Here is a 115,343-nt window from a genome sequence, read left to right as displayed (position 1 = left end):
CTTTTAATACAACAGAAAGATTTGCTACATTAGGTTTTTGTAGGAATCCACCGCCTTGGTCAAATACATCATCACCTTGAGGCGTGTTAGTCGATCCAAAATTAGATGTATAAGATTTTACTTTTGGATTTTCTTTTAATTGGTTTTCTACCCTTTGAACTTCTGTATCTACTTGTGTTAGTGTACTTCCTTGAGGTAATTCTAGTTTAATTGCAACTTGACCAGTTTTAGCACTTGGCAAGAATGAAACTGGTAAAAATGAACCAAAGGCTACTGCAATAATAAATAGTAAAGCTGAAATGAAAATTGTAAGTTTTTTCTTCTTAAATGATGATTTTAGGATCGGTTTCATCATTGGTTCTAAAGAAACTGCTTTTGTTTTCTTTGTATTGTTTTTCCAACCCATTAACGCAAGCGCTGGAATAACAAGGATTGCTACAAAGAACGATATAATTAATGAGATAACAACAGACCATGCAAAACCGCTATAAGAAGCACTTATTGCTCCACCTACAAAGGCAATTGGAATATAAACAGCAATTGTCGTAAGTGTAGATGCTAAAATTGCAGGTGTCATTTCATAAACTGCCGAACTTAATGAAGATAGTAATGGTTGATCAGGATTTTGTTCTCTTTTACGGTACATATTATCAAGGATAACGATTGAATCATCAACAATACGCCCCATCGCAACAATTAAACCTGAAACCGTTAAAATATTAAGTGTAATGCCCATTGATTTTAGTATAGCTGTTGTTGCTAATAAAGAAATTGGTAATGAAATCGCAATGACTAATGTTGATTTTACATTGCGGAAGAAGAAAAATACGCAAATCATTGAGAAAAGACATCCAAGTAAACCTTCACGTATTAAACCATTTAATGAATCGTTTAATTCTTTTTCACGGTCTAATTGCGGAGTCAATTTGACAGTACCATTTTTAACTTCTTGTAAACCATTAATTCTTTCCTTTACAGCTTTAGCTACGTCGGTAATGTTTGCACTTTGAGTTTTAATAACATTTAATTGAACACTTGTCTTTCCATTTGTTCTTGCAACAGTTTTTACATCATTTAAAGCGTGAGTAACAGTTGCAAATGCTGAAAGTGGAACTTGGTCACCATTTGAATTTTTGATTTTTACGTCGCTTATTTGTTTCTCATTTATGTTTAAACCATCAAATTTAACTGGAATGGACAATTGATTTTGAAAGATTGTTCCTTCAGGTAAGGATGGAACTGATACAGCTAATGCTTTATTTAAGTCGTCTAAAGTTAAATTATTTTTTGCAAGGTCTTTCATTCTAACAGTTAGTACATAACCATCTTTAGCGCCACCGAATACCGAAACATCGGATACACCAGGAACAGTTTTAAGATGCTGTACAATATCCATTTGAGTAATTGATTTTAAAGTATTATCATCTATTGAATCACTAGTTAAACTATAAGTTAAGATTGGAAATGAACTAGTAGTAAGTCTAGTAACAAGCGGTTTTGATGTAATTGTCGGTGGAATATCCGCATTTTCTAAAGCTTTATTTACATCAATTTCTGCCTGCTTCATATCTGTATTCATTGGGAAATACAGACTCATAAAAACTCCGCCATCATAAGAGCTTGTTTCAATGTCTTGTAGTCCTTCAGTTGTTCTAACAGCACTTTCAAGATTATTGGTAATATTTTGTTTTACTTGATCAGCTTGGTACATTGGTAGACGCATGCTAACTGTAAGAGTCGTATTATTAATGCCTGGTAAATAATCACGCTGCATTTGGAAAGCTGATATAGCACCCCAAGCTACGATCATCACTACACAGACAATCATTAATATTGCTCTTTGCATGGTCCCTTCTACAAATTTTTTCATCCTATACCTCCTAAGATTTTTTATTATTAATTGAAGATAATTTCGCAAATCAATTCCATGTTATTGTAAAATGGCTAACTGAAACTTTAATGAATAATCAATTAAAAATAGATTAAAATGAAAAAAATGCGATATAAAAGTTCTATAATGGCATGTATACAAGAAGCGAAAAAGATTGATTTCATCGCTACTTGTACGGCTTTAAGCTTTGAAAGACTAATATTTTCAATCACTCTTAAAATCAGAATAGAGTTTGTGGATACACTAAACTATTAATAGAAATAGGTGAGTTAAATGACGAAAATCTTAATTATCGAGGATGAAGTGAATATTGCTCGAGTTTTAAAATTAGAAATAGAATATGAGGGTTTTGAAGTACTGGTCGAACATAATGGAAAATCCGGTCTAGAATCTGCTCTGAACAACAATGTAGATCTAATTTTATTAGATGTTATGTTACCTGAATTGAGTGGAATTGAAGTATTAAGAAGAATAAGAAAAACAAATCAATTTGTTCCTGTCATTTTATTAACTGCTAGAGATGCTACACATGATAAGATTATTGGTCTTGATTATGGTGCAAATGATTATATTACAAAGCCCTTTGAAATCGAAGAAGTATTAGCAAGGATTCGTTCATGTCTTAGATCAAGTAATCTTGTTCATGAGTTTAAGAAAAATGAAGACTCTGATCCTACTTTAGCAATAGAGGATTTAGTTGTTAATTTAGAAGCTAGAGAAGTAAAGCGAAATGATACAGTTATTGCTTTAACACCGAAAGAATATGATTTATTAGTTTATCTATTAACAAATCAAAATAAAATTGTGACAAGAGAAGGTATTATCACAACAGTTTGGGGTTATGAGTACGAAGGTGAGACAAATGTTGTTGATGTGTATATTAGACACTTAAGAAAGAAAATTGAAGAGGACTTTGATGTTCCTTTAATTCGAACGATACGAGGTGTGGGGTACACAATGAGGAAGGGTTAAGATGAAAATAACGACTAAAATAAACTTATTAATCACATCATGGATCTTAATCATTCTCATTTTAATTAACGGTTTAGTTTTTTATTTGTTTATGAAAACGACTGTAAATATGGAAGAACATGTTATCAGTCAAAAAGCACATGAAATCTTAAAAAAACTTGAAATACCTAAAACATTGAATATGAAAAATGAAGGATTATATCCATTTATGTCCAATCATTCTTATATTCGAATTATTGATCCAAACTCAAAAATTGTGACAGAAATTAGTAATGATAAACTACTGAATCGTATAAAACCTAAGTTCATTAGAAAAGAAGAGACGAAACTAATCCCTTTTAGTGAGCATCAAAATATAGTCGTGCGTGTACCAATTATACTGAACCAAAAAGTAATTGGAACGCTAGAAATTGGAGAATTGTTAGTAGGACTTGAAGGTCGAAAAGATATGCTATTAACAATTATGACAATCGTTACTTGCATTTCTGCCATTCTATCAATGATGGCCGGAAGATGGTTAACACGCATCATAATGAACCCAATTACTTCTATGATTACAACGATGGAAGATATTGAAAAAAGTGGAGTTCCCAAAAAGATTTTAATAAAAAATGAAACGAAAGACGAATTACACAAAATGGCTAGCACGTTTAATCGAATGATTAGCAGGCTGCAAGAAAACATTGAGAAACAAAAGCAGTTTGTTTCAGATGCATCTCATGAGCTAAAAACTCCAATTACTGTCATTAGTAGCTTTGCTAACTTATTAAGAAGACGTGGGTTTAAAAATGAGGAAATGGCAACAGAAGCTATTGAAACGATTTATTCTGAAGCTAATCGAATGCAAGATTTAACGAAAACATTATTAACATTGGCCGAATCGGAACATTTAAAGAATATCGAAATGAATCCAGTAGATCTAGTAGCATTGTGCCATTCATCGCTAGTGCAACTGCAAAGTGTATATAAACGAGAAATTACATTACATGCACAAAAACAGAAAATAATAATTAATGGAAATGAACTTAAAATTAAACAAGTTATTATTATTTTTTTAGATAACGCAATAAAGTACAGTTCCGACAAAATTGATGTAAGCATTAGTTGTAATAGTGAAGCCGTTATTCTTAAAATAAAAGATTATGGAATTGGTATTCGAGAGGAAGAATTAGAAAATATTTTCGAACGATTTTATCGAGTCGATAAAGCACGTAGCCGTGAAATCAGTGGCGGAACTGGACTTGGTCTGTCGATAGCTAAGAATATAATTAACTTGCATAATGGGAAAATTAGTATAAAAAGTGTTGAAAATGTAGGGACTGAAGTAGAGGTAATATTTCCTCTAGATGGGATTATGTGAAAATAAGTACTTTAGAGTATTGAAAGATTGAGGTCTGAATATGAACGAAATCATCCATTTATTAAATCAATATGGCTATATCATTTTATTTTTATCATTGATGTTGGAATTGATAATAGTTCCTATTCCGAATGAAGCATTGATGAGTTATGTTGGTGTTTTATGTTATCACGGGGAAATGAATATAGTATTATCTATTATTTCTGCCGGCCTTGGAGGAATTGTGGGGGTTACTATTTCTTATTGGTTAGGATATAAACTTGGTACACCGTTTTTTCGGAAATTTGGTCATTATATCCATATGGGCCCTGAAAAGATAGAGAAGATGTCAAAATGGTATGAAAAATATGGGAAGGTATTATTACTAGTATCGTTCTTTATTCCGGGTATTAGACATTTCGCAAGCATTATTTCAGGGATCATCAAATTACCTTATCGCTCATTTGCCATTTTTTCATATATTGGTGTATTTCTTTGGATTGGAACGTTTATTTGGTTAGGAAAGGTAATGGGACCAAACTGGGATATATACCAAGTAGAAATAAAAAAATGGTTAGTATTAGGTAGCATATTATTAGGTATCATAGTTCTCACTTTTTTTGTTGTAAAAGCAAAAAAAGAATTAATAAAAGAATCGTTAATATTAATATTTGAATCAAGTTTTAAGAGATTTAAAAGCTTCATGAAAATAAAATTGCTCATCTTAACGTGTTTAATTTTTTTCGTTACGTTTGTAATCTTAATGATAGGGCTAATTCAAAACACAATTAGCAATGAATTTGATAAATTCAATTCTGTATTTAAGACAATTGTTTTTAATTTATTTAATCAACACTGGAATGGGCCGATGAACTTTATTTATTCATTATCGACCTGGAAGGTTTTATTGACAGTCTCGCTTGCTACTATAATAGTCATTTTAATAAACAACAAAAATAAATGGCTAGAATTGCTCTTTTTGATTGCTAGTTTAGCTGGAATCCTTATACTATCAGAAGGGATACCTTGGATCTTCAACTTTATGTTAGGTAGCAATGTAGGTAAAAACTTTCCAAATGAAAAGTCTATGTTGATTCTGACAGTATTAGGTTACTTCATCATTATGTTAATTCGACACAACAAAACTTATATGCTTAATACGATCATGTTCTTCTGTTTTATTTTTGTTGTAGTACTATTTTCGATTAGCAGCGTCTATTTGCACCACTTATTGCCTAGCGACATTGCTGCTGGATTTGTATTCAGCTCAGTTTGGCTAAGTGGAATCATATTCTCACTGGAGTTATTTCGTTTTGTATCGCTTTTAAAAGAGAATATACGTGCGGAAAAATTGGTGAAAACATAAACTAGAATCTACCTTGTTCATTTTTTCAGGAGGTTGAAGAGAATGAAGGGTAAGAATATTTGGGTTTTAAGTCTAGTTAGCTTTTTTACAGATATGGGTACTTACATGGTAACTCCGCTAATCCCGATTATTCTTTCAACTTCAGGTCCTTTAATAATTGGGATTATTGACGGCTTATCTGAAAGCTTAGCGAGTGTATTAAAATTTTATTCTGGCAATCGATCAGATCGGCAAAAAAACAGAAAAAATATAGCAATTGTAGGATATGGATTATCAGGTTTAGGAAGGCTTGTTCTAATTCTTTCAAGTTCTTGGATTGGAGTTTTCATTTGGAAGCTAGTCGATCGAACAGGAAAAGGAATTCGTACAGCTCCAAGAGACGCTTTAATATCAGAATCCGGCGGGAAAAATAAGCAGGGTAGAGTATTTGGGATTCACCAAATGATGGATATGTTAGGGGCTGCTTTAGGAATAGGAGCAGCCATCGTTATTTTGCAAATTGTAGGAAACCAAAACATTAAGGCTGTATTTTTATATTCAGTAGTTCCGATAACAATTGGGTGGTTACTATTATTTGGCGTAAAGGAAAGCATAAATCATCTAAATAAACCTTCAAAGAATTTACAATTTAAATGGGAGTTACTAGATTCAAATATAAAGAAACTGTTGGTAGTTGTACTATTATTTACAATCGTTAATTCATCCAATTCTTTTTTGTTATTAAGAGTAGCCGATCTTGGCTTTTCGAATCAAAGCGTATTGTTGATGTACTTACTTTTTCATTTAACAGCTTCTTCCCTTTCGTATCTTTCAGGTGCGTTTTCTGATAAATATGGGCGCAGAGGAATACTAACTGCAGGATATGCATTATATGGAATCGTTTATATCGGTTTTGCAGCAGCTCACTCAGCCACTAATCTGGTCATTTTATTTATTCTATACGGACTTTACTCAGCTTTAACAAAAGGTGTTGAAAAAGCTCTTGTAGTAGAATTATCGAGCTCCGACGCGAAAGGAACAGCACTCGGTTTCTATGCTATGGTTTCAGGAATTGGATTTTTTCCAGCTTCTTTACTAACAGGCTGGTTATGGCAACAATTTGGGGCGACAACTTCATTTACTATTAATGGAGTAATCGCAATAGCTGCAGCATTATTGTTAACGAGAACTTTGAAGAGAGTAGAAAATAAAAGTATGTAAAAAGGAAAACAGAAAAACTACTTTGAGAGTTTTTCTGTTTTTTTCAATTTAATGATTTTCCAGCCATTTTAGCTCAATGTTTAAAAGCTCTATAAATTGATCATACAGTGCCGCCGAAACTGAGTTATTTGAACGAACCCATCCGATTGGTATTGTAGAAGGCTCCACATTGATTAAAGGAATTGAAACAGTCTGTCCATTCAATATGGATGCCTCATTTTTTAAGGAAATACTTGTATCGAATGTGATTGCCAAGTCTTCAATAACAGCCCCTCTTATAACCTCTAAATTATCAGTTACAAATAATACATTCAATGGGAAATCCTTTAATTGCTCGGATAAAGAATTTATATAATCTTCATTATAAATTACAAATTTTTCATATTTTAAATCGCTAATTGTTACAGAATTTCTTAAAGCTAAATGTGATGACTTACTTACACAAATATGAATAGGGCTCCTTAGTATAACTTTTGACTGAACACTTTTTATGTCATTCATTAAATACTCTCGAAATTGTATTAAGCCAAAATCATATTTTTGTTTTACTACACCATCCACGATATCTTTAGACCCTTTTTCGACTACGCTTAAGGTGAAATTCGGATGATCTTTTTTTAAGTTAGAAAAAGTTTTTAATATTGTAGCCATATGCCCAGGAACTGTAGCAATCTTTAATATTCCTTGTGGTTCAGTTTGAAAACTCGCTGACTGAACAATCAATTTTTGATAATCATCTAATAGCTCCCTTATTGTTTCAATCATTTGCTTTCCTTCAAAAGTAAGAGTAGTACCTTGTCGATCGCGATTGAAAATTTTAACTCCTAACTCAACTTCAACACTAGAAATCGCCTGACTAATTGCCGACTGTGTGACATGTAAATTTTGTGAAGCTATTGAGATTGAATTTGTTTTAGAAACTTCATAAATGTATTTAAGTCTTTCAATATGCATTGTGCCACGTCTTTCTATGTTAAGAGTTTTTAATAACGATTCATAAAAAACACTAAATATATTTTATAATAGTCTACCTTTATAATTAACTCAATAATCTGTAAAAGGAAATAAGGGAGGATAACCGTGTGATGATTGAAATAATGGATCGTCAATTAATAGATTACGATATCGACCTAAATAAATAGCTAGAAAAAAACTTAAACAATCCTAGCTCCGTAAGTTAAATTAGGGGGAAAATCATGTTAGTCGGGAAAATAATAAAATTTTACCGTGTGAAAAATGGCCTAAGTCAAGCAATGTTATGCGAGGGAATATGTTCTAAATCTTACTTTAGTAGGTTCGAAAGTGGTAAGGCTACATGTTCCCCTGAAATTATAGATATATTTTCTAAACGATTAGGTATTGATTTGAGTGAAATACTTGAATCATATAGCCATATTGAAAAGTATTTAAATGATTTAAACTCAGCAATCATAATGCAAAAAACCGATCATATTGATCAAATTTATGATCAACTAAAAAATATATCCTTTATTTCGTCAACAAAATATGCGGTTCGATATTTACTATTATTGGCTAGATTTTATCTCTTTAAGAAAATGTTAAAACAAGCTAAAAAAACAATTGAAAAAATCGAAAACGAACACATTCAGCTTACGGATTATGAAAAAAATTTCTTACTGCATGTGAAAGGAATCTACTTCATTACTATTTACAGAACTACAGTAATCGATGATATGAAAGCGGCTGTGAGAGTTTTGAATCAGATAAATAATGATTCATATAGGAATAAAGAATATTATTACCACCTAGCACTTGCGTATTATTTTGCAGGATCGAATGTATTAGCATACATATATGCACGGAAAGCTCTAGAGTATTTTAATAAGACCTATAACTATGTTCAGGCAATAAATGCTCAGTCCTTATTATTATTTCAAGCCGATCATGACCAAGATATTAGTTTTGAAGAGTTGATTGAAAAATATCATAATTTAATTCGCAATTGCGAGAGTGTTGGCGCACATCTTCAAAAGGGTATTCTATTAAATAATTTAGGTGTTAAATATTTTAAAAGAGGAAGTTATGAAGTAGCCTCAAAATACTTTGAACAATCCTTACTCTTAACGGAAAATTACACGATTTATTATTTGAGACGGTATTACAATTATATCGAGGCATGTTTAGAAGGAAACTTGCTCCGAAAAGCTGAACTTTTGGAGTTAATCCAATTAGGAAGTAAACTAGCTGAAAAACGTCAAAGTTCAATCCATTGTACTTTATTTAAACTTTTAAGGTTGAACTGTGAAGGGAATAAAAAGGGATATTATAAGTTTTTGAGTGAAGTAGCGATTCCTCAATTTAAACAAACAAATAATATTCCTTATTACGAGCAGTATGGGAAAAAATTATATTCATATTATATTGTGCATAATCTGTATGAAAAAGCGATTGAATTAGATATGGAATTCAAACCAGCATCCTATATAAAATAGCAATACAAACTAAAACCTTGTCATTAAGACAAGGTTTTAGTTTTCGGTAGTCCTATAAAATTCTCCATTTAGTAGACAATATAGAATCTTTCCTTTAACTGATTACTTCAAAAATACTATTCCAAGTTTTCTATTATTTTAAAGCTGCACTATGTATAAGTGGTTATTCTTCAATTGTGGGTACACTACTAAATTGATAAAAATAATATTTTTGACTATTTATAAAAACTGTAAATCCTTTTTTACTAAGAGTAAGCTCTTTGTTGTTAAATTGATTATTCGTTATTACATATTTTAAGTTTGATTTTTTTACATAAGTTCCAGTATCTACTTTTTTGTATACAGATAAATCCGGATTATAATAATAGAATTTATTATGATCTTCTTGATCAAATACCATAGTCACCCGAGGTAATTTTTTACATAAATAGGTTCCCCTTAAACTATGATTCTCATCTTTTAAACCACATCCGCTAACTAAGATTAAAAAAACAATTGCAAATGTTTTACTAATTAATCTTTTCATTATAAATACTCCCGTCTTTTTATTTTCAACGGTTTTACACTTATCTAAGTTGAATATATCAAATAAACCAAGAATGTAGTAAAAAGACATATGTAAAAATTGGTAACTTTTTTAAGATAATTCCCGGTATGGTTAATGATTTGTAAATGTTATTCTACAAAAATGTATATGTTAACTTAAAATTAAATCAAGGTTGACATATAATTTAATTGCATGTAAATTTAATTTTGTCGGATTGTAAAATTTTACTAATTTGTCAAACTCATAAATTAATTTTGCTAAAGCTAGAGACAATGAAAAAAAGGTGGCTGCTTAAGATGGGAAAAGGATATTTTGTTACTGGAATTGATACAAATATTGGAAAAACCTATGTAACTACTCAGATGGTAGCATGTTTGCAAAATAAAGGTATTGATGCCATTCCTTATAAACCAATTCAGAGTGGAGTAGTTAAAGTAAATGATAGATTTATAGGCGAAGATGTAGCGTTTTATAAAGAAAAATTACCGCTTTTAGAAGACGATCATTACTACAATTCATACACACTTGAAACACCTGTTTCACCACATTTAGCTAGTAAACTAGAAAATGTTTTTATTGATGAGCAAGTTATTTTTGAAAAATATAAGCAATTAGAAAACAAACATGATGTTGTTTTTGTTGAAGGTGCCGGCGGAGTTGCAGTTCCAATAAAAGAAAACTTTGGCACGATTGATTTAATTAAGTTATTAAATCTACCTGTAATTCTTGTTACTACATTAAGTCTAGGAACGATTAATCATACAGTTTTAACAACTGAGTATTTAAAGTCACACCAAATTAATATTTTAGGCTTACTAATAAATAAGGTACCGTCTACGATGAGTGAAATGGAAAAAGATAGTTTAATGATGCTAGAGAAATTAACTAGTCAAGTCATATTAGGCGTTATACCGGAACAGTCGGACTTTTTTACGGAAGAGCATATTTTTGAAATTCAACAATTATTGACGAAATGATAAATGAATAGGAGCGACATAAAGTGAATTGGACTAATTTGGCACATGAAGTTATTTTAGGTAAGGAAATTTCAGACGAAGAAGCATTAAGTATATTATCATGTGAAGATGATGAGTTACTTTCACTTTTACAAGGGGCATTTATTATTCGCAAACACTATTATGGAAAAAAAGTTAAACTTAATATGATCATTAATGCTAAAAGTGGTTATTGCCCTGAGGATTGTGGCTATTGTTCACAGTCTTCAATTTCAAGTGCACCAATCGAAAAATATCCTTTTCTATCGAAAGAAGAAATTCTTGAGGGTGCAAAGCGTGCCTTTGATTTAAAGGCAGGTACATATTGTATAGTCGCAAGTGGACGCGGACCGACTAACAGGGATGTAAATGTTGTTTCTGATGCAGTTAAGGAAATTAAAGAATTATATGGTTTGAAAGTTTGTGCTTGTTTAGGACTTATTAAGGATCATCAAGCGAATGAACTTAAAGAAGCTGGGGTTGATCGATACAATCATAATTTAAACACATCAGCTGAACATCATAATTACATAACAACAACCCATACATATCAGGATCGAATTGATACGGTTGAAAAAGTTAAACAGTCGGGTATATCTCCATGTTCAGGGGCTATTATAGGGATGAAAGAAACAAAACAAGATGTTATTTCAATCGCGAGGTCATTACGACTATTGGATGCCGACTCTATTCCAGTAAACTTTTTACATGCGATTAATGGAACGAAGCTAGAAGGCGTGAACGAGTTAAATCCCCGTTATTGTTTAAAAGTGTTGGCACTTTTCCGATTCATTAATCCAACAAAAGAAATACGTATTTCAGGAGGACGTGAAGTAAATCTTCGAAGTTTACAACCACTTGGACTTTACGCCGCAAATAGTATTTTTATAGGTGATTATTTGACTACGGAAGGACAGGAAACAAATCGTGATCATGCGATGCTTGAAGATTTAGGTTTTGAAATTGAGTTGGTTGAAAAGCAAGAATTGATGTTATCGTAATTAAAAAAACGAAAATCTCTAAAAATGAGATTTTCGTTTTTTTGTAGCTTAATTATTATTCTTACATAATTAATTTGTGGAAATTATGATATTAAATACTTATCAATAATTCTATTAAGCTCTAATTCTTCTGTTGATGATAAGACTAAATTAGCATGGTTTAAAACAGTAGTGTCACCAATAGCAACTGAGTACATATTTGCAGCATTAATTGCATCAACACCAGCAGCAGCGTCCTCGACACCGATGCAATTTTCAGGATTAGCAGAAACTGCTTGGGCAGCTTTTAAAAATACCTCTGGATCCGGTTTTGAATTAGTGACAGTTGCAGCGTCAACGATGTGATCAAAATAGTCAGTAATTCCTAAAGCATTTGCTACCATTAATGCATTTTTTGATGCAGAGGCCATTGCAATTTTAATGCCTTCTTTTTTTATTTGAATTAAGAAAGATTCAATTCCAGGTAATAGATCCTTTTCAGAAATATTACGGATTAACTCAACATAATGAGTATTCTTTTTTGTTGCTAATTCAATTTTTTCAGCTTCGGAGAAATCACTTTGGCGGTTTCCTAGTTTCAGGATTCTTTCTAATGAGTCTGTTCGACTTACACCTTTTAGCGTTTCATTAAACTCACGATCAAAGAGAATTCCTAAATCTTCACCTAGCTTTTTCCATGCTAAATAATGAAATTCAGCAGTATCGGTAATTACACCATCTAAGTCAAATATAATTGCTTCAATTTGTTTTTTCAAAATGGTACCCCCATCATTTCAATCAATTTATTTTGGCAACTGATTTTCGTTCGATCAGCTTTGTTGGAACAATAATATGTTCTGTTTTTTCAGGTTCATTTTTTATGCGTTTAAAAAGTAAATCTGTCGCTGTTTCACCTAGCTTCATAACTGGAATTTCGATCCCAGTTAGAGGTGGAGAGAATAACGGTGAAAAAATGCCATTATTATATCCTATAATTGATAAATCTTTCGGAATTGATATGCCTAACTTTGCAGTTGTATTATAAAGACCAATAACTTTTAGATCATCTATTGCAAATATTGCAGTTGGTAAATCTTTAGATTTTAAAAGGGCTTCTGAAGTTTCATATGCTCTTTCCATTGTGTATCCGCTATCAATAATTCGATCGGAACGAAGTGGAATTCCGTTATCAATTAAACATTTTTTATAACCTTCCAATCTGTCAATTGAAACGTGGTAATCAAGAGAAGAATGAAGGCAAGCAATGTCAGTATGTCCCTGATTAATCAAGTGTTGGACTAGTTGATAACTGTCATTAAAATTATCAGTATCCACGGAATAGATGTGTTGATAGTTTCCTTCAACTCTTCCAATAACGACTACTGGAATTTCATATTTATCTAATTCTTTGAAAAAATCCTCATTTGCAGGCGAACTCAACATAAGAATTCCCTTAATCATTTTGCCGCGAATTTTCTCAATACATTTATCTAACTCATCTTTGCTATTTTTTGATGTTTGTATGATGACATCGAAATTTTCTACTTCTGATCTCGTTGATATAGAGTGAATAATTTCAGAGAAAAACGTGTTTCCAGCAGTTGTTTTCGTCGAACGAGACATTACCAAAATTGCATCAAATCCAGATGATGTAAGTGCCCTAGCTAACTTATTAGGTTGGTAATTTAATTCTTCTATTGCCTTCAATACTCGCAAGCGACTTTCTTCTGAAATATTGTCTTTATTATTAAGTACTCGAGATACAGTGGACTTTGAAACGTTAGCCACGCGAGCAATATCGTAAATTGTAGGGCCCATTTGTATGCTCCATTCATTTTTTATAATTTAGTAAAAACGTTTACATTTTATCTTTAATTAATTAGTTAAATTATTTTAGAAAAGAACTATTTAAAATAGAAAAGTTATATCGGAATATTATTTCTGGTTAGTAACTAGGAGCGGTTACCAGAAAAAATAGTGCTGATAATATATCATGATAGTAACGACTTTTTTTAAAATTTGTCAAGACTGTGAACATAGCATAGTGAAAAATTAACTATTTATTACTAGGGCAATTATATGGAGAATATAAAAAAGTAGCAATACTAAATGTTTAGTCATAAAGAATTAAGAAATCCGAATGAACGGATCAGAGTAAATTCAGATCAAAAAAAAAAATTTTTTTAAATTGACAGTAAGCGCTTTCTATAATATATTGAGTTTGGGAGCGGTACCAATCGAGTACCAATTTTTTTTACATCTCTGTGGGAGCGATACCACAAGGAGGAATCATATGAGTAAAATAAAAGAAAGATTAGCTTTTATTTATGAAAATGAAGATATAAATCGAATTAATAGTTTGATAGAGAAACGAATTGAAGAAGCAAAATTAAAAATTTCAAAAAAGAGAAAACAAAATTGGGACGAGTCAGATGTTGTTTTAATAACTTACGGTGATCAGTTTCGAGAAGAGGGAATACCAACTTTAGAAACCTTCAAAAAAATGTTTGATGAACATTTATCAAATAAATTTGAACTTGTTCACATTCTACCTTTTTACCCTTATACATCTGATGATGGTTTTTCAGTAGTTGACTATAAGAAAGTAGATCCAGCATTAGGGGATTGGTCACATATTGAAAGCTTATCAAATTCAGCAAGAATTATGTTTGATTATGTATGTAATCATATTTCTAGTAAGAGTGATTGGTTTCAAGGCTATTTGAACAATGATCCAAAATATAATAATTATTTCACTGAAATGGATCCATCAATTGATTTAAGCTCAGTGACTAGACCTAGGGCACTTCCATTACTATCAAAATTTAAATTAGCAAATGGTGAGGAAAAATACATTTGGACAACGTTTAGTGATGATCAAATTGACTTGAACTTTAGTAATCCACAAGTTTTATTAGATATGATTGATGTTTTACTATTTTACCTTGAACAAGGAGCAGAATATGTAAGACTTGATGCTGTAGGCTATATGTGGAAAGAAGTAGGTACATCTTGTATCCATCTTGAAAAAACACATGAAATCGTTAAATTATTCCGAGATTTATTAGATGAAGCAGCTAAGGGTACAGTAATGATTACTGAAACAAATGTACCTCACTTAGATAATATTTCGTACTTTGGTAACGGACATGATGAGGCTCACATGGTCTATCAATTTCCACTGCCTCCATTAGTCTTATATTCACTTCATAAAGGAAATGGAAGTGCATTAACTAATTGGGCGAAGAATCTTGAAGGTTCTGGAGAAGATACTACGTTCTTTAACTTCTTAGCTTCTCATGATGGAATTGGTTTAAATCCAATTCGTGGAATTATTCCTGAAGAAGAAATTTTATCATTAGTAGAAGAGTTAAAAGAAGAAGGAGCATTAGTAAATTATAAGAAGAATTCGGACGGTACTGAGAGTCCATATGAAATTAATGTAACTTACCTAGATGCTTTAAATAAACAATCTTCAAGTGATGACCAACGAGTAAAGAAATTCTTACTAGCACATTCAATCTTGTTAACATTCCAAGGTGTACCGGCAATTTATATTCAAAGTATGCTTGGCTCAAGAAATGATTATGCAGGCGTTGAAAAAACTGGTATGAATCGTTCAATTAATCGCCAAAAATATCCGCTTGTTGAAATTGAAAAAGAATTAAATGAAGAGGGAACTTTAAGAAATAAAGTTTTTACAGAACTGACAAACATTATTCAAGTACGTAAAGTAGAAAAACTATTTAATCCAAATGCAAAGATGGAAGTACTTGAACTGAATGATAAATTATTTGCTATTAAACGTACGAGTGAAGATGATCACATCATCATTCTTCATAATCTATCAAATGAACAAGTTTTATGTGGTTTAAATGGAAAGTATTTGAATATTTTAACTGGAGTTGTTGAAGAATTTAATGAATTTAATTCTTTAGAACCATATCAATTCCTTTGGTTAAAACCAGTAAATTAGGAGGAAGAACAATGAAGAAATTTCTAAGTATGTTCTTGGTTTTAATGTTAGCAGTCGGATTAACAGCTTGTGGTGGCGGTAAAAAAGAGAATGGTAAAGTAACAATTGAATTTATGCATTCTTCAGTTGAACAAGAAAGATTAGCGGTTATTACAGACTTAATTTCTAAATTTGAAAAAGCAAATCCAAATATTACAGTAAAGCAAGTTCCTGTTGAGGAAGATTCTTATAATACAAAGGTTGTAACTTTAGCAAGCTCTGGTAAACTTCCAGCAGTTATTGAAGTAGGACAAGATTATGCAAAAGTTATGGACAAGGATCAATTAATTGATAAAGATGCAGTAAAATCAGTCATCTCTAAAGTAGGAGAAGATAAGTATTACGAAGGTGCATTAAAGTTATTAAAAACTGAGGACGGAAAAGATTATACAGGTGTACCAATGAGTGGTTGGGTACAAGGAATTTGGTACAACAAGCAAATGCTTGCGGACAAAGGATTTTCTGAACCTAAAAACTGGGATGATATTTTAAAAGTTGCGAAGGCGTTTACAAATGCTGGAAGCAAAAAATACGGTATTGCACTTCCAACTGTTGAAGGTGGATTCTCTGAGCAAGCTTTCTCACAATTTGCTTTATCAAACAATGCAAATATGTTCGATAGTAAAGGTGATTTAACATTAAATACGCCTGAAATGAAAGAAGCTTTAAACTACTATAAAGAATTAGCAAAATACACAATGCCAGGTTCAAATGATGTTACTGAAGTAAAAGACGCATTTATGAATGGCTCTGCTCCAATGGCTGTTTATTCAACTTATATCCTTCCTTCAGTATATGAAGAAGGTAAAACAGACAATATTGGATTTGTGATTCCAACTGAAAAAACAAAAGCAGTATATGGAACAGTATCTGCATACACAATTTCTTCTGGTTTAGATGATGCACAAAAAGCTGCAGCTAAAAAATTAGTAGAGTTTATGGCAGAACCAGAAAATAATACGAAGTTAGTATTAATGTCTCCAGGTGGATCACAACCTGTAAATAAAGATGTAACAGAAAGCAAAGAATATAAAGAAAATAAAGTTGTGAATTCTTTTGGTGAACTTTCATCTGAAATCGCAAGCTCGTTTGATAACATTCAAGTATTTGGTCTTGTTGATAACAAGAACTACTTAAAAATGGGCGATGTTACAAGTTCAGGCGCAATTGCTAAGTTAATTAATGAAGTAACTGTTGGTGGAAAAAGTGTAGATTCTGCTGTTAAAGATGCGGGAGAAAAATTAAAAGGTGTATTAAAATAATTACTTTTTAATTCAATTTGTAATAGTTATTTAATTTTTAATTATTGAAAGTTGTTTAAGAAGAACGAACGCTTGAAAAGCAAGCTAAGTTGCTTTTTAAACAACTTTTCTTTATCACCAATCTATCGAGCGAGGAAATAGATTGTTTTTTAGGAGGTAGTTATGAAACCGATTGTCCGAAAAAAATCTGATATAAAACTAGCGCTAGCATTACTATTACCAAGTATTTTCTTACTATTGTTACTAGTTGCGTATCCAATGTTATCTAATATTAAAATAAGCTTTTTTGATCAACCAATTAACCCTAGATTAGCAGCTACATTTGTTGGTCTTTCTCATTACATTGATGTTATTAAAGATATTGAGTTTTATAAATCTTTAGGTCTTACAATTTTATATACAGTTTTAACTGTAGTTGGTAGTACAGCAGTTGGTCTTGCGGTAGCATTGTTCTTCAATCGCCCATTTAAGTTTCGAAAAACAGCTCGTTCTTTAATTATTCTATCTTATGTAACACCATCTATTTCACTAGTTTTTGCTTGGAAATATATGTTCAATAACACATATGGGATTATCAATTACTTAGGTACAGATGTTTTCCATCTATTTAAAACTGCTCCGTTATGGTTTGATAATCCAGTTAGTAGTTTTATAGTCGTAGTTGTTTTCGCTATTTGGAAGTACTTCCCATATGCGTTTATATCGTTCTTAGCAATTTTGCAAACGGTTGATAAAACATTATATGAAGCAGCTGAAATCGACGGGGCTACACTTTGGCAAAAATTTAAAGTTGTAACTTTACCTGCGATCATGCCAGTACTTCTAACTGTTGTAACTTTACGATTTATTTGGATGTTCTATATGTTTACAGATGTTTATTTATTAACAAACAAAGTAAATATTTTAGGTATTTATTTATATGAAACAGCGTTTGCTTTCAATAATTTAGGAAAAGCTTCGGCAATTTCCGTTATCTTATTCATTATCTTATTCATTGTTATTATCGTATCAAGAAAGAAGGTGAACTTAAATGGCAGCAGTAAGTAGTAAAAGAAACAAAATTATTAAGAAGACTGGATTTTACGTTGTACTAATCCTTCTTTTAGGAATCATGTTATTTCCATTCTTTATCATGCTAATGACGTCATTAAAAAGTTCAAAAGAAGCAATTGCAACACATCCAACAATCTTACCGCATCAATGGACTTTCCAGCATTATATCGATATTTTTAACCCGACAATATTCCCATATTTAAACTACTTTAAAAATAGTTTAATTGTTTCGCTAATCGCAGCTGCTTTATCAGTTGTACTAGGAATATTAGGAGCTTACGCTTTATCAAAACTTAAATTTAAAGGAAGAGTAACGATCAACGCTAGTTTTTACACAGTTTATATGTTTTCAGGGATTTTACTAGTAGTTCCTTTATTCAAAATCATTTCTGGCTTTGGGTTATATGACACAAAACTGGCTTTAATTATTACGATGATCGTCCAAACTCTTCCAACAGCAATATTTATGTTAAAGAGTTATTTCGATACAATTCCAGAAGATTTAGAAGAAGCGGCTATGATTGATGGTTTAAGTCGAATAAAAATAATCATCTATATCATTATTCCATTGTCAATTTCGGGCATAGTATCAGTTTTCGTATATGCTTTCATGATTGCATGGAATGACTATTTATTTGCATCAATTTTCTTATCGAGTTCAGAAAACTTTACGTTACCGATTGGATTAAATACTTTATTTAGCACGCCAGATTATGTATGGGGTCGTATGATGGCAGCCTCATTGGTTACAGCTATACCAGTAGTTATTATGTATGCAATATCAGAGCACTTTATTAAGGGCAATTTAACTGAAGGTGGAGTAAAAGGCTAAACAATTTTTTACTGAAGGGATGAAATAATAAATGAAAAAGTTAGTAGCAGTTGAACCAAGAGTTGCAGCATTAGTTGAGTATGAAGATCGCCAAGTAAAACCAAATGAAGTGAAAATTAAAGTAGAATTTGCATCTCCAAAGCACGGCACAGAAGTTGTTGATTTTAGAGGACTTAGCCCGTTTATTGATGAGGAGTTCAATGAAGAGTGGAAAATGTTTATGCCACGCGAAGAAGGAACTGCTAGAGGAATTGTCTTTGGAGAATTTCAATTAGGAAACATGGTTGTCGGTAGCATTTGTGAAATTGGTAATGAAGTAACTGAGTATAAACTAGGAGATCAAGTTTGTACTTACGGCCCAATTATGGAAACTGTCATCGTGAATGCAGTAGATAACTATAAATTACGTAAAATGCCTGAAGGATCTTCTTGGAAAAATGCAGTTTATTATGATCCAGCACAATTTGCAATGAGCGGAGTTAGAGACGCAAATGTTAGAGCAGGTGACTATGTTGTAGTAATTGGTTTAGGGGCGATTGGACAAATTGCAATTCAATTAGCAAAGAAAGCTGGAGCGAGTATTGTAATCGGTGTAGATCCAATTAGTCACAGATGTGATATCGCTTTAAAAAATGGAGCGGACTATTGTTTTGATCCGACAGCATGCGATTTAGGATATGAAATTAAAAAAATTACAAATAAACTAGGTGCAGATTCAATTATTGAAACAAGTGGTGTTTCAAGTGCACTGCAAGCAGCATTAAGAGGAATTGCATACGGTGGAACAATTTCTTATATCGCATTTGCTAAGCCTTTCCCAGATGGATTTAATCTTGGTCGTGAAGCACATTTTAACAATGCTAAAATCGTCTTTTCAAGAGGCAGTAGTGAGCCAAACACTGACTACCCTCGTTGGGATCGTAAACGAATCGAAAATACTTGTTGGGAATTATTAATGAACGGTTATTTAAACTGTGAAGATTTAATTGAACCAGTTGTTTCATTTAATGAAGTAGCGGAATCATATATGGAATTTGTAGACCAAAAGCCAGAGCTAAGTATTAAGATGGGTGTTCAATTTAATAAGTAAGTGATGATAATTTTGGGAGTGTATTACACTCCCATCTGTTTAGGAGTGAATATTATTGAAAATCGGAACACAAAATCAAGCTTTCTTCCCAGAGAACATTAAAGAAAAATTTAACTATTTAAAAGAAATCGGTTTTGAAGGTTTTGAAATCGATGGCAAATATTTAGTTGAACATTTAGATGAAGTGAAAGAAGCAATCGCTGAGACTGGATTGCCTGTAACAACAGCTTGCGGTGGTTATGATGGCTGGATCGGAGACTTTATTGAAGAACGTCGTTTAAGAGGGTTAGCTGAAATTGAAGAGATATTAAAAGCATTAAAAGAAGTTGGAGGTAAAGGAATTGTAGTTCCTGCAGCATGGGGGATGTTTACATTCCGATTACCACCTATGTCTTCACCAAGAAGCTTAGACGGTGATAGAAAAGCTGTTACTGATTCTCTAGCATTTCTAGATAAAGTAGCAGGTGAAACCGGAACTACTATTTATTTAGAACCTTTAAATCGTTACCAAGACCATATGATTAATACTTTAGCTGATGCACGCAAATATATTGAGGATAATCAATTTAAAAACGTCAAAATTATTGCTGATTTTTATCACATGAATATTGAAGAAGATAGTATTTCAGAAGCACTTAACATTAATAGTGATTTAGTTGAACATGTACACATTGCAGATAATCATCGTTTCCAGCCTGGCAGTGGTTCATTAGATTTTAAAAAGCATTTTAATCAATTAAAAAGTGATGGTTATGAAGGGTTTTTAACATTTGAGTGCCGTGTACGTGGAAATAACTTAGAGGATGAATATATTAAAGCATTTCACCATATAAAAGAAGCTCTGGCTTGAGAGGGGGAGCATTGTGATTAAAAAAAAGGTAGCTATTATCGGTGGGGGACAAGTAGCTGAAAAAGTTCACGTTGCTTACTATCAAACTAGAGCCGAAATAGAAATAGTTGCTGTTGTTGGTATAAATGAAGAAGCACTTAAAAGCTTTGCAGAACGTAATCATATTCCAAACTATTATACTAATGCAGTTGAAATGTACGAGAGAGAAAGACCGGATATCGTTAGCGTTTGCACACCTAATAAATTTCATTTCGAAAATGTCATGTTAGCATTAGAAAATAATTGCGATGTTTTTTGTGAAAAACCACCAGCAATTTTAGCTGAAGATGCTAGAAAGATGCATGAAACTGCTTTAACAAAAGGACTTGTACTTGCATATGATTTTCACCACCGTTTTGCCGATGATGTAACGATTTTAAAAGAAAAAATTGATCAAGGTATACTAGGTGATGTTTATTTTGTAAAAGTAAAAGCTTTAAGAAGAAATGGCATTCCAGGTTGGGGTACTTTCACAAATAAAGAAATCCAAGGTGGAGGTCCCCTAATCGACTTAGGTATTCATATGCTTGATGCGGCACTATATGTTTTGGATTACCCAAAAGTTAAAAAAGTTACTACAAAAATGTTTAAGAAGATTGGTCATAAGAAAAATGAAGGTGCATTTGGCAAATGGGATCCTTCAAAATTTGAAGTAGAAGATTCTTTATTTTCACATATTGAATTAGAGAATGGCTGTTTAATTCAATTAGAAACATCTTTTGCATTAAATATAAAAGAAAAATCAGAAATGAATGTAGAACTTTGTGGAGATGAGGCTGGTGCTTTGATGTTTCCAGCGGAAATTTATACAGATGAAAAAGGAGAGCTTGTATCCCTTTTAAAGAGAGAAGAAGCTGATCCCGACCGTCATACAAAAAGTATGGCAGCCTTTGTTAATCGCTGCTTAGGACAGAATGTTATGTTAGCAGATGGTAAACAAGGATATGCGATTCAACGACTTGTAGAAGCGATCTATCAATCAGCCAAAAAAGGTGAGAGTGTATCTTTATGAATGAAGTAAATGTAATGAATGAAAACCAATTTGACTTACAATATATAAATAAGTATGCAACGATCATGGCATTAGGAAATGGATATTTAGGTTTACGTGCAAGCCATGAAGAGTATTATGCTGAACAAACTCGTGGCATGTATGTAGCAGGAATATATAATAAATCTACGCCAAATGATGTGACAGAGCTAGTAAATTTACCAGATTTAGTCGGTATGAAAATTGAAATTAATGACGAAATTTTTTCTGTCCTTTCAGGGGAAATCGTTTCTTTTAATCGTAATTTAAATATGCAAAAAGGTGAACTAATTAGAGAAATCGTATGGAAAAACAAAGATGGTAACCGTTTTTGTTTAAAATTTCATCGATTTGTATCAAAAGATAACTTACATTTACTTGCATCTAAAATGAATGTAATCAGTTTAGACTGCGATGCAACGATTAAAGTAACAACTGGTATTGATGCGCAAACGTCTAATTTCGGAAAGCAACATTTAGTAGAAGAAAACATACGCGTGATTGATAAAAAAATATTGCATGCTGTCTATAAAACGACTGAAAGTAATCACATGATTGCTTTAGCAACATCATGTAATACACCTGATACAAGTGATGTTTCATTTGTGGCTAAAAATCGTCAGCTTATGGCTATTATAAAACAAGATTTAATCGTCGATCAGCCATTCGAATTGGAAAAAATTAGTTCGGTTTATACTTCAATTGATAAGTCAGAACAAGATCCCGCACAGGCTAGTATTCAAACAGTTCAAGAAATTATATCAGCGGGATACGGTAGTCTAATAGAAGCTTCATCTATTAAGTGGAACGAATTTTGGAAAATGAAGCGTGTAATCATTTCTTCAAAAGACGAGACTGATCAAATTGCATTAGATTTTTCTCTATATCATATGGAAATGATGACACCTTCACATGACGAACGTTTTAGTGTTGGCGCAAAAGGTTTAACAGGTGAAGGATATAAAGGACATGTTTTCTGGGATACGGAAATTTTTATTGCACCTTTTCATTTATTCACTGAACCAGAAGTAGCTAGAAAACTATTGACGTATCGATATCTTCATATAAAAGAAGCAAAAGAAAAAGCTGCTAAAAATGGTTATGCTGGTGCTCTGTTCCCTTGGGAAAGTGCGTTTACTGGCATGGAAGAAACTCCAGAATATGCTGCTATTAATATATTAACTGGTAAACGACAAAAGGTTGCCTCGGCTTTAGCTGAGCATCATATTGTAGCTGACATTGCTTATGCGGTATGTCAATACTATGAAAATACATTTGATGAAGTATTTATGGAGTGTGTTGGGCTAGAGCTACTAAAGGAAACAGCACGTTTTTGGATTAGTCGCACGACGGATGAAAATGGAGTACTCTCTATTAAAGATGTAATTGGACCAGATGAATATACAGAACATATTAACAACAATGCTTATACAAATTACATGGCTAATTATAATGTACAGCAAGCATTAAAATATATGGAGAAGTATAATAAAATTGATGAGGTATTATTTGAAAGTGGAAAGGATTTTCTAAAAAGAATTTATTTACCACAAGCAAACGAAGATAAAATTATTCCTCAAGATGATACATTCTTAACGAAACCAGAGATTGATTTATCGAAGTATAAACAAAAACAAGGTAGTCAGGCTATACTTCTTGATTATTCCCGTCAAGAAGTGAATGAGATGCAGATTTTAAAACAGGCTGATGTAGTGATGTTACTATATTTATTCCCTACTTTATTTGAAGCAGATGTAGTGAAAAAGAATTTGCAATATTACGAGGAACATACAATCCACGATTCATCGCTTAGTAAAGCAATACATGCAATCGTTGCTGCAAGATGTGGAGATGTAGAGAATGCTTACCGATTTTTCCAAGAAGCTTGCCTAATCGATTTAGGGTCAAATCCGAAGTCATCAGATGAAGGAATACATGCAGCATCTCTAGGTGCCAATTGGTTAGCAATGATCTTTGGTTTTGCAAACATTACGATGGAAACGAATAAGTTAAAGATCAATCCAAACTTACCTGAAAACTGGGACAAACTGTCATTCCCGTTCCACTTTCAAGGTACAAATCTTGAAATTACGATTACACATGAATCCGTAACTGTGACAAAGCAATCTGGTACGGAAATTGAAATCCAAATTAATGGTGAAGTATTTCACTTGAAGAATCAAATTTCCACATTACTTTAATGGAGGAGAGCAAATGAAAGTTGTAATCTTACCTGATTCTTTTAAAGAAAGCTTGGATGCAATGAATGTAGCCAAAGCCATTCATAACGGCTTTCAAACAGTTTTTCCGAATGCAGAGTATCACTTATTACCTCTAGCGGACGGAGGAGAGGGTACTGTTCAAGCTTTAATCGCTTCAAATGGCGGCACAATTGAAACGATTACTGTAACTGGCCCTCTTAATGAAAAGGTTCGAGCTAAAATTGCATTTTCAAAAGATCATAAAACAGCGTTTATTGAAATGGCTGAAGCATGCGGTTTACATCTTGTACCAGTTGAAAAACGCAATCCATTACAAACAACGTCATTTGGTGTTGGTGAATTAATCTTATATGCAATTGAGCGTGGAGCTTCTGAGCTTATTATTGGTGTTGGAGGAAGTTCAACAAATGATGGTGGGATTGGTATGGCAACCGCATTAGGTTATCAATTCTTTGATCAAAACGGTGAAGAAGTTGAAAATAATGGTGAAGCGTTACTAAAAGTAGCATCAATAAGTGATCAAAACAAATCACCGCTTTTAGACAAAGTGAACATCACAATTGCCGCAGATGTTATTAATCCATTGACTGGTAAAAACGGAGCAACCTATATTTTTGGTTCACAAAAAGGACTTTTAGCTAATCAATTAGCTGAATTAGATGAAGCAATGGGACGTTTCTATCAGATTGCCGAACAATTTCTTTTTAAAAACGTATCAGAAATACCTGGTAGTGGAGCAGGTGGAGGCATGGGTGCAGGTCTAATGCTATTCGCAAATGCTACCATAAAAAAAGGCATTGAACTTGTTCTTGAACAATTAAATGTAGTAGAAGTATGTAAGGATGCAGACATCGTAATTGTAGGTGAAGGCAGAATGGACGGCCAAACTGTATTTGGTAAAGCCCCGGTCGGAGCGGCTGCTTGTGCGCCCCCAAATGCGAAAGTAATTGCAATTTGTGGTAGCATTGGTAATGGAATAGAGGAACTGTATAACCATGGAATCGATGCTATTTTTCCTACGATCCCTGCTATCATGCCGATTGAAGACGTTATGAAAAATGCCTTTGAAAATATCGAAAGAACGGCAAAGAATATTGCTGTGCTATTAAAGTAATTGAAGTAAAAAAGCAGAAAAAACTTTAAAGAGTTTTTCTGCTTTTATTTTTATTTTAGGCTCTGTTAAACTAAAATGTTGATTTGTGTTTACTAATAGAGGCTGTTTGGTGAGAACAGTCTTTTTAATGCTTAAGCAACTAACTCATGCTTTAGTTTAATAAAAAACATGCTATTTTTTTAATTGAGTTTTTAATTCTACTAATTTATTTTTGATAAAAGGATCAATATTCTCAGGTAATTCATTTAAAGCAAAAAATTCTGCTTCAATTCCTTGATTCTGGTCAGGTGATATTTCTCCCTCATAATCTGAACATAAATAACCGATCGCTATAGTTTGGTATTCAACTCCACTTTCTTCTACTCGATTTATTAATTCCTTGCCTGAATAGACACCAAATAAAGTTAACTTGTTAATTGTTAGTCCAATATCACGAAGGATATTACGTTTTAGACATTCTTCAACCGACTCATTTAACTGTAAAATATCACCTGGAATACTCCAAGTTCCACCTATGTATCGATAAAGTAAAATCTCTCCGATCTGGTTTAGAATCGCTACACTTGGTCGCACAATAATTAAAGGATCATTACCAATCTTTTCTCTCATAGCATCACAATAATTCATATTAACCTCCAATTTGAGTAATAAACTTCGTAACGTTTGCTAAACAACAACTACCTTGAGGATTATTGATATCACAACCACATCGATTTGCTTTAATGTTTTCTCGAATGTGTTCAATTGGATTCTGCTTATCTTCTTTTGTAACGAACTGTTGAATCTTTTCTTTTGTCCAATCAAAGCAGTAGCAAACAGGCGCTTCAAGTGAAATTTCTTTTTGGAAAACAGGAACTTTTATTTCGGATTTAGTATATGAATTCTTCTCCGAATCATAATATACCACTTCACAGTCAGCAGTTGAACAAAAAAAATGGTCTAATTCTGCATTAAGTAACTCCAAGGATGATGGCTTTAACATTGATTTTAGAGTAATCGTTTTTATCTTTTTACCAACTACTCCACAATTCGAACAGGAATGAACCTCTTTTGGTAAAGAATCATTTACTTTACAACAATCGCTCATGATTTTTCTCTCCTTGAGAATCGATTTTATATCAAAATTATACCATTCCTTATTGCACTAATCTGCCATTTAGTCGTATAAGGAAATCAACAATTTACTTTAAAAGCGCATTTATTTTAAGTTTTTAGCAATCATATATGAATCATCAACTACTTTAGAATCTAGATAAAATTTCTCCACAAATAGCTCCGACAACTACTATAATCCAGGGTGGCAATTTCATAAACACCAACATACTAAACAGTACAGCCACAATCACAAAATCATAAATGGATAACACTGAGCTAATCCATATTGGGTTACAAAAAGCTGAGATTAAAATCCCGACTACTGCAGCGTTTACGCCTAATAAAGCTCGCCTTAAATTTGAATTGCGACGCATACTTGACCAAAAAGGTAGCGTACCGAAAATAAGTAGGAATGCAGGTAAAAAGATGGCAATCGTTGCGATTAATCCTCCTTGCCAACCCTTCATAATAGTTCCTAAATAGGCTGCAAACGTAAATAATGGTCCAGGTACAGCCTGTGTCACGCCATATCCCGCCAAAAAGGTTTCTTTGCTTAGCCACCCTGTTGGGACGAACTCACGTTCAAGTAAAGGAAGAACGACATGGCCTCCTCCAAATACCATGGATCCAGCCCTATAAAAACTGTCAAATAATGATATCCATTTAGATGTTGTAAAAGAATTAATTAAAGGTAATACGGCCAATAAAATAAAAAATAGAGCTAGACAAATTACGGAAAACCTTTTTGAGATATTAGTAACAAGCGTAGTTTTATCACTGTTTTCATTATCTTGAAATAGGAAATATCCGAGTATTGAAGAAATTAAAATGACTGATATTTGAGTTGAAGTTGATTGCCAAATTAATGTAGCTATCATTGCAAATAACGCAATTGCTTTCCTTTTTAAATCAGGAGTTAAGTTCTTGATCATGCCCAAAATAGCTTGTGCGACAATCGGGACAGCAACCAACTTTAAACCGTGGATTAATCCAGAATTGTTTAGATTGAAGCCGTGTAGAAATAATGCGAATAAAATAAGTACGATTACAGAAGGCAATGTAAATCCAATAAATGAAACGATTCCGCCCAATATTCCTGCACGTAATACATCGATACCAATTCCAACTTGGCTACTAGCCGGCCCTGGTAAAAACTGTGATAGTGCTACTAAGTCTGCATAGCTTTTATCGTCAATCCAATTTCTTTTTCTTACATATTCTTTATGGAAATAACCTAAATGAGCAATAGGTCCTCCAAACGAAGTTAAGCCTAGTTTAGTAGAAACAATCAATAATTCTAGTAAAACATTTAACTTCTTATTTTTAAGGTTAAGATTCATATTTTCCTCCAGTTGCAATTACTTATAAATAGTATAGTTTCATTCATCTTCTAAACCAATGAAGTTTCATAGACTTTTACATAAGATTTACATTAAGGGCAGGAAGGGCATGATATCTGTTAAACTACAAATAAAATGATTAAAGTTAGGTGGAAAATAGATGGAGAAAATAAATATACAGACATATAAAAAAATGTATCCTATGCTAGAGCAACTGATTAATTTAGACGAATATTTTTGGCTAAATCCTAAACTTGTGGAGTTTCAATCAGCGATAAAAAACTCACCTCTTACTCAAGATGACGTTAAGGACGCAGATGAGCGATTAAAACGCTTTGCCCCATATATTTCAAAGGTTTTTCCAGAAACTCAAGTCACAAATGGGATGATTGAATCTCCTTTAGTACAAATCCCGTCCATGAAACAATCATTAGAGAAAAATTACCACCAATCTATATCTGGAGAACTATTATTAAAATGTGATAGTCATTTACCGATATCTGGTTCTATAAAAGCAAGAGGTGGCATTTATGAAATCTTAAAGCATGCCGAAGACTTAGCTTTTGAGCATGAGTTATTAACGCGAGAAGATGATTATTCGATTTTAGCAAGCGACAAATTTAAAGAATTCTACTCACAATATTCAATCGCGGTCGGTTCTACAGGGAATCTAGGACTAAGTATCGGGATTATTAGCGCAAAGTTAGGTTTTAGAGTAACAGTACATATGTCAGCAGATGCAAAGCAATGGAAAAAGGATTTGCTTAGAAGTAAAAACGTTCATGTTGTTGAGTACGAAGCGGATTATAGTAAGGCAGTAGAGGAAGGGCGAAAACAGGCGGAAGCAGACCCTACATGTTATTTTGTGGACGATGAAAATTCACATGATTTATTTCTAGGGTATGCAGTAGCAGCCTCACGTTTGAAAAAGCAATTAGAGGAAATGGATATTACAGTTGATGAAAATAATCCTTTATTTGTTTATTTACCTTGTGGTGTAGGAGGAGGACCTGGTGGTGTTGCATTTGGATTGAAATTATTATTCGAAGATAATGTTCATTGCTTCTTTGCCGAGCCAACTCATTCTCCTTGTATGTTACTTGGATTAATGACTGGACTAAATGAAAAAGTTTCTGTACAAGATTTTGGAATTGATAATATAACAGCAGCTGACGGACTAGCAGTTGGTAGACCATCTGGATTTGTTGGAAAAGTGATGGGACCACTTTTAAGCGGTAGCTATACATTCAGTGATGAAAAACTATATTCGATGTTAGCCGATCTAGCTGATACTGAAAATATTTATTTAGAACCATCAGCACTAGCTGGTATGATCGGCCCAATAAAGTTATTTAAAGAAGGTAGTAAATATTTACTAAAAAATAATTTGTTAGCAAAAATGGAGAATAGTACTCATATTATTTGGGGTACGGGTGGCAGTATGGTACCGGAAAAAATGATGAAAGAGTACTATCAAAAAGGCTCACTTTTTAAATAAAATGTATAGTGTTAAATTTTTTTAATGTTATAAAAGTAAAAAAATTCTTTTAATGCAGAATAATTTGACATATATTTGTATATGTAAATAAGTTTTCTATTTAGATTTTGACGCAAGATATTTTCTTTTTAATTGCTATGTTAAAAATGGATGATAAAAGCCATTCCGTAATGCACGGATGGCTTCAATTTCAAAAAAAATAATACCCCATTGGGTATTGGAATACTTGGTATTATCGTAATCCTTTTAACAAAGCTTTTAAATTAAAAAGCACAAACTATATTCTCATTAGGAGCGATAAAATTGAATTTAGAAAAGTATTTTTCACAATTTAGAAAAGAAATTATTGGAAATGAAAGACTATTTTTATCACCATTTGGTGAGCAAAAAATCATCTACTTAGATTGGGCCGCTAGCGGTAGATTATATCAACCAATTGAAGAAAAACTAGTTTCAACATTTGGGCCGTATGTTGCAAATACACATACTGAATCGAATATAACAGGAAGTACGATGACGAATTGCTACCACGAAGCATTAAAGATCATCAAGGAGCATGTAAATGCAAGCGCTTCCGATACAATCATTACTGATGGTTCAGGAATGACGGGCGTAATGAATAAATTTCAACGTATTTTAGGGCTAAAAATTCATGAGAATTTTCATTTCCGTTTAAGTTTACCTGAAGAAGAAAGACCGGTTGTATTTATCACAAGCATGGAGCATCATAGCAATCATACCTCATGGTTAGAAACAATTTGTGATGTAGAAATTATACCTAATTGTGCCAATCATGTAGTCGATTTAGAATTTTTAAGAGAACGACTTGAGTTTTATAAAAATAAGCGAAAATTAATTGGATCATTTAGTGCTTGCTCGAATGTATCTGGTTTAATTACACCTTATCATCAACTAGCTAGATTAATGCATGAGTACAATGGTGTTTGTTTTGTTGACTTCTCAGCTTCAGCGCCATATGTTGACATTGATATGCATCCTAGTGATTCAATGGAAAAACTTGATGCAATTTTGTTTTCACCACACAAGTTTTTAGGAGGACCTGGCAGTAGCGGAGTTTTAATTTTTGACTCTTCTTTATATCAAAATAAAATTCCAGATCACCCAGGTGGAGGAACAGTTGAATGGACGAACCCATGGGGTGAGAAAAAATATATTAATAATATTCGCGAAAGAGAAGATGGAGGGACTCCAGGATTTCTTCAAACAATCAGAACAGCTCTTGCTATAAAAGTAAAAGATGCAATGGGCACAACGAATATATTAAATCGAGAAGAAGAACTAGCACAAATCGTATTAGCTGAGCTAAGAACAATTGAAAATGTTGTGTTACTTGAAGATTCAATGAATCACAGTTTAGGCTTTTATTCTTTTTACTTAAAGGATATTCATCATAATTTAGTTGTTAGATTATTAAATGATCGTTTCGGAATCCAAGTACGCGGTGGTTGTTCATGTGCGGGAACTTATGGACATATGCTACTAAACATCACAAGAGAAATGTCTAAGTCAATTACAGATGAAATCGACAATGGAAATATTAGTGTGAAGCCAGGTTGGATTCGTATGAGCGTGCATCCAACGACAACGAATGAAGAAGTATTAATTTTTACTAGTGCTTTAAAAGACCTAATTGAAAATATTGTTGAATGGTCAAAAGACTATATTTATTTAAAAGAAAAAAATGACTTTATTCATAAAGACGAAGCAGTTATGGAAGTGGGCACTTATTTTGAGATGGAAATGGCAGTGAAATCTTAAAAACCTAAAGTATTGATAACTTTATAAAAGATCACTCCGGTGTGATCTTTTTTACTGATAGAGTTTCATGTAGTTTTCAATATAGTAAAGATTTACGAAAAAATTGCCGTTAGATAACCAAACTTGTTTAAATTTAATTGATTGACAATATACCCTATGGGGTATATATTACGTATAAGAATATTCCACATATATTCTTTGTTAAATTTATTTAGTACGATTAGTTAGGGGTGATTTAATGAAATATAATGATCCAGTAAAAAATAGAATAAGGCGAGTAGAGGGACAGCTTCGTGGCATTTTAAAAATGATGGAAGAAGATAAAGATTGTAAAGAAGTCATAACTCAATTATCAGCAGTTAAATCAGCTTTGGATCGTACGATTGGTGTAATAGTAAGCTCGAACTTAGTTGATTGCGTCCGAAATGCGAGTGAAAATGGGCAAGATGCTGAAGATTTAGTGAAAGAAGCTGTAAATCTTCTTGTAAAAAGTAGATAAAATACGAATTGGCACCGTTTTTTATTTTTATATCATATACCCATAGGGGTAATAGTATATATAAGATATATTTTTTTGTTTTGTTATATACCCCAGTGGGTATAAAGAACGATAAGGAGAAAGAATATGACAACGAAGAAAACAAATATCATTCTATTTAGTGGAGATTACGATAAAGCGATGGCAGCTTACATTATTGCGAATGGAGCAGCAGCTTTTGATCACGAAGTAACTATTTTTCATACATTTTGGGGACTAAATGCTCTACGTAAAGATGAGCATGTAGCAACGAAAAAAGGTTTTATTGAAAAAATGTTTGGAAAGATGATGCCTAGAGGCGCAAATAAAATGGGACTTTCTAAAATGAATTTTGCCGGGTTTGGGCCCAAAATGATTAAGGATATTATTAAAAAGCATAATGCACTACCATTGCCGCAACTAATTGAGATGGCACAAGAGCAAGAAATCAATTTAGTTGCTTGTACAATGACAATGGATTTACTAGGACTTCATTCAGAAGAATTATTAGATAATATTGAGTATGCAGGTGTAGCAGCTTACATTGGTGAAGCCGAGGAAGGTAAAGTTAACTTATTTATTTAATTCAAAAGGAGACTCGATAAACATGAAAGAAATAACTTCGATTGAACTTGAGAATCATTTAAAAACGGGGAAAGAAGTAAAGATCATTGACGTTCGCGAAGTAGATGAAGTTGCTGCGGGTAAGATTCCAGAGGCAATGCATATACCGCTTGGATTAATTGAATTTCGATTACACGAATTAGATAAATCAAAAGAATATATCATGGTCTGTCGCTCTGGAGCTAGAAGTGGTCGTGCAACGGATTTCTTACAATCTCATGGTTATAATGCAAAAAATATGATAGGCGGCATGCTTTCTTGGGAAGGAAGCGTAGAATAATTTTTTTGAACAAATAGATACCCCTGATGGTATTTAATGTACGGAGGACTGAAAATGGAATTCATAAAATCAAACGTAAAATTAGATGCTAAAGGCTTAGCATGTCCAATGCCGATTGTGAAGACAAGAAAGGCAATGAAGGAATTAGAAAATGGGCAAGTAATCGAGGTTCAAGCAACTGATCGAGGATCAAAAGCAGACATTAAAGCTTGGGCGGAAAGTACTGGAAATCAGTATTTAGGAACAATCGAAAACGGAGAAGTATTGTTACATTATTTAAGAAAATCTTCGGATGAAAATACGGTTGAGAAAAAGTTTGAAAACATCATATCAAATGATGAACTAAACAAAAAAATACAAAGCGAAGATACTCTCATTTTAGATGTAAGAGAAGAAGCGGAATTCGTATTTAACCACATCCCAAATGCTGTATCGATTCCTTTAGGTGAATTAGAAAATCGTTTGACTGAGTTAAATAAAGATAGCGAAATATATATTGTTTGCAGGACTGGAAACCGTAGTGATCTTGCAGCTCAAATGCTTGCTTCAAATGGTTTTACTAACGTATATAATGTTTTACCTGGAATGAACGAGTGGTCTGGAGAAACAGTTAGCATTAGAGGATAAATATTTTTTTAGTAAAAATTATACGGTAGGGGGTATAAATGATGACAGTCACTTCAATGTCTGCAGAAGAGATTACAAAAAAAATAGTGAATAAAGATGAGCTATTTATATTAGATGTTCGAAATACTGACGACTACAATGACTGGAAAATTGAAGGTTTAAATTTTGAACATTTAAATATACCTTATTTTGATTTGCTTGATGGGGTTGAGGATATTTTGCATAATATCCCGTCAAATAAAGAAGTTTTAGTAGTGTGTGCGAAAGAAGGATCTTCAATTATGATCGCGGAGATGCTTTCAGACGAGGGGCTAGATGTAGCATATCTTGCAGGTGGAATGAAAGAGTGGAGCGAGTATTTAGAGCCAGTAAAAATTGCAGAGTTAAATAACGGCGGAGAACTATACCAATTTGTGAGAATCGGTAAAGGATGTTTATCTTACATGATTATTTCAAATGGAGAAGCTGCTATTATCGATTCAACTCGAATGACAGATATATACATCAATTTTGCAAACAAAAAGAACGCTAAAATTACACATGTATTAGATACTCATCTTCATGCAGACCATATTTCTGGTGGAAGAAAAATTGCTGAGTTAACTGACGCAACATACTGGTTATCTTCAAAAGATGCATCAGGCGTAACTTTTGAATATAGTCCATTAGAAGATGGAAATAAAATAATGATTGGTGAGTCATCAATTAGTATTGAGGCTTTATATTCACCAGGCCATACAATCGGTTCAACATCATTTGTAGTTGACGACAGCTTTCTTCTTTCCGGTGATATTTTATTTATCGATTCAATTGGAAGACCTGATCTAGCTGGGATGGCGGAAGATTGGGTAGGGGATCTGCGTGAGACACTTTATAAAAAATATCGAAACTTATCAACAGAATTAATCGTACTCCCTTCACACTTCATGGTAATCGGCGAATTAAATGAAGACGGTAGCGTTTATAAAAAACTTGGCTATTTATTTGCTGAGAATCATGGCTTGAACATTGAAGATGAGAACGAATTTAGAAAAACAGTTACCGAGAATTTACCACCACAACCAAACTCGTATCAAGAAATTCGTGAAATGAATATGGGAAAAATAGATTTAGATGAAGAAACACAAAGAGGAATGGAAATTGGTCCAAATCGATGTGCGGTAAGATAAGTAAAAAAACAAGGAGGAAACTAAAATGGAATCTACAAAATTACTAGATGCAAAAGGCTTAGCATGCCCAATCCCAATTGTAAAAACAAGAAAGGCAATTGCAGAAATTGGTGTAGGTGACGTACTAGAAATTCACGTCACAGATAAAGGGGCTAAAAATGATCTAGCAGCTTGGGCTAAATCAGGTGGTCATGAATTACTAGAATATGTAGAAGAAAATAATGTATTAAAATTTTGGATCAAAAAAGGATAAATTAATCGATTCATAGTTTCAATTATAGGGGGTCTTCAATTGGACTGGACCTTAATTTTAGTACTGTTTTTAGTTGGCTTTATTGGTTCTTTCATCTCAGGCATGGTAGGGATAGGCGGAGCGATTATAAACTATCCAATGTTATTATTTGTACCTCCATTATTAGGATTTGCATCTTTCACTTCACATCAAGTTTCGGGGATCAGTGCCGTGCAAGTAGTATTTGCAACTTTAGGTGGAGTATTAAGCTATCGTAAAAGTGGTTATTTAAATAAAAAAGTTATATTAAGTATGGGAATAAGTGTACTAATCGGAAGTTTTCTTGGAGGATTCGGTTCAAATCTACTTTCAGAGCATGGGATTAATCTTGTTTACGGTATTTTAGCAATGGTTGCGGTCATTTTAATGTTCATTCCTAGAAAAGAGATTGAAATAGCAGAAAGTGGTCAAATCTCAATCAATATATGGCTTGCGGCAGGTTTAGCATTTGTCGTTGGTACTAGTGCTGGAATAGTCGGAGCAGGCGGAGCATTTCTTTTAGTACCAATCATGCTAACAATCTTAAAAATACCAACACGAATTACAATTGCTTCTTCGTTAGCAATTACATTCATTTCTTCAATAGGTGTTACAATCGGTAAAGTCTCTACCGGCCAAGTTACAATTTTGCCTACTATTATCGTAGTAATTGCAAGTCTAATTGCTTCACCATTAGGAGCAAAAATAGGCAAAAAAACAAAAACGCAGGTTTTACGAGGAATTTTAGCAGTGTTAATCGGATTTACTGCTTTGAAAATATGGTTTACGATTATTAAAACATGGATTACTTGAATAGGGATTTAGTTTAAAAAGCAGCAAAACTTTTATGAGAGTTTTGCTGTTTTTTTCTCCCTTTTTTATGTAATTAACAAGATAACTATCGAATACGAACAACCAAGAGTTAAAATTAGGATGTGAGGTATTAAATACTAATGTTCGTAAAATATAAAGAAAAAAGGATCTTCATTTTTTTAATGAAGATCCCATTTGCATTAAAGTCTTTATAACAAAATTTATCTATTTTTTTAGTGTATTAAATTATTTTAAAGTTGAAGTACTTTCTTCTGTTTTGCAATGTTCGCATGTTGAATAGATTTTTACTATTTTTTTATACTCCGCGTACTCAATAGTTTCTTCACATTCTTTACAGATTAAAATTTGCATGAGAAACACCTCCTACACCCACTATAGCACGTTCAATTCGTTATTTCTCCAGGGACTTTACCTACCCTGTGGACGGAAAATGTCCATGGGGAGAAAGCGTTGAATTAGCAAGGTTTCTTAACAAAAATCGAATCAAAATATTTTTTTCACGGTATTAAAAAATAGATAAAAAAACTATATGGAAATATGTTTTTGGCAAGCATATGCTAATTAATGCAAACAGAAAAAATTACTATTTTTAACCAAAATTTCTCAAAAAAATTTAAGAATACTACTTGACGTATTAAAAAAAGAGGGATAATATTAACTCAATAATTTTAAAACTTAATAATTTCTATTACTTATCCAGAGAGGTGGAGGGACTGGCCCTACGATACCTCGGCAACGGGTTTGTTGTTTCGTAACAAATACCGTGCTAATTCCTGCAAATCGTTTAAGCGATTTGAAAGATAAGAAGTAAAGTGGCTTATATATTTAACCCCTCTTCTTATCTGTGTTATTGGATAAGGAGAGGGGTTTTTTGATAGTTTACAAGCGAAAAAAGGGGGAAATACACATACAAAACCTAGTTTGCACATAAGAATACTTTGGTTTTTATAAGATTACTAGCACTGGAGGAATAAGTTTGATTGAGATAAAAAACGTCTCCAAGGTTTATCCTGGAAGGCCACCAATTAAAGCTCTAAATAATATTAATATGAAAATTGAGAAGGGGGAGATTTATGGAATCATTGGCTTTTCGGGAGCGGGAAAAAGTACATTGATTCGTTGTTTAAATAGGCTTGAAGAACCAACAGAAGGATCAGTTCTGATTGATGGTTTGGACTTGATGGCTTTGAACGATGAACAGTTACGGAAGACGCGTAGAAAAATTGGCGTTATATTCCAGCACTTTAATCTACTTTCAGCGAAAACGGTTTTTGATAATATAGCCATGCCACTTTACCTTGAAGGAAAGAAGAAAAGTGATGTTCAAAAAAAGGTAATGGAATTAATTGAATTTGTTGGTCTTTCGGGGAAACAAGATGTTTATCCAGGGCATTTATCGGGAGGACAAAAGCAAAGAGTGGGAATAGCAAGGGCATTAGTAACAGACCCGGACGTTCTGCTTTGCGATGAGGCAACATCAGCATTGGACCCTGAAACAACGAAGAATGTACTGGAGCTTTTAAGGAAGGTAAATAAATCTTATAATCTTACTATTTTCCTAATCACGCATGAAATGAGTGTCATTCGTGATTTATGTGACAAAGTAGCCGTCATTGAGAATGGAGAAATTGTTGAAGAAGGCCATGTGTACGATGTTTTTACGAGTCCACAAAAAAGCATTACAAAGAATTTCGTTAACACTGTATTACACCATGAGGTACCTCCTAAGTTATCGAACTCATTGGCAAAGGGAAAATATTATCAATTAGTCTTTTTAGGAGAAAAGGCTGCCAATCCTCTATTATCAGAGGTCCTTAAAAAGTTCGATATTCACCTAAACATTCTTTATGGATCTATTACAGAGCTGCAGGAAAGACCGTATGGGAATTTGCTTGTTGCACTAGATGGAGCAGAAGAAGAGAGTAAAAAAGCTATTAAATATATTTTGGAAAAAGGAATAGATGTAAAGGAGGTTGAGTTAAATGGAGCTTAATTGGGAATTCTTTTGGCCACAGTTTCTGCAAGCATGCAATGAAACATTTCTGACAGTACTCGGTTCATTTATTTTTGGAACAATTATAGGCTTGCCATTAGGTATTATCCTAGTTGTAACAAGGCCGGGACATATAATGGCAAACAGACCCGTATTTACGGTGTTAAATACTATTATCAATATTTTGCGGTCTGTGCCATTTATCATTTTACTAGTTGCCATTATTCCGTTTACTAGATTAATAACTGGAACATCAATTGGTGTAGTTGCGGCAATTGTTCCTCTATCAATTTTCGTTGGACCTTATTTGGCAAGATTGATTGAGAACTCAATGCTAGAAGTAGATAAGGGAGTGCTGGAAACAGCCTATGCAATGGGAGCTACAAAGTTTCAAATTATTACTAAGTTTATTTTACCTGAGGCGATCCCATCGTTAATTCTGTCATTTACAACAGCAACGATTGGACTAATTGGTTCAACCGCAGCAGCGGGTGCTGTTGGGGCTGGTGGTTTAGGTGACTTAGCGATTACATATGGTTATCAACGATTTGAAACAATCGTTATTATCATTACTGTTGTATTGCTGGTATTTATTGTTCAAATCATTCAAAGCTTAGGAAATACGTGGTCAAGATATGTGAGGAGGAAAAGAGGATGAAAAAGTTTTTTAGTATTTTAGCAGTATTATTATTAACCGTTTCGGTATTAGCAGCGTGTGGTTCTAAAGAATCATCAGGTAATGGAAACAAAACAATTAAGATTGGAATAAACGGTGATGACGGTGAACTTTGGAGAATTGTCCAAAAACAAGTAAAAAATGATGGCATTAAGTTGAAAATCATTTCTTTTTCAGATTATGTACAGCCAAACACAGCACTTAACGATGGTAGTCTTGATTTAAATGCTTTTCAAACAATCACATACATGAACCAATTTAAAAAGGATCACAATTTAGATATTTCTGCGATTGGTTCGACTGTTATTGCCCCAATGGGAATTTATTCTCATAAATATAAAAATCTAAATGATATCCCAGATGGTGCAACGATTACCATTCCAAATGACGTAACGAATGCAGGGCGTGCACTTAAACTATTACAATCTTCAAAGTTAATTAGTTTAGTAGATAATTTTGACCCTAAAGGAAGTATTGAACAAATTAAAGAGAATCCTAAGCATCTAAAAATCAAACCGATTGCTGCAGGTCAAACAGCAAGATCATTAGATGATGTAGGAGCGGCTATCATTAACAATGGTTTTGCTGTTCAAGCCGGATTAGATCCTGCAAAAGACCCGCTTTATAAAGAAGATCCAAATGATAAAGCTGCTATGCCATATATTAATGTCATTGCATCGCGTACAAAGAATAAAAACGATAAGGAGTATTTAAAAATTGTGAAGGCATACCAATCAAAAGAAGTTCATGATTACATTATTAAGCGTGACAAAGGTGCGACGGTTCCGGTTGTCGTTACGATTGGGAAAATTAAAAATTTATAAGATCGTATTTTGAACTTCATTTCTTATATAAGAGAGCAAAGGGGAGAATAATGACATGACAGTTAAAACTGAAACGCATAGAGACCAAATTGTGAAAAGTATTGAGGAATTGAAGGAAATATACATTCAAATTAGTCATCAAATACATGAGAAACCTGAAATAGGCAATCAAGAGTTTTTTGCTTCCGAAACACACACTAAAACATTAGTAGAAGCTGGTTTTGACGTAACGCGTAATATTGCCGGACATGAAACAGGCTTTGTAGCACGAAAAAAATCGTCTAAGCAAGGCCCAACGATTGCCTTTTTAGCAGAATACGATGCACTGCCTGGTCTTGGTCATGCATGTGGACATAATATTATTGGGACTACGAGTGTGGCTGCAGGTATCGCCCTTGCCGAAGTAATCTCTGAAACTGGAGGAGAGGTCGTCATATTTGGAACTCCTGCAGAAGAGGGAGGACCCAATGGAAGTGCAAAAGGTAGTTTCGTAAAAAACGGATTATTAGAAGGTGTTGATGCAGCTCTTATGATTCACCCAAGTGGTAAAACAGGATTAACAAGCCCATCTCTTGCAGTAGATCCATTGGACTTCCACTTTTATGGTAGAGCGGCCCATGCGGCTGGTTCCCCAGAACATGGAATTAATGCACTAGATGCCGTAATCCAATTATTCAATGGAATAAATGCCCTTCGTCAGCAACTTACTAGTGATGTACGAATACACGGAATTATCACTCACGGAGGCGATGCGCCTAATATTATTCCAGAATATGCTTCAGCGAGATTTTTCATCCGTGATAGTACATGGAAGACTACGGAAGAAGTTTCAACTAAGATTCGTAATATTGCCGAAGGAGCGGCACTTGCAACTGGTAGCACTGTGAAAATTGAGAGATTCCAAAATGAAGTCCACGACTTTATTATCAATCAATCACTTGATCATATCGTAGGTGAAGAATTAGCTTTATTAGGAGAAACAATCAGTGGCAAAAACGGAGGAATTGGATCGACTGACGCTGGTAATGTCAGCCATGTAGTTCCGACTTCCCACGCATATATAAAAATTGGACCTGATGATTTAGTAGCTCATACGAACGAATTCCGTGAAGCTGCTAGGTCGTTACAAGGTGATCAGGCTCTAATCAAGGGGGCAAAAGCATTGGCATTAACGGGCTATCGATTAATTACCGATAAAAACCTTTTAGAAAAAGTTCAAACTGAATTTCAGCAAACTGAAAAATAGTTAAATTAAACAGTCAGAAAGATGGTGGGAATCCATTTTTCTGACGTTTTTATTTTTGATAACTTATTCGATTTATATTTTTAAGTAATGGTTTTTGTGAATTTTCTTCTTACTCAAATGTTCCTTTAACGATCGGAATTCCTTTATCTAACATAATTTTGCCATTTGCAATAACAGTCTCAATCTCCAAATTATCTTGTTGTAATAATACAAGATCTGCATCCTTACCTACTTGTAAACAGCCTTTTTGAGGCAGCTTTAGCACTTGTGCAGGATTGGATGTGATCACTTGAATAGCTGTTTCTAATGGGATTGCTTCCTCTAATATTGCATCTTTTACTTCTTGGAAAAGAGAGGACATCTTTCCGACTTGAAGGCCAAGATACTCACCATTTTTATCGAAATAAGGGAGACTTGCCTGAGCATCAGATGAAAAGGTAATATTCCCAATAGGTACACCTTGATCAAGCATCAATCGTAATGCTTTGCTACACTTGACCTCACCTTCCTCTAAAAACTGAGGGATTGTACTCGTTGTAAAATCGACATATCCACCTCTTAGAGCGTATTGAATTCCTGCCTCAAATAACTCTTCATTACGATTAATATGTGTAGGATGGAAATGACGCATTGGGATGTTTGTATTATCTATTATTTCATGTAATAGAGAAAGTTTATCTGATCCATCGCCCACATGAATTTCCAATACTCCAGCCTTACCAGACAAAATCCCACCATTTCGTGCAGCAGTAGCGATTTTTACCAATTCTTCAAATGTGGGCTCAGAAGAACGGTGATCTGAAATAGCGATCTCACCGACACCAATTATTTTATCAATTAATATGATGTCATCTTCAATTTTACTTGTTAATGTTTTTACGGGGACATGATAAGAACCTGTTTGAATATAACATGTAATTCCTTCTTCCTCTAAACCTCTTGCCTTTGCAAGAAGACTTTCCATTCTTCTTGTTGTTCCATCTGTACCAAGTAAGCCAACTAAAGTAGTGACACCTGCAGTAGTAGCAGAAGTTAACATGAGTTCTGGCGTGCGTGTTTTGAAGCCGCCTTCACCCCCACCACCGATAATATGAACATGTGAATCAATAAAACCTGGTACTACAATATTGTTGGTAGCATCTATTATGTTGCAATTGTATGATTCTGGAGGAAGTGGAATATGATCCCCTATTAAGATAATTTTTCCGCCCGCAATAAGTATGTCTTTGCGACCAATCGAATGTGGTGTGTATACTTGACCGTTTTTTATTAAAGTTAACAACTTGTGATCCTCCTAATATTGTAATATTTTAAAATGGACCGTAGTGAATATAGTGAGCGACCAGTACTGCTATTAATCCAATCAAATATTGAAGAAATACTAATGGGAAAATCCATTTAGCCCATTTAGTCCACGGAATCCCTGCAATTGCCAGTCCTGCCATTAATGTACCTGCTGTTGGGAAAATGATGTTTCCGATTCCATCTGCAAAGGAGAAAGATAAGACAGCGGTTTGACGTGTTATGTCTAATAGGTCAGCTAACGGTGCCATAATTGGCATTGTTAACATTGCATGTCCACTCCCAGACGCTAATATAAAGTGGATGGCAGTTTGGAAATTATACATTCCAATAACACTTAAGTAAGAGGGGATATGCTTAATTCCTTCTGAAACCTCATGAAGCATTGGGTCAACGATATGACCTTGGTTTAAAACTACTACTATTGCACGCGATACGCCAATAATGAGTGCACCGGTTATTAATGAAGCGGAACCTTGAGTGAATGATTTAACGAGATGATCAATAGATAATTTTCCAATGATTCCAATTACAACAGTTAGAATGATAAACAACGCAGCAATTTCTGTAATATACCATTGATACTTTATTACGCCAAAAGCTAGAACGATATAATTGATAAGAAAAGCCATAAAAATTAGTTTATGTCTTGAAGTGAGTTTTTCTTTAGATGTTAAAAACACATTTGTTTGCTCCGATGAGTACTTGCCATAAATTCCTATGGTAGGATTTTTCAATACCTTCATTGCATAACGGTAAACGAATAGGACGGAAACAAGATAAACAATCACAAATAATATTAGTCGAAAGCCAATTCCTGAAAAGGTTGGTAGTTCAGCTATCCCTTGTGCAATTCCAACTGTGAAAGGATTCATTATTGCTGTTGTAAAACCTGAAGATGCACCAACTAATACAATTGCCGTTCCTGTAATTGTGTCAAAACCTAACGCGAGTGCTAGTGGAATTAATAATGGAATATAGGCTAATGTTTCTTCAGCCATCCCCATTAAAGAACCTCCTATAGCAAAGAAAAACATCATAATCGGGATTAACAGCTTTTCACGAGAAGCTAACTTTTTAGCCATTGTCGATATTAATACTTCAACTGTTCCGGTAGCATTTAATACTCCAAAAAATCCGCCGATAATTAAGATAAAAAAGATGATATTTGCGGCTTCTACCATTCCTAAATGAATTGCTTTTGTCATTTCGAAAAAACTAACTGGAGTTGATTTAATCCATTTAAACGAATTTGGATCTACTGTAGTATGTCCAGCACGATCAATTCGTGCATATTCACCTGCTGGTAAAAAATGAGTAAGGATTGTCGCGACTGCTAAAATGATAAGTAATAATGCAAAAACATTTGTTGTTCTTTCTTTTTTAGCTATAGTTTTAGGTATCATTTCCTGTGATTGTAGTTGATTCATCTATTTTCTCCTTTTAATAGAATAGAAACAGTTTATAAATCCCTTCGTTTTTAATAAGAAAATATGAAACTAATAAAGCGATCCCCTTTCCTCCTTAATAGAATCCAATTTATTAAAATGACGACTACTCTCTTATATTAAGCAAATAGTGTGCCAAATTTAAAAAGGCTATTTTTAAGATGGTCTAATCTGATTACGGGTTTGTTTGGGTGTTTTTGGTTCTTTTAGTGTTATAATAAACCCAATTACTTAGGATAAGGCATGGTGTTGTATTGTGAAAATGTCTCTAACATTAATAACAGGAAGTGTAAAAACAAAGCAGGCATTGTATAGTCAACTTTCACATTTGTTAGGAGACTATTTATCAATAAAAAGTTATTCAATTGAAGAAGGGTTTGATTATGAATTAAAGGATGATATTATCCTTTATTCATCAAATGAAGCGAAAATAGAGTCAGAAAAAATGGCTCGTATTCATGCGAAGAATGTAATGGTTGGGAAAAGAACGCCTAATCATGAAAACTTAGACAAGCTCTTAAGGATTACTAGAGAAACAAAAGTACTAGTAGTTAATGATGATTATAATTCTACAATTGAGCTGATACAGTCTTTGTATCAATTGGGTATTAATCACTTGGACTATTTTCCGTACAAATTAGATCAAGTCTATTATCCTGACATAAATATAGCTATTTCCCCGGGTGAAACTCACCTATGTCCACATCATATAAATGAAGTCATTGATATTGGCGTACGTCTTTTTGATATGACGACGATCTTGCAAATTGTTGAATACTGTCATCTGGATAAAGCAATTGCTTCCTTAATTTCAGAGAAATACATCCGAAATATTATTGAATTGCAAAGAAAGCTCATACTTGCAGAGCATGAAACCAAAAAAGTAAATGAACATATTCAAAATGTCGTTGATGCAGTTGATGATGGTATTTTAGCAATTGATAAATTTCGTACGATTACAGTGTTTAATGATCGATTAGCGGCACTTTATCAAATAACAACTGAAAACGCTGTAGGGAAAAAGATTGATCAAATCATTTCGCAGCAAATAATTAAAGAATTTATTTTAAATGGAGAAGAAGAAAGTAAGTTTTTTACAATAAATAACGTTGATATTGTAATCTATCGATTTTTTATTAAAGAAGAAGATAGGGTTGTAGCGACGTTTAAAAGTGTAAATCAAGCAGTCGAAATTGAAAAAACAGCACAAAGAGAGTTTAGAAACCAAGGATTTTATGCTAGATATGATTTTGATGATATTATCGGTGAACATCAGTCGATTGTTAAATGCAAGGCAATCGCGAAAAAGCTTGCAGTTGCTGAACATCCCATCCTAATTCAAGGTGAAACAGGGACGGGAAAAGAACTTTTTGCACATTCGATCCATCAACACTCACTTAGAAAGAATGGACCATTTTTGGCAGTAAATTGTAGTGCGTTTACCGAGAGCTTACTAGAGAGCGAATTGTTTGGCTATGAAGAAGGGACGTTCACAGGGGCTAAAAAGGGTGGGAAAAAAGGCCTTTTTGAAATGGCAGATGGAGGCACTATTTTCTTAGATGAAATAGGAGATATTAGTTTAAACGTTCAGTCACATTTATTACGGGTTCTACAAGAACAGGAAATTCGTAGAATAGGTGGTATGAAAATTATTCCGATTAATGTTCGAGTGATTGCAGCAACGAATAAGAACATTCAACAAAAAATATCAGAAGGTGCATTTCGTACGGACTTGTTTTACCGACTGAACGTTTTAAGCCTTTTTATTCCTCCATTGCGACTAAGAAGAAGTGATATACCAATATTAACAAAGCATTTTATAACGAAAAGTGGTAAGTGGATCCCGATGCAGAATGATGTATTAGAAGATTTAATGCTACGTGATTGGTTTGGTAATATTCGAGAATTAAAAGGTATGATCGATTATATGCTGACGGTATGTGATGGACATATTATTAGTAAGAACGATTTTCCACATTATATTCTTTCAGATTTCAACGAATCATCTGATCTAGAAACTAATGTATTTAAATTGCCGACTAGTATGCTTGAATTAAAAGAACATATTATTATTTTAAAAGCAATAAAACAGTGTAATGATTCAGGTAAATCTGCAAGCCGAGAATTTATTTCAAATAGTAGTAAAAAATCTGGCACATTTTTAACAACTCAACAAATTAGGCTTCGTTTAGATCACTTGGAATCAATTGGGTTTATAACAAAAGGTAGAGGTAGAGCAGGTACAAAAATCACTACAGATGGTGTAGATTACTTGCAGCATCTTATGTCAAAATCGATTTAATCCGAACAAAATAGAGAAAGTTAATTTACACGGAAATGCCCTAAAAAAGTTATTTTTAGGGCATTTCTAATTTACTAGTAGTTTTCATTTTCCAGGCTACTTCATATAATCGTAAGCAGAACTTTACGATAAATTAACTTAGAGAGTGTAAACTAATTGTAAAGAAGAAAGTTTTTTCTGATTTATTTGATTGATGATTTATAAGTAAGGAGTAATTAATAATGGAATCCTTAAATAATCAAAAAGAATTACCTGATGAAAGTGTTAAATATGCACAACAGCATTTAGCAAATGAAAGAACATATTTAGCATGGTTGCGTACAGCAATTTCGATCACTGGTGTAGGATTTTTAACAACCTCAATTCATTTTACGATTAAAATTAGCGATAATTATTTCATTAATACACTAGCAGTTTTTCTTGGGATTTATGCATGTGTTGTAGGTTTTATTACAGGAGTATTAGCTACAATGCAATACAGTAAAAAGCGGAAAGAAATTCAAAATGGAAAATTTATACCTGCGAATAATTCAGTTATTCTTGTATCGATTTTATTTTCTTTTTTAATATTCATGATTGTGATGTATCTTTCCTTATTATTATTTAAATGAAAACAGTTTAAAAATCCTCCGTTTGCCTGTCCTTTTTATAGGGATAATTAAAAAAAAATCGAATATTTAATAGAGTGGACAGTAAAACGAATGGAGTGATTAATATTTTAAATCCTATATCTCGATTTGAAACAATTAATGGAATGGAGCTTCATTTTACAGAATGGGGCGATCGAAAAAATCCAACGGTTGTTTGTTGGCATGGTTTAACTAGAAATGGTCGAGATTTTGATATTTTAGCGCGTCATTTAGCTAAGAATTATCATGTAATTTGCCCCGATACAATTGGACGAGGATTTAGTCAGTGGAGTACTAATCCTGAGCAGGACTACTGTTTTGAAAACTATGTAAAGATTGCGATTGGTTTATTAGATCAATTAGAGATTGAACAAGTTCGCTGGGTAGGGACATCAATGGGTGGCGCAATCGCAATGCGACTTGCTGGTACACCGCAACACCAAAACCGCATTACTCATTTAGTTTTAAATGATATTGGGGCTGGAGCTTCAGAAAATCAACCGCAAGACATTGAGGGAATTAAGAGAATTATTTCTTATGTAGGCGCACCTCCCGCGTTTAAAACATTTACTGAATTGAAGAACTATTATAAGTTAATTTACAACTCATTTGGAGTTTCAAGTGAGGAAGAATGGAATGACTTTACTCAAAACTCTTGCCGCAGAAGAGATGAAGGTGGAATAAGTCCTGATTATGATCCTAAAATTGCATTGCAATTCCAACACTCTGAAGATCTTAACTTGTGGAATTACTGGGAGGCTATTCAATCAAAGATTTTACTCATTAGAGGAGAAATTTCAGACGTATTGCCGCTTGACGTAGCATTAAAAATGAAAGAAACACAAAGCTTTCAAATGGAAACAATACCTAAAGTCGGTCATGCGCCTGCATTAAATACTAAAGAGCAAATTTCAATTGTTGAGAAGTTTTTAAAGGAAGTTTAGTTAATATATAGGTTATAAGAAAACCCTCTATGAGGGTTTTTTAGCGTGTTGAAATAAAACTTAGTCAAATATTGAGTTGATAATAACATATCCCTAAAGGCTTTATGAGTATGTAAAAATGCCAAAAACAGAAGGGGTGTTACTCATGAAGGGGTTATGAGTAAGCAAAAGAGCACAAATCAGTAAAAGTGTTACTCATAAAGGGTTCATGAGTAAGTAAAAGAACAAGATTCTGTAAAAATGTTACTCATAGAGGGTTCATGAGTAAGTAAAAGAGCAAGATTCTGCAAAAATGTTACTCATAGAGGGTTCATGAGTAAGTAAAAGAGCACAAATCAGCAAAAATGTTACCCATAAAGGGTTCATGAGTAAGCAAAAGAGTAGAAATCAGCAAAAATGTTACTCATAGAGGGTTCATGAGTAAGCAAAAGAGCATAAATCAGCAAAAATGTTACTCATGAGGGATTCATGAGTAAGTAAAAGAGTAGAGATCAGCAAAAGTGTTACTCATGAGGGGTTCATGAGTAAGTAAAAGAGTAGAAATCAGCAAAAATGTTACTCATGAGGGGTTCATGAGTAAGTAAAAGAGCATAAATCAGCAAAAATGTTACTCATGAGGGGTTCATGAGTAAGTAAAAGAGCACAAATCAGCAAAAATGTTACTCATGAGGGGTTCCACTCCAAAAAGGTTTTTATTATTTTATTGACTATGACGCTACGTCACCGTATAAACTGTGAAATGATAGGAGGGATAGCAAGTGGATACCAAATTTTATTATATAACTGAATTTGCGAGAAAAACTTCTGTTTCAGTTAGAATGCTACGATACTACGATCAGCAAGGTTTATTAAAACCAACAAATTCCGATGAATCTGGTTATAAATTATACACAGATTCTGATTTAGTTCGTCTTCAATCAATCCTTACTTTCAAGTTTTTAGGTTTTTCATTGAAGGATATTCAATCTATTTTAAATGAAAGTAGCTTAGACTTATCTACAAAGTTACATGAACAAAAAGCAATGTTGGAAGCTAAAAAGAATCAAATTAATAAGATTATTAATGCGATTGAACAGGTAGAAACAACCCTCAATTCAGCTTCAATAGATTATGAAAGTGTTACAGAGCTAATTCAATTGGCACATTTTAATTTAAAGCCTGAATGGGTAAATCAATATTTATCAACAGAGGACCGTAAAGTGATGAGAGGAATTGCAAAAGAGTCTTACACTAAAGAAACTTTACAAAAATTAGCCAAGCGCGGATGGACTGAAGAAGACCATATTCGTCATTTAAATGATTATCAATATTTTAGAAAGAAACTATCTGAGCTTGTTCAAGATGGATATAAAGTAGAGAGTGCTGAGGCGCAAGAATTAGTTAAGTTTTTAATGGAGATGAATAATCGCTATAGTCAAAATGATCCTCAAATTAAAGAAGGTATGAAAAAGTCTTGGGAAAGATTTAAGTCTTTGACTGAAGATCAAAAGCCAAAAACATATACGATCCCGGAAATAGAATTGGAATTTATTAGACTTGCGAGTATTTTTTATCACCAAAAATTAAATAATCATAAAGCATAAAAAAAGATTGAACAAATGTCACTTAAACATCTGTTCAATCTTTTTTATTTTTTAATTGAAGAATGTTGCCCAAAGTAAGTATACATTTAAAACTGCTATTACGGATGCAATCGTCCATGCAATATATTTGAGCCAAGTTTTGTTAGCAAATTTACCCATCTTCTTTGGATCATTCGTAAACATAACTAGTGGAATTACCGCAAATGATAACTGTAATGATAGGATAACTTGACTAAGGATTAATAAATCTGCGGTTCCTTTTGAACCGTAAAGATAAGTTACGATCAGAGCTGGTGTAACAGCAATTAAACGAGTAATTAATCTTCTTATCCAAGGTTTAAGTTTAATATTTAAAAAGCCTTCCATGACAATTTGCCCAGCTATCGTACCAGTTAAAGTAGAATTTTGACCTGATGCTAATAGCGCTATTCCAAAAAATGTGCTTGCTAGAGTCGTTCCAAGTAATGGAGTAAGAAGTTGGAATGCGTCTTCAATTGATGCGACATTTGTATGACCTGATTTATAGAATGTAGAAGCTGCTAAAATTAAGATTGCTGCATTTACAAATAGTGCGATCATTAATGCAACTGTTGAGTCAATTGTAGCAAATTTAATTGCTTCTTTCTTACCAGTATCAGACGTATCATACTTTCTAGTTTGAACGATTGACGAGTGAAGGTATAAATTATGAGGCATAACAGTTGCCCCTAAAATTCCTAATGAAATATAAAGCATTTTTGGATCTGTTATAACTTGAGAACTTGGAATGAATCCACCAAATACAGCTTTTATATCAGGTTGGGACATGATGAGTTCAAAAACAAAACTACCTGTGATTAAAATAATTAAAGAAATAACAAATGCTTCGATGTATCTAAATCCTTTATTTTGTAAAATTAAAATAAGAAATATATCTAACGTTGTCAAACAAATTCCGTAAAACAAAGGAATACCGAATAATAAATTTAGAGCGATGGCTGATCCAATCAATTCAGCTAAGTCACATGCGGCAATTGCAGCTTCACAAAGTAACCAAAGTACAAATGATACAGGTTTACTAAAGTGGTCTCGACATGCTTGAGCTAAATCTCTTCCAGTAACAATTCCTAATTTAGCTGCTAAAGATTGAAGGATGATGGCCATTAGATTTGATATTAAAATAACAGATAATAAATTGTAATTAAAAGCAGATCCACCTGCTATTGATGTTGCCCAGTTTCCAGGATCCATATATCCAACTGCGACTAAATAACCTGGTCCTGCAAATGCTAGAAATTTGCGGAAAGAACTAGCTTTCTTTGGAACAGATAATGATCGATGGACTTCTTGCAAACTAGGTTGTGATTGTTCCTGTCTCCAGCCGGCCTCGTCATAAATGACTTTTTCTTGTGTTTTTTGTGACATGTTTCCCACCACCTGTTTTATTGTACACATCTAATAGTTTTTCCCTAGGGAAAGTTTTTAAATTATATGCTGATTTTAACACAATAGTTCTTATTTGTAATAAAAAATTTTTTATAATTCGCTAATTTTCAGTAAATATCTGATAAACGTTAATTAATAGGGTTTTCTTTGGTTTCTGCTTTTTTAATATTTTCTATACTATTTTGAGATTATGGGAGAAGTTAGCCATTTATATTTGTGATATACTAGTCAAAAAATTCAGTTAGCTAAAAGAGGAGAGTTAGATGGAAAGTACAGATTAAATTCTATTGAAGACGAAATTAAAAAGGGAAATTATATAAAAATAAATAATACGAATTTGAGTGCAGAAGAAGTGGTGAATTTGATAAAGGAGAGGTTTGATTTGTAAGAAGTAATTTGATAGACATTGTAAAGAGTGTAGAAGAATTAAAAAACTAAAAATATTTATCCTTTTTAAGAAGTTGTTTTATACAGCTTCTTTTTTTGCAACATTTCAATACTGCATAGTAAAAGTAGATAAAACATATATTTGGTACGGGTATGTAATTAGGAACTGAAGGGAGAAAGTCATGGATGATTATTTTAATGAAAAGAGAAGATTAAATAGTAGCATTCCACAACCAATTAGACCAGATGGCGCAGGAGCGACAGATAATGGCCCGCGAGATATTATGCGAGATATAGAAAATCCAGATATGCTAGTTCCTCCAATAACGGATGCGGGAATGATTCCGAATTTAAAATTCTCATTTTCTGATACTCATATGCAATTAAATCATGGTGGTTGGTCAAGAGAAATAACTGTAAGAGAATTGCCAATCTCTACTACAATTGCTGGAGTAAATATGCGCTTAACTCCAGGAGGAGTAAGAGAGCTGCACTGGCATCAACAAGCCGAATGGGCTTATATGATTTTAGGAAAAGCTAGAATTACAGCTGTTGATCAAGATGGACGGAATTTTATAGCGGACGTTGGAGAAGGGGAGATTTGGTACTTTCCTCCAGGTATTCCACATTCAATTCAAGGACTAGAAGAGGGTTGCGAGTTTTTACTCGTTTTTGATGATGGGAGTTTCTCAGATTTAAATACAATATCGATTTCAGATTGGTTTGCTCATACTCCTAAGGAAGTACTTGCCAAAAATTTTGGAACAACGCAAAATGTCTTCGGAAATATCCCTAAGGAACAAGTGTATATTTTTCAAGAAGAGGTGCCTAAATCTCTCGAAAGTCAACAAGTGCAAGATCCGCATGGGAGTGTACCAAAAAGTTTTTCTTATAATTTACTAGCACAAAAACCAATTATTACTCCAGGAGGAACAGCACGGATTGTTGATTCTACTAATTTTCCTATTTCAAAAACAATTGCTGCTGCTCTTGTAGAAATAAAACCAGGTGGAATGAGAGAAATGCATTGGCATCCAAACAATGACGAATGGCAATATTATTTAACTGGTACTGGTCGAATGACTGTATTTGGGGGCAGTGGAAATGCACGTACTTTTAACTATCGAGCAGGAGACGTAGGATACGTACCTTTTGCATTTGGACATTATATAGAAAATACAGGTGACACAAGTCTTTGGTTTCTCGAAATTTTTAAAAGCGATCGATTCGAAGATGTATCACTTAACCAATGGATGGCACTTACTCCACATGAATTAGTAAAAGAGAATTTAAATGTAGGCAATGATTTAATTGAAAGGCTACGCAAACAAAAATGGCCGGTTGTTTAATAGAAAGATAGAAAAACCACCTATTTTGATATAGGTGGCTTTTTTGTTTTTATTAGTTGCTGTTAGGGTCAGTGTCGTCGTGATATGTACTGCCACCAGTTTGAGCATTAAATGTCCAGTCAACTTTAAGCTTATCGCCTTGGAACTCGTTTTGGTTTTCTCCACTATCAACAAATTCGAATAATACGAAAATCTTTTCATTTTGTCCTGCAGCAATCCCATCCGGATCTTTTGTACTACCAACAAATTGATTAATTGCTGTTAAATCTGGAGTTTGATTTTGTAAATCATATAATGTTGTATCAACGATCTCATTTGTAGCACTGCTAGTGTTATACATAATAGTCACTTTAATATTCTTAGCTAAATCTTCAGTGTTATCACCTTTTACGTCTTCAATTTGATATTTAGTGTTTAATAAAACTTTATTAATATCTAAAGTACCATTGTTTTCTAGTGTGAATTCACGATAAACTTCGTCACCAGGTTTTAAGTTACTAATATTGACTACTGCTTTTGGATTCATCCCTAAGTCTAATGTACCTGCTGCAAATGTATTTTCAGTTTTAATTGTGTCACTGAAATATGCAAAAGTACCCCCACTAATTAATGATAAACCCATAGCCCCACTCATAACAACTTGACCAATTCGCTTAGTAAAACTCATTTCTTTTCCCCCTTAAGGTTATATTTATTAAACTCTTAAGCTCTTATTTTGTACTTAAGAGAACTAACCAACTTCATCCTGCTGTTTTTTGTTCAAACTCTTTTCTTAATTGGAACAAATTGCGTATTGCAAAAAGAGTTAAAAGAATACCCGGAACGATTAACAATAGTGCTGATCCAGCTTTTGAGCTTACGAAATTTAGTGCATAACCTATATATGGAATCGTAAAATTAGAATATTTACCTAAAATATTCTGAGGATACACAGTCCATAGATCTTGGGCGTTATTGTTATCACCCTTAGTTTTATATGAAATTTCACCATCTTTTTGATGGACGGCTACTATTCTGTGAGTGATTAACTTATTGTCCATGTGAAAGGTAACAATGTCGCCTTTTTGATAAGATGATGGATTTGTTCCTAATTTAACAACGATAATTGATCCGGTATGGAAGGTTGGTTCCATTGATCCAGATAAAACTGCTTTTAATTGGTAGCCTAACATAGTAGATTCTCCACCCGTAAACCTTGAAGAAATTACGATAAATGCTAAGAAACACAAGATGACTAAAAAAATACTTTTTAAAATATTACCTACAATTGATAAAATTTTCTTCAACATGAGTGATCACCTATTCATTTTGAGTTTTATTATCTGAATTATCCGAAGTTTCATTTTGGTCTGATTCTGCATCAGTGTGTGAAGCATTGATATTCTCAGTATTATTTCGTGAAACCCCAATGCCGTCTTTTTTCTTCTCATCACCTTCATTTTGGACTGATTCTACATCAGTGTGCGGAGCATTGATATTCTCAGTATTATTTCGCGAATCCCCAATGCCGTCTTTTTTCTTCTCATTATCTTCATTTTGGACTGACTCTACATTTGTTTGTGAAGCAGTGTTGTTCTGCGCATTATTTTGAGAATCATCAATATTGGCCTTTTTTTCTTCGTTACCTTCATTTAGGTTTAATTGAATGTCAGCTTTAATCTTGTCTATCTTTTCAAGATTGATTGATTCATTTACTTGAAGGATCAGTTGATTTATCACTTCGTAACCCTTCCTTTCATATTCATAGCTGTTGCGGTCTACCTCTTGAAGCTCGTGAACTTGATTATGGTAGGAATTCATTTGTTCCTGAATTCTATGTAGACTTTTTATTTCATCATTTAGTTCATGTTCCTCATTAAGAACATTAGTAAGTAATTTGGACATTTCAGAGTCTGTACCAATAGGTGAAGTTTTCAAAATCGACTCATATAAATGATTAGCCTTTGTTGAATGATCTTTGGCTGCTATTACTAGTTGCTGAATCGTTTTTGGAAACACAATTGCTGCTGAAATGACTTGTTCTGATGAAGCTCGACTAGAAAATGATGCCTCCGTTTGACCAACTGTTTGCATTGCTAAGTAAAATTGAATCGAACATAAACTTATTATTATAGAGACTTTTTTCATTGCTTGTTTTTCACTCCTTTGCAAAAAGCCCTGTTGAAATTCATTATTGCTCAATTGTCAGAAAATTGAAACCGGGTTATTTTCGGGTCAATGCCTAGTAGTTTTTTGTCGAAATTAGTCACTAATAGGGCGAAAAGCTAAAGAAACACGCGAAAAAGAACCCGACTTGTACATATTGATTTAATTTTGAATTTTCTCAATAATGAAAATTGCAGTCGCAACACAAATTAAATAAGGGGTGAAAGTTTTGAAAATGAAAAAAGAGAAAAGAATGAGAAGAAAAGCAATTCCAGCAGTAATGGCATTAACTGTAGCATTTGGAGGCGGGCTAACTACATTACCTTCATTTGTAAATGTAAAAGCAAGTGCAGCAACAGTAAATCAAGCTTTAAGTAAGGAAGAAGTTGTAAAATCATTTCTGAATTCAAAAGTGGATGGTCTAGCGAGATCAGGTTCTACATGGGAACAATTTAAAATCGTTAGTGAAGAAACTGACACCAAAACAAATACTTACCATGTAAGGACGGTTGAACAGTACAAAGGAATTCCAATATATGGATCAGGACAAGCTGTAGCGCTAGACGCAAATAACAATGTATACGCATCTTTTGGTAATGTAACTCAAAAATTAGCTCGTACAATTATTCCGACTGAAGCAGCTATTTCTAAGGAAGATGCTGAAGCAACTGCTAAAGAGAGCATAGAATCTCAAATTGGGAATGTTACAAATTATGATGGAGTTGATACTGAATTAACAATCTATCCACATAATGGAAAGTATTATTTAGCATATTTAGTTAAAGCTTCAACCTCTGTACCAGCACCTGGATATTTCCATTATTTTGTGGATGCTACTAATGGAGAAATAATCAACAACTTCGATGCAATTGACAATTTAGCAGATCCAGCAAAACTTACTGTTGCGGTTGGTAGAGGTTTAGACGTATTTGGTAAAATGCAGACATTCCCTGTAGGAAAAGACACTTCAACTGGTACTAGCTATTTATATGGTGGATCAATTGCTGGTGGTACTACAACAGCACCAAATATCGTGCCACTTGCAACTTTCGATGCTCATCGTATGGGGGAAACTCCATTTATTCTTCTTTCAGCACTATTAGGATTTACAGGATTTGAAATAGGAACAAATAGTTCAACTAATTTCTTCTATGATCCTGCTGCAGTTTCAGCTCAAATGAACTCTGATAAGGTAAACAAGTATTATCAAACTGTTCACAAGCGTAACAGTTTAGACAATAAGGGAATGACGTTAATAAGCACTGTTCACATCGGTGCAAAATGGAATAACGCAGCTTGGAACGGAAAGCAAATGCTATATGGAGATGGTGATGGAATAGTTCTTGGTTCATTAGCAGGCGGACTAGACGTTACAGGTCACGAAATGACACATGGTGTAATCTCAAATACTGCAAACCTTACATATGAAGGTGAGTCTGGTGCAATCAATGAATCATTGGCAGATATTTTTGGTGCATTAGCAGAAATGAATGCTGCAGGTGCTACATCTCCGTCTGATTGGGAAATGGGTGAAGATATCTACACTCCTACAAAAGATGGTGATGGAGGACTTCGTTCATTAAGCAACCCAAAATCTAAGTCCCTTAGTTCTATTTATGGATTAAAGGATAATAAATATCCAGATAATTACGCTGATCGTTATTTAGGTACAGAAGATAAAGGTGGCGTACACATCAACAGTAGTATCAACAATAAAGCTGCATATTTAATCGCTGAAGGTGGCACACATAATGGAATAACAGTAACTAAGCTGCAGCGTTCAGTAGCAGAGAAAATCTATTACCGTGCATTAACAATGTATTTAACACCTTCTTCTGGTTTCAAAGAAATGCGCGAAGCTGCAATTCAAGCTGCTCGTGATCTATATCCAGATAGCAAAACTACTGGTCTACCATCAACACAAACAAAAGCAGTAATGGATGCATATGATGCTGTCGGTGTTAAATAATAATTAAACTTAAAAACCATGAACAAACTTAGCTGTTCATGGTTTTCTTATTTTCTTTAACTTTTTCCTGTTAGTCCGTAAAAGTAGTATTAAAATACTATATTTATAATTGGTTTTTCATTAAAAAAACTTAATAAATAGTGACGATATAACTATTAAAAAATGGTTAATATGTAGTATATTTAGTATAAATTTTAGGATAGGGGGAGCATTCAATGATCGAAGGAGAAGTTATAAAATTTTATCGCACAAAAGCCGGACTAACACAAGAAGAACTAGGAAAAGGAATATGCTCTTCCAAGCACGTAGGGAAAATTGAACGAGGGACTACATCCTATTCCTCCGAGATTATTACCTTATTTTCTGAACGATTACAAATTGATATTCTTAAAGAAATTGCTAACTTTGAAAAGCTTGAAAAGAAACTACAAAACTGGCACACAGCAATTATTAAACTTAGAATGAAGGAAGTTGAATCATATAAAAATGAGCTGGAAGAAAGCCCATTTATTAATTCATCAAGATATGATGCGCTATATCAATTACTTCTAGCAAGATATTATCTCTTACATAACGATTTTAAGAACACTATTACGATTATTCAAAGTTTACAAAGAAACTATAAGGACCTACCTCCTTTTGAAAGAAATCTCCTTTTGCACGTAATAGGAAATTATTATTTAGGTAATTACAATAACTCAAGTACAGAGAACCACCATAAAGCAATACAAACTTTAAAGAAGATTGATATTAATGAGTACGGCAATCCTGAGTACTACTATCACTTAGCAATGGCCTATGCATGGACTGATTCTAAGGTTATGGCATATGTATATGCAGAAAAGGCACTTAATCATTTTAAAGAAACAAGTAACTATTTACGCGCAATAAATGCTGAATCAGTTATGCTTTTACAAGCCAGCACAGATGTACATATAGATTTTAAAAAATTAAAACGATCTTATAAAAACTTAATCCACGACAGTGAAGCTCTTAATGCACCAGATAAAACGGGGATGTTGTTAAATAACTTTGCATTGGAATATTATAAAAGAAAAGAGTATGAAAAAGCGCAAAAATATTATAAAGCAGCGTTACAGTTGGAGAAAAAGCCTTCTGTAATCTATCTCCAACGACTGAATAATTATCTTAAAAGTTCATTTGAAGGCAAATTAATGCGAAAATCTGCCTTATTAAATAGTGCTCAAAAGGGTCTAACAATTGCAGAGGATCTAAACAATCAACACTATCAAGTACTTTTTACATTACTAATCTATTCCATTGAAAATAAAACGAAAGAATCTATTGAGTACACAGAAAAGACAGCTTTTCCTTATTTTAAATCACGCAATCATACAGTTCTAATGAAAAGATATGGTAAGCAGTTGTATGATTATTATGTAAAAGAAAAAGAGTTTGCGAAGGCAGTTGAAATGTCTAACTACTTAATGGGTGCAGTTAAACTAGATAACTAAAGGCCAGTTAAGGGAGAGTTCTTTTGTTTCACATTAAAAAAGGATCAATACGTAAATGCCAATTTTAGGTATAAGTATAAGTGTTGATGATTCTTACAGAAGACGTTCCTTTAAAGGGTACAATTATCATCATCCAATTTATCTCTTTATTTTTATGACGGCTACTATTGAGCAACATCAAAAAAAGTTCCATCCAGGAACTTTTTTTTTGAGCATTTTTATGTTGAAACAGTAATATCGGAATTAGGTGCAAAACTTACTATTTCCAACATAATTGGAGTATCAGCTAAAATTCCGTCTCCTCCAGTAGGCACAGTAATCACTAATGAACCAACGTCTGTTGCTCCAGGGGTGTATGCTGAAATAAGGGACAGTTTCATTAGTTGAAGTGCCATTTGGATTTGCTCCTTTCTATTATGATTGACTCTTTTCGAAATGATTGTCGTTTATAACATGACTTTTAAAACACACAGTAAATAAAGAAGTTGTTTGAAAAAAAGATGTGGGGTTTCTGTAGGAGTATCAGAAAAAGTGAAACTTTAAGATGCTAGCCAAATGCTCTATATTAAAAACATATAGGGGCGTAATCAACTAGTCATCTTCTTAAAGAGCAACAAGATTTACGAAAACAGCCTTAATTATAAAACTACAATATTAATTTTATGTTTGAAATGACAGAAATGTATGGGGGACAAACTATATTACAGAAATATTTTTAATCACGTTATAATACATCGGCATTTCTACCCATGAAATAAAATGAAAAAAGATATTAAAATTAAAATATGATATGATTTGTACTAATTTCAAAGAATGGGGATAAATTATGATTCGAATTTTAATCGTTGATGACGACTCACATATTAGAGAATTGCTGAAAATGTATTTACAATCAGAAGGCTATACGACATTTGAAGCAGCTAATGGAGATGAAGCTTCGACATTACTCGAAAATCAACAAATAAATTTAGCGATTGTAGATGTAATGATGCCAGGCAAAGATGGGTACCAGCTTTGCGAAGAAATAAGAGAGTATTATGATTTTCCAGTCATATTATTAACCGCAAAAAGTGAGCTGTCGGATAAAGAAAAAGGATTTGCTGTTGGGACAGATGATTATTTAACAAAGCCTTTTGAACCAAAAGAAATACTCTTTCGGATTAAGGCGCTGTTAAGGCGATACAATATGATTAGCGCTCAAAAAATTAAGCTGAATGAGACTGTTATTGATCGAAAAAGTTACGAGGTTTACTGCAATGGAAAATTACTAATGCTTCCAATGAAGGAATTTGAATTACTATCTCAATTGGCAAGTTATCCGGATCGAATTTTTACACGAGATGAGCTTATTCAATTAATTTGGGGTGCCGATTTTGAAGGTGATGATCGAACAATAAATGTTCATATTAAACGTTTACGTGAAAGATTTTCAACTTTAACGGATGATTTTAGTATAAAAACTGTTCGTGGTGTTGGGTATAAATTGGAGGTCACTAAAAAGTGAAAACTTTATACATAAGAATTGTTCTTACAATCATCGTTGTTATGATCAGTAGCAGTTTATTGGCTTTCTTTTTTTCTAATGTGTATTACCACTATCAATTAAAGCCTTATAATGATAAAAAATTAACTAAAATGGCTCTAGATATTGGTACTTTTTATGAAGAAAATAATGGAATTAAGCTTAGTAACTATTTAAAGAGTGTTAGTAAATTAGGATATCAAATTTTAGTGGTGGATGAAAAAGGAGATAAATCCTTTTATGGAGGTTCTTTTAGAGATAAAAAACTAGGCCATAAGGTTATTGATTCTGTCTTAAACGGAAAGGTTTATCACGGTATTGCTGAATTTCCAACATCATTATTTGTAACTGGTTTTTTTGACAACACTTTGAGTAATACAATTGGTGTCCCGATCAAGTCAGGTAAAAATCAGATGGCACTTTTTATGCGACCAAATGTACAGCTTCAATTTGGTGAGTTACGTATTCTTTTTTCGATTCTCCTATTACTGACAATCGTATTAAGTATCATATTTGTTTTAGTTAGTACAAGATATATTGTAAAACCGATCATTAAATTAACTGAAGCAACTAAGAGAATTGCAGAAGGAAAGTATGATGTAAAGTTGCAAATTAACCGACAAGACGAAATAGGAAAACTTGCTAACAACTTTTCAAATATGTCACAAAAATTGGGACAAATTGAGGCAATGCGCCAGGAATTTGTTTCGAATGTATCTCATGAAATTCAATCTCCACTTGCATCAATTCAAGGTTTTTCGCAATCACTTCAAACTAAAAGCTTAACTGAAGAGCAGAGAAATCATTACTTATCGATCATAGAAGAAGAAAGTAGAAGAATGTCCTTATTAAGTAAACAATTATTAACGTTAGCTGCATTAGATAAGGAAGAAAGTATTTTACAAAAAATAACTTTTGATGTTGCAGAACAAATTAAGCAGGTGGTTTTTACAACTGAATGGAGTTGGAGAAACAAGGATTTGGCTATTGATTTAGAATTACCACAAACTTTAGTCTACGCTGATAAGAATTTACTGCATCAAGTTTGGACAAATTTAATGACAAATAGTATTAAATTTAGTCATGAAGGCGGATCAATCTCAATAAAGCTCAGTAGCAATGAAGAACATGTACAAATTGAATTTCAAGATACTGGAATAGGCATTTCTGAGCATGATTTAAAACAAATATTTAATCGGTTTTTTATTGTTGATAAAGCAAGGACTCGAAAAGAATCTAGCAGCGGCTTAGGTTTAGCCATCGTAAAACAAATTATTGAATTGCATAATGGGCGTATTGAAGTAAGTAGTAAAGTTGGCGAAGGAACTAAATTTTATTTATCCATTCCGCATCATATTTCATAATTGTCATCGACTGTTCATCTGTTGTTCATCTAACATTCCTATACTTTAAATTACAAAGAGTGATTCTGTTTTTACACTCTACAAATTAAGTATATTAAAGGAGATGAATGACAGGTGTTTCTTGCATTAAGAGAATTTAAACACGCAAAATTACGTTTTTTATTAATTAGTCTAATCATGATCCTTATATCATTCCTAGTATTATTCGTTTCAGGATTAGCGAAAGGATTATCTTTTGATAATGCTTCTTCAATTGATAGCATGGCCTCAAACTATTTTGTTTTACAAAAGGAATCAGGTAAACAAATTAATCATTCAATGTTAACGGACAAACAAATAAATGATGTTCAGCAACTTATTGGTGAGAAAAATTCAACTAATATTGGTGTTCAAATGACTACTTTTCTGAAGGATGGAACAGCTAAAAAAATTGATGCTACCTTATTTGGAATTGATGTGAATGGTTTAGCTGCTCCTAAAGTAATTGAAGGGAAAATGATTAATAATACAACAACGAATGAAGTTGTTGGAGATATTTCCTTGAAAGAAAAAGGAATCAAACTTGGTGATCATATTTCAGATCAAATCTCGGGTAAAGAGTTTAAAATTGTTGGATTTACAGAGAACCAGTCATATAGTCATGCACCGGTTATTCATATGAATGATAAAGAATGGTCAATGGTCAATAGTAAGAAATCAATTAATACAATTGCTTTGAAAACAAATGAAAGCATGGCGAAAAAAGTAAATGAAAAAGTCTCAGGAGTAGAAGTAATTAATAAAAACCAAACATTAAAAGGAATTCCTGGTTATAAAGAAGAACAGGGATCATTATTAATGATGATTGTATTTCTATTCTTTATTGGAGCATTTGTATTAGCAGTCTTTTTCTATATCATTACAATTCAAAAAATTAATCAATTTGGAGTGCTAAAAGCTATCGGTTCTAAAACTAGTTATTTAGCGAAAAACATCATTTTTCAAGTTTTAACCCTTACACTTTTGAGCTTAATCATTAGCATTTCAATAACATTTGGTTTATCGAAAGTATTACCTGCTGGATTACCATTTGTATTTGATGCTCAATTAATTATAGGAAGTTCTTTATTATTTCTATTTGTTGCAATTGTCGGCTCATTAATTTCTTTATTAAAAGTAGTAAAAATAGACGCGATTGAAGCAATAGGGAGGGCTTTTTAATGAGTAATAAATTAGTGCTAGATAATATTAGCAAAATATACAATGACGGAGATTCATCAGCAACAACTGTATTAGATCAAGTTTCCATTCAAGTAAAAGCTGGGGAACTAGTAGCAGTCGTAGGACCTTCAGGCTCAGGTAAAAGTACCTTCCTCTCAATAGCCGGAGCATTACTATCTCCGACTAGTGGGAAAATATTAATTGATGATATTGAAATTAGCAAACTCCCAGCAAAAAAACTGAATGAATTTAGACTATCAAAAATCGGATTCATTTTTCAAATGTCTAATTTAATCCCATATTTAACAGTTAAAGATCAGCTTCTATTAATTGCTGAGTTAGTCGGCATAAAAAATAAAGTTGCAGAAAAGAAAGCTAATGAACTACTTGAGCAATTAGGGTTATCAAAAAGGATGAGAAATTATCCAGAAAATTTATCAGGTGGAGAAAGACAACGAGTAGCAATTGCTAGAGCACTAATGAATGATCCAGAAGTCATTTTTGCTGATGAACCTACAGCTAGTCTCGATTCTGAAAGAGGCAGAGCAGTAGTAGAAATGCTTTCTAAAGAAGTTAAGCAAAGACAAAAAGCTGCGATCATGGTAACCCATGATAAAAGAATGCTAGATTTATGTGACCGTGTTGTTTTTATTGAAAATGGAAAACTAACTGAACAGATTTAGAATCAAGCTAAAAAGGTAACAACAGTTTATCAACAAAAATAGCCGTTATATCAATAAAAATAATTATTTTATCAACAAAAAATCCCACTTTATCAACAAAGTTCACAGCTTTATCAATAAAGTTCACGTAACGTTCGTGTATTTCAGTTTTGACCGTACAAATTTCGCTACAAAAAGAACCCGTTCAATCCGAACGGGTTCTTCTATTATAAATGAAATCGATCTAAAAGATTCGTCTTAGCAAGGTCAATTACGTCATTAGCGTGACCATTTAATACGGCTTTTAATGTCCAGAGAGTAAAGCCATGAGCTTGCTCAATACTTACTTTAGGAGGCATTGCTAATTCTTGGCGGTTTACTAATACATCAATTAATGCAGGTCCGTTATGTTCAAATGCGTGCTTTAAAGCTGATTCTAAATCAGCGGGGTCTTCTACACGAATTCCTTTCATTCCCACGGCTTCTGCAAGTGAGGCAAAGTTAGGGTTTTCTAAAGTTGTGCCTGTTTCTAAGTATCCTGCAGCTTTCATTTCTAATTCTACAAAACTTAGCGCACTATTATTAAATACAACTATTTTTACAGGTAATTTATGCTGGTGTATTGTTAGTAAATCGCCCATCAACATGGACAGTCCACCATCTCCACATAATGCGACTACTTGGCGATTTGATTGTGAAACTTGAGCACCAATTGCTTGTGGCATCGCATTGGCCATTGTGCCGTGATTAAATGATCCAAGTAATCTTCTTTTTCCATTCATTTGTAAGTATCTTGCAGACCATAACGTAGGAGTACCGACATCGCATGTAAATATCGTGTCTTCATTTGCAAGGTCACTTACCATCTTCGTTAAATATTGAGGGTGAATCGGTGTACGACCTGGTTTTCCTACAGCAAATTTATCTAAATCTTCACGTACATTTTTATATGCTGCGACATATTTTTCTAAATGACTTGAATCTTTCACGTCTGTTAAAAGAGGTAATAGCTGACTGATCGTCTCTTTTACATCGCCACATAATCCATAAGTGAGGGCAGCTCGTCGTCCTAAATGTTCTGCTCGAACATCGACTTGTAAAATCACTGCATCATCAGGATAAAATTGTCGGTAAGGAAAATCTGTGCCAAGCATTAATAAGACATCACTGTCCATAATAGCGTGGTATCCTGATGAGTAACCAATTAACCCAGTTAAACCGGCATTATATGGATTATCGTATTCTAAGAATTCTTTACCTCTAAGTGCAATAACCATTGGTGATTTTAATTTTTCACAAAGAAGCATTAAATGAGAATGTGCTCCTTCACAGCCTGCTCCGCAAAGTAATGTAACTTTTTTCCCATCATTTAGAAATCCAGCAAGTTTCTCTAACTCGGGTTTAGATGGACTAATCATTGGATTAGTAACATGAATGACTTGTTCTGGAACTGTTTGTCGATCTTCTAGTGCAGCAATATCACCAGGTAAAACAAGGACAGATACACCTTTTCTTGCAATAGCATGCTGCATTGCAATCGTTGCTAGACGTGGCATTTGTTCAGCTCTATATACCGTTTCACAAAAATGGCTACAATCTTTAAATAGTTGCTCAGGACGAGTTTGTTGAAAATACTCACTTCCAATTTCAATACTTGGAATTTGAGCAGCAATAGCTAGAACAGGAATCCGACTTCGATGACAATCGTATAATCCGTTAATTAAATGAAGATTTCCAGGACCGCTGCTTCCCGCACAAACCGCAATACTTCCACTCAAAAGAGAATCTGAACCCGCAGCAAACGCCGCAACCTCCTCATGGCGAACGCCAATCCATTCAATTTTTTCAGAGCTTTTAATTGAATCCAAAACCGCATTTAAAGAATCGCCAACGATCCCATAAATTCTAGTAACTCCTGCCTGAATCAATGAATCAATCAGTAAATCAGCAATAGTTTTCCGCATCGTAATCTCCTTCTTAGTTCATCATTATGTAATTACTACAATCTATTAAGCCTTAGGCTACAGATAAACTTATGTTTTGCAGGAACACAATATGTTATACCAAAAAAAGGAAGGAAAAGTAGGAGGTCTTAAGAATTATTACTTTAAAGCCTTTTAAAATGAATCTCGATCTAAATTTGTCGAAGAATTCTATCTTGAAACTTACGTTAACGTAAGTTTTATAATATAGCTAGAAGGGGGAAGAACGTTGAAGCTTTATTCGATTCGAGACATGACTAATGAATTTAATACGACTCATAGAACCCTTAGATATTATGAGGAAATCGGATTATTACACCCTACGTATTCTGAAAGTGGTAGAAGAAAATATTCTCCAAAAGATCGGACACGTCTCTTTTTAATTCAAAGAGGAAAGAATTTAGGTTTTAATTTACAAGAAATAAAAGAAATGATTGATTTATTTATGGTAGATCGAACAGGTGAAAAACAATTACAAAAAACAATCGAGTATGGGAATCAAAAAATTAGTGAAGTAGATAAGAAAATTAATGATTTGATCCTATTAAAAGAAGAGATTATTAGAATGAAGAGCGAGCTTGAGCGAAAATTTTTAGAGATTAAGTAATATTGTTAAAGAATGGTAGGAGGGAGAACCTATGAATTTTTATAAAGAAGACCTTAATCTGCAAATGATTTTAAGCAAATATTTTAAAGAAGATTTTTTTGTATGGGCAAGTAAAGAATTAGAAGAGTTTGGAGAGCTTTGTGCGAATGAAATTGATCAGCGTGCAATTCACACGGACAGAGAAGGTCAACCTCGACTAATTAAATATGATGCTTATGGTAATGATATTTCGCATGTTTGGGTTAATGAGGGGTATAAGCAAACCGTTAAGGATACTTATAATAGAGGAATTGTGAGCTATCTTCATAAACCAATTCCAGAACTCGGCATTAAAGGAAATTATATTTATTCCTATGCGCAAGGTTACTTATTATCACAGACCGAGGCTGGCTTTTATTGTCCGGTTACGTTATCTATGGCTGCCACGTTTTTAGTAGAACGATATGCGGATGAAGCACTAAAAGAAAAGTATCTCCCACATTTATTATCAACTGGTGAAACAGAATTATATGAAGGAGCAACTTTTTTAACTGAGAGACAAGGTGGTTCAGATGTAGGAGCCAATGTAGTTAAAGCAATTAAAGAAGGAGATTACTATCGTATTTATGGTGAGAAATATTTTGCTAGTAATGCAGGACAGTGCGGAATAACAACGATATTAGCAAGAATCGAGGGTGCACCTTCTGGAAGTAAAGGCTTAAGCTTATTTTTAGTTCCTTGGAAGAATGATGATGGAACAAACAATGGATTTACGATTCGTCGTTTAAAAGATAAGCTCGGTGTCAGAGCGGTTCCATCGGGAGAAATTGAGTTTAATGGGGCAAAAGCTTTTCTAATTGGCGATGCTTCAAAAGGAATTAACTACATGATGGAAGCTTTAAACTTATCAAGAATATGTAATGCAGTAGCTTCTATTGGAATTATGAGAAGGGCTTTCCTAGAAGCGAAAAAATATGCTGAAAATAGACCTGCATTTGGACAATTACTAACAAATTTTCCAATGATTCAAGAGACATTAGCAAAACTTGCATCAATTCAAGAAGTACAAACAAGTGCAGTGTTTAATTTAGTCGCCTTATACGATCGAGTGATCGGCAAAGAAAATGGAACAAATGAAGAACAAGCACTAGTCAGACTTTTAATTGCTATTTTAAAAATGCGTACAGCTGAAGAAGCAATTCATTTCTCCCATGAAGCAATTGAAATGCATGGAGGAAATGGCTATATTGAAGATTTCGTTACACCTCGCCTTTTAAGAGATGCCCAAGTACTTACGGTTTGGGAAGGAACGGCCAATATATTAGGTTTAGAGATTTTAAGATTGTTTAAAAAGATGAATGTTTATCCAATTTTTAAAGCATTTATCGAGGAAAAACTAATTGATGTACCGCAAAGTTTAGATGATGAAAGTATAATCGTAAAGAAAAAGCTTGAAGAATTAAATGAAGTTGTTAATTATGTTCATACTTTAGATGCTAATTCACAAACATACTACGCTAAAAAAATAGCAAATAAAATGGCTGATTTAGTTGAAGCCGTTACTGCAATTGAAGATGCGAAAGATCATATTCGAAAAGAGTACATTGCCAAAGTGATGATTCATGAACGTTATTTTAAAGATGAAATAAATAAAGAACAAATTCATTTAAAATATTATGATGAAATCGTTAATTATAAGGTTTCGATCAATAAATGATTGTCGTTTCTGCTAATTAAGATAGTAAGGATATTTGTTCCTACTATCTTTTTTTGCTGTATAACAGCAATTGATAGTTATACTGTCCGTTTCATCGAAATAAAAAAGCAGACTGGCTTCTACATTTAAAGAAAACCTGTCTGCTTAATTTGAATCATGCCTACCATAATGGAGGTTTTACGACCATAAACAATAGCATGATCATCAAAAGTACGATGTAAATCCAAATAGAACGGCGAAGTAAATAAATCAATCTGTTCTGGTCTTGGTCTGGTTGGCTAAATTTCCTAATTGTAGGCGAGAAGGCTCTAGCAAGAAAGAATAAAGAGCTCACCAGAAGAAGAATCGTCATGACAATCCAAGACGTCTTCCATGACCATGAGCCTACCATTACCAACAATACTCCTGACAAAACAAGTACATGCCCGGCATGCTTAGCCAATCTGACTGCAAAGCGGAACACATCCAAAAAGCCCTGTTGTATCGCGGACTCTGAAGTACGCAACTTTTTGAGTAAAGGAATCAATACAAAAAAAGGACCGATTGATAAGATTACACTAAAAATATGTATATAAAGAAGTATTCGATATAGCATATCTATCAATATATCCGATCAATCTTGGATGAGGCGAAACTCATGAACCCATACCCTCATTTTTGGTAGCCAAGGCATACCAGGGTGGATTGACAGGATTGATTGCTTATACTCTTCTACATTCGTATAGCCTTCCTGTTTAGCATGCTCATCTGTTAATTCACCAAGGGCTTGCGAATAAACGTTTTCAACAACATAACGTTGATCTTGAAGGTTCATCACTTCCCCAACATCTGCATATCTCCCGTTTCTACGAGTAGCTGTTTTTTGTCCATTCAGCACTTTTTCGATATCTTCCGGAAGTGTGATTAGGCGTTCAATTGTACAAGTTTTTGGCGGTAAAGCGTTAGTTTCATTTTGATTTGTCATCTGCTGTAATCTTCCTTTTCCATTTCAATTTTCAAGCACTAGTACATCTTATCATATAGCTTCCCACAAACACTAAATAACTCGTAATAATTTTCTAAAAATATCCCTGCATCAATGTTTCGCTGTTGTTATATAGCTTAATAGAATATCTATTTTTTTAGCATATTAATCCTGTAATTCTGTGAAATTGTAGTTGTTTCAAAATGAGTAAACGAAAAATAAATAGATAAAATAAGCAGCAGGCTAGAAATGATAATTACTGGAAAGAATGATGATAGTAGCTTCGGGAATCGCTCGTTTAAGAACATAGTAGAACAAAATATTACTGAACAAGTTAATAATAATAAACAAATTAATAATAAAGATTTTGCCTCGGTGATCGAAAGCATAACGACAATCATACTTCCCATCATACCAGCCATCATGCCAGTAAAGATTCCTTCAAGTAGTGCAAGGAAGTGTAATTTCCAGCCAATAAATAATCCAATTAGTGCGGAGACGCCCATCGAAATAAGTAATGAAATGAAAAATTGTTGCTGATTTGAAAGTGTAATTAGTACACCTAGAGTTAATCCATTCGTCATACTAATCATCATCATATACATCATTTGATGCATTTGGTCATTTTTAGTTGGTTTTAATTGGATTGAAATGAACGTTATAATCAGCATGACACTAATGCATACCCAACTGGTGAGCATTTATGATACCCCCTAATTATCCGGTTTATATCATCATATGGACAACTAAAACTAAATAGAATAAAAAATTGACACCTATACCCCCTATGAGTATATAATGATGGTGAGGTGATAAAATGGAAAATTGCCATGATGATCAAATGGTCCCAAGAAGTGAAGAAGAAATAAATGATTTAATGAAGCGTCTTCGTAGAATAGAGGGGCAAGTAAGAGGGATTCAAAAAATGGTCGAAGAGGACCGTTATTGTATAGATATATTAACGCAAATTATGGCAGTTGAAGCTGCTATGAAAAAAGTAAGCTTCTCTTTAATTGAGAGACATGCGAATCATTGTATGGTTAAGGCAGTTAAGGAAAATAATGGCGAAGCATCGGTAACTGAATTAATGGAGGTAATTAAAAGGTACGTAAAATAAAGGGGTTGATTTAGATGAATGATGCAAAGCAGTTGACCCTTGGCATTGAAGGGATGACCTGCGCAGCATGTGCAACCCGAATCGAAAAAAGTTTAAATCGAATGGAAGGCTTAAAAGCGAATGTAAATCTTGCTTTAGAAAAAGCTACTATTATATATGACAAAGGACAATATCAAACTTCTGATTTAATAGATAAAATCCATACGATTGGTTACGAGGTTGCTGTTGAAAAGATTACATTAAATATTACTGGAATGACGTGTGCCGCATGTTCAGCTCGTATCGAAAAAGTGATTGGGAAAATGGATGGAGTTGTTCAAATCAACGTCAATCTAGCTATGAATATCGCAACTATTTCATATTTACCGGAAGTGCGAACGGTTCAATCGATTATTGATAAAATTAGTCACATAGGTTATGAGGCAGTTTTAAAAGCAGAAGATGAGGTTAAGGAAAACGACTCGACACGAAACAAGCAGCTTCAATTGATTGTTTCGATCATACTTTCCATTCCACTATTGTACTCTATGGTTTCTCATCTTCCTTTTAGTACAAATATTTGGATGCCACATTTATTAATGAATCCATGGTTCCAATTACTGTTTGCAACACCGGTTCAGTTTATTATTGGTTGGCATTTTTACGTTGGCGCATTTAAGGCAATTCGAAATTATAGTGCAAATATGGATGTGCTCGTTGTACTAGGAACTTCGGCCGCTTATTTTTATAGTTTAGTTGAGTCGATTAAGACATTGACGAATAGTTCGTATATGCCACATCTTTATTTTGAGACAAGTGCAGTTTTAATCACATTAGTCTTGCTTGGAAAATATTTTGAGCATATCGCTAAAGGGAAAACTACTGAAGCGATTTCTAAATTAATGGAATTACAAGCAAAGGAAGCGACAGTTTTAGAAAATGGTAAAGAAATATTCGTACCACTTGAAGCTGTAAAAGTTGGAGATCTACTTTTAGTGAAACCAGGAGAGAAAATTCCTGTCGATGGTGTCATAGTATCAGGAGTTTCTACAGTCGATGAATCAATGATTACTGGAGAGTCTTTACCAGTTGATAAAAAGGCTGAGGACAATGTAGTCGGAGCAACAGTTAATGGAAATGGTATTTTAACAATACGAGCTGAGAAGGTTGGTAAGGACACTGCATTAGCCAATATTGTGAAAATAGTTGAAGAAGCACAAGGTTCAAAAGCTCCAATCCAGAGATTAGCCGATCGAATTTCGAATCTATTTGTTCCAATTGTAATTGGGATTGCGATCTTAACATTTATAATTTGGTTTTTCGTAGTAGATCCGCAAAATTTACCAAAATCAATTGAAGTAGCTATAGCTGTTTTAGTGATTGCATGTCCTTGTGCACTAGGTCTTGCTACTCCGACTTCGATTATGGTTGGAAGTGGAAAAGGCGCAGAAAACGGTATTTTATACAAAGGCGGAGAATATTTAGAAACTACTCAAAAAATAAATGCAATCATTCTTGATAAAACAGGAACGATTACAAAAGGAAAGCCAGAAGTAACAGATTTTATTAATTTACATCAACGAGAAGATTTGTTAAGACTCGTTGCGAGTGTAGAGAAAATGTCAGAGCATCCTTTAGCACAGGCAATTGTACAATATGCTCTTAAACAAGAGGTTCAGTTGACTGACCTGACTGAGTTTATTGCCATACCTGGATATGGGGTCGAAGCAATGATTGGCGATAAAAAGATTTATATCGGAACTCGAAAATTAATGAATGAAAAGAATATCGACTTTGCTTCTGTTGATGAACAATTAATCGCATTTGAATCTGCGGGAAAAACAGGCATGTTAGTAGCGATTAATGAGAAACTAGAAGGAATGATTGCTGTCGCCGATACAATTAAAGAATCTTCAAGAAATGCAATAAAAGCATTAAGGGATTTAAAAATAGAAGTATTTATGGTGACCGGTGATAATAAGCACACAGCAAATGCGATTGCTAAGCAAGTTGGCATTGAAAACGTATTTGCTGAAGTATTGCCTGAGAAAAAGGCCGATATTGTAGCTAATTTACAAAAACACGGGAAAATTGTTGCAATGGTAGGTGACGGAATAAATGATGCTCCGGCCCTAGCAAAAGCTGACATTGGTATGGCAATTGGAACTGGTGCAGATGTAGCAATTGAAACAGCGGATGTCACATTAGTAGGTGGCGATTTATCGCATATCCCAAAAGCAATCGCATTAAGTAAGAAGACAATGAATAATATTCGACAAAATTTATTTTGGGCGTTATTTTATAACAGTTTAGGTATACCGATTGCAGCATTAGGACTATTACAGCCTTGGATAGCAGGTGCCGCTATGGCATTCAGTTCTGTATCGGTAGTCTTAAACGCATTAAGATTAAAACGCATAAAAATTTAGGAGGAATTTTAGTAATGGAAACAATTTTAAAAGTAGATGGTATGACATGTGGACACTGCAAAGCTGCAGTTATGAAAGCGGTAGAAGGTGTGTCTGGTACAAATAATATAATCGTAAGTTTAGAAAATAAAGAAGTAACATTCAACTATTCAAACTCTGAAACAGTTGAAAAAGTAAAAGAAGCTATTGAGGACCAAGGTTACGATATCGTTTAATCAAAGTCTTATCGAACTCGATATAAATAAAAAGCGAACTAAGGGTTCGCTTTTTATTTGGAAAAAACTACTATACTGGGGAGAGAAGTAGATGAAATACTTATTGTTGTTGCTTAGTTTCGTTACTGTGTTTGGTTTAAGTGGTTGTGGAAGTAAGACACATTCAGGATCAACCCATCAAAATATGAATCATGATACAAAAGAAAAGAAGGATTCTACTCAAGCACAATTTTCATTTAATGGTATTCCCGAGGGTGGTAAGAAAGTAAATTTAAACATACAGATAAATAGTTTAAATGGAAAACCAGTTGACCAGTTTGAACTTGAGCATGAAAAATTAATGCATTTAATAGTTGTAAGTAAGGATTTATCTTTTTTTGACCATTTGCATCCACAATATAAAGGTAAAGGATTATTTACAGTCGTACCGAACTTTCCAAATGGCGGTGAGTATAAGTTATTTGCAGATTTTATACCTAAGGGCTCTGATAAAAACGTAAAAACCAAATTAGTAAAAGTGTCGGGACAACAAGGCGAACCGATTTCCCTAACTCCAGATAAATTATTAACAAAAGTAATCGATGGAAAAGAGATTACTTTAAAATTTGATAAATTGACGACAAATGATGAAGTTAAAATGACATTTACGCTTAAAGACGCTAAAACAAAAAAAGATATTATTAATTTACAGCCTTATTTAGGTGCAATTGGTCATGTTGTTGCTATTAGTGGAGACACTAATACATACTTGCACGTGCATCCAATGAACGAGAAATCAAATGGACCTGATGCGGAATTCATGACGAGTTTTCCCAAAAAGGGAGTGTATAAAATCTGGGGACAATTTAAGCAAAATGGAAATGTATTTATCGTACCATTTATAGTAGACGTACCATAATGTAAACAGAAAAAAAGCAGGAAAACGATTAGTTTCCTGCTTTTTCATATTTAATAATTTTATAATATATTCGGTTTAATGTCGACTAGATTACTATTTGGCTTTTTTAAATCATCTGTTTTACTAGCATCATTAAGTGACAAGTTTTTAGTTTCAGGTGCCCATGCAATTGATACTAATGTTCCTACAACTAAAACTCCTGTTAATGCTAGCATTGTATTACCTAAACCAAAATGTGATAGACCTAATGGTAATAGGAATGTACTGATTGCTGATCCAAGTCGGCTAATTGCAGTAGAAAGTCCGACCCCTGATGATCTCACTTCGGTAGGGAAACTTTCAGCTGGGAAAACTCCTACAAGATTACTTACGGCTGACAAGATTAATGTGAACACTGCAAAACAGATAATCATTAATGTTGTTGCACTACTTGGTGAGACGCTTAATACGAATAAAGACACTACAAGAATAATGAAAGAACTGATTAAGAAGCCTCTGCGAGAGAAAATGATTGTAAACCAGATACCTATAACTGCTCCGATAATTAAAATTATGTTTAATAAGAAATCTGTTCCAAAGCCTTCCTTTAAGCCCATAATACTTAAAATATTTGGTAGGAAAGTATAGATTGCAAAATAAGGCATTACTAAACATGCAAAGAAAAGACTATTAAACGCTGTTCTTTTTCTATATTTTTTATTAAATAAAACAGAAAAGCTACTATCTTCTTTTGATGGTGTTTCATTATCTAACACAATATTTTTACCAACATATTTTTTTGCAATTTCTCTTGCTTCATCAATGCGGCCTTTGTTAATTAACCATCTTGGTGATTCTGGCGTTCCAATTCGTAGGAATAAAATGATCACTGATGGAATTGTCGAAGAAGCTAACATCCAGCGCCAAGCATCTGGTCCTAAAGCTTGCAACCATAGTCCAACGAATGTTGAAACAACATAACCAATTGTCCAAATAACACTAAATGATCCTAGTAATACTCCACGATGCTTTTTTGGTGCGAACTCTGCTAACATTGTATGACCAACGCTATAGTCTCCTCCAATTCCGATCCCAATTAATAGTCGTAGAATAAATAACTGCATTGGACTATCTACAAAAAATTGAAGTAATGAAGCGATTGTAATGAGTACAAAGCTTAAAACAAATATTTTTTGTCTACCGATAATATCTGATACCCATCCTAGAACTAAACTTCCTAAGAATAGCCCAATTAAAGCGGAGCTGCCGATTAATCCAAGCCAAAATGCATTAAGATGCATTTGGGGAGTAAGTAATGTCAGTGCTGTTCCAATGATTCCGAGAATATAACCATCATTAAAATGTGCTCCAAATGTAAGTCCAGCCATTTTAATGTGGAACTTATTAAGTGGCGCATCATCCATTTTTATCGTTTGGTTTACGTTCATCTCGTTTCCCCCTTAGTAATAGTAGTGTAACAGTTTTTTCATAAAATACTTTTAACTCTTTTATCGAAAAGTGAAAAATAAAATAAGAGCATGAAAATTTTAGTATGTAATGGTAGCGTTTTCAGATAAAAAGAAAAAAAGTGAATGAACCTGAGATAGAGTTCATAATATGAACAACTTTTTTCATAATGTGAAATATAAGATGAGTATAAAGTGTAATTCACAAAATTGTCAAATTTTTTTCGAGTATTTATTTTTATCTTAAAGAAGATTAGACGAACATGCTTAAATAGTTTTGAACGAAACACAACGTTTTAAAAGCAAATAAAAAAGGCATCTGAATAAAACCATTCGGATGCCTTTTGATTACAATCATAGAAATTTTAACTTGCTAATTTTTATGATTAATCAAGATAATTTGTAACTTGTTGACAAGTAGAAATTAATAAATCAATTGATGATAACATTTTCTCTTCTGTAAAACGAAAACTTGGTCCACAAACACTTATGAACGCAACAAGGTTTTGAGCTTTGTCATACACTGGTGCAGAAATACCGTTTTCATTTTCATCTAGTTCGCAAATCGAAGTGCCAAATCCCCTTTCTCGAACACTATTAAGTTCATTACGTAATTGCTCAGGGTTTGTAATTGTATAAGGAGTCAACTTTTCCAAAGGTTTTTCCAAAAATATATCTAATTCTTTTGGTGGAAGCTGGCTTAAAAGAATCTTTCCATTTGAAGTACAGTGTAAAGGTAGAAAAGCATTCACATAATCTACAACTAACCTAACACTGTTTTCTGGATCAATTTGTTCAATTGTTAGTGTTCCATTTTGTTTAGGAACGCTTAAAAGAACAGTTTCCTGAATTTCCTCTTTTAATTTCTCCATACTTTTACTTGCGCGTCTGACAAGAGACCCGTATTGCGGAACTTTAGACGCAAGGTGATTTACCGCATATCCAAGCTGGTAGCCCTTAGTCTCGGGGTCACGCTCCACAAATCCATGGTTCTCAAGAGTTCCAATAAGTCTCCATGCAGTTGTTCGATTCATGTCTGATATTTCAGCTAGATTCCCAATAGAGATTGGAGTTTCACTATCAGCCACGATCTTTAATAATAAAAGTGCGCGATCTACTGCTTGTACTGATGAAAGGTCTTGCTTTGAACTTTTTTGGTTTTTTACTTCGCTATTTATCTTCATGTTAAACATTATAGCTTAATTGCAAATTAAAAAAACAATAATAAATAAATTTCCAATAATTTAATTATTTATTTGACACAGCTAATTTTTCAGACTTATAATCTAGTTAAAGTTCTTATCGTGAACTATAATGTTCATAATACGAACATTAGATAATTGAACAATCACCTCAATAAAGAATCAGCGAGGAAAGTTGGAATAAGGATCTAAATCATCTTCATAGTAAATTACTAAAACGTTTTCATTAAAAATGTTTAGAAAACTCTTCATAAAAGGTGGTGATTTTCATTAGTGTCATTGAGAACCAAGAAATACGAAAAGAAGTTGATTCTTTTGGAACTGTAGAAATATCAAATCAGTTCTTATACGGGATTCAAACAGTTCGTGCAGTACAAAATCTCTCATTCTCTGGAAAAACATTAAGCCAGTATCCAAAGTATATTGAGTCACTTGCAATCGTTAAAAAAGCTGCTGCAATTACAAATATAGAAACAGGTGCAATAGATGAATCCATTGGTTCATTTATTTTACAAGCCTGTGATGAACTAATTTCCGGTAGACATTTTGACCAATTTCCAGTTGATATTCTCCATGGCGGTGGAGGAATTGGTACAAATATGAACATTAACGAAGTCATTGCAAATATAGCGAATGAATTAAACGAAGGAATGAGAGGAACGTATTCACCTATTCATCCAAACGATGATGTGAATGCTTCTCAATCTACTTCTGATGTCTGTCATACCGCCATGAGACTTGCCATTATGAAAGAGTTTGAACAACTCAACTTAGTATTAAGTGAAGTTCAAACTACAATCGAAAAAATGGTCGATTCATTTATAGAAATTACAACAATTTCAAGAACATGTTTGCAAGATGCGATAAGAATTCAATTAGGTGATTTTATTAGCGGATATGCCGCAATGTTATCTAGAAGACAGCAGTTACTTAAACAAAGTGTAATCGAGTTGAAGAAAGTAAACTTGGGTGGCACTGTAATTGGAACAGGAACTGGCGCATCGACAATGTATCAAGATTTGGTTATTCATAATCTTTCAAAAGTTGCTGGTTTTCAGCTTCAAAAGCGTGAAAATTTAATTGATGCTGCTCAAAACATAGATGATCTAGCAAATGTTTCAAATCAATTAACATTACTTGCAACATGTCTAATCAAAATGGGGAAAGACTTGAGATTATTATCTTCTGGGCCGGAAGCCGGATTTTCGGAAATTATTCTACCATCTGTAATGGCTGGTTCATCTTTCTTCCCAGGAAAAGTAAATCCTGTAATACCAGAAACATTGATCCAAAGCTGCTTCCAAGTTTTAGGCTGCGACAGAGTTGTACAGGCAGCTTTAGAGCATGGCGAATTAAATTTAAATATTTTTGAAGGTGTAGCTGGAGCAAATATTATAGATGCAATAAAGATGCTAGAAAAAGCACTCAACCTATTTTACGAGAAGTGTTTGGAAGGCATAAAAGTTAATAAAGAAAAATGTAAAGAGTACGCAAATAGTTTAATTCCTTCTGTAGTTGAATTAAAGGAGAAGCATGGTTATTCGTTTGTTTCGAAATTAATGAAGGAAAAGGGTAAGAACGGCGTAAAGGAATTATTAAATGGAGGAGGACTTGAAAATGACTAAAGTAGAGAATAAAAAACATTTTGAAGGTATCGAACAACCAAAATTAGAATGGGCAAAAGAGTGGTTACAAGAAACGAAGAGACTATATATCAATGGTGAATGGGTAGATAGCAGTAGTGATGAAGAAATTGAATCGATTAATCCAGCAAACGGAAAAGTGATCGGAAAAATTCAAGGTGCTACAAAAGAGGATATTGATAAAGCGGTTGAGGCAGCTCGTGAGTCATTTGATCATGGCCCATGGCGTAAAGTAACTCGTAAAGAAAGAGCAAAAATTCTACGTAAGATTAGTGAGCTTATGAAAGAGCATCAAGCAGAACTAGCTACTTTAGAAGCATTGGATAACGGAAAACTATACACAGAAGCATATAATGACGACGTTCAGGAAGCATTAGAAATGTTCGAATATTATGCAGGCTGGACTGATAAATACTATGGTGAAAATAACCCAGTTGAAGGCGACTTTTTAAGTGTAACAACAAGAGATCCAATTGGTGTTTGTGGACAAATTGTACCATTTAACTTCCCGATTGATATGGCTGCATGGAAGCTTGCTCCTGCTCTTGCAATGGGGAACACAGTAATCTTAAAGCCGTCTAGTACGACATCTTTTTCAGCTATTAGACTATTTGAAATTATTGACGAGGCTAATATTTTACCTCCGGGCGTTCTAAATCTAATACTAGGTAAAGGGAAAATTGGTTCACATATTTCTCGTCATATGGGCGTTGATAAAGTTTCCTTTACTGGAAGTACAGGTGTGGGAAAACAGCTTGTTCACGATTCAGCAGACTCTAATTTAAAACCAGTTACACTTGAGCTTGGTGGAAAGTCGCCAAACATTATCTTTAGTGACGCTCCAGATGTGGACGCAGCAATTGAACGTTCTTTCTATGGATTATTTACTCACAAAGGTGAGAAATGCTCTGCACCAACAAGATTATTTGTTCAACGTGATATTTATGAAAAAACAGTTAATCGTTTAGCAGATTATGCTAATAGTTATAAATTAGGTGACCAATTTGATCCGGAATCAAATCAAGGTGCTCAAATTTCAGAATCGCATATGGAAAGTATTTTAGGCTACATCAAAAGCGGGATTGAAGAAGGTGCTCGTCTTGCTGCTGGTGGAAAAAGGGATCTGACTGGCGAAAATGCAAACGGATATTTCGTTCGCCCAACTATTTTTGCAGATGTACATAATAAAATGACAATTGCTCAAGAAGAAATTTTTGGTCCAGTCCTTTGCGTTATTCCATTCGATACAGAAGAAGAAGTAGTTGAAATGGCAAATGACACAATTTATGGTTTAGCTGCCGGCTTATGGACGAATGATGTATCACGTGCGAATCGCGTAGCTAAAAAATTAGAGGCTGGAATGGTGTTTGTTAATAAATATGGATGTTATGACTTTGCTAGTCCATTCGGTGGATGGAAACAAAGTGGCTGGGGTAAAGAATATGCCATTCATTCATTACAATCTTACACAAAAACAAAAGCAATTTGGTTTGCTTACTAAAATAAAAGGGTGAAATAAAGATGAAAATGAAAGCAGCAGTAATGAACGCACATGGTGAACCACTTATTATTAAAGATGTTGAACTAGCTGAGCCTAAAGCAAATGAAGTACTTGTTAAAATAGCAGCAACTGGTGTTTGTCATAGTGATCTAAACGCATTAGATGATACTACAACACCTATTCCGACTATTCTTGGACATGAAGGGGCAGGAATTGTAGAAGCTGTTGGCCCAAATGTAAAAAATGTAAAACCAGGTGATAAAGTAGCATTAAGCTGGGTTCCATATTGTGGAACTTGCGAGTTCTGTATAACAGGAGATGTTCATTTATGTGAATCAGCATTTGGACCAATGTTCGATGGTACATTGCTTGATGGGACTTCTCGCTTAAGCTGTGATGGGGAAAAAGTTTACCATAACTCTCTATTATCTACTTTTGCTGAATATACTGTTGTTCCTGAAATGTCATGTGTAAAAATTCCCGATGAAATGCCACTTGCTCAAGCATCATTAATCGGTTGTGGTGTTGCAACAGGCTACGGTGCAGCAGTCAATGCTGCTGGTGTTAAGCCAGGTTCATCTGTAGCAGTATTTGGAATCGGCGGAGTAGGCGTTAATGCGATTCAAGGAGCTAAAATCGCAGGTGCTTCAAAAATTATTGCGTGTGATGTTAAAGAATCTAATCTTGAGATTGCGAAAAAGTTTGGAGCAACACATACTGTCAATGTAGCTGAAGAAAATGCAGAAGAAAAACTAAAAGAATTAACTGGTGGATTTGGCGTTAACTATGCAATTGATTGTACGGGAAATACAAATGCAGCTGAAAGTGCTTGGAAAGGGACAAGAAAAGGTGGAACAGTAGTAGTTGTTGGTGCTTTCAATCCTTCTAAAGTTCTTAACTTACCAGCTGGTGGTTTCCATCGCGTTGGAAAAGTACTTAAAGGAAGTTTTTACGGTGATACACAACCTTTTAGAGACTTCCCAATCATTTCTAAATTATATTTAGATGGAAAATTTAATCTAGATGATCTAGTTTTAGATCGAATCAAGTTGGATGATATTAACTCAGCATTTGATTCCTTCCATGATAGTTGCTGTGTAAATGTAGGTAGAACAGTTATTGAATTTCCAATTGATGAAGAGTCTAGCTTATCTTTAGTAGGTTCTGCAGGACAAGAGTCTAAGTAATTTAAAATATTAATTATAATAATCCATTTTGAAGACTAATAAAACTAAAATTTATTAGTCTCTGAAATGGATTTCTTCTATTATATAATGATTTTACGATAGAGCTCTTTCGCAACAGCTGGTTCCTTTGTACCGTGAATAATTGCACGACCGTCTTTAAATAAAACAATTCGGTGATCTTCAAAGGTACATGCTAATAAATACGGATTTACAATCAAATCATTTACTAATCCTATTAATCTTTCAGAAAGATCTCGTAGTGACGGAACATTAGTAGAAGATAAACTCAATTGGACAGCATCTCTTCCACATAATACATATGACTTCATTTGATGATCGTCGTTTAAATATGGATAACTTCTGGTCGGACCACATGTTGGACAATTATGATTCTTTAATCTTTCGATGTTTATATCAGACTTTTCATGCTTCCAAATATCAATCGATTGTAAGATTGGTGAAAGTTCATAGTTTGTAAGATATTGCATGGCATAAGTGACTTGGTACGCAGCAATCATTTGTACAATTGGACTAATGACTCCGACTGTGTCACAAGTCATATTTAATGTTGGTATATGATTTAATAAACAGTTAAGACAAGGAGTTTTTCCCGGAATAATTGGAAAAGAAAGCCCATAGCTCCCAACACAAGCACCAAAAATAAATGGGATTCCATGCTTAATTGCAGCATCATTAACAACCATTCTAGTTTCAAAATTATCTGTAGCATCTAGAATAATTGTTTGATCTTTAATAAGTTCTTCAATATTAAGACTAGTAATATCAGTTATAAAACTATTAATTGTTACTTCACTATTAATCTGTTGTAGTCGATTTTTAGCTGCAATTACTTTAGGTAGTTTATTTTTAGCATCCTCCTCTGTATAAAGGGATTGCCTTTGTAAATTACTCCATTCAACATAATCGCGGTCAACAATTGTTATATTTCCTATGCCAGCCCTTACAAGCATTTCTGCAATAGACGAACCAAGTGCACCAACACCAATAATGATGGCACTGGCTTTTTGTAAGTTTAATTGACGATCTGTTCCTAGAAATAATTCTTGTTTTGCATAGCGGTTTATCAAGAATTCACCAACCCTGTGATTGGACTACTAGCTACACCATAATTTTTTTCGTCAATTCTTCCAGCTTCAAATCCAAGTCTTCCTGCTTCAATAGCAAGCTTCATTGCAACCGCCATTTTTACTGGATCCTTCGCGTTAGAAACCGCAGTGTTCAAAAGAACTCCATCAGCACCTAGTTCCATTGCATAAGCTGCATCCTTTGGCGAACCGATTCCAGCATCGACTATGACAGGTATATTTGATTGTTCAATAATAAATTTAAGATTTAATGGATTAATAATTCCTTTTCCAGAACCAATTGGTGATGCTCCTGGCATAATCGCATGGACACCAAGTTCTTCTAGTCTTCTTGCTAACACAACATCATCAGAAGTATAAGGTAACACAATAAATCCTTCATTCAATAGCATTTCTGATGCCTTCAATGTTTCAATTGGATCAGGCAATAATGATTTGTCACAACCAATTACTTCTACCTTTATCATATCGCACAAGCCTGACGCTTTTGCTAATCTTGCAATTCTAACAGCCTCTTCAGCAGTTTTTGCACCAGCTGTATTTGGTAATAATTTATATTTTGCTAGATTTAATTGTTCTAGAAAATTAGGCTGTGATTCTTCAAAAATATTCATTCTTCTAACAGCGAAAGTAAGGATCTCCGCTTCCGAAACTTCAACTGCTTCTTTTTGTACTTCAAAGGAAGGGTATTTACCTGTTCCTAATAATAATCTTGAGTGAAATGAATGATTTCCTATTTTCAACATGATTAACCTCCACCTACAAAATGTATTAATTCTACCTGATCCCCATTAAAGAGATGAGTTAAAGCATACTGCTCTTTATAAATAATTTCTTCATTTACCTCGACAATAACGATTCGGTTTTCTAGCTGGTATTCATTAAGTAAATCTTGAATTGTAAAAGTTTTACTCGAAACTTCTACGTTCTTTCCGTTTAATCTTATTTCCAAGTGTTTTACACCTCACAAACATTTAAATTAACGACTAACTTTAAACGCCTCAATCCAGTCTCTATCAACTTTCCTTTTAAGAATCATATCCCGAATTAATTTTCCAGTTGCTGGTGCAAGTAATATACCATTTCGAAAATGGCCGGTTGCAAATAGGATTTGATCATCTTCAGGGTGCATGCCAATAAAAGGATTATGATCAAGTGTTCGCGGTCTTAGTCCCGCCCAAAATGAATCAATTTTCATATCTTCAATTTCGGGAAGCATTTTTTTAGCACTTTGTATTAATGATTCAATGCCACCTAAGCTAGGGTTTTCATCCCATTCGTTATCAACCATCGTAGCCCCGATGACAAGGCGGCCGTCATTTCTTGGAACAATATAGTTTTGTTCATGAAAAAGAGTATGCTTTAATGCTACTTTTTCGCTTTTTACGGAAATGCATTCACCTTTAACAGGAATAATTTCATGATTTAACCCTAGCTGTGCAAACAAGGTATTACTCCAAACGCCACTTGCAACTACAATGTTTTTGGCTTCAAACTCACCGTTTGTTGTTTTAAGTAAATAATGTGTATCAGTTTTTTGAATCCCAAATACATGAGTATATTCGAAAATAGAAGCCCCTAAAATCTGAGCACTTTTGGAAAATGCATTACAAACAGAAACAGGTAATACATTTACGTCATCCTCAATATAGGCTGCGCCAATTATGTTTGGATGGATGCCGGGGATCTGTTTTTTTAACTCCGCATGGTTATACCAAAGTGCTGAAGTTTGAGTGAGTAGTGGTGTTAATTGTTTTTTTTCTAAGTCGGTATAAGCTAGTTTGAATATGCCACCTTTTTTAAGTTCAATATCAATACCGCTTAATTCTTTCAACTCTTCTTGAAGGTGAAAATAAGATAGCTGGCTACTTCTAGCAAAAGTAAAAAATGACTCGGACTGATCCCACTCGGAATGGGCACCGAGCATCCCCGCAGCTGCCTTTGTCGTTTTTTGACCAACTTGATGTCCTTCTAAAACTGCGACATTAATGTTTTCTTTCGCTAGATAATAAGCAATGGAACAACCAATAATGCCACCCCCAATTACGACGACATCAAATCTCTTGTTCATAAGTCAGTTTACACCTTTCAAAATATTGCAGCGCAGCATCTAGTGGGTTTCGAGAAGAGAAGATTCCAGACATTACAGCTATGCCATCAATCTTGTTCTCCTTTAAAACTTGGATATGCTCAGGCAATATACCGCCTACTGCGTAGATTGGTATAGTCAGAGTTTTTTTCATTTCGGGTATGATTTCAATCCCATTTGGAGTTAGACCAGCTTTACACTTTGTTTCAAAACAATGACCGTAAAGGGCATAATCAGCCTGATCACTTTCAGCTTGGATTGCTTCAGTAAGCGTGTGGACTGATTTTCCTACTCGTAAGTTAGGAAAATATTCTTTTACATCAACAAGAGGAAGGCCATGTCCCGGTAAGTGTATATTTGATAGATTTGCGAAAATAGCAATATCTAAACGATCATTTAAAACGATTTTCTTCATATCGACTTTGTTCATTTTTAGTAGATTTAATAGTGATATTATTTCGATCGGTTTTTTTGATTTCTCGCGAATATGTACATAGTCGACTACATCGATTATTTGAATAATTTTGGAAGCAAGTACTTCGATTGAGTGCTGATCATCTGTAATTGCAATAAGTTCCATGCTCCAGCCTCTTTCATTAACAAAATTTTTTCAAACAAAAAAAACCACTTTCCTAAAAAAAGAAAGTGGTTACATTGCACACAAAATAAATAGAGAATGCGCCACTTTCCTACGCAGGTACTAGCCTGTTCAGGTTTTAAGGGTTTAAAAGTAACTACTCTATTCTCAGCCCTTATCAAGGGATCCCCTAGTGATGAATCTGTATGAAAATTAATCTTAGCATAGCATATAAAAAATAATATTCAATACTAAAATTTTTTTTACCTGTCCAAATATTTACCATAAATTGGGCTTGAAGCATAATGAAATCAAGTATTTAGACGAGTATAAAAAATACTAATAATTTTTTGAAATGAACGTTTCTGTAAAAATTTAGGAAATAAAAGCATTTACATTTTAAACTTGTGGGTTTATATTTAGTGTGAACAATTTAATCGTTAGACTAGGGGTGTCCAATTAGTTGGGCTGAGAGAGAAACGCATTTAAGTTTCTTAACCCTCAGGACCTGATCTGGTTCATACCAGCGTGGGGAAGTTAGAAATTTCTCATTAATGATGTCTAATCGTTAATGTAGTTTTGCTAACATTTTGCCGGGTCTTAAATATAAGATCCGGCTTTTTTCATGCTTAAAATGGATTGGATTTCGTCCTTTTTTAATCATTTAAAAAGGGGAATGAAATCAATGAACAATTCTGTAAATGAAATGAATTTTTCCATCATGTCTAGTTTTTCTGGTAGTAAAAAAGTTTATGTTGAAGGATCTAGACCTGATATTAAAGTACCGATGCGTGAGATTCAATTAAGTCCAACAACGGGTACTTTTGGCGAAGAAGAAAATGCACCAGTTAGAGTATATGACACTAGTGGACCTTACACAGATTCATCTAGCTCAGTTGATATTCGCGAGGGGCTTAAGCCAATCGGACAAAACTGGGTGATTGAGCGAAATGATGTTGAAGAATATGTAGGGCGTGAAGTGAAGCCTGAAGATAATGGATATAAAAAAGAATCAGATAAACATGAGGTTGAAATCTTTAAAGGGTTAAAAAGAAAACCATTGCGTGCAAAGGATAACGGAAATATTACGCAATTGCATTATGCTCGTAAAGGTATTATTACACCTGAAATGGAGTTTATTGCAATTCGAGAAAATAGATCAGCGGAATTTGTTCGTGATGAAGTTGCAAGAGGAAGAGCTGTTATTCCATCGAATATTAATCACCCGGAAAGCGAGCCAATGATTATCGGGCGTAATTTTCATGTGAAAATAAACGCCAATATAGGTAACTCAGCAGTTACTTCCTCAATTGAAGAAGAAGTAGAAAAAATGACATGGGCTACTCGCTGGGGAGCCGATACGATGATGGATCTTTCAACCGGAAAAAATATTCACACAACACGTGAATGGATTATCCGAAATTCTCCGGTACCAGTAGGGACAGTTCCAATTTATCAAGCACTTGAAAAGGTTAATGGAATTGCAGAAGACTTAAGCTGGGAAGTGTTTAGAGACACTTTAATCGAGCAAGCCGAACAAGGAGTAGATTACTTCACGATTCACGCTGGAGTACTATTGCGTTACATTCCATTAACTGCAAAACGAGTGACAGGAATCGTATCTCGTGGTGGGTCTATATTGGCTCAGTGGTGTTTAGCTCACCATAAAGAGAATTTCTTATATACGCATTTTGAGGAAATTTGTGAAATAATGAAGCGCTATGACGTAACATTCTCTTTAGGAGATGGTTTGCGCCCAGGCTCGATCGCCGATGCAAATGACGAAGCACAATTTTCGGAATTAGAAACACTTGGAGAGCTAACAAAAATTGCTTGGAAACATGACGTTCAAGTTATGATTGAAGGCCCGGGACATGTTCCAATGCATTTAATTAAAGAGAACATGGATAAACAACTAGAAATTTGTCAGGAAGCACCTTTTTACACATTAGGTCCACTAACGACAGATATTGCACCTGGTTATGATCATATAACGTCAGCAATCGGTGCAGCAATGATTGGTTGGTTTGGTACGGCGATGCTTTGCTATGTAACTCCGAAAGAGCATTTAGGTCTTCCAAATAAAGAAGATGTTAGAGTAGGGGTAATCACATACAAAATAGCAGCACATGCAGCTGACTTAGCAAAAGGTCACCCTGGTGCACAAAAAAGAGATGATGCACTTTCAAAAGCTCGATTTGAATTTAGATGGCGTGATCAGTTTAATCTTTCTCTTGATCCAGAAAGAGCAATTGAATACCACGATGAAACATTACCTGCTGAAGGAGCTAAAACAGCCCATTTTTGTTCAATGTGTGGTCCAAAATTCTGTAGTATGAGAATCTCACAAGACATTCGAGATATAGTAAAGCAAGAAGAACTTCAAAATGAATCAACCATTGAAGAAGGAATGAAAGAAAAAGCATTAGAATTTAGAAAAAACGGCGGAGAAATCTATCAATAAGGGTGTGAGCCTTATATGAATAGGGTAGAAGAAATCAAAAAAGAAATAAAGCAATTAGAAGAAAGTATGAATCAGTTAAAAATAGAACTGAAAACCATTCAAACAAATTGTGCCCACGATTTTCAACAGAAGGATACGATACAAGAATGCCTAAAATGCAGTTTGATTGAAAGCTTGTGCTGGTAATTTTTATAGATAAAGCAAAAACAAACCCCAATTTGGAGGTTTGTTTTTGTTTATAGGTTAAAGTTAATGCTCCGACAAACTATTGATTGAAACTTCTTCCTCTCGATCGGGTTGGCCGAGCGGATAAATTCTAGCAATTTCATTTGTTTCATCAACATGTTGAATATAAATCGGCACTCCATTGTATGTAACATTAGCCATTTCAGGTGAAGACGCAATTTCTTGAGCTCGTTGTTTATTCATACGTAACCTCCTCTAAATTATTAATTGAAACCAAACCTAACATATTATTAACCGATGGGTGATTGGGTATTCATATTATTTTTTGTAAAAAAAAACTCCTGTTAAATTTAACAGGAGTTTTATAGTTTTTAAAGATTACCAGTGATGTCCATATCCATATCCGTCAGATCCTGACCAGCAAGCTGCTCCAACAATGATTAATAAGATAAATAAAACAACAATCAAAGCAAAACCGTTAAGATGGTGATGTCCAGTACTCATTCATGTGACCTCCTTCATACGATATTAAGGGATGTAAACTCCCTTTAGGGTCATGTAACCAATTGTAAAAATTACAATTAGGAGAGGTGGATAATGTATCGTATGTTTTTTTACCAACTATGAAACTAGTCTATATTGTAATTAGGCTTTTACCTATGAAGTAAGTTTTTAAAGTTCAATTATATGGATTCTGTACTTACTTTACTTTAGGAAAAATTGCTGCATCAACTACATAAGCATGTTGGAAATTTGCCTAAATATAAGTTTATGGAGGCGGGATTGCTTTAAGTAAAATTATTGCTTAAACATATAATAATTAGAGACGAATTTATTCATTATGAGGGAGGAACGGCACTCTTTTTTTCATTTTTGATTTTACTTATAGTATAATAAGTATAAAACAAAATGCGAACAAATGTTTGTGTTTAGGCTTAGAGTGGACATCTGTTTAATGGAGTCTTAGTGTTTAGAGCATTGTCTAGAAATTCCAGTTGCTCGAAGGACAATTATGTGGCCAAACGAAACAACCCCTATAAACAATTATGAATAGCAGTAATATAGTATGGGAGGAAATGAAATGTTTCCATTAAAGAATTACTATGAGTCATTCATCAAGAAAGAAATCATTGGTACGAAAAGAGAAGCAGCGATTAAAAAGTTAAGTAATTTGCTAGCTTGCCATGTCATTAGTAAAGATACAGAGTCAGCTATTCATATTCGATACTTTACTTGTAATGAGCAAATGCAGCCGACAGATAAGTGGATTGGAACAATCGCTGTTAAAATAAAAAATGGCATCGTGATCGAAACCGCAATTTCACTCCCAAAAAACGATGAACCAAAATGAGGGAGATTTTTGATTTTTTTCAGCATAGGGTCAGTTTACCTCAATAAGAATCTATAGAAAGCTACGGTTAATTTAATGTTAACTAATGAAAGAGATGAGAAAAATGAATCAATTTGTTCTTGGCGGTAAACAAGGCATGCTCTACTTTTCTCGCATGGTAATCAGTTCGCAAATGAGTTAAAATCTTTTTTGAAAAATTGACGAAAATTATTACACTAAATATCTAAAAGTTAAAAAGACCTCTCCGTGAAAAGAAAGGTTTTAATGAAAACAAAAAAATTCCACTATAGAAATCTATAGTGGAATTTCATTATTTATGCAGATTGATTTGAATCTTTATCTAACTTTCTATTTCCGTTTAGTTTACTATTTTTATAACCGTATGCTGCGTAAATTACTAATCCGATTACTAACCAGATTGCGAAACCTTTCCAAGTAAATGATGAAAGTTGTAACATTAAATATACACAGAATACAACAGCTAATACTGGTACTACAGGTACCCAAGGAGTTCTGAATCCACGCTTTAATTCTGGTCGAGTTTTTCTTAAAACTAGAACACCAAGAGAAACAGCAGAGAAAGCGAATAGAGTACCGATATTTGTTAATTCAGCTAATTTACTTAATGGAATAAGGCCAGCAAATATTGCAACTAGTCCGCCAGTTACCCAAGTGCTTGTTACAGGAACTTGAGTTTTCTTGTTAACTTTTGATAATTTACCTGGTAATAAACCATCTTTACTGATTGCATAGAATAATCGAGTTTGTCCAAACATCATTACGATTAATACAGTTGTAATACCGATGATTGCACCAAGTGAAATGAAACCAGCAGCCCAATCTTGGTGAATAAATGTAAGTGCAAAAGCAACAGGGTCACTAACACCTAATTGACTGAAAGGAACGATACCAGTAAGAATTAATGAAACGACAATATATAAGACTGTACAAATTGTTAAAGCAGATATAATACCGATTGGTAAGTTACGTTGAGGATTTTTAACTTCCTCAGCAGCAGTTGATATTGCATCAAATCCAAAGTAAGCAAATACTACTACTGCAGCTCCAGCTGTTACACCATGGAATCCCATTGGCATAAATGGAGTCCAGTTATGCGGTTGAACGTACCAAACACCAACTGCGATAAAAAGTGCAACTACTGCCAATTTTATAATTACCATGATCGTGTTAAGTTTTGCAGACTTTTTAACACCTCTAGTAAGAATAAACGTTACAATCAAAACAATGATTACTGCCGGTAAATCAATATAAGTATGTTTAGAAGGGTCGAATGCACCTGTAACAGCTTTAGGGAAGTGTATTCCAAAACCACCTAATAAACTTTGGAAGTATCCAGACCATCCACTTGCTACTGCTGAAGATGCTAGTCCATACTCTAGAACCATGTCCCATCCTAATATCCATGCGATGACTTCACCAAAAGCAACATAACTATAAGTATAAGCACTACCTGCCTGTGGAATCATTGATGCGAATTCAGAATAACAAAGTGCAGCAAATGTACAAGCTAAACCTGCGATAATAAATGAAATAATAAGTGCTGGACCAGCATATTTGGCTGCTGCTACACCAGTTAATACGAAAATACCTGTACCGATAATAGCACCAATACCTAACATAGTAAGATCAAATGCTCCTAGAACTGGATTAAGTGAACTAGGCGAATTATTTGTAGCTGATTTTTTTCGAAATAAATTCATATGAGCCTCCTCTAATACGATATTTGTTAGTTTAATAATTTTCTAAGATGAGAGTTTTCTAATTTAACTATAAAAAATAGAAAATTCTGACAATTAACTACAAAGTTATATAACTGTGTCGCTTAAGTGATTTTTATAATAACACACTTATAAAAATATTCAAAGAATTTTTCGACTTTTTTTTCATTTTTTTGAAAATTTTGTAGTAATTTAGACATATTACTTAATACCTAAAGGTATGGTTTAAATAGCCTAGTTTGAATTTATGCCATTAGTAATGTCACTTCGATAGAGAGTTCATATTTCTAAAGGGTAAAGTGCAATCAGACAAAATCATTATATTTTTGGTATTTTTTTCAAAAATTAAATAAACCTCCTTAATAGAGGTTTATTTTTGGGCCTATATTATCATTTATTGTTCTCTTAAGTGACTTAATGATACTTCTTTATCATTTTGTGGTTGATCAAGGGGATAAATTCTAGCTGTGCCTTCATTTTTATTAACATGTTGAATATAAACTGGTACTCCTTCGCAAGTAACATTAATCATACCAGGTGCAGCTACAATTTCTAATGCTCTTTCTGTATCCATCATAATACCTCCTTAAATTACTAACCTATATTATCATTTACTTAGCAAAGTAATTGTATTCACTAGAAATTAGATCTTTTAAATGTATTATGTAATACAGATCTGATAAGAAAATTCCCTATCATTTTTTGAAAAACTTTAAATACAAAAAAACCACATTAAGATAATTTAATCCCATTTCTTAACTCGTTTCTTATCTTGTTGTATGATAGCAATAGAAGCTAAAAATAAAATTGAACTACACATAAAAATTAAGCAAAATAAACCAAAAAGTATTTGCATACTAGTTCCTCCTTTTCGTTATGAGAACAGAGTAAAGTATGGAACTAGTTTCAGAGCAAGAAAAAGTTTAGAAAAGGTGAGAATATGTCTAATATTAAGGATATTGCAAGGATAGCCGGAGTCTCGGTTACAACAGTCTCACGAGTTTTAAATAATGAACCTTATGTTAGTGAAGAAAAAAGAAAAGCAGTTTTGAACGCAATTGAGTTAACGAATTATCAAAGAAATCTTAACGCAGTTAATTTAAGCAAGGGAAAAACAAATCTAATTGGAGTCGTCATTCCGTTCTCGCATCATCCATATTTTGGGTTGCTAATTGATGGAATTGCGAATGAGGCGATAAAAAATAATAATAAACTAGTGCTATTTCAAACAAATTATGAAGAAAAGAGAGAATTTGAAGCATTAGAAATGTTACAGCATAAACAAATTGATTCACTTATTATTTGTTCAAGAACTTGTTCAATAAAAACGATTGAAGAGTATATGCAATATGGTCAAATCGTAATGTTTGAAGATACTAGAAACACTGGCGTTTCTTCAACTTTTATTGATCAATACAATTGCTTTATGATCGCGCTAGAATATTTATATGATAAAGGGCATCGGAAAATTGGATATAGCATAGGTCGTAGAACAGGTATGAATAGTAAACAAAGAGAGTCAGCCTATATTGATTTTCATTCTAAATATAATGAGCCAACAAATAACGACTTAGTATTTGATAATTGTTATTATTTCGAAGACGGTGAACGAGTTGTCCAAGCATTGTTAAAATTAAAAGATAGGCCAACAGCTCTGTTAGTAACAAGTGACCAAGTGGCTGCGGGCATACAAACTTGCTGCAATGAACATGGCATAGCTATTCCAGAAGATTTAGCTATTATCGGTTTCGATAATCAACCAATCGCAAAAGTAATGAAATTAACATCAGTCGAAATTCCATTACGCGAAGTCGGAAAGAAACTATTTAACCAAGCAATTAATTCTGAAATAACACAAGAAGAGATTGCGATAAAATTAGTTGAGCGACAGACTGTTTAATAAAACAAGCTAGTCAGGTACTAGCTTGTTTTTATTCGTGTTAGTGTAGTGCGGTCGGAAGAAAAAATCTCAAGCTGTTAATAAACTTGTGGAAGTGCAATTAAAAAGGCAAAAACTGCAATTAAATTTGTGAAACTGCAAATAAAAAAGGAAAATCTGCAAATAAAATAATCAAATCTGCAATTAAAATCTGGATAACTGCAAATAAGACCGCGAATCACCAAGAAATAGTGCGAATGAATAAGAAAAGTAGGGTTATTAACAATAAAATAGACCGGGGTCAACGGAGAAACTATGATTCGACCCCCTCTAGGCTCAGTCTGCACGATTTATCAACAATTATCGTTACTATATCAACAAAAACCACTATTATATCAACAAAAATAACCACGATATCAACAAAGTTCACATCTTTATCAACAAAGTTCACTAAGTGTTCGCCTTTTTCAAAATTCAGCAAGCCTTTTTATTTAATAACATGATTCCATAAAGGAGACTGTTCTCTTACAACTTCCATAAACGTACGAGCAGCGCGAGACTGCCATCTGTTTTTATGCCAAGACATAATTGTTGATACACTCCCTAAATTTGTATCCCAATTTATGATTTTCAGTTTGTTTTGCTGCATTTCACTTTGAACTGTTACGAGTGGTAGCATCGAAATTCCTAGTCCGCACATTACACATTGTTTAATTGCCTCCACACTCCAAAATTCCATTCCAGACTTAGTTGCGATGCCTTTGCTTCTTAGAAAAGCTTCAAAATAATCGCGATAGCTACCTTGTTCTGTGAGGATTATGTTTTCATTCGTATTTAGTTTAAACGATGAAAGTGTTCTAGTATCAGATTCTGGAGGAAGCAAAATAACAAGAGGTTCTTCGATAAGTGTTTCCATGTATAAATCGGAGTCCGTTAGTGGGGCCTGTAGGAAAAAGGCAATATCAAGATCTCCTCTCCGTAATTCATCTTGTAATTCCCAGCATGAACCAGATTTCATTAATATATTTACTTTTGGATTTTGCGATCGAAATGCTTGAATGATTTGTGGAAGACGATAAATCGTTAAAGATTCAGGTGCACCAATTTTTAATGTTACTACTTCTTCATTTTCCATTTGAAACACATCTTTTGCTTTCGTATAGAGCTGAATCATTTCAATCGCGTGAACTAGAAAATTTTCACCGACGTCAGTCAGTTGAACTTTTTTGCCAATACGGTCAAATAAAGGTACACCTAATTCTTGTTCAAGTGCTTGAATATGTGCGGTAATTGTAGATTGTGCATATCCGAGATGGACAGCGGCTCTAGAAAATCCACCCATATCCACAATTGACTTAAAGGTTACTAAATGACGGATTTCCATATAAACCTCCAATGTATCGAAATTTCCGATGGATTATATCGTAACTATTCATTTTACCGATTGAAAGTCGGTTCATATAATTAAAGTATACGAGATTACAATTTGTTTCAATAACTTTTGGAGGGATAATGATGAGGAATCGAAAAATTGGTTTTCTGTTGCTCAGCGGATTGATGATTGGACCTATTTTAGGTTCGGGAATTATTATTTTACCACCCGCAGTGTATGAAACTGCTGGGAATTATGCTATTTTTGCATGGATTATTATGCTTGGATTAAGTTTAATTTTTGCACTAATGTTTGGTAAATTAAGTTTGATGATCCCGGGAGATTCTGGAGTGCCATTAGCAGTTGAACGTGCATTTGGTACACAAATAAAAAATCTTTCAGCCATTTTCTTTTTATTAGCAGTTTGCTTTGGGCCTATTGCCGTTACAGGTACGGCAGGTCATTATTTACAATTACTGACGAATCAAAGTTTTTTCAATGAAAAGTGGCTAGCTTTAGGAATCGTATGTTTTGTTTACATCATTTTAACGAGAAGTATAGCTGATATTGGTAAATTTGCGTTTTTCATGTCTAGCTTTATTGTTGTGACATTGATAGTCGGGAGTGTTCACACATTATTTACAGTTGATGGAAGCTTCACTTTAGAAAGTCCCATTACTGTTTCTAATTTTGGGGAAAGTTTACTTTTATTATTTTGGGCTTTAATTGGGTGGGAAGTAATCGGTAGCTATTCTTTAGAAGTAAATACTCCTGAACGAACAATTCCAAGAGCTGTAATATTGAGTTTTTCTATCATAGCAGTTGTCAGTTTAACAGTCGCATTTGCTTTTCAGTGGATTCACTCTAAAAATGGAGATAGTATGGATCAATCTTTAGCACCGTTACTTCAAAGTTTATTTGGAAGTTGGTCAACTCCAATTATTTCATCAATTACAATTGCACTTTGCATTAGTACAGTGCTATTAGTAATCGGAGCAGTATCAAGACTAATCACCGATCAAGCAAAAAATGGTTTATTACCTTCTTGGCTTTCTTTTAAAAATAAAAATAATGTAGCAACTCGTTCATTATTTATTTTGTTCTGCGTTCACATTATCGTATTTATCCTTTATTATAACGGTTTTCTTAGTATACAAACTCTTGTAGCAATTGCTAATGCATTCTTTCTATGTAACGCTTTACTAGGAGTTTTAGCTTGTTTTCGATTATTTGATTCTGTATTTTTTAAAATCGGTTCATTACTTTTAGCAGTGTGCTTTTTAGGAATACTCTTGTTTTCTTCACCAATTATTCTTGGAGTGATCACATTAATTTCAATGTACTTTATTTGGCTTCAAAAAAGAGATTCCAAACAACATGATCATATTCTACAGGTTGGAAATGAATAAAAGGATAGTAAAGAAACTTCAATCAAAAGAAGTTTCTTTTTTTTTGAAAAAGTAATAATAATTCCTTTTTATGTATATTTATGTTTAATGAAAAAATGGTAGTGTCTATAAAACAGACCAGTTTTCTTGAGATGAAGACAAGTTTAATCAATCCATATTTTTATACTAAGAGTGAGTATAGTGGTAGGAGTTGTTTTGTTAGAGTTGTGTATTTTTAAAAAATAAATATAGGGTTATTACTTATGGAAATGATTGTGAATGGCTAATATAGCACATATGAATCTAAAGTTTTTTAGTGAAATATGATTAAGGAATATTTGGATAATCGTGACAAAACGATATAACGGTAAAATGTAAATGTGTATATATACTTGATAAAAATATAGTCTGATTCTAAGAAAAATCGTTGCATTTCTAGAAGAATATTTTTTGCTCTTTGTATCACATTTTCAAGTTGAAATTGTTTCATTGTTTCCTTTAATAATTAATATTTATACATTTTTTCTATTTATTTCCAATCCGTTTAGAAAAATTAAAGATAGAATTATCATTTAAGAAATTAAACAATAAAAACGGAAAAACTCGAAAAAAAATAGAGCGAGAAAAATCCATATTCCATATGGTTTTATGCCTTAATTTTGTTTTATTTTAAATAGTTTTTTAAAAAAATAAAGTCATAATTTCTTTACATTCAAAAAATTGCTCGTTATAATGAAACCAAATTTGATAATTAGTGTGTCCTTCGGGGTCGGGTGAAAATCCCAACCGGCGGTGTTGTATATTTTTATACTAAGCCCGTGAGCTTCATATAGATTTTTTATATGTTGCTGATCTAGTTAGAATCTAGAGCCGACAGTATAGTCTGGATGGGAGAAGGATGGAGTGCATATATGGATAGTTGTTTGTTTTTTTTCAAATTTACTACTCATATAGGCTTAGTTTGTTGTGCTTAATTAGTAGGTACAACAATAGACGTGCTACAATACTGTCTTTTAACAGATACATATTGTACTAGCGTTTATTTAAGTATGCTTCCTTTCTTAAACATCTATTGCCCCTTAGGAGTTTTCTAAGGGGCTTTTTCACTTTTTCAAATTAATTTGAATTAGAAGGTGTGATAAGGTGGATCAACTAGTTATGAAATTAGAGCTGGATCTTACAAAGTCATTTATTGGACTTGAGTGTAATACGCTTCTTTGGAATGAGGTGACAAAACTTGTTTACTGGAATTATTGAGGAAATAGGAACAGTAAAAAATATCGTAAAAAAAGGTAAAACTTTAGTGTTAACAGTTGAAGCATTACAGATTCTTGAGGATGTTCATCTAGGAGACAGTATCTCTGTTAATGGTGTTTGTTTAACTGTTACCGATTTTACTAAAAATGAATTTTCTGTTGATGTTATGCCTGAAACATTTCAAGCATCTAATCTAAATACTTTGGCCTCTGGTCAAAAAGTAAATTTAGAGCGAGCAATGGCTGCTAACGGTAGGTTTGGTGGGCATATTGTATCTGGACATATTGATGGTACAGGTAAAATAGTGGCCGTTAATTCAATGGAAAATGCTGTGGTCTATAAAATTAATATTCCGAGTCGATTTGCTAAATATTGTATTCAAAAAGGTAGCATAACGATTGATGGTACAAGTTTAACAATATTTGAAGTTGAAACTGATCTTGTAATGATTTCTTTAATTCCTCATACTCGCTCACATACAATTTTAGGTAGTAAAAAAGTTGGAGACGTTGTTAATATTGAATTTGATTTATTAGGTAAGTATGTCGAGAAAATGCTTGGTATGGCTGAGAAGAAAAAGGAATCTTCAATAACAACTTCATTTTTATCTCAAAATGGTTATATATAAAGGAGTAGGCTCATGTTCTCTAAAATAGAAGAAGCAATTGAAGACTTGAAAAATGGAAAAATAATTATTGTTTGTGATGATGAAGACAGGGAGAATGAAGGAGATTTTGTTGTCATAGGAGAATATGCAACTCCTGAAAATATTAATTTTATGGCTACATATGGTCGTGGATTAATTTGTGCGCCGGTTTCTGAAAAAATAGCAAAGAAGCTAGATTTATATGAAATGGTAGCAAAAAATACAGATTCTCACGGTACTGCTTTTACAGTAAGTATCGATCATGCTGATTCTACTACTGGTATTTCGGCATTTGAACGTTCTCATACTGTTTTGCAAATGTTAAATGAGGAATCAACTGGAGCAGATTTTAAAAGACCTGGGCATATGTTTCCACTTGTCGCTAAAAACGGAGGCGTTATTGAGCGACCAGGTCATACTGAAGCAGCAGTGGATTTAGCTCGAATGGCCGGTTCAAAAGAAGTTGGTGTCATTTGTGAAATTATGAATGATGATGGAACGATGGCAAGAGTGCCAGATTTAATTCAAGTCGCAAACAAGTTTAATTTAAAAATGATTACGATTAAAGATTTAATTCATTATAGACGTGAAACTGAACAACTTGTACAAAGAGAAGTTGAAATTAAATTACCAACTGATTTTGGTGATTTTAAAATGATTGGATATACAAATGAAATCGACGGTAAGGAACATATCGCGATTGTAAAAGGTAAAGTTGACGATGGTGAGCCAATACTTGTACGTATTCATTCGGAATGTTTAACGGGCGATGTTTTCGGATCATGTCGTTGTGACTGTGGACCTCAGTTACAATCCACACTATCGATGATTGAAGAGGCTGGAAAAGGCCTAATTGTTTATATGCGCCAAGAAGGTAGAGGAATTGGATTACTCAATAAGTTACGAGCATACAAATTACAGGAAGAAGGCTTTGATACGGTTGAAGCAAATTTGAACTTAGGATTTGATGCCGATTTAAGAGATTATGCAATAAGTGCTCAAATTATTAAAGATTTAGGTATAGCGAGTATCGATTTAATAACGAATAATCCAGTTAAAATAGATGCTCTAGTATCTTATGGAATACAGATAAATCATCGAGTACCAATTCAAACTGAAATGAAAATGGAAAACGAAAAATATTTAAATACAAAAATAGAAAAAATGGGACATTTACTAAACTATTAAAAATGGGAGAGATTAAGATGAAATTTGAAGGAAATTTAGTAGGATCTGGACTTAAAGTTGCGGTAATAGTAGGACGTTTTAATGAATTTATTACATCTAAATTACTTGGTGGTGCACAAGATGCATTAGTTCGTCATGGAGTAGAAGAATCAGACATTGATGTTATTTGGGTACCAGGAGCATTTGAAATTCCATTAATTGCAAAGAAATTAGCAGATTCAAAAAAATACGATGCAATCATCACACTTGGAACAGTTATTCGTGGGTCAACTACTCACTATGATTACGTATGTAACGAGGTAGCAAAAGGTGTTGCTGCTATTACACTACAAACTGGAGTACCTGTCATTTTTGGCGTATTAACAACTGAAAATATTGAACAAGCGATTGAAAGAGCGGGAACGAAAGCTGGTAATAAAGGCTGGGATGCTGGTATTTCTGCAATTGAGATGGCAAATTTATTAAGAGCTATTAACTAAGCATATATAATAGAAGAAACTAGTTAAAGAGAGGGGAATTTTCCCTCTCTTTTTTGTTTAATATTTGACAATCGGATAAGGAGTTAAGCTAAAAAATAAAAGGATTTGCGCTTATTTTAATATCAATAGATTTCACAAACTTTTAATAATATGTTCCATTTGTTTATAAGTAAAACTGATAAGATTTGATTATAGTATTGAGGTAATAGATCGAGTGAAACCATAAATTTTTATATTGAACAACAGTAAACAAGGAGGTGAATCCGTAAATATGTATTTAAAAGTAAAAACAAGAAATGAATTAGAGAATATGTTAATTGAACGACAATCCAATCTCTTATTTGGATATAAAATCATCAGCCGAGGTGAAGCAACCGAAGATGAACTGGCTCAAGTAATGAAACAGTTAGAAAAAGAAATTGATATTCTAGAAAGGAAATTAAAGTGAACACCTTAATTAATCATAAAGGTGTTTTTTTTAGTAAATAACAATCTGAATATTTGTTTAATCTTCTTAATTTGTGGTAGTGTAAATTTTAGTAGAAATATTTTTGGAGGTAGACGTTAAATGTTATTTTTACTAATTTTAATATTACTAGTTATTATGATCATAACGTTTTTAAATACATATCCGCATTTTGGTAAGCGATATTCAAAAGAACAAATGGAAACTTTCCAGACTTTAGATCATTATGAAAAAGGTAAATTTATAAACCAAGTTCCTACGAGTATGAGTATGGATTTTAAAACAAATATTTCTATGATTAGAGATTTTGCTAAGAAAAGCCCGAATCGAAAACCTAAAAATGGTATTCCAATGGAGAAAATCGATGCTTCAGCATTTTATTCAAAAAATAAAGATGCTAAAATTACTTGGTTTGGCCATTCGGCGTTATTAATTGAAATCGAAGGTAAAACGATTTTAGTTGACCCAATGTTTGGGAACGCACCAACACCATTTCCACAATTTGGCGGTAAGAGATATAGTGGTGGATTGCCGATTGAGATTAGTGAATTACCAAAAATAGATGCCGTCATTTTATCGCATGATCATTATGACCATTTGGATTACGGTACGATAAAAAAAATCAAACAGAAAGTAGATCGATTTATTGTTCCTCTAGGAGTAGGTAGTCACTTAGTGAGCTGGGGTGTCCCTAAAGAGAATATTTCTGAACATAATTGGTGGGAAGAATTTAAGTTTGAGCATTTAACATTAGCTTGTACTCCTGCAAGACATTTCTCTGGAAGAAGTTTGACGGATCGTAACAGTACTTTGTGGTGTTCATGGGTCATCATTGGAGAGAAAACGAAAATCTACTTTAGTGGAGATAGCGGTTATGCACCACATTTTAAGGAAATTGGTGAAAAATATGGTCCGTTTGATCTAGCGCTAATGGAGTGCGGTCAATACGATAAGCGATGGTCTGCAATTCATATGTTACCGGAAGAAACTGTTAAAGCATTTATCGATGTAAAAGGTGAGGTTCTTGTACCAATTCATTTTGGTGCTTTTACATTGGCATTTCATGATTGGAATGATCCGATTGAACGAGCTGTAAAAGCGGCTAAAGAAAATGGGGTAAAGTACTCGACACCTAAAATAGGTGAAACAATCAATCTAAGCACAGGTGAATTCCCTAATTCTATTTGGTGGAAGTAAGTTTGAAATTTAATATTAATTTAAAGGGATGGGATCTAGTGGAAGGATTAAAAGAAAGTGCGCAAATCATTCAAGATTTAATTTTTGAGTTAGGCTATTCAAATAAAGTCATAGAACTTCCAAATAGTGCAAGGACTGCAAAGGAAGCAGCGGATGCATTAAATTGTGAAGTGGCTCAAATAGCTAAGTCTATTATATTTAAAATAGAAAGCTCAAATAGCCCTGTATTAGTAGTAGCAAGTGGTATAAATCGAGTTAATGAGAAACAAATAGAGCAAGTTCTAAATGATCAATTAGGGAAAGCAGATGCTGACTTCGTGTGTGAACAAACAGGATTTGTAATCGGAGGAGTGGCACCAATTGGCCACAAAAATCCAATAATCACCTTTATTGATGAAGATCTATTACAGTATAGTGAAGTATGGGCTGCAGCAGGCCATCCAAAAGCAATTTTTCAGTTAACACCAACAGAACTGATTGAAATGACAAAAGGTAAGGTTGTAAAAATTAAATAATAGAATACATGACTTTAATCGTTTAGGCACATACAAGTGTAATAAATCAGTTTTTGATTTACTATACTTAAATGTGTCTTTTTTTTATTGGGAATTTTTACCTTTAAGAAAATGTTCAGAGTAAATTCGAGGGAAAGTGAGATGAATGAGTAGATGTTAAATTTTATGTGTACGACATGTGGCGTACAGTATAACAAATCTAATTATCCTCCTATGTACTGCACAATTTGTTCTGAAGAAAGACAATACATCAATCCTAATGGACAAAGTTGGACAACATTACAATTGATGAAGGAAAAGAACTTTCAAAACATTATACGTTTTGAAGAAGAGAACCTATTTAGTATACAGACTAGTCCGAAGTTTGGTATTGGGCAAACCGCCTATCTCGTTAAGAATAAGGGATTTAATTTATTATGGGATTGTGTGTCCTATATAGATGAGAAAACTATTGAAGAAATAAAGCGCTTAGGGGGACTCGATGCAATTGCACTATCACATCCACACTACTACTCTAGTAAAATTGAATGGGCAGAAGAATTTGATGTACCAGTATACATACACGAGGATGATCAAGAGTGGGTTACGAGACAAAGTGATAAGATTATTTTTTGGTCAGGTGAATCGTTAGAGCTAGATAATGGAGTTAACATTCGCCGGCTAGGTGGACACTATAAAGGTGGGGCTGTATTAGAATGGCAAACTGGAAATGAGCAAAAAGGTGTACTGTTAACGGGAGATATAATTCAAGTAGTCGCAGATCCAAAGTGGGTAAGTTTTATGTACAGCTACCCTAATCTAATCCCATTGCCTGCAAAAAAAGTTAAAGAAATATCAGAGGTTGTAGAAACGTTAAAGTTTGATAGGATTTATAATGCATTTCATGGGATTGTAAAAGAAAATGGAAAACTCGTCGTTCATAATTCAGCTAATAGATATATAGAAGCATTGGAAGGGACATTATTTGATACTTAATAGACTGGAAAGGGCCAATTTTTGGTCCTTTTTTGTTCTTCCTGCATTTAAGGAAAAAACTAAAAATAAGCATACGATAAAGCAGATTGTTGATTTTTTTTATGTAACTAAATGGAACCATATTCCAATTAGAAAAGGACTATTAACTTTAATCTAGAATTAATAATATAGTCAAACTAGTTGTAAAATATTGGAATTGTAAAAAAGTGGCCAGAGGGGATAAAATGATAAAATTTTTAGTTATTAGCGTAATCTTTGTACCTATTGTTATCCTAATCACAAAATCGAATTTGCAAAATATTAGTGTTTGGATACTTGTCTTGCTATTTGCTCAAAGTGCTGTCTATTCAATTTGGGACTATGTTGTAAAAAGAAATCGTAATAAGAAACAATTTAACTAACGCACTGCATTAGTTCAATAAGAGTCCAAAGGTTGTCTAACTTGACAATCTTTTTTTATTTGAAAAATCAATTACAGAGCCCTTATCTAAAAATATCATTAAAAATTTCTTTATAAGTTAATTAAAATATAAAACAAGCCTCCAATAACGTTAAAAGTCGGGTTAATTTGAGATAAAATCTTTGTAGAATTTTGTCGTTTTTTATAATGATTAAGAAAAACGTTGATAAATAAAGGTTTATAATAACCCGGTTGATTAAAAACAGAATATTCACGATAATTTAATTAAGATAAATGCACGAAAATTATTTGTTTTAAATGAGTAATTATAGTGAATTTTGTCAGAAAAAGAAGTTTTTTGTAATTAATTGTATGAATGAACTGGAGGAAGAAAGATGGGGGAAAAAAGAGAAAAGGGCAAAGTAGTTCTTAAAGGGTTTACAGTGTTAGCTTTAACATCTAGTTTTATTTTAGGTTCTCTTGGACAAGCATCAAATGTATCAAATGCAGCAAGTCCAAGTAAAGCAGAAGACATTCTTTCTAACTTAACTGCACAGCAAAGAGCGGCTCTTAAAGAGCTTTCTACGAATGAAGAATCAGGGCTTCAAATTTCTTCAGATATTGATTTGAACTCTACAGAGCAAACAAGTGTCGTTGTTGAATTTGTAAATCAGCCTGTTAAAGTAGCACAAATTGAGGCGAGTGTAGAAGGTAAAAGTTTAACAAAATCTGATGCTGAAGCGCTAATCGATCAAGACCATGATACTTTTACGAAAGATATTGCTCAAGTATTGAAAAGTGAAAAAAGTAAAAAAGTGGATTATAAAATAAATCGTTCGTACAAAAATGCTTTTAATGGTGTTTCCATGACACTACCAGCAAATCAAATTAAGAATCTATTAACATCCAAAGCAGTTAAAACAGTTTGGAGTAACCAAACATTTTCAATTGATCCACCAAAAGAAAACGAACAACTAAAAGCGGATGAAGCAAATGTTGGAAACTATACTCCATATGATGCGTTAGATCGTTTACATGCCGAAGGCTTTACTGGTAAAGGAATTAAAGTTGGAATTTTAGATACGGGTATGGATTATAACCACCCAGATTTGAAGTCTGCTTATAAAGGTGGATACGATTTCGTAGATAACGATAATGATCCTATGGAAACAACATACGCGGATTGGAAGAAATCAGGTAAACCTGAAATTAGTAATTCAGAGACTTATTATACTGAGCATGGTACACATGTAGCTGGAATTATAGGTGGACTTGGCAAAGCAAATAGTGATTATAAAACGTTAGGTGCAGCACCGGAATCAGATTTATACTCTTACCGTGTGCTTGGACCATATGGAAGTGGAACAACGGATGCCATTCTTGCAGGGATCGACCGTGCAGTTCAAGACGGTATGGACGTTATTAATATGTCACTTGGTGCAGCTTTAAATGATCCAATGGCTGCAACTTCAATTGCAGTAAACAACGCTGTATTAAGTGGTATTACAACAGTCGTTGCAGCAGGAAATACTGGCGATCAAATGTATACACTTGGTTCACCCGGAGCTGCGGCATTAGCGTTAACAGTTGGTGCATCGTCAGTCGCTTTAGATGTATATCAATATGCAGGGGTAAATAATGGAAAGAACTATTCAGCAATACAATTAGCTCAAAATTATTCAGATAATATGACATCACTAAAAGGAAAAACTTATCAATTAGTTGATGTTGGTCTTGGAAACCCAGCAGATTTCACCGGTAAAGATGTAAAAGGAAAGATAGCATTTATTAAACGTGGTACGATTGCATTAATTGATAAAATTAAAAACGCAAAAGCAAACGGTGCTGTAGGCGTATTAATGTATAATGATGAAACAAATAAAGCTGAAGGTGCAATTCAAGCTTTCCTTGGTGAATCAGTGGACGCAATTCCTGCATTTTCTGTTTCAAATGAAGAAGGTTTAGAAATTTCGGCTGCAATCAAAGCTGGTGCATCAGATTTCACTTTTGGCGATTTTAAAAAGATACAAACAGCATCAGATGAATTAGCAGCATTTAGTTCAAGAGGTCCATCACGCACTAACTACGATATTAAACCAGAAGTGACTGCTCCAGGCGTAGCCATTCTTTCAACTGTACCATTTTATATAAATAATAAAACAGATGATGGATCAAAACCTGAAGATTATCAATATGCTTATGCGCGCTTATCGGGTACATCTATGGCAACACCTTATGTAGCAGGTGTATCAGCATTATTACTTCAATCAAATAAAGATTTACAACCTGAGGATATTAAATCGATTTTAATGAACACAGCTGATCCATTATCGAAAGCTTATAGCGTATTTGAAGTAGGTAGTGGAAGAGTAGATGCATATGAAGCAATTCACTCGAACGTAGAATTAGAAGTAGTAGACCAAACTTCAACGATTATTAATGGAAAAGAAAAATCAATTAAAGAATTAACTGGTGGCATAAGCTTCGGTTCATATGGTTCTAATGATCAAGACATTACGGATTCCCGTAATATTACGTTAAAGAATCGTAGTGAAAAAGCGAAAACATTTAAAGTAGATGTGAAATTCCAAACTGGATTAAGAGGATCTAAAGACGCGGCCGGGAATAATGTAACATTAACTGGAGCTACTTCTGTAAAATTAAATGGAATTAGCCAGAAGAATGTTAAGTTTAACTTAAACATTCCAAAGACAGCTGAAAAAGGGACATATGAAGGATATATTACATTTACAAATACAGCGGATTCTACCGAAACATATCAAATTCCATTTGGTGGACGTTTTGTTGATGAAGGAATCGACACCTTTAAGATCAATAACCCGATGTTTGGTATGAATACGGACTGGCCAGAAAATGCGAATCCGTTTGTAAGCTTTACTTACTCATTAAAATCACATATGAAAACATTAGAGGTAGTGTTACAAGATGCTGAAACTGGTGAGGATCTAGGTTTAGTCGGTTCTTTTACACCGATTACATTGAATGAAAATCAATCTTATACAATTGGAAGGGGATTTAATTCAATTTACTATCCATTTACTGGTGATGCGAAAAATCCAATTAGCAGTGAGCCGAGTAATGCAACAGCAGGTAAATATCGATTAAAAATGATTGGAACAAATGATAAAGGTAAAGTTTTCACTAAAACAGGTGATTTCTTCTTTGACGCTGGAGCACCAACTATGACGTCTAGCTTTGATAATTTAGATCAAAAAGTAATTGAATATAAAGATAGTCAATTTGATTCGAATGGACAGTTTTTATATGATTTTAATATTAACTTAAATGATCCAGAAACTGAAGAAGCAAGTAAATTAGGTATACCAGTAGATCAATCAAGCAATGCAGTTGTATCTTTTTACGATAGCCCATTCCCAGCAAAACCAAAGTATACAGATATAAATGGAGACTATAAGGATAAAATTTTAGTTAAGAAGCGTTCTACACCATTGCAAGTTTCATTTTATGGATTTGATGCAGCTAGAAATTTTACTGGAAACGCATCGACTGATTTAAGAATCGTATTTGTCGATCAGCATTTTCCATACTATTACTTAAAACCAAATAAACAAACTGTTACAACTGGCGATATTGTAAATTACAGTGTTCGTTCAAATAATGTGAAAAACTTAAAAACTACTAAAATAAATTTAAAAGTAGATCCAAATCTTGCAACAATTCAAAATGTAGTAGTAAATGATGCAGTAAAACAATTTGGAGATGCGAATGTAATTGTATCTTCAGAACCAGCTGCAGCTGGTACACTACTTTATACATTTACATTTACTTATAATGGAACGAAATCTTTACCAGAGGATTTACAACTATTTAACTTCGACATAAAAACAGCAGAGAAGTGGACTAAAGGTGCGCCGTTTGATTGGTATACAATGAAAGCATCAACGATTGATCAATCAAATGTAGAAACAAGTAATGTCTACGCTTATATGGACACTTATAAAATTATGGAAGCTTATTCAAGAACAGATGGAGCTTTATTATCAGAAGGTTTATATGATCCAGCTACTGGTGAAAAGAATTATGCAGTTGATGCAAGTAAAATCGGTGTAAAAGTAACCGTTACTTCATATGACGGAAAAACGATTGTAGATGCTCCAATCTATAACAGTGGAGGTCAATATACTGCTGAAGGTATGAATGCTGATCCAAAACCTTATACTGTAAAAATCGATGTGCCTGGTCATTTTACAATGTATAGAAAAATGAATCTATCAGATAATGTACGCGGTGAATATGTAGGAAAGAGAATGCTTTGGAATTTAACAAGTGGAGCGGCTGGTGATGTCAATAAAGATAATGTAATCGACATTTTAGACGCAGTAGCTGTACAAACATATTGGGGTACAAATAAAAATACAACAGACTTTAACTTCGACAAAGTAGTAGATGAAAAAGACATGTATTTTATTGAGAAAAACTTTGGATTACAAAATCCTACAGTTAATAATGTGCAGAAACCAAAAACCACGTATAAAGGCAAGACTTTAGAAGACATCTTAAAAGATTTAGGATTAGATCAGTAATAAGAAAAGGGAAACCAACTTGAGTTGGTTTCCCCTTTTTGTTGTGCAATTTATTTCATTGTAACTGCTTCTGTTTGACTTAGTACTTCTTTATTCGGCTTAACAGCAGATAAGAATAAGACTAGTACAGAAATAATACCGATCCAAATGATAATCGTCATTGGATGACTCATTGATAATCCTTTGTCAAAATAGAATATTTCTCTTAATCCGTCAGCTCCAAATCGCATTGGAACCCAAGAGTAAATCCAGTCTTTTGAAAAAGCTGGTAAAAGCTCTTTTGGCATACCAATTAAAGAACCAGAGAAGAAGAAGATTAGGGCAAAGATACCAACTCCACCGAAACCTATCCATGATAGTACAGCAGAAATAAGGATATGGAAACAGAAATAAGCAATTGTTAAATAGAGTGCCACATCTAAGAAGTTTGGAAGGGTGATTCCCATCCACTTTGCCATTAATGTTATTCCAAAACCGATTAGGAATGATAAGATAACTCCTAAAAATAATTGTTCAAAAATAACTTTTAGTTTTCCAACTTTATTTGATGTTTGAGTTTTCTTTTTCGCTAAAAAGACAATAACTGCTCCAATTAAACTAGACATCCAAAGAGGTGTTATTAAAAGGACAGGTGCGTTACCATTTGATGTATGTGTCCCGATTGCATTTACATTTTCAATCTTTGCTATGAGTGGATTCGCTAATATTTCAGCTTGTTTTACTGAAATCGAGTTCACATTTTTCTTTAATTCAGTAAAAATCTCGGTATGAATATTTAGGCTAAGATTTTCTACAATATGAGTTAGCATTTGACTAGCCATCGTTGAGCCAGTTGTATTTTTACCTTGGTTTACTAAAATTTTAATCGCTATTGGCGAAGGATTTGCTGTTTTTAGTGAAGCTTGATTTTTACTTAAATCATTTGGAAGAATAAGAGCACCGTAATATTTTTGATCATCTAGACCTTTACGTACTTTTTCTTCACTTGAAACTTGAATCCATTTAATTGCTGGCTTTTCACCATTTGTCGCTTTGGACAATTCAGTTATTTTTGAAACCATCATATTACCTATATTAACAGTTCCTTTTGAAGGAACTTGGATACCTTGGTCTTCGTTTACGATTGCAATTGGAAGATTTTTAGGTGTTGGATTAACAGATGATGCTAATGTAAGAGAGAAAATTATCGCAACAACTAATACTAGTATTGGCGCTAATATAGCTTGTTTTTGTTTAAATAAGTTCATTTGAATACCTCCTATTTCCTAAGTCGTGAAATTACTGAACAACGTGTTGACTAATCTTATGTGTTGATATTACAATGAGTTTTAATAAATCACAATAAGCAAATAACATAAATGTGTTCATTGCTAAACAGATTTATATTATGTGTTTATTAAAAACCTATAATTTAAAGGATGATATAAAGTGACTCAATCATTGAGAGAAATGAAGGTTGCAAAAACGAAGGAATTAATAAAAGAGACATTATTAGATTTAATTGAAGAAAAAGGATTCGAAGCGATATCAGTAAGAGATATTACATTAAAGGCTGGATTAAATCGAGGTACGTTTTATCTACATTATAGAGATAAATACGATTTAATGGAAAAAAGTCAAAATGAAATATTAGAAGAATTACAAAATCGGCTTATGTATATGAAACCAAAAGAATTGAATGAGTTTTATTCAAATGACATGGTCTATCCACCAATTCTAAATGTGTTTCATTATTTAAAAGATAATCAAAGGTTTATTAAAGTACTAATCAGTACAAAGGGGGATCCAGCATTTCCGAAAAAAATGAAGCAATATATTAAGGAAGCGATTTATGAAAAAATAATCAATATGATTGAGGAGGAACATATGATTGATCTTCCTCATGAATACACAACTGCGTTTATTTCTTCAGCTTTTTTTGGTCTTATGGAAGAATGGTTAGATAAGGAAGAACCAATTTCGCCAGAAGAAATGGGTATTATGCATATGAAATTATTAAAATTTATGAAGCAATTTGTAAGTCAAATCGTTAAGTAAAAGAGGGACTAAAAGAGTTTTCTATACCCTTTTAGTCCCTGTTTTTTCTAAACACTTCATTTAAGATCTAGTTTCTGATATGGCTGTTCTTACTTTTTCAAATGATGTTTTAGCTTTGTGAGAATTTAAGATCATTAAATTTACATATAATGCATCAATGATACTTAATTGAGCAATCCTTGAAGCTAGAGCCTCTGGTCGATATTCTGTTTCCTCAGATGATGTATACAGGGAAACAGAAACATTTTGACTTAAGGCAGATTTCGGGAAACCTGTAATGCCAATTGTTTTGACACCGTTTTCATTTAATACTTGCAAAATACGCAAGATATCTTTATTGGAGCCAGAATGTGAGATCACGATGGCTACATCATCCTTTGTGAGTTGAGAAGCTGACATTAATTGAAAATGTGAATCCGTGTATGAATTTGCTTTAATTCCTGTACGAATAAATTTATGAAAAGCATCCATTGCAATTATTGAAGAACCGCCTACTCCATATAATTCAACTTTATTTGCTTTTAAGATCAGATTTACTGCTTTTTTAATCGATGCACTATCTAGAATTTGGGCAGTATTTTCAAGTGTTCGAATATTAGATTGAAATACTTTATTTGCGATTGTTATTTCATCGTCTTTTTCGTTAATTTCCTCATGGATTTGCTGTATTGGCGTCATAATTTCTGTTGCTAATGCAATTTTAAGGGCCTGATAGCCTTTAAATCCAATGCGCTTGCAAAATCTAAAAACAGTAGCGTCAGCCACGTTCAAGTCTTCAGCAACTTCTGTAATTGTACTATGAATAATATGCTTTGGATTTTGTAATATATAGTCAGCAATCTTCTTTTCTTTATCACTTAATCGTGCATAGTAAGAACGAATTTTACCTAAGCTATTCGTTTGTTCCATGTTCTTTACACCTTCTTAGGGAATAGTTTTTTAGAATGAATATTAATATAGTTTTTTAAATAATAATGTATTTATTTTAAAGATTTTGAAAAGCAGTATAATTTACTTAATTATTATTATATAGGAAAAAAGAGGTTTTTTTAATAATAATATGAAAACCCTTTCTTGTGAAAATTATTTTGTATGTTATTAGTATTAACGAAAAAATTTTTTTCACACAATCTATTTAAAATACAATTTTTCCATATATGTAGTATAGTAAGGAATGTTTTCTTAGAATACAAATTTAAGGATTAGGCGAGTAGTAAATAATACATCTAGAACTTGTTGGCAAAACATATAGTCATAAACCAATAAAAGAAAACGTTAAAATTTATAGAGAGATTAATATTAGTTTATCTAGAACGTTAAACGAGGAAAATGAGAGGTTTGCTAATTTCCAAAATAAATGGATTAAGTGATATATACTGGTAAAAAGGTTTGTTTAGTTAGTTTGAATTCGAAATTAATAAAATTAAATCTATTTGACGGATAGTCCTTAAGTAATGTCGAAAAAAATAATAAAATAGTCTTTAAGGTAGGATTTCATTTTGGAATTCTATCTTTTTTTTAGTTATATTGAATTGGATTTGGAGTAAAATTTACTAGTTTTAGGTAAAAATCATTAATTGTATTTTTCTTAAAAGGATATTAAAATTTAGTAAAGAATATTTAGATAAATATGGTTATAGAGATAGAGGAGGGTGCATATGATTGAGGGGGAAATCATAAAGTTTTATCGTGAAAAAATGGGGTTAACTCAAGCTATGCTTGGAGAAGGTATATGTACAACTACTCATGTTAGTAAAATTGAAAGAGGCAAGACGGCATACTCACCTGATATTATCGCTTTATTTTCAGATCGTTTAGGAATAAATATTAATCATGAAGTCCAATCGTTTTATAATTTAGAGAAAAAATTACATCTTTGGCATGATGCATTAATAATGAAAAAAGAAGCCCAAATAGAAGAATGTAAAGCAGAACTTGACCAAATGCCCTTTATTGAATATTCACAATACGCAGCCCACTATAATTTATTAAGAGCAAGGTATTATTTTCATTATCAAAATTTAGATATGGTTAAGCAAATACTTACATATGTGAAAAAAGAATTTACTGAGTTATCTCCTTTCGAGAAAAATCTATTTTATCATCTTCAAGGTATGTTTTATATTTCGAATTATACTAGCCTAAGTAGTGAAGACCATCAAAAAGCAATTAAAGTATTAAAGATGATTAATATCGATGAGTATCGAAATGAAGAATACTATCATCATCTTGCAATTGCCTATCATTATGGAAGCTCAAAAATATTGGCGTATAAATATGCTGAAATGGCTCTTAAATATTTTCAGAGAACGAATAATTACTTATTTGCGATTAGTTCTGAAACGCTTATGTTATTGCAGTATGGTAGTGAGTTAGAGATGAATTTTAATGAAGTTGTAGGACGCTACAAGGATTTAATTCATAACTGTGAAGTATTAGGGGATCGGGAACGTAAGGCTATATTATTAAATAATCTTGGCGTAAAGTATTTTAAGCGAGAAGAATATGAAACTGCATTATATTATTTTGAAGAAAGTATTAATGAGACCGAAAATAAAAAATCCATCAATTATTTAAGACGTTTGTGCAATTATTTAGAGACATGTACTGAAGGGACATTATTAGAAAAAGAGATCCTTCTTGGTGTGATGAAAAGAGCACTAGCTCTAGCAAAATTGTTAAAAAGCCCAGTACATATTACCCTTATTAAATTATTTAAGCTGAAGGCTGAGGGAGCTCGAGAAAAATTTTACCAATATCTATCGGATGAGGCACTCCCATTCTTTTATTCTACTAATAATAAATTCTATATCGAACAATTTGGTAAGAAATTATATAAATACTATATAGAAATCAAAGATTTTCAAAAAGCTGCTGAATTATACGAATCAATTGAACATACATTTGTTAGCTTATAAAAAAATACATAGACAACGTTTATTAACGTGTCTATGTATTTTTTTTTTGTAATGAAAAATTAAATTGTGGGAAGTAAATTGTTCGAAATTAACTAAAATTGGTTTATTCGCATAGGGAAAAATGTTGTAATTTGTCGTTTATTTTAAGGTGAAATGTAAAAACACTGATAAATCAAGGTTTTCTATAACCCAATTGATTAAAAATGGAATATTCACAATAATGTAATTAGAAGGAATGAACGACAAATGTTCATTATATTTTGTTGATTACTAGAGAAAGTTGTCAAAATAGTAGTTTTCTAGTAGTTAACTGCAATAACTATTAAGTAAATGAACTGGAGGAAGAAAAATGGGGGAAAAGAGAGAAAAAAGTAAAGTTTTAAAAAGTTTTACGGTTTTAGCTTTATCATCAAGTTTTATTCTAGGTTCTATTGGACAAGCAACTAATGTTTCACAAGCAGCAAGTCCAAGTAAAGTGGAAGATCTTTTAGCAAAATTAACTTCAGAGCAAAGAGCAGCTCTTAATCAGCTTTCAACTAGTGATGATACTGGGTTGCAAATTTCTTCTGATATTAATCTAGACTCTTCTGAACCAACTAAGGTCATTGTTGAATTTGCTAGTAAACCTGTTAAAGTTGCGCAAATTGAAGCTAGTGTGGAAGGTAAGACTTTAACAAAATCAGACGCTCAAGACTTAATTGATCAAGACCATGATACGTTTACGAAAGATGTTAGCAAAGTTTTGACAAATGGTAAAAGTAAAAAGGTAGATTATAAAATTAATCATTCTTATAAACATGCATTCAATGGTGTTTCCATGACACTACCAGCAAATCAAATTAAGAATCTCCTAAAATCAAAAGCTGTAAAAAAGGTGTGGAGTAACCAAACGTTTTCAATTGATCCACCGAAAGAAAATGATCAATTAAAAGCAGACGAATCAAACGTTGCAAATTATACTCCATATGATGCGCTAGACCGTCTACATGCAGAAGGATTTACAGGTAAAGGAATTAAAGTAGGGATTTTAGATACAGGGATGGATTATCACCACCCAGACTTGAAGGATGCATATAAAGGTGGATATGATTTCGTTGATAACGATAATGATCCGATGGAAACAACTTATGCAGATTGGAAAAAATCAGGTCAACCTGAAGTTAGTGGCACATCAACTTATTATACTGAGCATGGTACACATGTCGCTGGTATTATTGGTGGACGAGGTGTAGCAAATAGTGAGTATAAAACGATTGGTGCAGCACCAGATGCTGACCTTTATTCTTACCGAGTGTTAGGACCTTATGGATCAGGTACTGAGGAAGATATTATTGCGGGGATCGATCGTGCTGTACAAGACGGTATGGATGTCATTAACATGTCACTTGGTGCAACGCTAAACGATCCACTTTATGCTACTTCAATTGCAGTAAACAATGCAGTATTAAATGGAGTTACAACTGTAGTAGCAGCTGGAAATAGTGGAGATCAAATGTATACGCTTGGTTCACCTGGTGCTGCAGCATTAGCTTTAACAGTTGGTGCTTCATCTATCGCATTAGATGTTTACCAATACGAAGGTGTTAACAATGGAAAGAATTATTCAGTAAGACAATTAGCTAGAAATTATTCTGATGACTTAACAGCATTAAAAGGAAAAACATATCAATTAGTTGACGTTGGTTTAGGTAATCCTGCTGATTTCAATGGTAAGGATGTAAACGGAAAAGTCGCTTTTATTAAACGTGGAACGATTGCGCTAATCGATAAAATTAAAAATGCAAAAGCAAAAGGTGCAGTTGGCGTTTTAATGTATAACGATGAAACAAATAAAGCTGAAGGTGCGATCCAATCATTCCTTGGTGAATCAGTCGATGCAATTCCAGCATTCTCTGTTTCAAATGAAGAAGGTTTAGCTATTTCAGATGCTATAAAAGCAGGTAACACAAATTTCACATTTGGAGACTTTAAAAAGGTACAAACAGCGTCAGATGAGTTAGCAGGATTTAGTTCAAGAGGCCCTTCAAGAGTAAACTATGACATCAAACCAGAAGTAACTGCTCCAGGTGTGGCAATTCTTTCAACTGTGCCATTCTATGTAAATAATAAAACAGGTGATGGATCAAAACCTGAAGATTATAAATATGCATATGAGCGCTTATCAGGAACATCAATGGCAACACCTTATGTAGCCGGTGTATCGGCATTATTACTTCAATCAAATAAAGACCTACAACCAGAAGATATCAAATCGATTTTAATGAACACTGCTGATCCGTTATCAAAATCTTATAGTGTATTTGAAGCAGGTAGTGGACGTGTTGACCCATATGAAGCAATTCATTCGAATGTAGAATTAGAAGTAGTGGATCAAACACCAACAGTTATTAATGGAAAAGAAAAATCTATTAAAGAATTAACAGGTGGCATTAGCTTTGGATCATATGGTTTCGATGATAAGGACATTGCAGATTCTCGTAATATCACATTAAAAAACCGTAGTGAAAAAGCGAAAACTTTTAAAGTAGATGTGAAATTCCAAAGTGGTTTAAGAGGCTCTAAAGATGCAGCACAAAATAATGTAACATTAGCTGGACCTACATCTGTAAAATTAAATGGAATTAGCCAAAAAAATGTAAAGTTTAACTTAAACATACCAAAAACAGCAGAAAAAGGAACGTATGAAGGGTTTATTACATTTACAAATACTGCAGACCCAACTGAAACATATCAGATTCCATTTGGTGGCCGTGTAGTTGATGAAGGTATCGATTATTTTAAAGTCGACAGTCCGATGTTCGGTACGGATACAAGTTGGCCAGCAAATTCATTCCCATTTTTATCATTCGATCTATCTTTAAAATCACATATGAAAACATTGGATGTATTGCTACAAGATGCTACAACAGGTGAAGACCTTGGTTTAGTTGGTTCATTTACACCAATCACAATGAATGAGAATCAAGATTACTTTATTGGAAGAGGATTCAGTTCAATTTACTATCCATTTACTGGAGATGCAAAAAATCCAATTAGTTATGATCCGGTAGTAGCAAAAGCAGGAAAATATAAATTAAAGCTAGTTGGTACGAATGAAAAAGGTAAGTCGTTTGTAAGAACTGCAGATTTCGTTTATGATGTTGCTGCACCTACAATGACTTCTAGCTTTGACTCATTAGATCAAAAAGTAATTGAATACAAAGATAGTCAATTTGATGCAAATGGACAATTCTTATACGACTTTAACATTAATCTAAATGATCCTGAAACTGCTGAAGCAAGCCGTTTAGGTCTGCCTGTAGATCAGTCAACTAATGCAGTTGTTTCGTTCCACGATAGTCCGTTCCCTGCAAATCCAATTAAAACGGACAAGAACGGAAACTATAATGACCAGATTTTAGTTCATAAGCGTTCTACACCATTGCAAGTTTCATTCTACGGCATGGATGCAGCAAGAAACTTTACTGGAAATGCTTCAAATATGTTAAGACTAGTATTCGTGGACCAAAATTTCCCTTATTACTACTTAAAAGCAAATAAACAAACAGTAGCGACAGGTGATACAGTAAATTATAGTGTTCGTTCAAATAATATTAAAAACTTAAAAACAACTAAAATTAAATTTACAGTTGACCCAAATCTTGCAACAATCAAAAATGTTGTTGTAAACGATGCAGTAAAACAATATGGTGATGCACAAGTTTCAGTAACTTCAGTACCTTCAGGAATAAGTCAACTTTATACATTTACGTTTACTTATAATGGAACAAAAGCTTTACCAGAAGACTTACAATTATTTAATTTTGATATGAAAACAGCAGAGAAATATACAAACTTTGTCCCAAATGACTGGTATTCAATGACAGCATCAACAATTGATCAATCAAATGTTGAGACAAGCGATGTGTATTCATACATGGAGTCTTATAAAGTTAAGAACACTTACTCAAAGATCGATGGAGCATTACAATTAGAAGGAGCAACGAATCCAACGAATGGTCAGCCGAATTATGCGCTTGATCAAAGTGTAATTGGCGCAAAAGTAACAGTTACTTCTTATGATGGAAAAACAACAGTACAACCTACAATCAACAGCAGCGGACAATATAGTGCAGAAGGACTGAAAGCAGATCCAAAACCTTATACTTATAAAGTTGAGGTACCTGGACATTTCACTATGAACAGACAAGTACTTTTATCAAATGAAGTACGTGGAGAAACACTAGGAAAGAGATATAATCTTGGTTTAATAACAGCTGCAGCTGGAGACGTTAACAAAGATGATGTTATCGACGTATTAGATGCATTAGCTGTACAAACATATTGGGGTACAAATAAAGCTACAGCAGACTTTAACTTTGATAAAGTAGTCGATAAAAAGGATATGGACTTTGTCGTTAGAAACTATGGATTACAAAATCCTACTGTTGATAATGCACCAAAACCAAAAACGACTTACAAAGGTGCAACTTTAGATAGTATTTTAAAAGATTTAGGTTTAGATCAATAATAAGTTTGTAAGCGGGGAGCCAGTTATTATGGCTTCCCTTTTGAGGTTGTATTGCTATTGGTGGATTAGTGAAGAAGTGAAGTGCAAATAAGAAAGGAGAATGTGCAAATACCAGTTGGAGAGCAAATAAGGATGTGAAAAGTAAAAAATAAAAGGGGGGGATGTGCAAAAAAGAAAGGGGAAGCTGCAATTAATAGTTGAAGTGCAAATAAAGGCTTGAAAAGTGCAAATAAAAGAGTGGGGTGTGCAAATAAGAAAGGAGAATGTGCAAATACCAGTTGAAGTGCAAATAAGGGTTTGAAAAGTGCAAATAAAAGAGTGGGATGTGCAAAAAAGAAAGGGGAAGCTGCAATTAGCAGTGAAGTGCAAATAAAAATAGAAAAAAAACACCCATTTTTTCTTAGTAGATTTTGCTTCCTTAAAATCAGATAGACTCAACTAAACATATTACTCCTGCAAGAATGGATACAGCCCCCAAAATAATATCCCACACAAATGATCCACCTCTAACTCTTAAGTTCTATACAAAATAGATTAAACGTTCACTTAAATAATCCTGCCAAATTTGAAATAGGAGCTGATTCCTAGATTTATAGAACTATTACACTGCGTTGGTTGCATAAGCTATTTGTTTGTTATTTTCTAGAACCACCAATTCCCTGTGTTTTTACTACTCAGCTTTACATATGAAGGAAATAGAAGAATAATAAAAAAACCAAATATAAAAGATAGCGAAAACAAAGTTATAAAAAGCTGAGTATCAAAAGAGATAAATTGTTTTTGACCACAATCGGAACAATTCACCCCTTCTTTAGAGTAAGAAAGCTTCCACAATGTTGTCTTATCCCATTTATAATCGCAGTTTTGGCATCTTTCCATAATCTCCCTCCCTTTTTACATGTATTTTGTCTATACCATTTTCGCTGTGAAAATTCCTTCTATCTTTATTTTTATTTAAATGAAACATAAAAAAATTGACTATAGAGCTGATCATGTTGTTCAACAGACGTAAGCCTATGTATCAATACTTTTACTAATAAAACAGTCTCTAAAAATTAATTTTAATGTTTAATAAATCTTCTAATCTGCCAGTACTTGTATAAGGAGAATTAACATTAATCCAAACAGCTTCCCCTTCTTCCTTCAAACGCAATACTCCTTAAACCTTGCTTTATACACATAAAGAAATTCAAAACGGGTTAACTTAAAGGAATAAAGGATTTTTAGGGAGACTTTTCCATGAATAAGAAGTTTATTTATTCAGCTCACATTTATATTTTAATGATTATGTCTACTGGGTTTATGTTACATGTATTTATTGTTCCTAGTGTTTTGACGTCAACTCATCGAGATGCGTGGATTACGGTTATTGCTAGCATTCTCCCTTTTGTGATTTGGACATCTTTAGTTTTTTATATTTATAAAAGGCTGTTTTCGCATAGATT

99 protein-coding genes, 1 pseudogene and 4 riboswitches (1 of these 104 running past the window's edge) are annotated in these 115,343 nt (G+C 33.5%); of the genes and pseudogenes, 66 read left to right on the top strand and 34 right to left on the bottom strand.

Going from position 1 to position 115,343, the window contains the following annotated elements; genetic code table 11:
- Nucleotides 1-1,870: the 5' portion of an efflux RND transporter permease subunit gene (locus tag CN601_RS02700; RefSeq protein ID WP_098169953.1), read on the bottom strand. Its footprint begins 1,244 nt before the window's first position; 1,870 of the gene's 3,114 nt are visible here — the first part of the coding sequence; its start codon is at nt 1,868-1,870; its stop codon lies off the left edge, out of view.
- Nucleotides 1,871-2,164: 294 nt separating this feature from the next.
- On the opposite strand from CN601_RS02700, the gene CN601_RS02695 reads away from it, so the two are divergent.
- From CN601_RS02695 to CN601_RS02680, 4 genes are read left to right on the top strand one after another with little or no spacing between them, the layout of a single operon-like run.
- On the top strand, nt 2,165-2,863 hold the full coding sequence (locus CN601_RS02695; RefSeq protein WP_098169952.1) for a response regulator transcription factor: 699 nt from the start codon (nt 2,165-2,167) through the stop codon (nt 2,861-2,863).
- Nucleotide 2,864: 1 nt separating this feature from the next.
- Nucleotides 2,865-4,223: a sensor histidine kinase gene (locus CN601_RS02690; protein WP_098169951.1), complete on the top strand. Its 1,359-nt coding sequence runs from the start codon at nt 2,865-2,867 to the stop codon at nt 4,221-4,223.
- 40 nt (nt 4,224-4,263) lie between these two features.
- Nucleotides 4,264-5,568, top strand: a complete 1,305-nt coding sequence (locus CN601_RS02685; protein WP_098169950.1) for a VTT domain-containing protein — start codon at nt 4,264-4,266, stop codon at nt 5,566-5,568.
- A 42-nt stretch (nt 5,569-5,610) separates the two neighbouring features.
- Nucleotides 5,611-6,768 carry an MFS transporter gene (locus CN601_RS02680; protein ID WP_098169949.1) on the top strand — a complete coding sequence of 386 codons (1,158 nt, stop codon included), beginning with the start codon at nt 5,611-5,613 and terminating at the stop codon, nt 6,766-6,768.
- Nucleotides 6,769-6,816: 48 nt separating this feature from the next.
- On the opposite strand, the gene CN601_RS02675 is transcribed toward CN601_RS02680, so the two are convergent.
- Nucleotides 6,817-7,722, bottom strand: coding sequence for a LysR family transcriptional regulator (locus CN601_RS02675; protein ID WP_098169948.1), 906 nt, complete (start codon nt 7,720-7,722; stop codon nt 6,817-6,819).
- A 242-nt stretch (nt 7,723-7,964) separates the two neighbouring features.
- Here CN601_RS02675 and CN601_RS02670 point away from each other — a divergent pair, with 242 nt between their 5' ends.
- The gene (locus CN601_RS02670) at nt 7,965-9,221 is read left to right on the top strand and encodes a helix-turn-helix domain-containing protein (protein WP_098169947.1); all 1,257 of its coding nucleotides are present in this window, start codon (nt 7,965-7,967) and stop codon (nt 9,219-9,221) included.
- A gap of 163 nt (nt 9,222-9,384) precedes the next feature.
- Here CN601_RS02670 and CN601_RS02665 read toward each other — a convergent pair whose 3' ends face one another.
- A complete protein-coding gene (locus tag CN601_RS02665; protein ID WP_098169946.1) occupies nt 9,385-9,747 on the bottom strand; it encodes an LptM family lipoprotein in 363 nt (120 codons plus the stop codon).
- 317 nt (nt 9,748-10,064) lie between these two features.
- On the opposite strand from CN601_RS02665, the gene bioD reads away from it, so the two are divergent.
- Together bioD and bioB are read left to right on the top strand one after the other, a co-directional pair.
- Nucleotides 10,065-10,745, top strand: coding sequence for a dethiobiotin synthase (gene bioD / locus CN601_RS02660; protein ID WP_179865410.1), 681 nt, complete (start codon nt 10,065-10,067; stop codon nt 10,743-10,745).
- Nucleotides 10,746-10,768: 23 nt separating this feature from the next.
- Nucleotides 10,769-11,764 (top strand): biotin synthase BioB, encoded by a 996-nt coding sequence (gene bioB, locus CN601_RS02655; protein WP_098121564.1) that lies wholly within the window; start codon nt 10,769-10,771, stop codon nt 11,762-11,764.
- Between the two features lie 83 nt (nt 11,765-11,847).
- Here bioB and pgmB read toward each other — a convergent pair whose 3' ends face one another.
- Both pgmB and CN601_RS02645 read right to left on the bottom strand, forming a co-directional pair.
- The gene (pgmB, locus tag CN601_RS02650; protein WP_098169944.1) at nt 11,848-12,519 is read right to left on the bottom strand and encodes a beta-phosphoglucomutase; all 672 of its coding nucleotides are present in this window, start codon (nt 12,517-12,519) and stop codon (nt 11,848-11,850) included.
- Between the two features lie 22 nt (nt 12,520-12,541).
- On the bottom strand, nt 12,542-13,561 hold the full coding sequence (locus CN601_RS02645; protein ID WP_098169943.1) for a LacI family DNA-binding transcriptional regulator: 1,020 nt from the start codon (nt 13,559-13,561) through the stop codon (nt 12,542-12,544).
- A gap of 475 nt (nt 13,562-14,036) precedes the next feature.
- On the opposite strand from CN601_RS02645, the gene CN601_RS02640 reads away from it, so the two are divergent.
- From CN601_RS02640 to CN601_RS02600, 9 genes are all read left to right on the top strand, one after another.
- Nucleotides 14,037-15,719: an alpha-amylase family glycosyl hydrolase gene (locus CN601_RS02640; RefSeq protein ID WP_098169942.1), complete on the top strand. Its 1,683-nt coding sequence runs from the start codon at nt 14,037-14,039 to the stop codon at nt 15,717-15,719.
- A gap of 11 nt (nt 15,720-15,730) precedes the next feature.
- Nucleotides 15,731-17,020 (top strand): ABC transporter substrate-binding protein, encoded by a 1,290-nt coding sequence (locus CN601_RS02635; RefSeq protein ID WP_098169941.1) that lies wholly within the window; start codon nt 15,731-15,733, stop codon nt 17,018-17,020.
- A 162-nt stretch (nt 17,021-17,182) separates the two neighbouring features.
- Nucleotides 17,183-18,067: a carbohydrate ABC transporter permease gene (locus CN601_RS02630; protein WP_098121569.1), complete on the top strand. Its 885-nt coding sequence runs from the start codon at nt 17,183-17,185 to the stop codon at nt 18,065-18,067.
- The gene (locus CN601_RS02625; RefSeq protein WP_098169940.1) at nt 18,051-18,905 is read left to right on the top strand and encodes a carbohydrate ABC transporter permease; all 855 of its coding nucleotides are present in this window, start codon (nt 18,051-18,053) and stop codon (nt 18,903-18,905) included. The genes CN601_RS02630 and CN601_RS02625 overlap by 17 nt, the downstream gene beginning before the upstream one ends.
- 31 nt (nt 18,906-18,936) lie before the next feature.
- On the top strand, nt 18,937-19,995 hold the full coding sequence (locus CN601_RS02620) for a zinc-dependent alcohol dehydrogenase (protein ID WP_098169939.1): 1,059 nt from the start codon (nt 18,937-18,939) through the stop codon (nt 19,993-19,995).
- 55 nt (nt 19,996-20,050) lie between these two features.
- The gene (locus CN601_RS02615) at nt 20,051-20,845 is read left to right on the top strand and encodes a sugar phosphate isomerase/epimerase family protein (RefSeq protein WP_098169938.1); all 795 of its coding nucleotides are present in this window, start codon (nt 20,051-20,053) and stop codon (nt 20,843-20,845) included.
- Nucleotides 20,846-20,861: 16 nt separating this feature from the next.
- Nucleotides 20,862-21,896: a Gfo/Idh/MocA family protein gene (locus CN601_RS02610; RefSeq protein WP_098169966.1), complete on the top strand. Its 1,035-nt coding sequence runs from the start codon at nt 20,862-20,864 to the stop codon at nt 21,894-21,896.
- Nucleotides 21,893-24,115 (top strand): glycoside hydrolase family 65 protein, encoded by a 2,223-nt coding sequence (locus CN601_RS02605; RefSeq protein WP_098169937.1) that lies wholly within the window; start codon nt 21,893-21,895, stop codon nt 24,113-24,115. The genes CN601_RS02610 and CN601_RS02605 overlap by 4 nt, the downstream gene beginning before the upstream one ends.
- Nucleotides 24,116-24,128: 13 nt before the next feature.
- Nucleotides 24,129-25,250 carry a glycerate kinase gene (locus CN601_RS02600; RefSeq protein WP_098169936.1) on the top strand — a complete coding sequence of 374 codons (1,122 nt, stop codon included), beginning with the start codon at nt 24,129-24,131 and terminating at the stop codon, nt 25,248-25,250.
- Between the two features lie 171 nt (nt 25,251-25,421).
- On the opposite strand, the gene CN601_RS02595 is transcribed toward CN601_RS02600, so the two are convergent.
- The 3 genes from CN601_RS02595 to CN601_RS02585 all read right to left on the bottom strand — a co-directional run bounded on the left by CN601_RS02595 (nt 25,422) and on the right by CN601_RS02585 (nt 27,685).
- Nucleotides 25,422-25,877 (bottom strand): NUDIX domain-containing protein, encoded by a 456-nt coding sequence (locus CN601_RS02595; protein ID WP_098169935.1) that lies wholly within the window; start codon nt 25,875-25,877, stop codon nt 25,422-25,424.
- 1 nt (nt 25,878) lies between these two features.
- The gene (locus CN601_RS02590; RefSeq protein ID WP_098169934.1) at nt 25,879-26,337 is read right to left on the bottom strand and encodes a putative iron-sulfur cluster-binding metallochaperone; all 459 of its coding nucleotides are present in this window, start codon (nt 26,335-26,337) and stop codon (nt 25,879-25,881) included.
- Between the two features lie 154 nt (nt 26,338-26,491).
- Entirely contained in the window at nt 26,492-27,685 is a 1,194-nt protein-coding gene (locus CN601_RS02585) for a chromate transporter (RefSeq protein ID WP_098169933.1), read from the bottom strand.
- Between the two features lie 160 nt (nt 27,686-27,845).
- On the opposite strand from CN601_RS02585, the gene CN601_RS02580 reads away from it, so the two are divergent.
- From CN601_RS02580 to CN601_RS02540, 9 genes are all read left to right on the top strand, one after another.
- The gene (locus tag CN601_RS02580; RefSeq protein ID WP_098169932.1) at nt 27,846-29,183 is read left to right on the top strand and encodes a D-serine ammonia-lyase; all 1,338 of its coding nucleotides are present in this window, start codon (nt 27,846-27,848) and stop codon (nt 29,181-29,183) included.
- Nucleotides 29,184-29,486: 303 nt separating this feature from the next.
- Nucleotides 29,487-30,962 (top strand): aminotransferase class V-fold PLP-dependent enzyme, encoded by a 1,476-nt coding sequence (locus CN601_RS02575; protein WP_098169931.1) that lies wholly within the window; start codon nt 29,487-29,489, stop codon nt 30,960-30,962.
- Nucleotides 30,963-31,200: 238 nt separating this feature from the next.
- Complete coding sequence (locus CN601_RS02570; RefSeq protein WP_098169930.1) at nt 31,201-31,461, top strand: metal-sensitive transcriptional regulator; 261 nt, start codon at nt 31,201-31,203, stop codon at nt 31,459-31,461.
- A 126-nt stretch (nt 31,462-31,587) separates the two neighbouring features.
- Nucleotides 31,588-32,064, top strand: coding sequence for a DsrE/DsrF/DrsH-like family protein (locus tag CN601_RS02565; protein ID WP_098121747.1), 477 nt, complete (start codon nt 31,588-31,590; stop codon nt 32,062-32,064).
- Nucleotides 32,065-32,086: 22 nt separating this feature from the next.
- Nucleotides 32,087-32,383: a rhodanese-like domain-containing protein gene (locus CN601_RS02560; protein ID WP_098169929.1), complete on the top strand. Its 297-nt coding sequence runs from the start codon at nt 32,087-32,089 to the stop codon at nt 32,381-32,383.
- Between the two features lie 54 nt (nt 32,384-32,437).
- A complete protein-coding gene (locus CN601_RS02555) occupies nt 32,438-33,010 on the top strand; it encodes a sulfurtransferase TusA family protein (RefSeq protein WP_098169928.1) in 573 nt (190 codons plus the stop codon).
- A gap of 41 nt (nt 33,011-33,051) precedes the next feature.
- Nucleotides 33,052-34,179 (top strand): MBL fold metallo-hydrolase, encoded by a 1,128-nt coding sequence (locus tag CN601_RS02550; protein ID WP_098169927.1) that lies wholly within the window; start codon nt 33,052-33,054, stop codon nt 34,177-34,179.
- 25 nt (nt 34,180-34,204) lie between these two features.
- A complete protein-coding gene (locus tag CN601_RS02545; protein ID WP_098121743.1) occupies nt 34,205-34,432 on the top strand; it encodes a sulfurtransferase TusA family protein in 228 nt (75 codons plus the stop codon).
- A 39-nt stretch (nt 34,433-34,471) separates the two neighbouring features.
- A complete protein-coding gene (locus CN601_RS02540) occupies nt 34,472-35,263 on the top strand; it encodes a sulfite exporter TauE/SafE family protein (RefSeq protein ID WP_098121742.1) in 792 nt (263 codons plus the stop codon).
- 246 nt (nt 35,264-35,509) lie between these two features.
- On the opposite strand, the gene CN601_RS02535 is transcribed toward CN601_RS02540, so the two are convergent.
- Nucleotides 35,510-35,635 (bottom strand): GapA-binding peptide SR1P, encoded by a 126-nt coding sequence (locus CN601_RS02535; protein WP_098121741.1) that lies wholly within the window; start codon nt 35,633-35,635, stop codon nt 35,510-35,512.
- 338 nt (nt 35,636-35,973) lie between these two features.
- Nucleotides 35,974-36,091, top strand: a riboswitch (SAM riboswitch).
- Between the two features lie 169 nt (nt 36,092-36,260).
- On the opposite strand from CN601_RS02535, the gene CN601_RS02530 reads away from it, so the two are divergent.
- From CN601_RS02530 to CN601_RS02515, 4 genes are read left to right on the top strand one after another with little or no spacing between them, the layout of a single operon-like run.
- The gene (locus CN601_RS02530) at nt 36,261-37,277 is read left to right on the top strand and encodes a methionine ABC transporter ATP-binding protein (RefSeq protein ID WP_098169926.1); all 1,017 of its coding nucleotides are present in this window, start codon (nt 36,261-36,263) and stop codon (nt 37,275-37,277) included.
- Nucleotides 37,267-37,935, top strand: a complete 669-nt coding sequence (locus tag CN601_RS02525) for a methionine ABC transporter permease (RefSeq protein WP_098121739.1) — start codon at nt 37,267-37,269, stop codon at nt 37,933-37,935. Before CN601_RS02530 ends, CN601_RS02525 begins: the two co-directional genes overlap by 11 nt.
- On the top strand, nt 37,932-38,777 hold the full coding sequence (locus tag CN601_RS02520) for a MetQ/NlpA family ABC transporter substrate-binding protein (protein WP_098169925.1): 846 nt from the start codon (nt 37,932-37,934) through the stop codon (nt 38,775-38,777). Before CN601_RS02525 ends, CN601_RS02520 begins: the two co-directional genes overlap by 4 nt.
- 55 nt (nt 38,778-38,832) lie before the next feature.
- Nucleotides 38,833-40,023 (top strand): M20 family metallopeptidase, encoded by a 1,191-nt coding sequence (locus CN601_RS02515; RefSeq protein ID WP_098169924.1) that lies wholly within the window; start codon nt 38,833-38,835, stop codon nt 40,021-40,023.
- Nucleotides 40,024-40,132: 109 nt separating this feature from the next.
- On the opposite strand, the gene iadA is transcribed toward CN601_RS02515, so the two are convergent.
- Both iadA and CN601_RS02505 read right to left on the bottom strand, forming a co-directional pair.
- Complete coding sequence (gene iadA, locus CN601_RS02510) at nt 40,133-41,305, bottom strand: beta-aspartyl-peptidase (RefSeq protein ID WP_098169923.1); 1,173 nt, start codon at nt 41,303-41,305, stop codon at nt 40,133-40,135.
- 28 nt (nt 41,306-41,333) lie between these two features.
- A complete protein-coding gene (locus tag CN601_RS02505) occupies nt 41,334-42,755 on the bottom strand; it encodes a YfcC family protein (protein ID WP_098169922.1) in 1,422 nt (473 codons plus the stop codon).
- Nucleotides 42,756-43,026: 271 nt separating this feature from the next.
- On the opposite strand from CN601_RS02505, the gene CN601_RS02500 reads away from it, so the two are divergent.
- From CN601_RS02500 to CN601_RS02485, 4 genes are all read left to right on the top strand, one after another.
- On the top strand, nt 43,027-45,075 hold the full coding sequence (locus CN601_RS02500) for a sigma-54 interaction domain-containing protein (RefSeq protein WP_098169921.1): 2,049 nt from the start codon (nt 43,027-43,029) through the stop codon (nt 45,073-45,075).
- A 221-nt stretch (nt 45,076-45,296) separates the two neighbouring features.
- Entirely contained in the window at nt 45,297-45,686 is a 390-nt protein-coding gene (locus CN601_RS02495; RefSeq protein WP_098121733.1) for a YidH family protein, read from the top strand.
- A 74-nt stretch (nt 45,687-45,760) separates the two neighbouring features.
- Nucleotides 45,761-46,648 (top strand): alpha/beta fold hydrolase, encoded by an 888-nt coding sequence (locus CN601_RS02490; protein ID WP_098169920.1) that lies wholly within the window; start codon nt 45,761-45,763, stop codon nt 46,646-46,648.
- Nucleotides 46,649-47,406: 758 nt separating this feature from the next.
- On the top strand, nt 47,407-48,231 hold the full coding sequence (locus CN601_RS02485) for a MerR family transcriptional regulator (RefSeq protein ID WP_098169919.1): 825 nt from the start codon (nt 47,407-47,409) through the stop codon (nt 48,229-48,231).
- 51 nt (nt 48,232-48,282) lie between these two features.
- Here CN601_RS02485 and CN601_RS02480 read toward each other — a convergent pair whose 3' ends face one another.
- Nucleotides 48,283-49,635 (bottom strand): Nramp family divalent metal transporter, encoded by a 1,353-nt coding sequence (locus CN601_RS02480; protein WP_098169918.1) that lies wholly within the window; start codon nt 49,633-49,635, stop codon nt 48,283-48,285.
- Between the two features lie 590 nt (nt 49,636-50,225).
- Between CN601_RS02480 and CN601_RS02470 the strand changes: the two genes are divergently transcribed.
- On the top strand, nt 50,226-51,392 hold the full coding sequence (locus tag CN601_RS02470; RefSeq protein WP_098169917.1) for an oxalate decarboxylase family bicupin: 1,167 nt from the start codon (nt 50,226-50,228) through the stop codon (nt 51,390-51,392).
- A gap of 52 nt (nt 51,393-51,444) precedes the next feature.
- Here CN601_RS02470 and CN601_RS02465 read toward each other — a convergent pair whose 3' ends face one another.
- The 3 genes from CN601_RS02465 to CN601_RS02455 all read right to left on the bottom strand — a co-directional run bounded on the left by CN601_RS02465 (nt 51,445) and on the right by CN601_RS02455 (nt 53,519).
- On the bottom strand, nt 51,445-52,059 hold the full coding sequence (locus CN601_RS02465; RefSeq protein ID WP_098169916.1) for a TasA family protein: 615 nt from the start codon (nt 52,057-52,059) through the stop codon (nt 51,445-51,447).
- Between the two features lie 73 nt (nt 52,060-52,132).
- On the bottom strand, nt 52,133-52,678 hold the full coding sequence (gene sipW, locus CN601_RS02460; RefSeq protein WP_373604948.1) for a signal peptidase I SipW: 546 nt from the start codon (nt 52,676-52,678) through the stop codon (nt 52,133-52,135).
- A gap of 13 nt (nt 52,679-52,691) precedes the next feature.
- Nucleotides 52,692-53,519: a DUF4047 domain-containing protein gene (locus CN601_RS02455; RefSeq protein ID WP_098169914.1), complete on the bottom strand. Its 828-nt coding sequence runs from the start codon at nt 53,517-53,519 to the stop codon at nt 52,692-52,694.
- A gap of 271 nt (nt 53,520-53,790) precedes the next feature.
- Here CN601_RS02455 and CN601_RS02450 point away from each other — a divergent pair, with 271 nt between their 5' ends.
- Entirely contained in the window at nt 53,791-55,506 is a 1,716-nt protein-coding gene (locus CN601_RS02450) for a M4 family metallopeptidase (protein ID WP_098169965.1), read from the top strand.
- Between the two features lie 215 nt (nt 55,507-55,721).
- Nucleotides 55,722-56,981 (top strand): helix-turn-helix domain-containing protein, encoded by a 1,260-nt coding sequence (locus CN601_RS02445; RefSeq protein ID WP_098169913.1) that lies wholly within the window; start codon nt 55,722-55,724, stop codon nt 56,979-56,981.
- A gap of 218 nt (nt 56,982-57,199) precedes the next feature.
- Here CN601_RS02445 and CN601_RS26460 read toward each other — a convergent pair whose 3' ends face one another.
- Nucleotides 57,200-57,376 (bottom strand): hypothetical protein, encoded by a 177-nt coding sequence (locus tag CN601_RS26460; RefSeq protein ID WP_179865409.1) that lies wholly within the window; start codon nt 57,374-57,376, stop codon nt 57,200-57,202.
- Between the two features lie 431 nt (nt 57,377-57,807).
- On the opposite strand from CN601_RS26460, the gene CN601_RS02440 reads away from it, so the two are divergent.
- The 4 genes from CN601_RS02440 (at nt 57,808) to CN601_RS02425 (ending at nt 61,750) form a co-directional block, all read left to right on the top strand.
- The gene (locus tag CN601_RS02440; RefSeq protein WP_098169912.1) at nt 57,808-58,485 is read left to right on the top strand and encodes a response regulator transcription factor; all 678 of its coding nucleotides are present in this window, start codon (nt 57,808-57,810) and stop codon (nt 58,483-58,485) included.
- Complete coding sequence (locus CN601_RS02435) at nt 58,482-59,867, top strand: sensor histidine kinase (RefSeq protein ID WP_098169911.1); 1,386 nt, start codon at nt 58,482-58,484, stop codon at nt 59,865-59,867. The genes CN601_RS02440 and CN601_RS02435 overlap by 4 nt, the downstream gene beginning before the upstream one ends.
- 114 nt (nt 59,868-59,981) lie before the next feature.
- On the top strand, nt 59,982-61,067 hold the full coding sequence (locus tag CN601_RS02430) for an ABC transporter permease (RefSeq protein ID WP_098169910.1): 1,086 nt from the start codon (nt 59,982-59,984) through the stop codon (nt 61,065-61,067).
- Nucleotides 61,067-61,750 (top strand): ABC transporter ATP-binding protein, encoded by a 684-nt coding sequence (locus CN601_RS02425; protein ID WP_098169909.1) that lies wholly within the window; start codon nt 61,067-61,069, stop codon nt 61,748-61,750. The genes CN601_RS02430 and CN601_RS02425 overlap by 1 nt, the downstream gene beginning before the upstream one ends.
- A gap of 206 nt (nt 61,751-61,956) precedes the next feature.
- Here the strand turns inward: CN601_RS02425 and poxB are convergent, their stop codons facing one another.
- Nucleotides 61,957-63,693: a ubiquinone-dependent pyruvate dehydrogenase gene (gene poxB / locus CN601_RS02420; protein ID WP_098169908.1), complete on the bottom strand. Its 1,737-nt coding sequence runs from the start codon at nt 63,691-63,693 to the stop codon at nt 61,957-61,959.
- Nucleotides 63,694-63,940: 247 nt separating this feature from the next.
- Between poxB and CN601_RS02415 the strand changes: the two genes are divergently transcribed.
- Both CN601_RS02415 and CN601_RS02410 read left to right on the top strand, forming a co-directional pair.
- Entirely contained in the window at nt 63,941-64,318 is a 378-nt protein-coding gene (locus tag CN601_RS02415) for a MerR family transcriptional regulator (protein WP_098169907.1), read from the top strand.
- 31 nt (nt 64,319-64,349) lie between these two features.
- The gene (locus CN601_RS02410; RefSeq protein ID WP_098120130.1) at nt 64,350-66,014 is read left to right on the top strand and encodes an acyl-CoA dehydrogenase family protein; all 1,665 of its coding nucleotides are present in this window, start codon (nt 64,350-64,352) and stop codon (nt 66,012-66,014) included.
- Between the two features lie 160 nt (nt 66,015-66,174).
- On the opposite strand, the gene CN601_RS02405 is transcribed toward CN601_RS02410, so the two are convergent.
- From CN601_RS02405 to CN601_RS02395, 3 genes are all read right to left on the bottom strand, one after another.
- On the bottom strand, nt 66,175-66,609 hold the full coding sequence (locus CN601_RS02405; protein ID WP_098120131.1) for a hypothetical protein: 435 nt from the start codon (nt 66,607-66,609) through the stop codon (nt 66,175-66,177).
- 18 nt (nt 66,610-66,627) lie between these two features.
- Nucleotides 66,628-66,978, bottom strand: coding sequence for an ASCH domain-containing protein (locus tag CN601_RS02400; protein WP_098120132.1), 351 nt, complete (start codon nt 66,976-66,978; stop codon nt 66,628-66,630).
- A 149-nt stretch (nt 66,979-67,127) separates the two neighbouring features.
- Nucleotides 67,128-67,679 carry a hypothetical protein gene (locus tag CN601_RS02395; RefSeq protein WP_098120133.1) on the bottom strand — a complete coding sequence of 184 codons (552 nt, stop codon included), beginning with the start codon at nt 67,677-67,679 and terminating at the stop codon, nt 67,128-67,130.
- Nucleotides 67,680-67,795: 116 nt separating this feature from the next.
- Here CN601_RS02395 and CN601_RS02390 point away from each other — a divergent pair, with 116 nt between their 5' ends.
- The 4 genes from CN601_RS02390 (at nt 67,796) to CN601_RS02375 (ending at nt 71,616) form a co-directional block, all read left to right on the top strand.
- Nucleotides 67,796-68,095, top strand: a complete 300-nt coding sequence (locus CN601_RS02390) for a metal-sensing transcriptional repressor (RefSeq protein ID WP_098120134.1) — start codon at nt 67,796-67,798, stop codon at nt 68,093-68,095.
- A gap of 14 nt (nt 68,096-68,109) precedes the next feature.
- Nucleotides 68,110-70,503: a heavy metal translocating P-type ATPase gene (locus CN601_RS02385; protein WP_098169906.1), complete on the top strand. Its 2,394-nt coding sequence runs from the start codon at nt 68,110-68,112 to the stop codon at nt 70,501-70,503.
- 14 nt (nt 70,504-70,517) lie between these two features.
- Entirely contained in the window at nt 70,518-70,718 is a 201-nt protein-coding gene (locus CN601_RS02380; protein WP_098120136.1) for a cation transporter, read from the top strand.
- Nucleotides 70,719-70,809: 91 nt separating this feature from the next.
- Nucleotides 70,810-71,616: a hypothetical protein gene (locus CN601_RS02375; RefSeq protein WP_098169905.1), complete on the top strand. Its 807-nt coding sequence runs from the start codon at nt 70,810-70,812 to the stop codon at nt 71,614-71,616.
- 59 nt (nt 71,617-71,675) lie between these two features.
- Here CN601_RS02375 and CN601_RS02370 read toward each other — a convergent pair whose 3' ends face one another.
- Together CN601_RS02370 and CN601_RS02365 are read right to left on the bottom strand one after the other, a co-directional pair.
- Entirely contained in the window at nt 71,676-73,043 is a 1,368-nt protein-coding gene (locus CN601_RS02370; RefSeq protein WP_098120138.1) for an MFS transporter, read from the bottom strand.
- A gap of 404 nt (nt 73,044-73,447) precedes the next feature.
- On the bottom strand, nt 73,448-74,245 hold the full coding sequence (locus CN601_RS02365) for an IclR family transcriptional regulator (RefSeq protein ID WP_098120139.1): 798 nt from the start codon (nt 74,243-74,245) through the stop codon (nt 73,448-73,450).
- A gap of 278 nt (nt 74,246-74,523) precedes the next feature.
- Between CN601_RS02365 and CN601_RS02360 the strand changes: the two genes are divergently transcribed.
- Genes CN601_RS02360 through CN601_RS02350 form a run of 3 tightly spaced genes read left to right on the top strand, consistent with a single transcriptional unit; the run spans nt 74,524 to nt 78,594 of the window.
- Nucleotides 74,524-75,888, top strand: a complete 1,365-nt coding sequence (locus CN601_RS02360) for a lyase family protein (protein ID WP_257131590.1) — start codon at nt 74,524-74,526, stop codon at nt 75,886-75,888.
- Entirely contained in the window at nt 75,881-77,407 is a 1,527-nt protein-coding gene (locus CN601_RS02355; RefSeq protein WP_098120140.1) for an aldehyde dehydrogenase family protein, read from the top strand. Before CN601_RS02360 ends, CN601_RS02355 begins: the two co-directional genes overlap by 8 nt.
- A gap of 20 nt (nt 77,408-77,427) precedes the next feature.
- Nucleotides 77,428-78,594: a Zn-dependent alcohol dehydrogenase gene (locus tag CN601_RS02350; protein WP_098169904.1), complete on the top strand. Its 1,167-nt coding sequence runs from the start codon at nt 77,428-77,430 to the stop codon at nt 78,592-78,594.
- Nucleotides 78,595-78,674: 80 nt separating this feature from the next.
- Here the strand turns inward: CN601_RS02350 and CN601_RS02345 are convergent, their stop codons facing one another.
- The 5 genes from CN601_RS02345 to CN601_RS02325 are packed head-to-tail and all read right to left on the bottom strand — an operon-like array spanning nt 78,675 to nt 82,369.
- Nucleotides 78,675-79,682 carry a ThiF family adenylyltransferase gene (locus CN601_RS02345; RefSeq protein WP_098169903.1) on the bottom strand — a complete coding sequence of 336 codons (1,008 nt, stop codon included), beginning with the start codon at nt 79,680-79,682 and terminating at the stop codon, nt 78,675-78,677.
- Entirely contained in the window at nt 79,679-80,446 is a 768-nt protein-coding gene (locus CN601_RS02340) for a thiazole synthase (RefSeq protein ID WP_098120143.1), read from the bottom strand. Before CN601_RS02340 ends, CN601_RS02345 begins: the two co-directional genes overlap by 4 nt.
- 2 nt (nt 80,447-80,448) lie before the next feature.
- A complete protein-coding gene (gene thiS, locus CN601_RS02335; RefSeq protein ID WP_098120144.1) occupies nt 80,449-80,652 on the bottom strand; it encodes a sulfur carrier protein ThiS in 204 nt (67 codons plus the stop codon).
- 27 nt (nt 80,653-80,679) lie between these two features.
- The gene (thiO, locus tag CN601_RS02330) at nt 80,680-81,771 is read right to left on the bottom strand and encodes a glycine oxidase ThiO (RefSeq protein ID WP_098120145.1); all 1,092 of its coding nucleotides are present in this window, start codon (nt 81,769-81,771) and stop codon (nt 80,680-80,682) included.
- Entirely contained in the window at nt 81,755-82,369 is a 615-nt protein-coding gene (locus tag CN601_RS02325) for a thiamine phosphate synthase (RefSeq protein WP_098169902.1), read from the bottom strand. Before CN601_RS02325 ends, thiO begins: the two co-directional genes overlap by 17 nt.
- A gap of 89 nt (nt 82,370-82,458) precedes the next feature.
- Nucleotides 82,459-82,568, bottom strand: a riboswitch (TPP riboswitch).
- Nucleotides 82,569-82,803: 235 nt separating this feature from the next.
- A riboswitch (TPP riboswitch) is annotated at nt 82,804-82,918 on the top strand.
- 133 nt (nt 82,919-83,051) lie between these two features.
- Between CN601_RS02325 and thiC the strand changes: the two genes are divergently transcribed.
- A complete protein-coding gene (gene thiC / locus CN601_RS02320; RefSeq protein WP_098120147.1) occupies nt 83,052-84,830 on the top strand; it encodes a phosphomethylpyrimidine synthase ThiC in 1,779 nt (592 codons plus the stop codon).
- A gap of 249 nt (nt 84,831-85,079) precedes the next feature.
- Here the strand turns inward: thiC and CN601_RS02315 are convergent, their stop codons facing one another.
- Entirely contained in the window at nt 85,080-85,259 is a 180-nt protein-coding gene (locus CN601_RS02315) for a small acid-soluble spore protein H (RefSeq protein ID WP_098120148.1), read from the bottom strand.
- A gap of 135 nt (nt 85,260-85,394) precedes the next feature.
- Nucleotides 85,395-85,520 carry a YjcZ family sporulation protein gene (locus CN601_RS02310; protein WP_098120149.1) on the bottom strand — a complete coding sequence of 42 codons (126 nt, stop codon included), beginning with the start codon at nt 85,518-85,520 and terminating at the stop codon, nt 85,395-85,397.
- Between the two features lie 577 nt (nt 85,521-86,097).
- Between CN601_RS02310 and CN601_RS02305 the strand changes: the two genes are divergently transcribed.
- Nucleotides 86,098-86,367 carry a hypothetical protein gene (locus CN601_RS02305; protein ID WP_098169901.1) on the top strand — a complete coding sequence of 90 codons (270 nt, stop codon included), beginning with the start codon at nt 86,098-86,100 and terminating at the stop codon, nt 86,365-86,367.
- Between the two features lie 314 nt (nt 86,368-86,681).
- Here the strand turns inward: CN601_RS02305 and bcaP are convergent, their stop codons facing one another.
- A complete protein-coding gene (gene bcaP, locus CN601_RS02300) occupies nt 86,682-88,088 on the bottom strand; it encodes a branched-chain amino acid transporter BcaP (protein ID WP_098120151.1) in 1,407 nt (468 codons plus the stop codon).
- 412 nt (nt 88,089-88,500) lie between these two features.
- Nucleotides 88,501-88,680: an H-type small acid-soluble spore protein gene (locus CN601_RS02295; RefSeq protein ID WP_098120152.1), complete on the bottom strand. Its 180-nt coding sequence runs from the start codon at nt 88,678-88,680 to the stop codon at nt 88,501-88,503.
- Between the two features lie 366 nt (nt 88,681-89,046).
- On the opposite strand from CN601_RS02295, the gene CN601_RS02290 reads away from it, so the two are divergent.
- Nucleotides 89,047-90,006, top strand: a complete 960-nt coding sequence (locus CN601_RS02290; protein ID WP_098169900.1) for a LacI family DNA-binding transcriptional regulator — start codon at nt 89,047-89,049, stop codon at nt 90,004-90,006.
- 466 nt (nt 90,007-90,472) lie between these two features.
- On the opposite strand, the gene CN601_RS02285 is transcribed toward CN601_RS02290, so the two are convergent.
- Nucleotides 90,473-91,369: a LysR family transcriptional regulator gene (locus CN601_RS02285; RefSeq protein WP_098169899.1), complete on the bottom strand. Its 897-nt coding sequence runs from the start codon at nt 91,367-91,369 to the stop codon at nt 90,473-90,475.
- 131 nt (nt 91,370-91,500) lie between these two features.
- Between CN601_RS02285 and CN601_RS02280 the strand changes: the two genes are divergently transcribed.
- The 10 genes from CN601_RS02280 to CN601_RS27825 all read left to right on the top strand — a co-directional run bounded on the left by CN601_RS02280 (nt 91,501) and on the right by CN601_RS27825 (nt 104,433).
- Nucleotides 91,501-92,766, top strand: coding sequence for an APC family permease (locus CN601_RS02280; RefSeq protein WP_179865408.1), 1,266 nt, complete (start codon nt 91,501-91,503; stop codon nt 92,764-92,766).
- Nucleotides 92,767-93,500: 734 nt separating this feature from the next.
- Nucleotides 93,501-93,648, top strand: a riboswitch (FMN riboswitch).
- Between the two features lie 334 nt (nt 93,649-93,982).
- The gene (ribE, locus tag CN601_RS02275) at nt 93,983-94,630 is read left to right on the top strand and encodes a riboflavin synthase (protein ID WP_098169897.1); all 648 of its coding nucleotides are present in this window, start codon (nt 93,983-93,985) and stop codon (nt 94,628-94,630) included.
- Between the two features lie 12 nt (nt 94,631-94,642).
- On the top strand, nt 94,643-95,836 hold the full coding sequence (locus CN601_RS02270; protein WP_098169896.1) for a bifunctional 3,4-dihydroxy-2-butanone-4-phosphate synthase/GTP cyclohydrolase II: 1,194 nt from the start codon (nt 94,643-94,645) through the stop codon (nt 95,834-95,836).
- Nucleotides 95,837-95,853: 17 nt separating this feature from the next.
- Nucleotides 95,854-96,315, top strand: coding sequence for a 6,7-dimethyl-8-ribityllumazine synthase (gene ribH / locus CN601_RS02265; RefSeq protein ID WP_098169895.1), 462 nt, complete (start codon nt 95,854-95,856; stop codon nt 96,313-96,315).
- Nucleotides 96,316-96,586: 271 nt separating this feature from the next.
- Entirely contained in the window at nt 96,587-96,763 is a 177-nt protein-coding gene (locus tag CN601_RS26745) for a hypothetical protein (protein WP_179865407.1), read from the top strand.
- Between the two features lie 120 nt (nt 96,764-96,883).
- A complete protein-coding gene (locus tag CN601_RS02260; RefSeq protein ID WP_098169894.1) occupies nt 96,884-97,978 on the top strand; it encodes an MBL fold metallo-hydrolase in 1,095 nt (364 codons plus the stop codon).
- A gap of 2 nt (nt 97,979-97,980) precedes the next feature.
- Nucleotides 97,981-98,493, top strand: a complete 513-nt coding sequence (locus CN601_RS02255) for a YbaK/EbsC family protein (RefSeq protein ID WP_257131589.1) — start codon at nt 97,981-97,983, stop codon at nt 98,491-98,493.
- A gap of 153 nt (nt 98,494-98,646) precedes the next feature.
- Complete coding sequence (locus CN601_RS02250) at nt 98,647-99,468, top strand: MBL fold metallo-hydrolase (protein WP_098169893.1); 822 nt, start codon at nt 98,647-98,649, stop codon at nt 99,466-99,468.
- Between the two features lie 224 nt (nt 99,469-99,692).
- The gene (locus CN601_RS26740) at nt 99,693-99,869 is read left to right on the top strand and encodes a hypothetical protein (protein ID WP_179865406.1); all 177 of its coding nucleotides are present in this window, start codon (nt 99,693-99,695) and stop codon (nt 99,867-99,869) included.
- 394 nt (nt 99,870-100,263) lie between these two features.
- On the top strand, nt 100,264-104,433 hold the full coding sequence (locus CN601_RS27825; RefSeq protein ID WP_098169892.1) for a S8 family serine peptidase: 4,170 nt from the start codon (nt 100,264-100,266) through the stop codon (nt 104,431-104,433).
- Between the two features lie 50 nt (nt 104,434-104,483).
- Here the strand turns inward: CN601_RS27825 and CN601_RS02240 are convergent, their stop codons facing one another.
- Entirely contained in the window at nt 104,484-105,680 is a 1,197-nt protein-coding gene (locus CN601_RS02240) for a YhgE/Pip domain-containing protein (RefSeq protein WP_098120666.1), read from the bottom strand.
- A gap of 181 nt (nt 105,681-105,861) precedes the next feature.
- On the opposite strand from CN601_RS02240, the gene CN601_RS02235 reads away from it, so the two are divergent.
- Nucleotides 105,862-106,470 carry a TetR/AcrR family transcriptional regulator gene (locus CN601_RS02235; RefSeq protein WP_098169891.1) on the top strand — a complete coding sequence of 203 codons (609 nt, stop codon included), beginning with the start codon at nt 105,862-105,864 and terminating at the stop codon, nt 106,468-106,470.
- A 60-nt stretch (nt 106,471-106,530) separates the two neighbouring features.
- Here the strand turns inward: CN601_RS02235 and CN601_RS02230 are convergent, their stop codons facing one another.
- The gene (locus CN601_RS02230) at nt 106,531-107,379 is read right to left on the bottom strand and encodes a MurR/RpiR family transcriptional regulator (RefSeq protein WP_098120664.1); all 849 of its coding nucleotides are present in this window, start codon (nt 107,377-107,379) and stop codon (nt 106,531-106,533) included.
- Nucleotides 107,380-108,128: 749 nt separating this feature from the next.
- Here CN601_RS02230 and CN601_RS02225 point away from each other — a divergent pair.
- The 3 genes and pseudogenes from CN601_RS02225 to CN601_RS26735 form a co-directional block, all read left to right on the top strand.
- Nucleotides 108,129-109,388: a helix-turn-helix domain-containing protein gene (locus CN601_RS02225; RefSeq protein WP_098120663.1), complete on the top strand. Its 1,260-nt coding sequence runs from the start codon at nt 108,129-108,131 to the stop codon at nt 109,386-109,388.
- Nucleotides 109,389-109,737: 349 nt separating this feature from the next.
- Nucleotides 109,738-113,898 (top strand): S8 family serine peptidase, encoded by a 4,161-nt coding sequence (locus tag CN601_RS02220; protein WP_098169890.1) that lies wholly within the window; start codon nt 109,738-109,740, stop codon nt 113,896-113,898.
- A 1,239-nt stretch (nt 113,899-115,137) separates the two neighbouring features.
- Nucleotides 115,138-115,343 (top strand): annotated as a pseudogene (locus tag CN601_RS26735) (hypothetical protein); the annotation flags it as partial.

The sequence above is a fragment of the Bacillus sp. AFS017336 genome (assembly GCF_002555445.1).
Lineage (GTDB): Bacteria > Bacillota > Bacilli > Bacillales > Bacillaceae_G > Gottfriedia.
This window is presented reverse-complemented; position numbering and strand designations above follow the sequence as displayed.

What these genes read in the sequence shown, in the direction of transcription:
- CN601_RS02695 (WP_098169952.1), top strand. Translation starts at nt 2,165, where the DNA reads ATGACGAAAATCTTAATTATCGAGGATGAAGTGAATATTGCTCGAGTT.
- CN601_RS02690 (WP_098169951.1), top strand. Translation starts at nt 2,865, where the DNA reads ATGAAAATAACGACTAAAATAAACTTATTAATCACATCATGGATCTTA.
- CN601_RS02685 (WP_098169950.1), top strand. Translation starts at nt 4,264, where the DNA reads ATGAACGAAATCATCCATTTATTAAATCAATATGGCTATATCATTTTA.
- CN601_RS02680 (WP_098169949.1), top strand. Translation starts at nt 5,611, where the DNA reads ATGAAGGGTAAGAATATTTGGGTTTTAAGTCTAGTTAGCTTTTTTACA.
- CN601_RS02675 (WP_098169948.1), bottom strand. Translation starts at nt 7,722, where the DNA reads ATGCATATTGAAAGACTTAAATACATTTATGAAGTTTCTAAAACAAAT.
- CN601_RS02670 (WP_098169947.1), top strand. Translation starts at nt 7,965, where the DNA reads ATGTTAGTCGGGAAAATAATAAAATTTTACCGTGTGAAAAATGGCCTA.
- CN601_RS02665 (WP_098169946.1), bottom strand. Translation starts at nt 9,747, where the DNA reads ATGAAAAGATTAATTAGTAAAACATTTGCAATTGTTTTTTTAATCTTA.
- bioD (WP_179865410.1), top strand. Translation starts at nt 10,065, where the DNA reads ATGGGAAAAGGATATTTTGTTACTGGAATTGATACAAATATTGGAAAA.
- CN601_RS02645 (WP_098169943.1), bottom strand. Translation starts at nt 13,561, where the DNA reads ATGGGCCCTACAATTTACGATATTGCTCGCGTGGCTAACGTTTCAAAG.
- CN601_RS02640 (WP_098169942.1), top strand. Translation starts at nt 14,037, where the DNA reads ATGAGTAAAATAAAAGAAAGATTAGCTTTTATTTATGAAAATGAAGAT.
- CN601_RS02635 (WP_098169941.1), top strand. Translation starts at nt 15,731, where the DNA reads ATGAAGAAATTTCTAAGTATGTTCTTGGTTTTAATGTTAGCAGTCGGA.
- CN601_RS02630 (WP_098121569.1), top strand. Translation starts at nt 17,183, where the DNA reads ATGAAACCGATTGTCCGAAAAAAATCTGATATAAAACTAGCGCTAGCA.
- CN601_RS02625 (WP_098169940.1), top strand. Translation starts at nt 18,051, where the DNA reads ATGGCAGCAGTAAGTAGTAAAAGAAACAAAATTATTAAGAAGACTGGA.
- CN601_RS02620 (WP_098169939.1), top strand. Translation starts at nt 18,937, where the DNA reads ATGAAAAAGTTAGTAGCAGTTGAACCAAGAGTTGCAGCATTAGTTGAG.
- CN601_RS02605 (WP_098169937.1), top strand. Translation starts at nt 21,893, where the DNA reads ATGAATGAAGTAAATGTAATGAATGAAAACCAATTTGACTTACAATAT.
- CN601_RS02600 (WP_098169936.1), top strand. Translation starts at nt 24,129, where the DNA reads ATGAAAGTTGTAATCTTACCTGATTCTTTTAAAGAAAGCTTGGATGCA.
- CN601_RS02595 (WP_098169935.1), bottom strand. Translation starts at nt 25,877, where the DNA reads ATGAATTATTGTGATGCTATGAGAGAAAAGATTGGTAATGATCCTTTA.
- CN601_RS02590 (WP_098169934.1), bottom strand. Translation starts at nt 26,337, where the DNA reads ATGAGCGATTGTTGTAAAGTAAATGATTCTTTACCAAAAGAGGTTCAT.
- CN601_RS02585 (WP_098169933.1), bottom strand. Translation starts at nt 27,685, where the DNA reads ATGAATCTTAACCTTAAAAATAAGAAGTTAAATGTTTTACTAGAATTA.
- CN601_RS02580 (WP_098169932.1), top strand. Translation starts at nt 27,846, where the DNA reads ATGGAGAAAATAAATATACAGACATATAAAAAAATGTATCCTATGCTA.
- CN601_RS02570 (WP_098169930.1), top strand. Translation starts at nt 31,201, where the DNA reads ATGAAATATAATGATCCAGTAAAAAATAGAATAAGGCGAGTAGAGGGA.
- CN601_RS02565 (WP_098121747.1), top strand. Translation starts at nt 31,588, where the DNA reads ATGACAACGAAGAAAACAAATATCATTCTATTTAGTGGAGATTACGAT.
- CN601_RS02560 (WP_098169929.1), top strand. Translation starts at nt 32,087, where the DNA reads ATGAAAGAAATAACTTCGATTGAACTTGAGAATCATTTAAAAACGGGG.
- CN601_RS02555 (WP_098169928.1), top strand. Translation starts at nt 32,438, where the DNA reads ATGGAATTCATAAAATCAAACGTAAAATTAGATGCTAAAGGCTTAGCA.
- CN601_RS02550 (WP_098169927.1), top strand. Translation starts at nt 33,052, where the DNA reads ATGACAGTCACTTCAATGTCTGCAGAAGAGATTACAAAAAAAATAGTG.
- CN601_RS02545 (WP_098121743.1), top strand. Translation starts at nt 34,205, where the DNA reads ATGGAATCTACAAAATTACTAGATGCAAAAGGCTTAGCATGCCCAATC.
- CN601_RS02535 (WP_098121741.1), bottom strand. Translation starts at nt 35,635, where the DNA reads ATGCAAATTTTAATCTGTAAAGAATGTGAAGAAACTATTGAGTACGCG.
- CN601_RS02525 (WP_098121739.1), top strand. Translation starts at nt 37,267, where the DNA reads ATGGAGCTTAATTGGGAATTCTTTTGGCCACAGTTTCTGCAAGCATGC.
- CN601_RS02520 (WP_098169925.1), top strand. Translation starts at nt 37,932, where the DNA reads ATGAAAAAGTTTTTTAGTATTTTAGCAGTATTATTATTAACCGTTTCG.
- CN601_RS02515 (WP_098169924.1), top strand. Translation starts at nt 38,833, where the DNA reads ATGACAGTTAAAACTGAAACGCATAGAGACCAAATTGTGAAAAGTATT.
- CN601_RS02505 (WP_098169922.1), bottom strand. Translation starts at nt 42,755, where the DNA reads ATGAATCAACTACAATCACAGGAAATGATACCTAAAACTATAGCTAAA.
- CN601_RS02495 (WP_098121733.1), top strand. Translation starts at nt 45,297, where the DNA reads ATGGAATCCTTAAATAATCAAAAAGAATTACCTGATGAAAGTGTTAAA.
- CN601_RS02480 (WP_098169918.1), bottom strand. Translation starts at nt 49,635, where the DNA reads ATGTCACAAAAAACACAAGAAAAAGTCATTTATGACGAGGCCGGCTGG.
- CN601_RS02470 (WP_098169917.1), top strand. Translation starts at nt 50,226, where the DNA reads ATGGATGATTATTTTAATGAAAAGAGAAGATTAAATAGTAGCATTCCA.
- CN601_RS02465 (WP_098169916.1), bottom strand. Translation starts at nt 52,059, where the DNA reads ATGAGTTTTACTAAGCGAATTGGTCAAGTTGTTATGAGTGGGGCTATG.
- CN601_RS02455 (WP_098169914.1), bottom strand. Translation starts at nt 53,519, where the DNA reads ATGAAAAAAGTCTCTATAATAATAAGTTTATGTTCGATTCAATTTTAC.
- CN601_RS02450 (WP_098169965.1), top strand. Translation starts at nt 53,791, where the DNA reads ATGAGAAGAAAAGCAATTCCAGCAGTAATGGCATTAACTGTAGCATTT.
- CN601_RS02445 (WP_098169913.1), top strand. Translation starts at nt 55,722, where the DNA reads ATGATCGAAGGAGAAGTTATAAAATTTTATCGCACAAAAGCCGGACTA.
- CN601_RS26460 (WP_179865409.1), bottom strand. Translation starts at nt 57,376, where the DNA reads ATGGCACTTCAACTAATGAAACTGTCCCTTATTTCAGCATACACCCCT.
- CN601_RS02440 (WP_098169912.1), top strand. Translation starts at nt 57,808, where the DNA reads ATGATTCGAATTTTAATCGTTGATGACGACTCACATATTAGAGAATTG.
- CN601_RS02425 (WP_098169909.1), top strand. Translation starts at nt 61,067, where the DNA reads ATGAGTAATAAATTAGTGCTAGATAATATTAGCAAAATATACAATGAC.
- poxB (WP_098169908.1), bottom strand. Translation starts at nt 63,693, where the DNA reads ATGCGGAAAACTATTGCTGATTTACTGATTGATTCATTGATTCAGGCA.
- CN601_RS02410 (WP_098120130.1), top strand. Translation starts at nt 64,350, where the DNA reads ATGAATTTTTATAAAGAAGACCTTAATCTGCAAATGATTTTAAGCAAA.
- CN601_RS02405 (WP_098120131.1), bottom strand. Translation starts at nt 66,609, where the DNA reads ATGCTATATCGAATACTTCTTTATATACATATTTTTAGTGTAATCTTA.
- CN601_RS02400 (WP_098120132.1), bottom strand. Translation starts at nt 66,978, where the DNA reads ATGACAAATCAAAATGAAACTAACGCTTTACCGCCAAAAACTTGTACA.
- CN601_RS02395 (WP_098120133.1), bottom strand. Translation starts at nt 67,679, where the DNA reads ATGCTCACCAGTTGGGTATGCATTAGTGTCATGCTGATTATAACGTTC.
- CN601_RS02390 (WP_098120134.1), top strand. Translation starts at nt 67,796, where the DNA reads ATGGAAAATTGCCATGATGATCAAATGGTCCCAAGAAGTGAAGAAGAA.
- CN601_RS02385 (WP_098169906.1), top strand. Translation starts at nt 68,110, where the DNA reads ATGAATGATGCAAAGCAGTTGACCCTTGGCATTGAAGGGATGACCTGC.
- CN601_RS02380 (WP_098120136.1), top strand. Translation starts at nt 70,518, where the DNA reads ATGGAAACAATTTTAAAAGTAGATGGTATGACATGTGGACACTGCAAA.
- CN601_RS02375 (WP_098169905.1), top strand. Translation starts at nt 70,810, where the DNA reads ATGAAATACTTATTGTTGTTGCTTAGTTTCGTTACTGTGTTTGGTTTA.
- CN601_RS02370 (WP_098120138.1), bottom strand. Translation starts at nt 73,043, where the DNA reads ATGAACGTAAACCAAACGATAAAAATGGATGATGCGCCACTTAATAAG.
- CN601_RS02365 (WP_098120139.1), bottom strand. Translation starts at nt 74,245, where the DNA reads ATGAAGATAAATAGCGAAGTAAAAAACCAAAAAAGTTCAAAGCAAGAC.
- CN601_RS02355 (WP_098120140.1), top strand. Translation starts at nt 75,881, where the DNA reads ATGACTAAAGTAGAGAATAAAAAACATTTTGAAGGTATCGAACAACCA.
- CN601_RS02350 (WP_098169904.1), top strand. Translation starts at nt 77,428, where the DNA reads ATGAAAATGAAAGCAGCAGTAATGAACGCACATGGTGAACCACTTATT.
- CN601_RS02340 (WP_098120143.1), bottom strand. Translation starts at nt 80,446, where the DNA reads ATGTTGAAAATAGGAAATCATTCATTTCACTCAAGATTATTATTAGGA.
- thiO (WP_098120145.1), bottom strand. Translation starts at nt 81,771, where the DNA reads ATGAACAAGAGATTTGATGTCGTCGTAATTGGGGGTGGCATTATTGGT.
- CN601_RS02325 (WP_098169902.1), bottom strand. Translation starts at nt 82,369, where the DNA reads ATGGAACTTATTGCAATTACAGATGATCAGCACTCAATCGAAGTACTT.
- thiC (WP_098120147.1), top strand. Translation starts at nt 83,052, where the DNA reads ATGAACAATTCTGTAAATGAAATGAATTTTTCCATCATGTCTAGTTTT.
- CN601_RS02315 (WP_098120148.1), bottom strand. Translation starts at nt 85,259, where the DNA reads ATGAATAAACAACGAGCTCAAGAAATTGCGTCTTCACCTGAAATGGCT.
- CN601_RS02310 (WP_098120149.1), bottom strand. Translation starts at nt 85,520, where the DNA reads ATGAGTACTGGACATCACCATCTTAACGGTTTTGCTTTGATTGTTGTT.
- CN601_RS02305 (WP_098169901.1), top strand. Translation starts at nt 86,098, where the DNA reads ATGTTTCCATTAAAGAATTACTATGAGTCATTCATCAAGAAAGAAATC.
- bcaP (WP_098120151.1), bottom strand. Translation starts at nt 88,088, where the DNA reads ATGAATTTATTTCGAAAAAAATCAGCTACAAATAATTCGCCTAGTTCA.
- CN601_RS02295 (WP_098120152.1), bottom strand. Translation starts at nt 88,680, where the DNA reads ATGGATACAGAAAGAGCATTAGAAATTGTAGCTGCACCTGGTATGATT.
- CN601_RS02290 (WP_098169900.1), top strand. Translation starts at nt 89,047, where the DNA reads ATGTCTAATATTAAGGATATTGCAAGGATAGCCGGAGTCTCGGTTACA.
- CN601_RS02285 (WP_098169899.1), bottom strand. Translation starts at nt 91,369, where the DNA reads ATGGAAATCCGTCATTTAGTAACCTTTAAGTCAATTGTGGATATGGGT.
- CN601_RS02280 (WP_179865408.1), top strand. Translation starts at nt 91,501, where the DNA reads ATGAGGAATCGAAAAATTGGTTTTCTGTTGCTCAGCGGATTGATGATT.
- CN601_RS02270 (WP_098169896.1), top strand. Translation starts at nt 94,643, where the DNA reads ATGTTCTCTAAAATAGAAGAAGCAATTGAAGACTTGAAAAATGGAAAA.
- ribH (WP_098169895.1), top strand. Translation starts at nt 95,854, where the DNA reads ATGAAATTTGAAGGAAATTTAGTAGGATCTGGACTTAAAGTTGCGGTA.
- CN601_RS26745 (WP_179865407.1), top strand. Translation starts at nt 96,587, where the DNA reads ATGTATTTAAAAGTAAAAACAAGAAATGAATTAGAGAATATGTTAATT.
- CN601_RS02260 (WP_098169894.1), top strand. Translation starts at nt 96,884, where the DNA reads ATGTTATTTTTACTAATTTTAATATTACTAGTTATTATGATCATAACG.
- CN601_RS02250 (WP_098169893.1), top strand. Translation starts at nt 98,647, where the DNA reads ATGTTAAATTTTATGTGTACGACATGTGGCGTACAGTATAACAAATCT.
- CN601_RS26740 (WP_179865406.1), top strand. Translation starts at nt 99,693, where the DNA reads ATGATAAAATTTTTAGTTATTAGCGTAATCTTTGTACCTATTGTTATC.
- CN601_RS27825 (WP_098169892.1), top strand. Translation starts at nt 100,264, where the DNA reads ATGGGGGAAAAAAGAGAAAAGGGCAAAGTAGTTCTTAAAGGGTTTACA.
- CN601_RS02240 (WP_098120666.1), bottom strand. Translation starts at nt 105,680, where the DNA reads ATGAACTTATTTAAACAAAAACAAGCTATATTAGCGCCAATACTAGTA.
- CN601_RS02230 (WP_098120664.1), bottom strand. Translation starts at nt 107,379, where the DNA reads ATGGAACAAACGAATAGCTTAGGTAAAATTCGTTCTTACTATGCACGA.
- CN601_RS02225 (WP_098120663.1), top strand. Translation starts at nt 108,129, where the DNA reads ATGATTGAGGGGGAAATCATAAAGTTTTATCGTGAAAAAATGGGGTTA.
- CN601_RS02220 (WP_098169890.1), top strand. Translation starts at nt 109,738, where the DNA reads ATGGGGGAAAAGAGAGAAAAAAGTAAAGTTTTAAAAAGTTTTACGGTT.